The organism is Nitrospinaceae bacterium (assembly GCA_018669005.1).
GTDB lineage: Bacteria > UBA8248 > UBA8248 > UBA8248 > UBA8248 > UBA8248.
This window is the reverse complement of the sequence record JABJAL010000020.1, coordinates 57,379-171,178: the sequence shown is the minus strand read 5'-3', so window position 1 is coordinate 171,178 and position 113,800 is coordinate 57,379. Positions and strand designations below refer to the sequence as shown.

At 53.2% G+C, this 113,800-nt stretch carries 109 protein-coding genes, 1 tRNA gene, 1 pseudogene and 1 riboswitch (2 of these 112 running past the window's edge); of the genes and pseudogenes, 70 read left to right on the top strand and 41 right to left on the bottom strand.

Annotated elements, in window-relative coordinates; all coding sequences use genetic code 11:
- Window positions 1–883, bottom strand: partial view of an LPS export ABC transporter permease LptG gene (gene lptG, locus HOJ95_02850; GenBank protein ID MBT6393622.1) — the 5' portion only. It extends 206 nt beyond the left edge of the window; only the first 883 of its 1,089 coding nucleotides appear in the window; it begins with the start codon at window positions 881–883; its stop codon lies off the left edge, out of view.
- Complete coding sequence (locus HOJ95_02845; protein MBT6393621.1) at window positions 880–2,145, bottom strand: YjgP/YjgQ family permease; 1,266 nt, start codon at window positions 2,143–2,145, stop codon at window positions 880–882. The genes lptG and HOJ95_02845 overlap by 4 nt, the downstream gene beginning before the upstream one ends.
- 245 nt (window positions 2,146–2,390) lie before the next feature.
- Between HOJ95_02845 and waaF the strand changes: the two genes are divergently transcribed.
- The 17 genes from waaF (at window position 2,391) to HOJ95_02760 (ending at window position 19,673) form a co-directional block, all read left to right on the top strand.
- Window positions 2,391–3,464: a lipopolysaccharide heptosyltransferase II gene (gene waaF / locus HOJ95_02840; protein ID MBT6393620.1), complete on the top strand. Its 1,074-nt coding sequence runs from the start codon at window positions 2,391–2,393 to the stop codon at window positions 3,462–3,464.
- Window positions 3,461–4,051 carry an HAD family hydrolase gene (locus tag HOJ95_02835; protein ID MBT6393619.1) on the top strand — a complete coding sequence of 197 codons (591 nt, stop codon included), beginning with the start codon at window positions 3,461–3,463 and terminating at the stop codon, window positions 4,049–4,051. The genes waaF and HOJ95_02835 overlap by 4 nt, the downstream gene beginning before the upstream one ends.
- Entirely contained in the window at window positions 4,048–5,034 is a 987-nt protein-coding gene (locus tag HOJ95_02830) for a sugar kinase (GenBank protein ID MBT6393618.1), read from the top strand. The genes HOJ95_02835 and HOJ95_02830 overlap by 4 nt, the downstream gene beginning before the upstream one ends.
- Before the next feature lie 2 nt (window positions 5,035–5,036).
- Complete coding sequence (locus HOJ95_02825) at window positions 5,037–5,540, top strand: adenylyltransferase/cytidyltransferase family protein (GenBank protein MBT6393617.1); 504 nt, start codon at window positions 5,037–5,039, stop codon at window positions 5,538–5,540.
- The gene (locus HOJ95_02820) at window positions 5,537–6,601 is read left to right on the top strand and encodes a glycosyltransferase family 9 protein (GenBank protein ID MBT6393616.1); all 1,065 of its coding nucleotides are present in this window, start codon (window positions 5,537–5,539) and stop codon (window positions 6,599–6,601) included. Before HOJ95_02825 ends, HOJ95_02820 begins: the two co-directional genes overlap by 4 nt.
- A 27-nt stretch (window positions 6,602–6,628) precedes the next feature.
- On the top strand, window positions 6,629–7,576 hold the full coding sequence (locus HOJ95_02815) for an NAD-dependent epimerase/dehydratase family protein (protein MBT6393615.1): 948 nt from the start codon (window positions 6,629–6,631) through the stop codon (window positions 7,574–7,576).
- On the top strand, window positions 7,573–7,770 hold the full coding sequence (locus tag HOJ95_02810; GenBank protein MBT6393614.1) for a Trm112 family protein: 198 nt from the start codon (window positions 7,573–7,575) through the stop codon (window positions 7,768–7,770). The genes HOJ95_02815 and HOJ95_02810 overlap by 4 nt, the downstream gene beginning before the upstream one ends.
- A 3-nt stretch (window positions 7,771–7,773) precedes the next feature.
- Window positions 7,774–8,592: a glycosyltransferase family 2 protein gene (locus HOJ95_02805; protein ID MBT6393613.1), complete on the top strand. Its 819-nt coding sequence runs from the start codon at window positions 7,774–7,776 to the stop codon at window positions 8,590–8,592.
- Window positions 8,579–9,688 (top strand): glycosyltransferase family 4 protein, encoded by a 1,110-nt coding sequence (locus HOJ95_02800; protein MBT6393612.1) that lies wholly within the window; start codon window positions 8,579–8,581, stop codon window positions 9,686–9,688. Before HOJ95_02805 ends, HOJ95_02800 begins: the two co-directional genes overlap by 14 nt.
- Entirely contained in the window at window positions 9,676–10,836 is a 1,161-nt protein-coding gene (locus tag HOJ95_02795) for a glycosyltransferase family 4 protein (protein ID MBT6393611.1), read from the top strand. Before HOJ95_02800 ends, HOJ95_02795 begins: the two co-directional genes overlap by 13 nt.
- On the top strand, window positions 10,833–12,641 hold the full coding sequence (locus HOJ95_02790; protein MBT6393610.1) for an ABC transporter ATP-binding protein: 1,809 nt from the start codon (window positions 10,833–10,835) through the stop codon (window positions 12,639–12,641). The genes HOJ95_02795 and HOJ95_02790 overlap by 4 nt, the downstream gene beginning before the upstream one ends.
- Window positions 12,638–13,843, top strand: a complete 1,206-nt coding sequence (locus HOJ95_02785; protein ID MBT6393609.1) for a glycosyltransferase family 4 protein — start codon at window positions 12,638–12,640, stop codon at window positions 13,841–13,843. Before HOJ95_02790 ends, HOJ95_02785 begins: the two co-directional genes overlap by 4 nt.
- On the top strand, window positions 13,840–15,639 hold the full coding sequence (locus HOJ95_02780; GenBank protein ID MBT6393608.1) for a carbamoyltransferase: 1,800 nt from the start codon (window positions 13,840–13,842) through the stop codon (window positions 15,637–15,639). The genes HOJ95_02785 and HOJ95_02780 overlap by 4 nt, the downstream gene beginning before the upstream one ends.
- 33 nt (window positions 15,640–15,672) lie before the next feature.
- Window positions 15,673–16,815, top strand: coding sequence for a glycosyltransferase family 4 protein (locus tag HOJ95_02775; protein MBT6393607.1), 1,143 nt, complete (start codon window positions 15,673–15,675; stop codon window positions 16,813–16,815).
- Window positions 16,812–17,933 (top strand): glycosyltransferase family 4 protein, encoded by a 1,122-nt coding sequence (locus HOJ95_02770; protein MBT6393606.1) that lies wholly within the window; start codon window positions 16,812–16,814, stop codon window positions 17,931–17,933. Before HOJ95_02775 ends, HOJ95_02770 begins: the two co-directional genes overlap by 4 nt.
- Window positions 17,926–18,459, top strand: a complete 534-nt coding sequence (locus HOJ95_02765) for a methyltransferase domain-containing protein (protein ID MBT6393605.1) — start codon at window positions 17,926–17,928, stop codon at window positions 18,457–18,459. Before HOJ95_02770 ends, HOJ95_02765 begins: the two co-directional genes overlap by 8 nt.
- A gap of 218 nt (window positions 18,460–18,677) precedes the next feature.
- Window positions 18,678–19,673, top strand: coding sequence for a hypothetical protein (locus HOJ95_02760; GenBank protein ID MBT6393604.1), 996 nt, complete (start codon window positions 18,678–18,680; stop codon window positions 19,671–19,673).
- Here the strand turns inward: HOJ95_02760 and HOJ95_02755 are convergent.
- On the bottom strand, window positions 19,665–20,840 hold the full coding sequence (locus HOJ95_02755; GenBank protein ID MBT6393603.1) for a D-alanyl-D-alanine carboxypeptidase: 1,176 nt from the start codon (window positions 20,838–20,840) through the stop codon (window positions 19,665–19,667). The genes HOJ95_02760 and HOJ95_02755 overlap by 9 nt on opposite strands.
- A 378-nt stretch (window positions 20,841–21,218) precedes the next feature.
- Here HOJ95_02755 and HOJ95_02750 point away from each other — a divergent pair, with 378 nt between their 5' ends.
- Window positions 21,219–22,112: a 4-hydroxy-tetrahydrodipicolinate synthase gene (locus HOJ95_02750; protein ID MBT6393602.1), complete on the top strand. Its 894-nt coding sequence runs from the start codon at window positions 21,219–21,221 to the stop codon at window positions 22,110–22,112.
- 84 nt (window positions 22,113–22,196) lie between these two features.
- Here HOJ95_02750 and HOJ95_02745 read toward each other — a convergent pair whose 3' ends face one another.
- Both HOJ95_02745 and HOJ95_02740 read right to left on the bottom strand, forming a co-directional pair.
- Window positions 22,197–23,321, bottom strand: coding sequence for an inositol-3-phosphate synthase (locus tag HOJ95_02745; GenBank protein ID MBT6393601.1), 1,125 nt, complete (start codon window positions 23,319–23,321; stop codon window positions 22,197–22,199).
- A 258-nt stretch (window positions 23,322–23,579) separates the two neighbouring features.
- Window positions 23,580–24,254, bottom strand: a complete 675-nt coding sequence (locus HOJ95_02740; protein ID MBT6393600.1) for an aquaporin — start codon at window positions 24,252–24,254, stop codon at window positions 23,580–23,582.
- Window positions 24,255–24,497: 243 nt separating this feature from the next.
- Between HOJ95_02740 and HOJ95_02735 the strand changes: the two genes are divergently transcribed.
- The 6 genes from HOJ95_02735 (at window position 24,498) to HOJ95_02710 (ending at window position 29,526) form a co-directional block, all read left to right on the top strand.
- Window positions 24,498–24,749 (top strand): hypothetical protein, encoded by a 252-nt coding sequence (locus HOJ95_02735; GenBank protein MBT6393599.1) that lies wholly within the window; start codon window positions 24,498–24,500, stop codon window positions 24,747–24,749.
- A 30-nt stretch (window positions 24,750–24,779) separates the two neighbouring features.
- On the top strand, window positions 24,780–25,043 hold the full coding sequence (locus tag HOJ95_02730) for a hypothetical protein (GenBank protein ID MBT6393598.1): 264 nt from the start codon (window positions 24,780–24,782) through the stop codon (window positions 25,041–25,043).
- A 133-nt stretch (window positions 25,044–25,176) separates the two neighbouring features.
- Complete coding sequence (locus HOJ95_02725) at window positions 25,177–26,067, top strand: class I SAM-dependent methyltransferase (GenBank protein ID MBT6393597.1); 891 nt, start codon at window positions 25,177–25,179, stop codon at window positions 26,065–26,067.
- Window positions 26,068–26,106: 39 nt separating this feature from the next.
- A complete protein-coding gene (locus HOJ95_02720; GenBank protein ID MBT6393596.1) occupies window positions 26,107–26,415 on the top strand; it encodes a class I SAM-dependent methyltransferase in 309 nt (102 codons plus the stop codon).
- A 187-nt stretch (window positions 26,416–26,602) separates the two neighbouring features.
- Complete coding sequence (locus HOJ95_02715; GenBank protein ID MBT6393595.1) at window positions 26,603–28,159, top strand: oligosaccharide flippase family protein; 1,557 nt, start codon at window positions 26,603–26,605, stop codon at window positions 28,157–28,159.
- 170 nt (window positions 28,160–28,329) lie between these two features.
- Entirely contained in the window at window positions 28,330–29,526 is a 1,197-nt protein-coding gene (locus HOJ95_02710; protein MBT6393594.1) for a glycosyltransferase family 4 protein, read from the top strand.
- A gap of 317 nt (window positions 29,527–29,843) precedes the next feature.
- On the opposite strand, the gene HOJ95_02705 is transcribed toward HOJ95_02710, so the two are convergent.
- Window positions 29,844–30,632, bottom strand: a complete 789-nt coding sequence (locus tag HOJ95_02705) for a macrocin O-methyltransferase (protein MBT6393593.1) — start codon at window positions 30,630–30,632, stop codon at window positions 29,844–29,846.
- Window positions 30,633–31,435: 803 nt separating this feature from the next.
- On the opposite strand from HOJ95_02705, the gene galE reads away from it, so the two are divergent.
- Window positions 31,436–32,419, top strand: a complete 984-nt coding sequence (gene galE, locus HOJ95_02700; GenBank protein MBT6393592.1) for a UDP-glucose 4-epimerase GalE — start codon at window positions 31,436–31,438, stop codon at window positions 32,417–32,419.
- A 21-nt stretch (window positions 32,420–32,440) separates the two neighbouring features.
- Here galE and HOJ95_02695 read toward each other — a convergent pair whose 3' ends face one another.
- Window positions 32,441–33,535 carry a glycosyltransferase family 9 protein gene (locus HOJ95_02695; GenBank protein MBT6393591.1) on the bottom strand — a complete coding sequence of 365 codons (1,095 nt, stop codon included), beginning with the start codon at window positions 33,533–33,535 and terminating at the stop codon, window positions 32,441–32,443.
- A gap of 242 nt (window positions 33,536–33,777) precedes the next feature.
- On the opposite strand from HOJ95_02695, the gene HOJ95_02690 reads away from it, so the two are divergent.
- Window positions 33,778–35,067, top strand: a complete 1,290-nt coding sequence (locus tag HOJ95_02690; protein MBT6393590.1) for a (Fe-S)-binding protein — start codon at window positions 33,778–33,780, stop codon at window positions 35,065–35,067.
- 107 nt (window positions 35,068–35,174) lie between these two features.
- Here the strand turns inward: HOJ95_02690 and HOJ95_02685 are convergent, their stop codons facing one another.
- Window positions 35,175–35,507 (bottom strand): hypothetical protein, encoded by a 333-nt coding sequence (locus tag HOJ95_02685; GenBank protein MBT6393589.1) that lies wholly within the window; start codon window positions 35,505–35,507, stop codon window positions 35,175–35,177.
- A 74-nt stretch (window positions 35,508–35,581) separates the two neighbouring features.
- Window positions 35,582–36,751, bottom strand: coding sequence for a response regulator (locus tag HOJ95_02680; GenBank protein ID MBT6393588.1), 1,170 nt, complete (start codon window positions 36,749–36,751; stop codon window positions 35,582–35,584).
- A 477-nt stretch (window positions 36,752–37,228) separates the two neighbouring features.
- On the opposite strand from HOJ95_02680, the gene HOJ95_02675 reads away from it, so the two are divergent.
- The 3 genes from HOJ95_02675 (at window position 37,229) to HOJ95_02665 (ending at window position 40,367) form a co-directional block, all read left to right on the top strand.
- The gene (locus HOJ95_02675; protein ID MBT6393587.1) at window positions 37,229–38,401 is read left to right on the top strand and encodes a glycosyltransferase family 4 protein; all 1,173 of its coding nucleotides are present in this window, start codon (window positions 37,229–37,231) and stop codon (window positions 38,399–38,401) included.
- Window positions 38,402–38,621: 220 nt separating this feature from the next.
- Entirely contained in the window at window positions 38,622–39,299 is a 678-nt protein-coding gene (locus tag HOJ95_02670) for a hypothetical protein (GenBank protein MBT6393586.1), read from the top strand.
- A 243-nt stretch (window positions 39,300–39,542) separates the two neighbouring features.
- Window positions 39,543–40,367 (top strand): YdcF family protein, encoded by an 825-nt coding sequence (locus tag HOJ95_02665; GenBank protein MBT6393585.1) that lies wholly within the window; start codon window positions 39,543–39,545, stop codon window positions 40,365–40,367.
- Between the two features lie 42 nt (window positions 40,368–40,409).
- Here HOJ95_02665 and HOJ95_02660 read toward each other — a convergent pair whose 3' ends face one another.
- Both HOJ95_02660 and HOJ95_02655 read right to left on the bottom strand, forming a co-directional pair.
- Window positions 40,410–40,796: a VOC family protein gene (locus tag HOJ95_02660; GenBank protein MBT6393584.1), complete on the bottom strand. Its 387-nt coding sequence runs from the start codon at window positions 40,794–40,796 to the stop codon at window positions 40,410–40,412.
- A 46-nt stretch (window positions 40,797–40,842) separates the two neighbouring features.
- Complete coding sequence (locus HOJ95_02655; GenBank protein MBT6393583.1) at window positions 40,843–41,178, bottom strand: hypothetical protein; 336 nt, start codon at window positions 41,176–41,178, stop codon at window positions 40,843–40,845.
- A gap of 189 nt (window positions 41,179–41,367) precedes the next feature.
- Between HOJ95_02655 and HOJ95_02650 the strand changes: the two genes are divergently transcribed.
- The 12 genes from HOJ95_02650 to HOJ95_02595 all read left to right on the top strand — a co-directional run bounded on the left by HOJ95_02650 (window position 41,368) and on the right by HOJ95_02595 (window position 50,365).
- A complete protein-coding gene (locus tag HOJ95_02650; GenBank protein ID MBT6393582.1) occupies window positions 41,368–42,492 on the top strand; it encodes an aminopeptidase in 1,125 nt (374 codons plus the stop codon).
- A 27-nt stretch (window positions 42,493–42,519) separates the two neighbouring features.
- Window positions 42,520–43,026: a hypothetical protein gene (locus HOJ95_02645; protein MBT6393581.1), complete on the top strand. Its 507-nt coding sequence runs from the start codon at window positions 42,520–42,522 to the stop codon at window positions 43,024–43,026.
- Between the two features lie 110 nt (window positions 43,027–43,136).
- Window positions 43,137–43,212: transfer RNA gene (locus HOJ95_02640), tRNA-Val, on the top strand.
- A 192-nt stretch (window positions 43,213–43,404) separates the two neighbouring features.
- Window positions 43,405–43,770 (top strand): DsrE family protein, encoded by a 366-nt coding sequence (locus HOJ95_02635; protein MBT6393580.1) that lies wholly within the window; start codon window positions 43,405–43,407, stop codon window positions 43,768–43,770.
- Window positions 43,771–44,698: 928 nt separating this feature from the next.
- A complete protein-coding gene (locus tag HOJ95_02630) occupies window positions 44,699–45,394 on the top strand; it encodes a hypothetical protein (GenBank protein MBT6393579.1) in 696 nt (231 codons plus the stop codon).
- Complete coding sequence (locus HOJ95_02625) at window positions 45,328–45,810, top strand: hypothetical protein (GenBank protein MBT6393578.1); 483 nt, start codon at window positions 45,328–45,330, stop codon at window positions 45,808–45,810. The genes HOJ95_02630 and HOJ95_02625 overlap by 67 nt, the downstream gene beginning before the upstream one ends.
- Before the next feature lie 122 nt (window positions 45,811–45,932).
- Window positions 45,933–46,574 (top strand): flavin reductase family protein, encoded by a 642-nt coding sequence (locus HOJ95_02620; GenBank protein ID MBT6393577.1) that lies wholly within the window; start codon window positions 45,933–45,935, stop codon window positions 46,572–46,574.
- Window positions 46,575–46,608: 34 nt separating this feature from the next.
- On the top strand, window positions 46,609–46,815 hold the full coding sequence (locus HOJ95_02615; GenBank protein MBT6393576.1) for a hypothetical protein: 207 nt from the start codon (window positions 46,609–46,611) through the stop codon (window positions 46,813–46,815).
- A 15-nt stretch (window positions 46,816–46,830) separates the two neighbouring features.
- Window positions 46,831–47,250 (top strand): thioredoxin domain-containing protein, encoded by a 420-nt coding sequence (locus tag HOJ95_02610; protein MBT6393575.1) that lies wholly within the window; start codon window positions 46,831–46,833, stop codon window positions 47,248–47,250.
- Between the two features lie 27 nt (window positions 47,251–47,277).
- Window positions 47,278–47,769, top strand: coding sequence for a DoxX family protein (locus HOJ95_02605; GenBank protein ID MBT6393574.1), 492 nt, complete (start codon window positions 47,278–47,280; stop codon window positions 47,767–47,769).
- A 59-nt stretch (window positions 47,770–47,828) separates the two neighbouring features.
- Window positions 47,829–49,457, top strand: a complete 1,629-nt coding sequence (locus HOJ95_02600) for a thiamine pyrophosphate-binding protein (protein ID MBT6393573.1) — start codon at window positions 47,829–47,831, stop codon at window positions 49,455–49,457.
- Window positions 49,458–49,555: 98 nt separating this feature from the next.
- The gene (locus HOJ95_02595) at window positions 49,556–50,365 is read left to right on the top strand and encodes an SDR family oxidoreductase (protein MBT6393572.1); all 810 of its coding nucleotides are present in this window, start codon (window positions 49,556–49,558) and stop codon (window positions 50,363–50,365) included.
- A gap of 83 nt (window positions 50,366–50,448) precedes the next feature.
- Here the strand turns inward: HOJ95_02595 and HOJ95_02590 are convergent, their stop codons facing one another.
- Entirely contained in the window at window positions 50,449–51,942 is a 1,494-nt protein-coding gene (locus tag HOJ95_02590; protein MBT6393571.1) for a tetratricopeptide repeat protein, read from the bottom strand.
- A gap of 84 nt (window positions 51,943–52,026) precedes the next feature.
- On the opposite strand from HOJ95_02590, the gene HOJ95_02585 reads away from it, so the two are divergent.
- From HOJ95_02585 to HOJ95_02575, 3 genes are all read left to right on the top strand, one after another.
- Window positions 52,027–53,067, top strand: a complete 1,041-nt coding sequence (locus HOJ95_02585; protein ID MBT6393570.1) for a zinc-binding dehydrogenase — start codon at window positions 52,027–52,029, stop codon at window positions 53,065–53,067.
- A 138-nt stretch (window positions 53,068–53,205) separates the two neighbouring features.
- The gene (locus HOJ95_02580) at window positions 53,206–53,802 is read left to right on the top strand and encodes a HupE/UreJ family protein (GenBank protein ID MBT6393569.1); all 597 of its coding nucleotides are present in this window, start codon (window positions 53,206–53,208) and stop codon (window positions 53,800–53,802) included.
- A 59-nt stretch (window positions 53,803–53,861) separates the two neighbouring features.
- The gene (locus tag HOJ95_02575; GenBank protein ID MBT6393568.1) at window positions 53,862–54,773 is read left to right on the top strand and encodes a kinase; all 912 of its coding nucleotides are present in this window, start codon (window positions 53,862–53,864) and stop codon (window positions 54,771–54,773) included.
- A 10-nt stretch (window positions 54,774–54,783) separates the two neighbouring features.
- On the opposite strand, the gene HOJ95_02570 is transcribed toward HOJ95_02575, so the two are convergent.
- Together HOJ95_02570 and cobA are read right to left on the bottom strand one after the other, a co-directional pair.
- Entirely contained in the window at window positions 54,784–56,145 is a 1,362-nt protein-coding gene (locus HOJ95_02570) for a cobyrinate a,c-diamide synthase (GenBank protein ID MBT6393567.1), read from the bottom strand.
- Window positions 56,146–56,166: 21 nt separating this feature from the next.
- Window positions 56,167–56,967: a uroporphyrinogen-III C-methyltransferase gene (gene cobA / locus HOJ95_02565; GenBank protein ID MBT6393566.1), complete on the bottom strand. Its 801-nt coding sequence runs from the start codon at window positions 56,965–56,967 to the stop codon at window positions 56,167–56,169.
- 102 nt (window positions 56,968–57,069) lie between these two features.
- On the opposite strand from cobA, the gene HOJ95_02560 reads away from it, so the two are divergent.
- Window positions 57,070–58,161, top strand: a complete 1,092-nt coding sequence (locus HOJ95_02560; GenBank protein MBT6393565.1) for a cobalt-precorrin-5B (C(1))-methyltransferase — start codon at window positions 57,070–57,072, stop codon at window positions 58,159–58,161.
- Window positions 58,158–58,898 carry a cobalt-precorrin-6A reductase gene (locus HOJ95_02555; GenBank protein MBT6393564.1) on the top strand — a complete coding sequence of 247 codons (741 nt, stop codon included), beginning with the start codon at window positions 58,158–58,160 and terminating at the stop codon, window positions 58,896–58,898. The genes HOJ95_02560 and HOJ95_02555 overlap by 4 nt, the downstream gene beginning before the upstream one ends.
- On the opposite strand, the gene cobM is transcribed toward HOJ95_02555, so the two are convergent.
- From cobM to HOJ95_02490, 13 genes are read right to left on the bottom strand one after another with little or no spacing between them, the layout of a single operon-like run.
- Window positions 58,893–59,657 carry a precorrin-4 C(11)-methyltransferase gene (gene cobM, locus HOJ95_02550; GenBank protein MBT6393563.1) on the bottom strand — a complete coding sequence of 255 codons (765 nt, stop codon included), beginning with the start codon at window positions 59,655–59,657 and terminating at the stop codon, window positions 58,893–58,895. The genes HOJ95_02555 and cobM overlap by 6 nt on opposite strands.
- Entirely contained in the window at window positions 59,654–61,495 is a 1,842-nt protein-coding gene (gene cobJ, locus HOJ95_02545) for a precorrin-3B C(17)-methyltransferase (protein MBT6393562.1), read from the bottom strand. The genes cobM and cobJ overlap by 4 nt, the downstream gene beginning before the upstream one ends.
- A complete protein-coding gene (cobI, locus tag HOJ95_02540; GenBank protein MBT6393561.1) occupies window positions 61,483–62,217 on the bottom strand; it encodes a precorrin-2 C(20)-methyltransferase in 735 nt (244 codons plus the stop codon). Before cobI ends, cobJ begins: the two co-directional genes overlap by 13 nt.
- 4 nt (window positions 62,218–62,221) lie before the next feature.
- The gene (cbiE, locus tag HOJ95_02535) at window positions 62,222–63,472 is read right to left on the bottom strand and encodes a precorrin-6y C5,15-methyltransferase (decarboxylating) subunit CbiE (protein MBT6393560.1); all 1,251 of its coding nucleotides are present in this window, start codon (window positions 63,470–63,472) and stop codon (window positions 62,222–62,224) included.
- A complete protein-coding gene (locus tag HOJ95_02530) occupies window positions 63,469–64,122 on the bottom strand; it encodes a precorrin-8X methylmutase (GenBank protein MBT6393559.1) in 654 nt (217 codons plus the stop codon). Before HOJ95_02530 ends, cbiE begins: the two co-directional genes overlap by 4 nt.
- Before the next feature lie 14 nt (window positions 64,123–64,136).
- The gene (locus tag HOJ95_02525) at window positions 64,137–65,159 is read right to left on the bottom strand and encodes a sirohydrochlorin chelatase (protein MBT6393558.1); all 1,023 of its coding nucleotides are present in this window, start codon (window positions 65,157–65,159) and stop codon (window positions 64,137–64,139) included.
- Between the two features lie 50 nt (window positions 65,160–65,209).
- Window positions 65,210–65,803: a cob(I)yrinic acid a,c-diamide adenosyltransferase gene (gene cobO / locus HOJ95_02520; GenBank protein ID MBT6393557.1), complete on the bottom strand. Its 594-nt coding sequence runs from the start codon at window positions 65,801–65,803 to the stop codon at window positions 65,210–65,212.
- A 26-nt stretch (window positions 65,804–65,829) separates the two neighbouring features.
- Entirely contained in the window at window positions 65,830–67,740 is a 1,911-nt protein-coding gene (locus HOJ95_02515) for a VWA domain-containing protein (GenBank protein MBT6393556.1), read from the bottom strand.
- Complete coding sequence (cobN, locus tag HOJ95_02510; protein MBT6393555.1) at window positions 67,740–71,330, bottom strand: cobaltochelatase subunit CobN; 3,591 nt, start codon at window positions 71,328–71,330, stop codon at window positions 67,740–67,742. Before cobN ends, HOJ95_02515 begins: the two co-directional genes overlap by 1 nt.
- A 26-nt stretch (window positions 71,331–71,356) precedes the next feature.
- Entirely contained in the window at window positions 71,357–72,316 is a 960-nt protein-coding gene (gene cobD, locus HOJ95_02505) for a cobalamin biosynthesis protein CobD (protein ID MBT6393554.1), read from the bottom strand.
- On the bottom strand, window positions 72,309–72,953 hold the full coding sequence (gene bluB, locus HOJ95_02500) for a 5,6-dimethylbenzimidazole synthase (GenBank protein ID MBT6393553.1): 645 nt from the start codon (window positions 72,951–72,953) through the stop codon (window positions 72,309–72,311). Before bluB ends, cobD begins: the two co-directional genes overlap by 8 nt.
- Window positions 72,950–74,437: a cobyric acid synthase gene (locus tag HOJ95_02495; GenBank protein MBT6393552.1), complete on the bottom strand. Its 1,488-nt coding sequence runs from the start codon at window positions 74,435–74,437 to the stop codon at window positions 72,950–72,952. The genes bluB and HOJ95_02495 overlap by 4 nt, the downstream gene beginning before the upstream one ends.
- Window positions 74,419–75,387: a pyridoxal phosphate-dependent class II aminotransferase gene (locus HOJ95_02490; protein MBT6393551.1), complete on the bottom strand. Its 969-nt coding sequence runs from the start codon at window positions 75,385–75,387 to the stop codon at window positions 74,419–74,421. The genes HOJ95_02495 and HOJ95_02490 overlap by 19 nt, the downstream gene beginning before the upstream one ends.
- 194 nt (window positions 75,388–75,581) lie before the next feature.
- A riboswitch (cobalamin riboswitch) is annotated at window positions 75,582–75,765 on the bottom strand.
- Between the two features lie 81 nt (window positions 75,766–75,846).
- On the opposite strand from HOJ95_02490, the gene cobU reads away from it, so the two are divergent.
- From cobU to cobS, 3 genes are read left to right on the top strand one after another with little or no spacing between them, the layout of a single operon-like run.
- Window positions 75,847–76,374: a bifunctional adenosylcobinamide kinase/adenosylcobinamide-phosphate guanylyltransferase gene (cobU, locus tag HOJ95_02485; GenBank protein ID MBT6393550.1), complete on the top strand. Its 528-nt coding sequence runs from the start codon at window positions 75,847–75,849 to the stop codon at window positions 76,372–76,374.
- Entirely contained in the window at window positions 76,371–77,441 is a 1,071-nt protein-coding gene (gene cobT / locus HOJ95_02480) for a nicotinate-nucleotide--dimethylbenzimidazole phosphoribosyltransferase (GenBank protein ID MBT6393549.1), read from the top strand. The genes cobU and cobT overlap by 4 nt, the downstream gene beginning before the upstream one ends.
- Entirely contained in the window at window positions 77,438–78,214 is a 777-nt protein-coding gene (gene cobS, locus HOJ95_02475; protein MBT6393548.1) for an adenosylcobinamide-GDP ribazoletransferase, read from the top strand. Before cobT ends, cobS begins: the two co-directional genes overlap by 4 nt.
- 76 nt (window positions 78,215–78,290) lie before the next feature.
- On the opposite strand, the gene HOJ95_02470 is transcribed toward cobS, so the two are convergent.
- The 4 genes from HOJ95_02470 to HOJ95_02455 form a co-directional block, all read right to left on the bottom strand.
- Entirely contained in the window at window positions 78,291–78,584 is a 294-nt protein-coding gene (locus tag HOJ95_02470; GenBank protein ID MBT6393547.1) for a hypothetical protein, read from the bottom strand.
- A gap of 28 nt (window positions 78,585–78,612) precedes the next feature.
- Window positions 78,613–78,825: a hypothetical protein gene (locus HOJ95_02465; protein MBT6393546.1), complete on the bottom strand. Its 213-nt coding sequence runs from the start codon at window positions 78,823–78,825 to the stop codon at window positions 78,613–78,615.
- A 63-nt stretch (window positions 78,826–78,888) separates the two neighbouring features.
- Window positions 78,889–79,416, bottom strand: coding sequence for a hypothetical protein (locus HOJ95_02460; protein MBT6393545.1), 528 nt, complete (start codon window positions 79,414–79,416; stop codon window positions 78,889–78,891).
- Window positions 79,417–79,622: 206 nt separating this feature from the next.
- Window positions 79,623–80,051 carry a carboxymuconolactone decarboxylase family protein gene (locus HOJ95_02455; protein ID MBT6393544.1) on the bottom strand — a complete coding sequence of 143 codons (429 nt, stop codon included), beginning with the start codon at window positions 80,049–80,051 and terminating at the stop codon, window positions 79,623–79,625.
- A gap of 345 nt (window positions 80,052–80,396) precedes the next feature.
- Between HOJ95_02455 and HOJ95_02450 the strand changes: the two genes are divergently transcribed.
- Entirely contained in the window at window positions 80,397–81,923 is a 1,527-nt protein-coding gene (locus tag HOJ95_02450; protein MBT6393543.1) for a hypothetical protein, read from the top strand.
- 138 nt (window positions 81,924–82,061) lie between these two features.
- The gene (locus HOJ95_02445; GenBank protein MBT6393542.1) at window positions 82,062–83,093 is read left to right on the top strand and encodes a hypothetical protein; all 1,032 of its coding nucleotides are present in this window, start codon (window positions 82,062–82,064) and stop codon (window positions 83,091–83,093) included.
- A gap of 156 nt (window positions 83,094–83,249) precedes the next feature.
- On the opposite strand, the gene HOJ95_02440 is transcribed toward HOJ95_02445, so the two are convergent.
- Together HOJ95_02440 and HOJ95_02435 are read right to left on the bottom strand one after the other, a co-directional pair.
- Window positions 83,250–84,020 carry an SDR family oxidoreductase gene (locus HOJ95_02440; protein ID MBT6393541.1) on the bottom strand — a complete coding sequence of 257 codons (771 nt, stop codon included), beginning with the start codon at window positions 84,018–84,020 and terminating at the stop codon, window positions 83,250–83,252.
- A 229-nt stretch (window positions 84,021–84,249) separates the two neighbouring features.
- Entirely contained in the window at window positions 84,250–84,636 is a 387-nt protein-coding gene (locus tag HOJ95_02435) for a VOC family protein (protein MBT6393540.1), read from the bottom strand.
- 377 nt (window positions 84,637–85,013) lie between these two features.
- Between HOJ95_02435 and HOJ95_02430 the strand changes: the two genes are divergently transcribed.
- The 6 genes from HOJ95_02430 to HOJ95_02405 all read left to right on the top strand — a co-directional run bounded on the left by HOJ95_02430 (window position 85,014) and on the right by HOJ95_02405 (window position 90,771).
- Window positions 85,014–86,534, top strand: coding sequence for a hypothetical protein (locus tag HOJ95_02430; protein MBT6393539.1), 1,521 nt, complete (start codon window positions 85,014–85,016; stop codon window positions 86,532–86,534).
- A gap of 163 nt (window positions 86,535–86,697) precedes the next feature.
- Complete coding sequence (locus HOJ95_02425) at window positions 86,698–87,618, top strand: ABC transporter permease (protein ID MBT6393538.1); 921 nt, start codon at window positions 86,698–86,700, stop codon at window positions 87,616–87,618.
- Window positions 87,615–88,532 (top strand): ABC transporter permease, encoded by a 918-nt coding sequence (locus HOJ95_02420; protein MBT6393537.1) that lies wholly within the window; start codon window positions 87,615–87,617, stop codon window positions 88,530–88,532. Before HOJ95_02425 ends, HOJ95_02420 begins: the two co-directional genes overlap by 4 nt.
- 89 nt (window positions 88,533–88,621) lie before the next feature.
- The gene (locus HOJ95_02415) at window positions 88,622–89,008 is read left to right on the top strand and encodes a carboxymuconolactone decarboxylase family protein (protein ID MBT6393536.1); all 387 of its coding nucleotides are present in this window, start codon (window positions 88,622–88,624) and stop codon (window positions 89,006–89,008) included.
- A 97-nt stretch (window positions 89,009–89,105) separates the two neighbouring features.
- The gene (locus HOJ95_02410; GenBank protein MBT6393535.1) at window positions 89,106–89,900 is read left to right on the top strand and encodes an alpha/beta hydrolase; all 795 of its coding nucleotides are present in this window, start codon (window positions 89,106–89,108) and stop codon (window positions 89,898–89,900) included.
- 187 nt (window positions 89,901–90,087) lie between these two features.
- Complete coding sequence (locus HOJ95_02405) at window positions 90,088–90,771, top strand: arylsulfatase (GenBank protein ID MBT6393534.1); 684 nt, start codon at window positions 90,088–90,090, stop codon at window positions 90,769–90,771.
- Window positions 90,772–90,955: 184 nt separating this feature from the next.
- On the opposite strand, the gene HOJ95_02400 is transcribed toward HOJ95_02405, so the two are convergent.
- The 5 genes and pseudogenes from HOJ95_02400 to HOJ95_02380 form a co-directional block, all read right to left on the bottom strand.
- Window positions 90,956–91,612: a peroxiredoxin gene (locus HOJ95_02400; GenBank protein ID MBT6393533.1), complete on the bottom strand. Its 657-nt coding sequence runs from the start codon at window positions 91,610–91,612 to the stop codon at window positions 90,956–90,958.
- A 234-nt stretch (window positions 91,613–91,846) separates the two neighbouring features.
- Window positions 91,847–92,041: a hypothetical protein gene (locus HOJ95_02395; protein MBT6393532.1), complete on the bottom strand. Its 195-nt coding sequence runs from the start codon at window positions 92,039–92,041 to the stop codon at window positions 91,847–91,849.
- An 89-nt stretch (window positions 92,042–92,130) separates the two neighbouring features.
- Window positions 92,131–92,364, bottom strand: a complete 234-nt coding sequence (locus HOJ95_02390; protein MBT6393531.1) for a hypothetical protein — start codon at window positions 92,362–92,364, stop codon at window positions 92,131–92,133.
- A 710-nt stretch (window positions 92,365–93,074) separates the two neighbouring features.
- Window positions 93,075–93,152, bottom strand: a pseudogene (locus HOJ95_02385) (collagen-like protein).
- A gap of 515 nt (window positions 93,153–93,667) precedes the next feature.
- Window positions 93,668–95,266 (bottom strand): NAD(P)/FAD-dependent oxidoreductase, encoded by a 1,599-nt coding sequence (locus HOJ95_02380; protein MBT6393530.1) that lies wholly within the window; start codon window positions 95,264–95,266, stop codon window positions 93,668–93,670.
- A gap of 481 nt (window positions 95,267–95,747) precedes the next feature.
- On the opposite strand from HOJ95_02380, the gene HOJ95_02375 reads away from it, so the two are divergent.
- The 10 genes from HOJ95_02375 (at window position 95,748) to HOJ95_02330 (ending at window position 107,113) form a co-directional block, all read left to right on the top strand.
- The gene (locus tag HOJ95_02375) at window positions 95,748–96,611 is read left to right on the top strand and encodes an MBL fold metallo-hydrolase (GenBank protein ID MBT6393529.1); all 864 of its coding nucleotides are present in this window, start codon (window positions 95,748–95,750) and stop codon (window positions 96,609–96,611) included.
- Window positions 96,612–96,717: 106 nt separating this feature from the next.
- Window positions 96,718–97,893, top strand: coding sequence for an acyl-CoA dehydrogenase (locus HOJ95_02370; protein MBT6393528.1), 1,176 nt, complete (start codon window positions 96,718–96,720; stop codon window positions 97,891–97,893).
- Window positions 97,894–97,951: 58 nt separating this feature from the next.
- Complete coding sequence (locus HOJ95_02365; protein ID MBT6393527.1) at window positions 97,952–98,374, top strand: DNA-binding protein; 423 nt, start codon at window positions 97,952–97,954, stop codon at window positions 98,372–98,374.
- A 109-nt stretch (window positions 98,375–98,483) separates the two neighbouring features.
- Window positions 98,484–99,620 carry an LLM class flavin-dependent oxidoreductase gene (locus tag HOJ95_02360; GenBank protein ID MBT6393526.1) on the top strand — a complete coding sequence of 379 codons (1,137 nt, stop codon included), beginning with the start codon at window positions 98,484–98,486 and terminating at the stop codon, window positions 99,618–99,620.
- A 9-nt stretch (window positions 99,621–99,629) separates the two neighbouring features.
- On the top strand, window positions 99,630–100,718 hold the full coding sequence (locus HOJ95_02355; protein MBT6393525.1) for an ABC transporter ATP-binding protein: 1,089 nt from the start codon (window positions 99,630–99,632) through the stop codon (window positions 100,716–100,718).
- 80 nt (window positions 100,719–100,798) lie between these two features.
- Window positions 100,799–101,941, top strand: coding sequence for an extracellular solute-binding protein (locus HOJ95_02350; GenBank protein ID MBT6393524.1), 1,143 nt, complete (start codon window positions 100,799–100,801; stop codon window positions 101,939–101,941).
- Window positions 101,942–101,968: 27 nt separating this feature from the next.
- A complete protein-coding gene (locus tag HOJ95_02345) occupies window positions 101,969–103,738 on the top strand; it encodes an iron ABC transporter permease (protein MBT6393523.1) in 1,770 nt (589 codons plus the stop codon).
- 86 nt (window positions 103,739–103,824) lie between these two features.
- Window positions 103,825–105,006, top strand: a complete 1,182-nt coding sequence (locus HOJ95_02340; protein ID MBT6393522.1) for a hypothetical protein — start codon at window positions 103,825–103,827, stop codon at window positions 105,004–105,006.
- A gap of 76 nt (window positions 105,007–105,082) precedes the next feature.
- Window positions 105,083–106,165 (top strand): isocitrate/isopropylmalate dehydrogenase family protein, encoded by a 1,083-nt coding sequence (locus tag HOJ95_02335; GenBank protein MBT6393521.1) that lies wholly within the window; start codon window positions 105,083–105,085, stop codon window positions 106,163–106,165.
- 36 nt (window positions 106,166–106,201) lie between these two features.
- Entirely contained in the window at window positions 106,202–107,113 is a 912-nt protein-coding gene (locus tag HOJ95_02330) for a dihydrodipicolinate synthase family protein (GenBank protein ID MBT6393520.1), read from the top strand.
- 105 nt (window positions 107,114–107,218) lie between these two features.
- On the opposite strand, the gene HOJ95_02325 is transcribed toward HOJ95_02330, so the two are convergent.
- The 3 genes from HOJ95_02325 to HOJ95_02315 form a co-directional block, all read right to left on the bottom strand.
- Complete coding sequence (locus HOJ95_02325) at window positions 107,219–108,322, bottom strand: ABC transporter substrate-binding protein (protein ID MBT6393519.1); 1,104 nt, start codon at window positions 108,320–108,322, stop codon at window positions 107,219–107,221.
- Between the two features lie 228 nt (window positions 108,323–108,550).
- Window positions 108,551–109,765, bottom strand: a complete 1,215-nt coding sequence (locus HOJ95_02320; protein MBT6393518.1) for an NnrS family protein — start codon at window positions 109,763–109,765, stop codon at window positions 108,551–108,553.
- 27 nt (window positions 109,766–109,792) lie between these two features.
- Window positions 109,793–110,797 (bottom strand): CapA family protein, encoded by a 1,005-nt coding sequence (locus HOJ95_02315; protein ID MBT6393517.1) that lies wholly within the window; start codon window positions 110,795–110,797, stop codon window positions 109,793–109,795.
- A gap of 176 nt (window positions 110,798–110,973) precedes the next feature.
- Here HOJ95_02315 and HOJ95_02310 point away from each other — a divergent pair, with 176 nt between their 5' ends.
- From HOJ95_02310 to HOJ95_02300, 3 genes are all read left to right on the top strand, one after another.
- The gene (locus HOJ95_02310; protein ID MBT6393516.1) at window positions 110,974–112,128 is read left to right on the top strand and encodes an aminopeptidase P family protein; all 1,155 of its coding nucleotides are present in this window, start codon (window positions 110,974–110,976) and stop codon (window positions 112,126–112,128) included.
- A gap of 114 nt (window positions 112,129–112,242) precedes the next feature.
- Complete coding sequence (locus HOJ95_02305; protein MBT6393515.1) at window positions 112,243–113,496, top strand: acyl-CoA/acyl-ACP dehydrogenase; 1,254 nt, start codon at window positions 112,243–112,245, stop codon at window positions 113,494–113,496.
- Between the two features lie 160 nt (window positions 113,497–113,656).
- On the top strand, window positions 113,657–113,800 hold the 5' portion of the coding sequence (locus HOJ95_02300; protein MBT6393514.1) for a hypothetical protein. It continues 135 nt past the right edge of the window; only the first 144 of its 279 coding nucleotides appear in the window; its start codon is at window positions 113,657–113,659; the stop codon falls past the right edge of the window.

Sequence of the window (113,800 nt, the reverse complement as noted above, 5' to 3'; positions counted from 1 at the left end):
GTACGCCCACAAGGGCGAGAACGAAGCAGATGAAAGGGGTGGAGAGTTTTGCCCACAGGTCTACGATATATCGGGTGGTGTCAACGCCGCTGCTTTGCATTGCCGTGATGTAGTTTCGAAGTTCTGCCCAACTCATCTCCTCGGGTTTTTTCCCTGATTGTTTGAAGTCGCTGGGCACATCCTTCAGATCAAAATGCGTCGCAGTGAAGGCCTCTTGCGTGATGTCTCCCTTCTCGTCGAAGCGGTGGATTAACCCGTCGTCGAAGCGCCAGCGCTTGACGTGAGGTATCCACTTGGCCTCCTTGGCGTCGATTCGCTGATAAAGCCGGTTTTCCTCGTTCAGGCGATAAAGTGTGACGCCCAGCATTCTGTCTTTGAAAGGGTCGAAAATATTTATTTGCCAAATGGTGTTGTCCTCGGAGCGATACCAGATTTTATTCGTGCGATTGTAGCCACGGGGGGCTATTTTCTTTACCTTCACCTGCCATATGTGATTTACACGCTGATTGGAGGCGGGAACGATATATTCGTTGGCAACGAATGTGATGATCGCAATTCCAAAACTCGCGATGAGTATCGGGGTGACCATGCGGTAGATGCTTGCCCCGCATGCGCGCATGGCGACAATTTCATTTCCTCGCGAGAGCAAAAGAAGCGAGAGAACACTAGCGAGGAGAACAGTCAAGGGAATTGAGAAAATGATGAGCTGAGGGATCTTGAATAAAAAATAAAGAAGTCCGTCGACGAAAGCGGCTTTTTTTTCGACGAGATCGTCGATACGCTCGATGAATTCGGCCATCAGGAAAAGCGTGATAGCGCCCGCCTGACAAATGCCGACGAATCGAAAGAATTGGGTAAGAATATACCTGCTGAGAATACTCATGCCGTCTTCGGGTTAAGCCAGTCGGATATGGGGAGCCGCCCGGCGAGTTTGAGAAGAAAACCGAAAATATCGACTGCGCCTTTTCTGATTACCATTTGTCCGGCCCCTGCCGCAACGGCGAGAAGTAAAGTGATTGGTCCCCATGCGGCGACTATAGCGGGAATGGTCCCGCTCTCTCCTAGCCCCTCGGTGAACGATGAAATGATGTAGTAGGCGAATACGACAATGAGACTGAGGGCAAAGCCCCCGTGCCTGCCCGAGCGGCGGTTCTGCACGCCGAGCGGCGCGCCTAGCAATGCCAGTGCAAGGCAGGCAAATGGGGTGGCGAATCTTTGGTGGAATTCGACTAGAAACGAATAATAACGTCCTGATCCTGGTTTTGCCGCAGTGATTTTTTTTCGCAGCTCGCTGATCGGCAACCCGCGGAGTCGAATTCGAAGTGCCTTTCCGTTTCCGAGCGACTGAGTCAAGTTCAAATTTAGATCGTAGGTGCCGAAGCGAACGACCTGATATTGATTCTCGCTGAGGGAGGTTTTTGGGTCTAATAGGGGTGCACTCTGTCCAGCCGCCGAGGGGCGCGCGTTTTTTTTCTTCTCATCCGTGACGGCGTTGACCTGATGGGTGGTTCCGTTGACGAGCCGAAGTATCATTCTCTTGCCCACGGGGTCCCTGATGACAATGCCCTGTTCGGCGAAGATTACCTGTGTATTTCTATTGTCACGGGAGTCAGAAATTAAAATCCCGTGCATTATTTTACTCTCGCGAGATGATTTTCGGATATAGATGATGAGTCCATCGAACGTGTCATTGAATACTTGCTCGCGGATCTCGAAAGCCGAGGCCTGATTCTTGAGTATTTGGTAGCGTAGATCGACTGTCGCCTGGTGGCTCCATGGCAGGCCGAACATCATTAAAAGCGCACTGATAATCGCAGATAATAAGCCTACTATAGCCACTGGCACGAGCTGGGAGTACAGGCTCATGCCAGATGCCGTCATGGCAACGAACTCGCTATCATTCGATAGGCGGCTGAAAGCCAGAATGCTGGAGACGAGGGTAGACATAGGAAGCGTGACTAGCATCAGCACGGGTAAGATGGTGAGAAGAAGCTGGCCGACCGTGGCTATCGGGACGCCCTTGTTGATGACGAGGTCGGTCAACTGGACCATGCGGTTTAAGAGGAGCAAGAACGTCAGCAGAAAGATACAGAGCAGAAAATAACTAATGATCTCCCAGAGAATGTAGCGGTGAAGCTTCTTCAAGAGGGAAATCTCCCTGGTGCGGCGGTGATTTGTGATACTGCTGGGGCGCATACTAGCAAAATCCCGCGCCCGCCCCTACATGCGGCGTGAATAAAGGGCCGGTATTGTCCTATCGTGGGTTACAAACCCTTTGATTCCGCTTGAATTGCGATAGCTCGCTGAAATTGATAGCGTTACAGCCAGCTCCCGGACTCGTGCCCATTTCGGCCTCAAGGGGTTTCGGGCGCCTTGTTGGAGGGATGCAGGTGGCGGGTTTATCGGATGGGAAGGGAAGGCGGCAGCTTGTAATCGCACCGAACTGGATTGGTGATACGGCTATGGCCGCCCCTTTTTTTGCCTCCCTCCGTGCGGCTTATCCCAATGACCGGCTTGAAGCGCTGGCCTCCCCCTGGAGTGCCGGGCTGCTGGATGTTTATCCGTGGGTGGATAAAGTTCATCGCATGGCCAGCGGCAAGTGGCGAACATTTTTTGCATCTCGCCCGCTGCGGCGGGGAGGGGAAATTAGCACCCTCTGGCTTCTGCCTAACAGTTTTCGCTCGGCGCTCCTCGGGTTTTGGCTGGGCGGCGTGAATCGTATTGGCTATGCTACGGGCGGTCGGGGTGCTCTTTTGACTCATGCCCCTTCTCCGCCACCAGAATCACCGCCCCCCCACCTGATTGACTATTATTTGGGGCTTTTGGAGGCTGAAGGGCACCAACCTGCCCACCGGGAGACTACACTGCCCGTAGCGCCTGTCGCAGCAGAATTTGTGGACAAGTTACTTGCCGATGAGGCACTAAACGGCGATGGGCCGCTGATTGGATTTCATCCGGGAGCGTTTTTTGGAGGATCGAAGACCTGGCCACCTGAGTCATACGGAGACTTGGCCCGGAGGCTGGCAGCAAAAACCCGAGCGCGCGTTGTTGTCATGGGCGGGCCCGATGAGGTGGAATTGGCCACCCGGGTGTGCGATGCGGCGGGTAGTGCAGCAGTTAATCTTGCGGGCAAGGATACACTTGGGGCGCTTCCTGCAATTTTAGCTCGCCTGAGTGTTTTGGTATCTGGCGATACGGGACCGCTCCATATCGCGGCGTTGGTGGGAACACCGACGCTCTCGCTGTTCGGGCCGACCGATCCACGCCGAACAGCCCCACGCGGACTTGCCCACATTTTGTTGCAGCGAGATCTGGCGTGCAGCCCGTGTTTTAAGCGTGTTTGCCCACTTGGTCACCATGATTGCATGAACGATATTAGCTCGGAGGAGGTGGCCGGAGAAGTGGAACGTATTTTGAACAGCGCCATGGATGAGTGGCCTACTGAAGCGAGGGCTGAGAGTTGAGCGGAAAAGTGGCGGTTTTTTTTGATCGTGATGGTGTGTTGAACAGGGAAGTAGGCTACGTAACGCATGTAGACGACTACACACTCTATCCCCGCTCGGCGGCGGCGGTGCGGTGTGTTAACGAGGCGGGCATGCTCGCTATCTTGGTGACGAATCAAGCGGGCGCGGCGCGGGGGTATTTTCCGAAGGAAATGATCGACCGCGTGCACGAAAAACTTGTGGCCGAGCTGGCGAAGGGGGGGGCGCACCTGGATGCCATTTATTATTGTCCTTATCATCCGAGTTCCGACGATCCTGAGTTGGCCATTGACTCGGACATGCGCAAGCCCAAGCCTGGAATGCTCCTTGAAGCTGCCCGGGAGCTTGGCGTCGATTTGGCCCGTTCTTATATGATCGGGGATAAATACACGGACGTGGAATGCGGCTGGGCGGCGGGCTGCCGAGGGGCCTACGTGTTGACTGGCTATGGCAGGGGCTCGCGCGACCACTTTGGCGGTGGTTGGAGCCGCGAGCCGGATATCCTCTCCGAGGATGCCTATCAGGCGGTTCAGGTAATTCTCGCGGAACGAGAAAAGAGCGGAGCATGACCCAGGGTTTGCGAGCTTATATAGACAAATTCCCCTCTCTTCGCGTGGCGGTGGTGGGGGACTTTATCGCCGATGAGTTTATTCATGGCGACACCTCTCGCATCAGTCGCGAGGCGCCAGTGATCGTTCTTGATTTCAACTCCCGTGAAATTCTTCCCGGCGGGGGCGGCAATGCCGCAATGAATACGGCCTCGCTAGGTGGTGGTGTCTCTGCCATCGGCGCCCTCGGGGCCGACCCTAACGGGGAGGCACTAAAGCAAGTTCTATCTCGCGGGGGGGTCGGGACGGGAAGTCTTTATCTTGAAGGTGAGCGGTTTACGCCGACCAAGATGCGCATTATGGCCGGGGGGCGTAACACCAGCCGCCAGCAGGTTATTCGAGTGGACCACGAACGTCAGTTGCCGATGAGTAGCTCGCTTGAGGCGCGGGTGCTTGACGCGCTGGAGGCCTTGCCGGGCGAGGGTGTGAATGCTCTCATCGTTTCAGATTACGGGCTGGGCGTGGTGACAGATGCGGTGCGTGAGATTGTGGGTCGTCTAGCTGGAAAAATGATTGTTTCTGTAGATAGCCGACACGGGGCGGATGCTTTCAAGGGTGTCACCGCAATAACGCCGAACGAGGAGGAAGTTGAGGCCCTGGTGGGTTATGTTCCCGACGAGGCGCGACTCGATGAGGCTGGCAACACATTGCTGGAGCGCACGGGCGCGCGAGCGGTCCTCATTACGCGGGGAAGCAAGGGAATGAGCGTTTTTGAGAATGAGGGCGGACGGACGGATATCCCTGTTTACGGCTCCGATGAGGCTGCGGATGTGACGGGTGCAGGGGACACGGTAATTGCTGCGTTCACGCTCTCGCTCGCCTCCGGTGCATCGGTTCCCGAGGCCGCCGAAATTGCCAATCGTTCGGCAGGTCTGGTGGTCATGAAGCGTGGTACGGCGGTCGTATACCGAGATGAACTTCTTGGGACGCTGGAGGAAGATTGAGCATGAATGAGGATTTTGATTCTTTCGGCGGAAAAGTTTGCTCGCTTGAAAAGCTGGCCGAGATCGTTGAGCAAGATAAGAAATCCGGGAAGCGCGTTATTTTCGCGAACGGATGTTTCGATCTTCTCCATGCCGGGCATATTCGCTATCTCCGGGAAGCCCGGTCGCTGGGCGATGTGTTGGTCGTCGCCGTGAACTCGGATGCCTCGGCGAGGCGGCTCAAGGGTGAGGGGAGGCCCTATACGTCCCAGAGCGAGCGCCTCGAGATTCTCTCGGCCCTCGATATGATCGATTATATTGTTATGTTTGAAGAAAATGATGTTTCTAAACTCTTGGTAACTCTAAAACCTCACGTCCAGGCGAAAGGCACCGACTACACCACAGATACAGTGCCCGAGCGCGAGACGGTGAAAAGCTATGGTGGTGAGGTGGCCATCTGTGGCGATCCCAAGGACCACTCTTCGACAGAAATCGGTTCACGCTCCGCCCATCCCGAGGCGAGATGAGCGATCGTTTCCTTATCGTGCGCCTCGGTGCTGTCGGGGATGTCGTCCATGCCCTGCCGCTGGCCTCGGCCATTCGCGCCGCTTATCCCAATGCCCATATCGCATGGGCGGTGGCGCCGGGGACGAGTCCTCTTCTTGAGGAAAATCCCGATATTAATCAAGTTTTAATCGTGGATACGAAAGCCTGGCGGTTAAAGAGACCACTCAAGGCGCTCTCGGACATTAGGCAGTGCATCGCCTCGCTCAGAGAAATTCGTGCCGACGTTGCTATTGATGCACAGGGTTTGATCAAAAGCGGGCTCATCGTTTTGGCGTCGGGAGCCGAGAGGCGTGTGGGCTTCGAGCAGCGAGCCTGCCGGGAGGGGGTGAGCGCCACCATGATGACGCACCATGCGCTCGCTTTAGAGAGGCCGCATCATGTCATCGAAAAAAATCTTTCGTTGCTTACCCAACTCGGGGTCGATATCCCGGCGAGAGAGGCGATACGGTTTGATCTGCATGAGCGGGTCGAGGAGGGCGAGACGGCGGCGTCTTTTCTCGGGCGCGAGGGGTTGTCGAACGGCCGCCCGTTGATGGTTATTCATCCCGGCGCGGGATGGGAGACCAAGCGGTGGGATGTAGCCCGTTATGCCGCTTTAGGCGATAGCTGGATTGAGATGTCTGGAGGCGGCCTTCTTCTTACCTGGGGCTCGGAGGAGGAAGAGGCGACTTGCCACCGCGTTGCAGAAACAATGCACGGCGGGGCCACAGTTGCCCCAAGGACGAGTCTTCGGCAGCTCGCCGCGCTTCTTCGCCGAGCGAGTTTTTTCGCGGGTGGCGACTCGGGGCCTCTTCATTTGGCGGCGGCTCTAGGCGTTCGGTGTCTGGCGATTATCGGGCCAACTGATCCCCTGAGAAATGGACCCTGGGGGGAAGGCCACGAAGTCCTGCATTATAGGTTGGCCTGTAGTGGATGTTATGGGAGAACATGTCCGGACATTGAGTGTCTTGACCGAATCGGGGCGGATGAAGCAATACTGGCTCTTCGGCGGTTATGGAATTCCCATGAAAAATATTGCTAAGTATGCGAAAATAAAGGGAGTTTTTGAGTGAGTACGTATTTAGTGACCGGGGCCGCTGGTTTTGTTGGCTCAAATTTATGCGAACGACTTATCGGAAATGGTGCCCGGGTTGTAGGTGTGGATAGATTTTCACCCTTCTACGGGAGAGAAGACAAAGAGGCGAATCTTGAGGCGCTGAGGAAAGCGGACGGGTTCAAATTTATCGAGATGGATCTTGCAAAGGATCCCCTTGAAAAAATTGTGTCCGGGGTGGATGGTGTGTTTCATCTTGCTGCCCAGGCAGGTGTTCGAGACAGTTGGGGCCAAGCTTTTTCTATCTATCTGGATGACAATAATCTTTCTACCCAACGTCTTTTGGAAGCTTGTCGGGATCAGACGCTAAAGGCTTTTGTCTATGCCTCATCATCGTCCATTTATGGAGACGCCCTGGAGGGCCCCACGAAAGAGGACGCTGTTCCGAGGCCTGTGTCGCCTTACGGCGTCTCGAAGTTGGCCGGAGAGCACCTCTGTTACCTGTATCACCGGAATTTCGGTATTCACACGGTGGCTCTTCGCTACTTCACTGTGTATGGGCCGAGGCAGAGGCCCGACATGGCCTTTCGCCGCTTTCTAACAGCGGGCATCGAGGGTAACGCTATATCGGTGTTTGGGGATGGAGAGCAGAGCCGGGACTTTACTTATGTTGCGGATGCCGTGGAGGGAACTTATCAGGCAATGCAGAAAGGAGCGCCAGCAGCCGTTTATAATATCGGTGGCGGGCAGCGGGCGACGCTGAACGAGGTAATCGCCCTGATGGGTGAAATTCAAGGTGTACCGCTTAAGGAGGATCGTGGGGAGGTCCAGAAAGGCGATGTTCGCCACACTTGGGCGGATACCTCGTTTGCAAAAATGGACCTCGATTTTCAACCGAAAACAAATTTGCGCGACGGCCTCAGAGCAGAGCATGAATGGCTTTTAGGGAGATTGAAAAAATGACCATAGATAAAGAGTTGCTTGAAATTCTGGCTTGTCCGGTGAGCAAGAAGCCGCTAGAGCTTAGCGAGGACGGAAATTTTCTCATCTGCAAGGATTCGAAACTCGTCTACAAAATCCAGGACGATATTCCCATCATGTTGGTGGACGAGGCCATTCCGCTCGATGAATGGGAAAAGAGCCAAGGAAAGGGGTAGGTAATGTCGGAGGTGGCCGAGCGACCAGCCGGCCCTGGGTCGTACTCCACCGAGGGTGCCAAACGCCAGCCCGTGAGTGTTGCAATTGTTGCGAGGAATGAAGCCTCTCGCATTGGCGCATGTCTTGACAGCGTATCCTGGGTGGACGAGGTCGTCGTTCTCGATAGTGGTAGCGAGGATGATACTCGTGAAATCTGCCGTACCCGAGGTGCCACGGTGCTAGAAGCCCCCTGGGGGGGGTACTCTGCACAAAAAAACCTTGCAATCGACAAGACGAGGCATGCCTGGATACTGAGTCTTGATGCCGACGAAGTTGTTACTGAGACACTCAAGGCTCAGATTATTTCAGTCCTTGAGGTGGATGGTCCGGCTGATGGCTACCGCGTTCCTCGGAAAAATATCTTTTTCGGTAAATGGCTCCGGCATGGGGACCATTGGCCCGATCATCAGATTAGACTTTTTCGAAAAAAATCCGGGCGTTTCAACGAGAAGCCGGTCCACGAGTCGGTGGATGTGGATGGAGTGGTGGTGGCTCTGTCCGATCCTCTTGAGCATCATAGCTATGATGATATCGGTGAATTCTTTGCCCGCCAGGCTCGCTACGCCACTCTTGCCGCCGAAGAATTACATATGAAGGGGCGGGCTCCAGGCATCGCTGATTTTCTCTTTCGCCCCTTTTGGCGGTTCATCAAGGGATATATCATCAAGGGCGGCTGGTTGGACGGGCGAGAGGGATTTATCGTCTCGGCTGGATATGCTTACTACGTATTTATGCGGACCGCCTTTCTTTGGGAGAGGCGTCGAGGGCGTGAAACCACTTAACATTCTTCATACTGAGGCCTCGCCGGGTCTGGGCGGCCAGGAGAAACGCATACTCCTTGAGGCGGAATCCCTCCGTAAACGGGGGCACAGTGTCCTCGTCGCGGGCCAGCCCGATAGTTTGATCTGCAAAGAGGCAGCGCAGGCTGGCATCCCTTTCCAGGGAGTGCGTATGAGGACTAGCTGGGACCCCTTGGCGTTCTCTGCTCTGATTTCTCTTATTCGGGTTTTTCGACCTGACATTATTCACACGCATAGCAGCAAGGACAGTTGGCTCGCAGGGCTGGCGGGCCGTGTGACAAGAGTTCCTGTAATCAGGACGCGCCATGTGTCGATCCCTCCGAGTAGCCATAAGTTTAACTGGGCCTATCGGCTTCCGAGCCGGATAATGACGACGGCGGAACTCATACGCCGGATGTTGATCGAAGGCGGTCTTTGTGAACCGGCGAGTGTGTCTGTCCTCCCTACGGGGGTAGATCTTTCACGTTTTCATGATGAAGTCAGGGGAAATGCCTTACGCGCTGAATTCGGCATTCCTGATGGAGCGCCTGTAGCCGGGCTTGTCGCCAACCTCCGCAAGAGCAAGGGAGTTGAGCATTTTCTGAGCGCGGCCCGTTTGATAAAGGATACGGGAAGTCCTGCTCGTTTTCTTGTAGTAGGTGAAGGACATTGGCGAGACATTTTTACGGCCCGGGCCGAAGAGCTTGGGCTGAATGATGGCACAGTTATTTTTACTGGCTATCGAGATGATATACCCGAAATCATGGCTGCGCTGGATCTGCTGATAATTGCATCGACGCGCACCGAAGGCATCCCCCAGGTAGCCCTTCAAGCCATGGCTATGGGGCTGGCTGTCGTGGGAACCAATATCGGGGGGGTTCCGGAGGCGATTTTACCAGCCGGGGCTGGGTTGGTGGTGCCGCCGGGCGATCCGGAGGCGCTGGCCGCCGCTGTCAGAGATCTGATCGAGGACGAGGAGAGGCGAGCGCGAATGGGCAAGGCTGGCCGGAAATTCGTTAACGAGCACCACACGCTTGAAATGATGCTCGATGAAACCGTTCGTATTTACAATGAGGTACTGGCGGCATGCGCCAACTGAAGATTATCCAGATAATTAGCAGTCCCTGGTGGACGGGGGCGGCTGAGCCGGCGCTTTTCCTGACCAAGGGGCTGGGAGATAGGGGACACGAACTTCATTTCATCTGCGAGGCTGGCGATAACCTTGAAAAGCAAGCCAAGGGCGCCGGATATCCGAGAGTTGAGGATGTGGTTCCGACCCGGAGTCTCAATCCCTCTCGTGTCTGGGCTGCCATCAACTCCCTGGCCACTCTGATCGATAAAGTTGATGCGGATATCATTCACACCCACCTTTCTTCTGATAATTGGCTTAGTTTTTTTGCCATCCGAAGGGCGCGCAAAAAGCCCAAACTCGTTCGGACAATTCATCATATCAGAGCTGCGAAGGCGAGCTATTTCAATAAATACCTTCTTGCCCGCTCGATGGACGCGGTTATCGGAGTGAATAACCATATCGCAGGGCTTTTAAAGACGCAGATTGAAGTACCTCCTTCTCAACTTCATATGGTTCGGGGGGGGATTGATATTGTGCGGTTTCATCCGCCCTCGATCGTGTCCAAGGTCAATGGCCGGGATATACTGGCCTTGCCCGACAAGGCGCTGCTCATAGGAATCGTATCGAGGTTGGCTCCCGACCGGGGGTTTATGAACCTTCTCGATGCATTCAAAATTGTCTCCACCGGGTCCCCCCAGGCTCATCTGGTGATTGTTGGGAAAGGGGAATATCTTCCGAGTATTAAGGAGCGTGTCGGCGCTCTCGGGTTGAAAGATCGGGTGCATTTCCCCGGATTCATAGAGGATGATCTTCCCGAGGTGCTCTCGGCGATCGATATTTTCACGCTGATGGCACCGGGCTCGGAGGGGACCAGCCGAGCACTTCTTGAGGCCATGGCGATGGGACTCCCAACCGTTGTGACCTCACATAATGGCTTGGATGAGGTGGTTCGAGACACGGTGACTTCCTATGTAGTTCCGCCGAATAATCCAGGGGCGCTGGCTGCTGGAATACAGGGCCTTGTTGCGGACAAAGGGAAACGAATTCAGTTCGGGCGGGCCGGGCGGCAGCGTGTTGAGCGGCTCTTTCATAACGGATACCGCGCGGAAATGGTCGAGAATATTTACGCCCAAATTCTGGAAATTTCGCCCTCGCCAAAGGATCTTCGCGAGTGACCCGACTAGAGACTTACCTCCGTGTCCTCGCGTACGTAAAGCCCTACCGTGTGCGATTTATCATTGCGGTTGTGTGTACGATTTTTGTTGGTGCGTTAAATGCGGTGCCCGCTCTTTTGGTTCGATATGCGGTGGACGATGTTCTCATAGCGAAAGACGTGTCCATGGCCTACCTGCTGTCGGTGGGCGTGGTCGTCATCTATCTTTTTAAGGGCGCTCTGGCCTACTGCCAAAACTATTTTATGTACTGGGTGGGTCAGCGGGTTGTAATGGATATCCGCAACGCGCTCCATCGCCATTTACTTCGCCTCCCCTTAAGTTTTTTCGACGATAAATCTACGGGTGAACTGATGGCGAAGGTCACCTACGACATCACCTTGATGCAAAAGGCTGCCTCGAGCGCGATTCGCGACATGGGCCGCCATTTTTTCACGTTCCTCGGGCTATTGTCTGTCGCAATTTATCAACAACCGAAGATGGCACTGATATTTCTTGTTATCGTTCCTCCGATAGGCGTTCTTATCGCGGTATTTGGTGAGAGAATTCGTAAGGCCACCCGCATGACCCAGGTGAAGATGGGCGACATCAACGCCCTGATGAAGGAAACCTACACCGGTATACGGGTAGTGAAAGCTTTTGGGGGGGAGGCGGCCGAGGAGGTTCGCTTTGATAAGGCAAATCTTTCTTTTTTCAGGCGGGTCATGAAGGCCATGCGGGTTCGTGCGATGACGCCCCCGATTGTCGAGAGTATCGGCGGGGTGCTCGCAGGCATGGTTCTCTGGGCTGGTGCGGGAATGATCATTCGTGGGGAGGCGACCCCGGGTCAGTTGTCTAGCTTTCTAGTTGCTTTCGGGATGATTTACGGACCGCTGAAATCTCTTTCACGCGTTTATCATACTGTGATGGAGGGAGTGGCTGGCGGTCAGGCTGTATTCGAGCTAATGGACTCCCATGTGCCCGAGGAGGTTAATTCAGGCGGACGAAAGATGGTCACTCTTACCAGTGGTATTCGCTTCTGTGACTTGTGTTTTTCCTATGGCGAGGGAGCTGTTCTAGAGAATCTTGATTTCGAGGTGCCGGTGGGATCAGTGTTTGCCTTAGTGGGACTAAGTGGTGCCGGAAAATCGACTCTACTCGATTTGATCCCACGCTTTTATACGCCGACAAAGGGACGAATAGAATTCGATGGCGTCGATGGGGCTGAATTTAACTTAAAAAGTCTTCGAGCGGGAATTGGTGTGGTGGGCCAACAGGTGATTCTCTTTGACGACACGGTGGCGGGCAACATCGCATACGGCTTTGAAGGCACAGCTTCCCGAGAAATGATAGGAAACGCTGCCCGGGCTGCGAACGCCCATGAATTCATCGAAGCGCTGCCGGATGGTTATGACACCATGCTTGGTGAGGATGGTGTTCGCTTGTCAGGTGGTGAGCGTCAACGAATAGCCATTGCCCGCTCGATACTCCAAGACCCTCCAATTTTGTTGCTTGATGAGGCGACGAGTGCCCTCGACGCCGAGAGCGAGAAAATTATTCAGGAGGCTCTGGATCGCCTGATGAAAGGGCGGACTACGATAGTCGTCGCTCATCGTCTCGCAACTGTTCGGGGGGCGAGAGAGATAGCGGTCCTGGACAAAGGGCGGATCGTGGAGCGAGGGGGGCACGAGTCGTTAATGGCCTCTGGTGGACTCTATCGTAGGCTTTGTGAGATGCAATTTTCAGTGAATAATGATGAGCCGTCCTCCCTTGAAGTTAAAGAGGGGGGAGACCCCGGGGATGGTCGCCGGGTGGAGCGGACTTCATGAGCCCGGATTCGCTGGAAACCATAGAGATGGATGAGACCGGGAGCAGTGATCGACCGCTATCTGTTTTGCAGATTCTCACCTGCCGGGGCTGGAGCTCGGACGCTTGGGCGGCGGTAAATCTTTGTCTCGGACTTCAAGAGGAGGGCCATCGCGTCCTCCTTCTCTGCCGAAATGTTGAGCGTGGCCACGCCGTAGCCGAGCGAGCTCGGAGCGAGGGTGTCAATGAAGTGGGTTTCATTGAGGCTAGCAACTATTTTCACCCGGCGAGCTATTTTCGGGACATCGGTTTTCTCCGAGGTCTTGCGCGTGAGCGCTCTCTCGATGCCGTGCATGTGCATCGAGGTGTAGAGCATTGGATCGCTGCAGCCGCTTGGCTGATGGGTGACAGACCCGTCTTGGTGCGTAGCCGCCATATTTTCGGCAATGTTCGCAGGCATGCGTTTAACAGGTGGCTCTATCGGTTTGGAACCGACCGAACGTTGTCGGTATGTGACAAGATCAGACAAGCGTATCTGGAGGGAGGTGATTTCCCAAAGGAGCGTTTTTTAACCGTGATGGGTGGCGTGAACGCGACTGCCTACGATCCGTCGAGTGGCGGTGTCTCTTTCAGGCGCGAATGGGGTATACCGTCCGAAGCGTGGGTCGTTGGTGCGGCGGGGAGTCTGCGGATGTGGATGAAGGGGCAAGATGTGTTGTTACAAGCGGTAGCCCGGATGTCCGCCTCTGGTGCCAATCCCCCCTGGGTACTTTTAATTGGCAAGGGAGAGGATTTGGATAACCTTAGGTCCCTTGCCGAGGAACTCGGAATTTCTGACCGAACTGTGATTACGGGATATCTAGAACATCTTTCAGAGGCTTTGGCGGCTTGTGATGTGCTCGCATTTCCTTCCATGCGATCGGAGGGAACAAGCCGGGTGCTCTTCGACTGTCTCGCAGCTGGCAGGCCCGTGGTGGCGAGTCGCGTCGGTTGCACTGATGAAATTGTGCGTGACGGCCAGGAGGGTATGCTGGTTCCAGCGGGAGATGACGAGGCCCTTGCGGCTCAATTGTCGATACTACGTGCGGACCCGGGCAAGGCGAGAGAGATGGGAGCCTCGGCTAGGCGGCGTGCCGAGAATGAATTTGATCGCCGTGTTGTAGCGAGAGAGATTGTAAAGATTTACCGGGAAGCGGCGCGTAACAGGAGGGTTAAAGTCGCATGAATTCTGAAGTATTAGGTTCTAACTACATACTAGGAATTAGTGATTCTCATCTCTCGACGGCTTGTCTCCTGAAAGATGGGGAGATAGTCGGTTGCGTGAGCGAGGAGCGTTTTACGAGGGAGAAGAATCAAAGCGCCTATCCCGTGCAATCCGTTACCTTTTTGCTCGAACACGCAGGCATTGAGGGTGGGGATCTTTCTGCTGTTGCCCTGTCAGGACATGAGGCGATGAACCCCGAATGGTTCGAGCGTGTGACGCGGGACGATGAATATATCGATGAGTATCTGGGAATCAAGAAAACGAGCCCGATTCGCCGTAAGGCCCGAAAGGTGGGCCAAAAGCTCAATATCGCAGGGGATGCCAAGGGGAAGAATCTGACTCCAAACGAGGAGCGGTTTCAGAAGATAGCGGATCATCTAGGCATTGAAAAAAAGATTATCCACATTATCGAACACCACACAGCGCACGCTGCTGCTGCGTACTATGCTTCTCCTTTTGCAGGCGCGGATGATGACGGGATGACGACCGTTTTGACGAACGATGCTTCGGGAGACGGGCTCTGTGCCACCTGGAACACGGCCGGGCCCGATGGTATCCACCGGATAGCCTCCTCGCCGAGCGCGGCGGGCTCTCTGGGAAGTTTCTACAGCCTCATCACGCAGTATCTGGGCATGCGCCAACTTGAGCATGAATACAAAGTAATGGGGCTCGCTCCCTATGCACCTGATTATGGTCGTGAGAAGTCCTATGACGTGCTCAAGAAGATGATAGCTTTTGAGCAAAATGACGCACCCGAATTTCGTTGGAAGATTCGCCGGGACCGCTTTCGCTACATGATGGAGAATTTGGCGAGACACCGCTTCGACTGGGTGGCGGGAGCTGCGCAGGAACTTTTCGAGGAATTGTTGCTCGACTGGGTTTGTGCGGGTATCGAGGCGGTCGGTGAGCGACGCGTTGTTCTGAGTGGTGGGGTCTTCATGAACGTCAAGGCGAATCAAAAGGTCTCGGTACTTGACGAGATTGATGAAGTATATGTTTTGCCAAGTTGCGGAGATGAATCGAATGCCATCGGGGCGGCATACTGGTTGCATGCTGAGGGCGGAAAATCCGGCAGGCGCACCAATAGCTGCGTACCATTCAAGGGTCTTTATCTGGGTCGTGATGTGGTCGAGGAGAGTATCACCCAGGCAATTTCTGATACGGGTGTGGGCGAGGCCAACTCTGTCCGTCGGTTTGATGATATAGAGAGCGAAGTGGCGCGGCTGCTCTCCATCGGAGAGGTAGTGGCTCGGGTGAAAGGGAGAGAAGAGTTTGGCGCGCGTGCCCTTGGTAATCGCTCAATATTGGCCAATCCTAAGGATTTTCAAGTTGTCACGCACATCAACAAGATGATTAAAAGCCGCGATTTTTGGATGCCGTTTGCTCCCTCGATATTAGATCGCCGGGTGGCAGATTATATCCTGAATCCAAAAGGGCTTTTCTCGCCCTATATGATGATCACATTTGATAGCACCCCGCTCGGGCGAGAGGAATTGACGGCGGCATGCCATCCCTACGACGGCACACTTAGGCCACAGATGGTCGAGCACTCATATAATCCCGACTACTATCGGCTGATAGAGGCGTTCGAAGGCCTGACCGGCATCGGGGGTGTACTCAACACTTCTTATAATTTGCATGGTGAGCCGATTGTCTCAAGCCCTGAGGACGCTATACGCACATTCGAAAACTCTGGCTTGGTGCACCTGGCTCTCGGGCAATATCTAATCTCCAAGAAACTGACCCATACTCTTTAAGCCCGCCCTGTCCTTAGATTTTCGGAGTCGCCAATGAAGATAGCCCTTATTCGTTCGGCGGTTCACCGAAAGGGAGGGGTGGAGCGCTACGTCTGGCATCTCGCCGGAGAGCTTGCCCGCCGTGGGCACGATGTCCATCTTATCGCCCGCCGCTGCCCGGAACTTCCTCATCCTTCAGTGAAATTCCATCCTGTTATCGTCGATGGGCTTTTTTCGTTCTTGAAAGTCCTCTCCTTCGCTTCAAAAGCTGGGATGTTGGTGGCGGCAGGTAACTATGATGTGGTGCATTCGTGTGATCGTATTTTCAATTGTGATATCTACCGCGCGGGCGAGGGAGTGCATCGGGAATGGCTCGATGTGTCGGCGCGATTCATGCCTGGTTGGAAATCCGCTCTGAAATATCTTGATCCGCTGCACCGTGTTCTTCTGCGTATCGAAACGCGCCTTATGCGGAATGGTGGAGCGAGAAGAGTGACGGCTATCAGCAAGCGGGGAGCCGAGGAAATTAGCCGCCATTACGGCCGGGAAAACGTGCCTGTTATTTATAACGGTGTAGACCCCGAGGAGTTTCGTCCCTCGTCTCGGGAAGAGAAAGCAGACCTGCGTGAGAAATACTATATCCCTGAAAATGCTTTCGTTGTTTTGTATGTAGGAAGCGGATTTTATAGAAAAGGGCTCCGTTATCTCATCGAAGGGTTTGCGCACTTGGACAATGGGAAACGCACACCATTGCTCCTTATTTCGGGAAAGGGGAACATTCGGCCTTATGAGCGGCTTGCAAGAGCCCTTGGAGTTTCTGGGCAAGTTCGTTTTCTGGGGGTTGATATTCCCGTCCCACATCTTTATGGAGCGGCGGATGTTTTTGTTTTTCCAACGCTATATGAGCCTTTTGGAAATGTTTGCCTTGAGGCGCTGGCGAGTGGTCTGCCTTGTGTTTTTTCGTCTTGCAGTGGTGGAGCTGAAATCGTGGAGGACGGCGTGAGCGGCCTTATTTTGGGTGATCCAACTGATGCAGAAGAGATCGCCCAGCATATTCGATTGTGTATGGACTCAGAGAAAGCCATCTCGATGGGGCGGGCTGCATCTGCACTTGCCCAGAAGTTTAGTGTGGCCGCGAACGCGGACCAGAACGAAACCCTTTACCGTGAGATTATGGCTGAGAAGGGCCTGAGTTGAAAATTCAGGTTTGCGCTGCTGCCTATCCCCCGATGGTTGGAGGCGTGCAGACGCTTTCTGCCCGTCTAGCCGGGGAATTGGCCCGCAGGGGGAACCAGGTTCGGGTCCTCGCCCGTGGGCGGACAGAGGACCGAGATGTAGATAACGATGTGGCGCCTGCGCAAGTTCGCCGAGTTTCCTGGAAGCCGCTTATCTGGCCCATATTCGCGGGGGAAATCATTCGGGATCGACCCGAAGTTGTATTGCTGACTCATCGGGCGGACTTTCTTCGTCCGGCCCTGGCCGCCCGTAGATTAGGGATGCCCTGCATAGTTGTTGTGCACGGCAACGAGGTGTACGCCTCACCTCGTAAGAATGAACTGATCGCCGCTCTTTCTCGCACAGACGGCGTAATTGCCGTAAGCCGCTACACGCTGGGCCGTTTGCAGGAGATGGGACTTCGTGCTCGCCATATGGTTGCGATACCCAATGGCGTGTCATTTGAGAATTACGGCCCACCTGAGGATGGTGATATTGTACGAGGAGAGCTGGGACTCGAAGGTAAGAAGGTGATTCTTTCGGTGGGACGTCTGAATGCGGTAAAAGGATTCGATACGGTGGTTCGTGCACTTCCCCAAATTATCCGGGAGGTGCCGGATGCTGTTTATTGTATTGTAGGAGGCGGGCCCGAGGCGATTCCGTTGTGGGCATTAGCAAAAGAATTGGGTGTTGAGGAGCGGGTGATTTTTACTGGCGAAGTTCCTCTTGGTGAGCTTGGCCGGGGGGAGCATGCCTATTATCAGGCATGTGATGTTTTTGCGATGCCCTCGCGCAATAACCCGGAAATGGGACAGGTCGAGGCGCTTGGGATTGCCCATCTTGAGGCGGGTGCCTGCGGAAAGCCTGTTGTTGGAGGCCGCAGCGGCGGCACTTCCGAGGCAGTGGCTGACGGTGAGTCCGGCATACTCGTAGAGCCTGAGCGACCTGATGAAGTGGCCAATGCGATTGTGCGTATCCTCTCCTCGCCGGGGTTGGCCGAAGAAATGGGAGCTAATGGCCGCCGTCGTGCTGAGGTAAGAACATGGAGCAAAGTGGCTGAGGGGTATGAATCTGTTTTAAAGGAGGTGGTCGGTGGTTAGGGTTCTTGATGTGGGCTGCGGCTGGAAAAAAATTAATGGCGCCGTAAGCGTGGATATTCGAACGCAGACGACGCCAAGCGTATGCGGTGATATGGATGTGGACGGAAGGTCGGGCTATTTTCCCTTTCGGGATGATTCTTTCGATGAGGTTTATATCCTTCAGACCATCGATCATTTCAGAAATATCGTTCCTGTCATGGAAGAGGTGCATCGGGTCGCCAGGAAGGGCGCGAAAGTAATTATCACCGTTGCACACGTGTCGAGCATTTACTCTTGGAGTGATCCGGTACATCATCTTCATCTGACGAGCCGTTCCTTTTTGTGCTTCACCGATCACCCGACAAAGGGTGCTGCCTATACAGAAGCCTTATTCCACCCCAAAGAGTTTCACTTCATTTTCAGCCGATCGATTATTTCTCTGATACCGCGCCTCCTTTGTGTAATGTCCCCTCGAGTGTACGAGAAGCATTTTTCCTGGATGTTTCCTGCCAACGATATGTATTTCGAGTTCGAGGTGTTGAAGTAATGCAAGGATTTATCCCTGCGGAGGTGAATACGTCACTTCGTGAGCGCCCTCCGCTTGCGCGGGCCGCGTTGGTCTGTCTCGCTGGTTTTTTGTTCTTCTCGCCATTTTCCATTTCGCTTTCCCAGATTTTTGTTTTTACTGGGATTGCCCTTTGGCTTCTTTCAGTATGGAAGGAGCCTCGCTCCGCGCCGCTATTTTTTTATTTCTGGAAACCATTTTTGCTTTTTGCGGTCCTTACGGTTGTGAGCGCTTTTTTTTCAGATGACATCCCCCGAAGTATTAAAGATGCTAAACAGCTTTTTCAGATTTTTATTTTCTATTTCGCCGTGAATATTGTTGCCGATGAGCGCGAGGCTCACTGGTTGGTGAAGGTACTTCTCGGAGCGGCGGCATTGGCTTCGTTATTCACACTGGGCTTCGCTTTGTTGAAACCGATAGGCCTGGCGAACCGCATGTCGGGATTTTTCAGTATCTATATGACACTTGGCGGTTATCTTGTAATCGCAGGCGCTCTGGCCTTTGTATATCTGATGATTACGGACGATAAGTTGGCCAGAAGGCTTGCGGGGGCAGCAAGCGTTGTAATTATTGCCGCCCTGATGTCCACATTTAGTCGCAATGCCTGGGTCGGTCTTGGCGCGTCTGTAATCTGTGCGGTCGTTGTTGCGAGAAGTATAAAGGGGATGATTTTTGTTGCCCTTCTTGCCATTTTGGTGGTGACGCTCTCACCACCTTCTGTGCGTAGTCGCATACTGAGCATTGGGGATTCGAAGGACCCGACGGCGTTGGAGCGGGTGTATATGTGGCAAAGCGGTTTGAATATGGTTCGAGATCGACCTGTTTTCGGTACAGGGTTGGATATGATCAAGCGGACCTACACGCCCTATGCCAATCCTAAGGCGATGAAACAGCGTACAGGGCATCTGCATAACAATATGCTGCACATTGCATCGGAGAGAGGTGTGCCAGCGCTTGTGGCCTGGATCTGGGTCATGGCGGCATTTTTTATGGCGGCATTGAGGCGAACGAATTTTTTGTTGGAAGCGACATTTGAAAGCCGCTACTTGCCCGCCGCCGGCCTGGCGGCATTAACAGGTTTTTTTGTTGCCGGTTTGTTCGAGTACAACTTCGGAGATTCCGAGGTGGTCATGCTTGCCTATTTTGCCATGGCCCTTCCGTTTATGGGTAACCCCGGAAGGACATCTCTACTGTAGGCGAATGAAAGTCTGAAAAAAACTTAGCCTATCAACTGATTCGGTGGCGGCGAGTTGAACCTCACCCATCTTTTTGCCTTGAAGCTCGTATATTAGTCGCCCAACTTTTTGTCCCTCATGGATGGGAGCGGGAATCGAGGTAGGAATCTCCTTTCGAACGGAGATGAGTCTGGCTTGCCCGCGTTTGACCAGCTTGCGGAATTTTTGTGTGGACTTGAGGTAAATTTTGTTTTTTTGTCCGCGTTTGACCTTCACGCTGAAAGCGCGTTCCGAGCCGGGCTCCTTTCCTTTGTACCAGCTGTAATTTGCGAATCCCCAGGCGAGAAGGCGTCTTCCCTCCTTGAATCTCCTTCTAGGGTGGCTGGAGCTCATAACGACGGCGATCAAGCGCAAATCGCCGCGTTTGGCCGTGGCAACAATGCTGTAGCCCGCTTTTCGGTAGGAGCCTGTCTTAAGGCCATCGAGGCCGCGAAACTTACCAACGAGTCGATTTGTATTAGTGAGGGTGAATTTTCCGTTCCGAAAGGGTGTGTGCTTGGTTTTTCCCCACCTTTTCGTGATTGGATATTTCAATAGTTCTCGGGCGATGATTGCCATGTCGCGCGCGCTCGTCATATTGGGGGGGAGTCTTCGTCCCGGGGGCAGACCGTGGACATTGACATAGCTCGTGTCAGTCATACCTAGCTGCTTGGCACGAGTGTTCATCATTTCGACAAAGATATCCGAGTCACCTGCGATGTGTTCGGCAACCGCGTATGCGGCATCGTTCGCCGAGCTGATAGCCACGGCCTTGAGAAGATCTTCGAGAGAAAACTTCTCTCCCTGTCTCAGATAAACCTGCTGGCCGCCAATCCTGGAAGCTTTTCGCGATGTGGTGACGATATCTTTGATATTGACGGATTTGGTCTTTATTTGCTCAAGGGTGATGAGTAGGGTCATCATCTTTACAAGGGATGCAGGGATTACCCGGATTCTGGGCTGAAAGGATTTAAGTATCTGTCCCGTATCGGCTTCAATTAGTAATGCAGAACGGTAGGGCCAGGATTTTTTCTTCGCGCTTTTGGCCTCTAGATTCGATGTGCTCGAAATAATGATGAAAAATATAGAAAGGGTAATAGTCAGAAATAGTCGAAGATTTGCTACGGCGCGTGAATAGTCCTTCAGCATATAGCAGCCCCATTGTGAAGATTTCAGGCGGAAAATGTGAAACTTTGAGCTAATTCTCGGGGCGGAGCGTTATCTGTTTGATTTCTTTGGTTATTGTAATGCTAGTTGTTATGCTATGTCAAGAAAAAATCATAAGCCCTTTGTGGTAGCGGAGAATTTGGTTGTAGAGGAAGCGAGTTTCTAGGGAGCAAGATCTTCTGCGATGATAAAAATTTGGTCAAAATATGTGCTAGCGAAGGGTTGGGTGGTTTGCTAGTATCTCTCAATTGAAATTAATTAGCATTTTTGAGCGTTAAGCGCCTAATTGAGTGTCATTTGCAAGGTATGTTGGGTGTGCCTCCGAGAGGTGGAGCGCCTATTAGTTAAGGAGGGTCTGTAATGTTTGAAGGCTCCTACGTGGCGATGGTTACTCCCTTCCGCAACGGTAAGGTGGATGAGGACGGTGTTTGCGCCCTGGTAGATTTTCATCTTGAGAACGGGACGCACGGAATAGTTGCCTGCGGTACGACGGGTGAGGCTGCCACTCTCAGCCATGAAGAGCAGGATAATGTGATCGGTCTCATCATCAAGCGTGTTGATGGCCGTATCCCCGTAATTGCCGGTTCAGGCTCAAACAGCACGGCAGAGGCGATTCGCCGCACGGAATTCGCAAAAAAAGTTGGTGCCAATGGCGCTCTCGTCGTTGTTCCTTATTACAACAAGCCGACTCAGGAGGGGCTTTATCTTCACTTCAAGGCTGTGGCCGAGGCCGTCGATATTCCTATTGTTGTTTATAACGTGCCTGGCCGGACAGTGATTAACATCGAGCCCGAGACGGTCGCAAGGCTTGCCTCTGATATTCCCAATATTGTAGCTATCAAAGAGGCGAGCGGGAGTCTTCCGAGGATTTGTGATGTTATCGATAAATGTCCAGACGAATTTGTTGTCTTGTCTGGAGATGATTTCGTTAACCTGCCTTTGATGATGATGGGTGGTAAGGGAACTATTTCGGTTACGGCGAACGTGGCGCCTGCTGATGTTTCTGCGATGTGTCAGGCCCAGTTGGATGGCGATTCAGCGCGTGCTCTTGAACTTCATTATAAGATGTGGGAACTGAACAAGATGATGTTCGTTGAATCTAATCCGATTCCGGCGAAGGCAACGCTTCATCTTATGGGTAAGTGTGATTTGGAGTTCCGGCTGCCCTTATGTCCGCCTTCTGCTGATAACATGAAAAAGCTCGAAGCTTTCGCGAAGTCTTACGGTCTTGTGGGCGAGGCCGTAATGGTCTAGTGCCAGGGTTTTAGTCAACTAAAAAACGGCGGATAGGGAAGAATCCTTATCCGCCGTTTTTTTTGTGGGTTTCGAATTTTGAATTTAGCCGCAGTCGCTTAATACCTTCACGGGCTCAGATGCTTTTCTGGTTCCGGCCATGAATTCCTCAAGGAGTTGTTTCGCGCAATTATCAGGGATCTGAATTGGCGGGTGTTTCATGAAGTAGGCGCTTACCGGATAGAGTGGGCCCGCCTCTTTTCTGTCTCTTGCGATTCGGCAAAGGCGCATTGCATCGATCACAACACCCGCCGAGTTGGGTGAGTCTTCAACAGAAAGCCGGGCCTCAATCTCAAGGGGAATGCCGCCGAAGCCCTCACCTTCGATGCGAAGAAAGCATAATTTGTTGTCTTCTTGCCAAGGAACATAGTCACTCGGGCCGATGTGGATGTTGTCCGGCTCCAGCGGATGCTCCAACTGGCTCTGTACGGCGGACGTCTTTGATATTTTCTTCGAATGAAGTCTCGAGCGCTCAAGCATGTTCAAAAAGTCAGTGTTACCGCCGGTGTTGAGCTGATAGGTTCGTTTGATCTTAACGCCTCGGTCTTCGAAAAGCTTAGCTAGGGTTCTGTGAAGTATCGTGGCACCGAGCTGAGCCTTCACGTCGTCACCAATGACGGGAATACCCGCGTCGGTGAAACGCTTGGCGAATTCAGGGTCCGAGACAATAAATACAGGCATACAGTTGATGAATGAAACACCGGCGGAGAGGCACGCCTCGGCGTAGTGGCGAGCGGCCTCCTCGGATCCAACCGGCATGTAGTTGAGAAGCATTTCGGCGCCGCTATCACGGAGAATTTTCTCTACATCCACCGGCTCCGCCTCGGCGGGAACAAAAGTGCGGTCGGGATGATATTCCTTCATGTGATCGGCCACCCCATCAAGGATCGGCCCCATTTGAACTGTCACGCCGAGGTTAGGCACATCTTTCCAAATTTCCTTGGTGCAATTAGGCGGCGCAAAAATCGCTTCGTGAAGCGGGCGGTCTACTTTGCGGACATCGATATCGAAGGCTGCGACGACCTGGATGTCTTCGGGGCCAAAGCCGCCCAGATCGCGGTGCATCAGTCCGAGGTCTTCGCCCGGGTTGTTTCGATAATACTCAATGCCTTGCAGGAGCGAACTCGCGCAATTTCCGACACCCGCAATTGCTACTTTTATGGGGTTCAAGGACAGGATACCTCCGGGATTTTCCCTAATTGACTGAATATAAAAGATTTACATGATGTCGTTCCCGCAGGGGAACTCGGGTAATACTCACGACAGCCAATGCAAACTGCTTGACAGTGTGGAGATTCTATTCATGTTGGCGGAAAAAGGCAACCGAAGCTGAGGTGCTAAGTATCAGGAATTTTAGCGATTGCGGCATTAGTGATTCGACCTGCCCGGCTCTCTCGATACTTGCGAGAGAGCCGGGCGCGAGGAAAATTAGTCTTTTTTGATCAAAATATTATTGTAGAGAACTGCGGCAATAACCGCCCCAATGATAGGACCGATCCAGTAGACGAGGTGATTGTCGAATCCGCCTCCTGCTAGTGCCGGGCCGAAAGTGCGGGCCGGGTTCATAGAAGCACCAGTGAGTGGTCCTCCCATGAGGATGTCAGCCGTGAGTGTCAATCCGATGCCAAACCCGCCGATATCGGGTTTGCGATCATCCACCGCCGTTCCCCAAATGGCTGTGACGAGGAAAAAGGTAAGAACGATTTCGATAAGGATGCCCGTACCGAAACTTACGCCATCGCCCAGCATCGGGGTCCCGAGGTGTGCTTTTTGCCACACTTCCGGGGCGAAGATGATTCTCAGCAGCAGGCCGGCGACGGTGCCGCCGATGAGCTGGCTGATGATGTAAGAAACGCCGACTCCGATTTCCTGCTTTTTCGTCACGAGAAACCCGATGGTCACTGCTGGATTGAAATGACCGCCCGATACACCACCGAGGGCGGAAATCATGACAGAAAGAATGACCCCGTGTGCGATAGCGATTCCGATAAGTCCAACGGCACCGCCTGTTTTGGCATTCAGAATGATAGAACCTGCGCCAATGAAGCAAAGTGCAAAAGTTCCAATGGCTTCTGCTATACACGCTCTTCCAGTTTGACTCATTGCTTGAACTCCTCCTCTGGTTTAGGCCGGGCGTATGCCTAAATATAAAAATTTAATCGTCTTTAGGGTTTGAGTTGGGCGAAAAGGACGATAATTAAAGTGCAATACCATTAATCTACCCTTCTTTTATGAATGCAGCAAGATATTGAATATGAGATATTTCATTTGTGTAATGGGAAGGCATTTATTACCAGACATTAAGATGTGAAATTACAATTCCGTTAATTCAAGGAGATTTCTAGGATGGAAAAGCCAGTTGATCCCAGAAAAGAAAGCAGTGTTGTTGGTGAGCGCTCCATTGATAAACTGGAGCTTCCAACTGCTGGCTATGTATTCACAATGTCGGCGGATACCGAGACCATTGAAGGAGAAGGACAACTCAAAATAGGTAAGCACCGCCATTTTGAGGTTTTTTGCGATGAGCCCGAGCGGATCGGTGGTGAGGACGCCTATCCTCAGCCTCTTTGCTATATCGCTATGGGGGTGGGTTTCTGACTACTCACCCAGCTTGCGCGGTACGCGCATATGATGAAAACCCCTTTCAAGAAAGCTAGTTGCAGGGTTGAGTTTGATTATTTTCTGCGGGGCTCGGTTTTAAAAAGCACAGTGGATTCCGGTTGTACGGCGGTAAGGACGCATTTTGTCGTTGAGTCGGATGAATCTGAAGAAAGGGTGGCGGCCGTTATCAGAAATGCGAAACAGGGTTGTTTTGCGGAGAGAATGGTAGAGACTGCGGTGCCGCTCTCGAGCACGGTGGAGTTGAATGGAAGATCGATTTCACTTGCTTGAAACGTTTGCTCCAGGTCCGGCAAAGTATGGGAGTGTTGTAAACAAGGTGTTGTAGTTCGTATGTTAAGTTTCGCGGTCCATGTTGGTGGCCCGGCAATTGCCGGGGCTTTAGAGTCTCCTTGTATAGGATGCCATGATGAAGATTCCGAGTCTGCCAGTGGAAAAGTACGAAGCCATCTTCCGCGAACTCGAGGGTCACAGTGATCTCGGGGAGGATATTAAGCGCCACCTCGAAGAGCGGGATCGCTATCTTCGTATGCTCAACGAAGTTCTGTCCTCTCTTCCCGAAGGCTCACACGCGCTTGAATTGGGATGTGGAACCGCAATTGACTCCTGTATTCTCTCGAAGCGATATCCACAGATCCATTTTTCCGGGCTCGATATCACTCGGGGCAGCCTCGTCGTTTCAAGGCGTGTAGGCGAGCAGATGGGCGAAAGGATTTTTTTGCTGCAAGGTGATGTTTTTCGACTTCCCTTCCGAACAGATTCGATCCAACTGATTTTCCATCAAGGCTTGGTGGAGCATTTCCGGGAGCCCGATGGAATGATGAAAGAGCAAGCTCGTGTGTTAGTTCCCGGGGGATGGTCCGTTATCAGCGTTCCACAAACATTTACCGGGTATACCGTGATGAAGAAAGGACGGATTCGGGAGGAAACTTGGCCCTGGGGTTGGGAAACGAGCTATACCGCCGGAGAACTTATCGCGCTGGGCAAGAGCGTGGGGTTGGAGCCGGCCGAGACTCGTGGCGAGGGATATTGGCGCTCGTGGGGGGAACCCACATGGGTGCTTCGGGATCTGTACGGGAAATTAGACCGGCGAAATCCGATGGCCGGGAAATCGCCATTTCGCATGTTCCGCCATTTTTGGGATGGTCTTTGGAATTGTATGGAAGAGATCATGGGGCACTATTTCTGCAAAAACGTCATCGTCTCGTTTCAGAAAAAATCATCTGGCGAAGAAAGCGTATCGGCGGCTGAAAACGCATTGACCCAACCTCGGTTCGGTGGGGTGTCAGATGATTAAAGGGAAAAGGTATTCGACCATGGGACATGCTGGAAGGTTATCGAACGTCTTCTCGGACATGAGAATTTGTTGCGGGAGGCGAGGCGAGTCTTAAAGCCCGGTGGACGGCTTCTTTTAAGTGCACCGTCGATTTCACCCCTTCATGGTTTGTCTTTTGATTATTACCGCTGGACCCAAAATGTGTTGCGCATTTTTTCGGAGAAAAACGGGTTCCGCGTTTTGGGTGTTTTCCCGACATCCTTTCTTCTTGGCGTCGCGGCCAATTTTATTTCACTGAGTGTCGTAGAAAATGTTGCACGGGGGACCCATGTGATACAATCCACGTTGTGTCCGTTTTTTGATGGATGAATTGTTCCGGAACGAGACCACCAGCCTAGGCGATATTGCCGTACTTAAAAGCTGTGATGAGGTTCCGGTCGGCTCTGAAACTGGTCTTGAATTTGCAGTTTAGGTAGGGTTGTTATTTACGGTGATAGCTTTACAAACTTGACCCTTGTACACAGGTTCCACTCCGCCCCTCCGGATGAACGATCTAATGGATCCAATATCCCAAGAGACTAATGGACCGCAGGCCGGCGGAGAAAGAAAGCGGGAGGCCGTTAGCCGGCGCGTCAAGCGGGGATTCGTTTGGAGCCAAATAGGTGGCATCCTTGATTACGGTTTTTATTTGGTTTTTGCGGTTCTTATCGCTCGCGCAATCGGCGTTCGGGAATTCGGTTTTTACGGGACGATTGTCAGCTATGCCTCTTTAGGCCTGATTCTCACTGGCCTCGGCCTGGATCGAGCCACCATTGTTCGCGGTGCTCCCTTGGCGGAAAACAAGCTTGGCATGATGAAATGCCTGATGCGGCGCTTTATCGCGGTCCGGTTGGGCGCAGGCGTATTTGTGGCAACGGTGCTGTTTGTTTTGGCAGGTCCGCTGATGTCTTACCTGCTCCAACCGAGAGTCGGCTATCTGCTGAGTTGGATGGGTCCCTACATCGTTTCCATGGGCCTTACGAGCCTTCTCATGGCATATTTTTCGGCACGGATGGATCTTAGGAATCCTAAGATAGCGAAGGCATTGGTGCAGTTAATCAATGTTGCCGGTGCGGGATGGATATACAAAAATGGCGGAAGTGCAGGTGTCGTTCTTTTTCTTCTGTCGGTAACGAGCATTCTAACAATGCTCACTTTGGGATGGATGAGCCGCAGCATATTTTCCGGGCAAGAAGAGAAAGTGGATTTTGTCCCTGTACGCTTGTTTTGCAAATCGCAGACGGCCATGGAGATTGTTACTTTTATCACGGGAAAAAACGCCGATATTATTCTTCTCAATATCTTGCTTGCCGGGACGATTCAGGTGGGTTTCTATAATGTCTCTTCCGCGCTTGTTTTGGCGATTAGCACCATGCTCATTGCGGGTGTAGGTGATATCGCCCTGACTGCCACTTCTGTCATGGCCAATAAGGGAGAACCGGATCAACTCAGACGCGCATGGAGGTTTAGCGTCAAATCCGGTGTGCTGCTCACGGTCCCATATATGGTGTTTGCTTTTGGTATTGCTCCGGCAATCGTGGCGACGTTCCTGGATCGAACCTACTTGCCCGCTGCCGAGGTGTTCCGTATCGCTGTCATGGGGCAAATTCTGGTCAGTATTCTTGGAGGCGGTTCCCACGCCAACATACTTCTCTCCTCTGACCGACATGAAGCGCTGCGCAATATTCGAGTGGTGATGGGTTTTGCGAATATCGTTTTTAATCTATTGCTAATCCCCAGGTGGGGAGCCGCTGGAGCCGCCGGGGCGACAGCAATCGCTGCGGTTGGCCGGGTATTTTGGGAATATAGAGAAGTGGAAAAATTACAGCGCTTTCCTCTTCCGGGCAGAGCGATTATCTCCATGACTGCGGCGAGCATCGTTGCAACGTTGATCGTCGTATGGTTCCCTTTCAGCAGATGGGTTTATCTTTTGACATCAGGGCTTGGTTTTACCGCTGTTTTCGTCCTATTGGCCTGGATTTTGAAGCCTTATGACGAGGAGGACGCGCCTGTGATCAGGCGGGCGGGCTATCCATTCGATGGTTTGGCACGCTTTATTTGCCGAAATTCATAATGTCTATTTGTCCGATCTATATAAATTGGGATTGTGAGCGCGAGCCGAACGCATACATTGAGCGCCGCTCGTTTCGCAAACCCGGTCTTGATGACAAGAAATGATAATTTTGCGCCCAGGATATGTTTTAGCGCTTTTCACTCACCCGTTTTCCCGCCGAGCAGATTTCGATGCGTATATTGCTGTGCAATGAGCACTATTGTCCTGTTGGAGGTGCCGAAATCTACATGCTCGACGTGGCCGTTCGTTTGGAAGAATTGGGCCACGAGGTCGGCGTTCTCCACGACACGCCAATGGATCCAGCTCTCGAAGGGCGCCGCCCTTCTTTCCACGTCCCTGGTTCGCTGGGATTTTTTCAGGACCAATCTCGCCAAGCGGTAAATGAAGTTCGAGGCGCTGTGCGCCAGTTCTCGCCCGACCTCATTTATCAAATTCAGGTGCTCGATCCGGCTGTTTCCCAAGTCCTCTCTGAGGCAGCACCTGTGGTGCGCTATGTTATGGGCCTTCGGCTCACTTGTCCCTCGGGAAGGCGCATGCCTCAAACCTGGGATGGTATCTGCACTAAGCCGTTCGATGTACATTGCCTGTGGAAGGCGCACACGCAGCTATGTATGCCTCGCCGTCCCGACACTGCCCTAAAAGTTTGGAATAAAGTGAGACGTAGTAGGCAGGCCAACAAAGAATTTGCCCGTTTGCTCTTACCCAGCCGATATGTGCGCGATTTGCTTATCGAAGGTGGTTTTTCGACTGAGCAGCTCGAGGTGCTACATCTCTACGCTGATGTGGATGAAAAAATAACTGCCAACAAGCCTGGGCGTGAGCGCCGGATCGTCGCGCTGGGTAGACTTATTCCAGAGAAGGGATTTCAGTGTTTAATCGAGGCATTGGATTACATTAAAGTACCAGCCTTGCTGGAGATTATCGGTGACGGATCTGAGGCCTCCTCCTTGAGGGAGTTGGCTGTGAAAGCCCCGGAGCGGCACACGGTCATTTTTTCAGAATGGCTTCCCAAGGAGCGCATTTTTGAGGTCTTTACCCAGGGTCGTGTAGCAGCTGTGCCGTCCATCTGGCCTGAGCCTTTTGGGATGGTAGGGGTTGAGTCAATGGCTCATGGGCTTCCTGCCGTGGCATTTGATGTTGGGGGCATCTCCGACTGGCTTACTGATGGAAAAACGGGCACGCTGATTCCGAGAAAAGATATTCCTGCCATGGGCCAGGCTCTCGAAGCGTATCTCACCGATTACGATTTGGCCGAGCGCCATGGCGTTGCAGGGCGCCAGGATGTGCTCGGGAGATTTCTCCCCGCTCACCATATGAATCGGCTCATGGAAGTTTTTGAAGAAGTTAGGTCAAATTCCACCGTATAATAACAGATTAATGTAGACGCAACGGATGGTAATATGGCTATTAAAAATAAAACATTCTATGGACTTAGTCATATGAAATTTTTGAAAATGGGAAAATGCTCTTTCTGGAATGAGACTCTCGCTCTGGGAGAGAGATGGGTCATTCGAGTCATTTGTTACCCCGATAATCCATTTAATGGGGCATCTCTTTACCGGAGGATTCAGCGGATGGACGAACGGTCTGTACAATGAGGAATTAGGACCCCATGTGGAACTTCGCTATTCCCACCCATAAATAGTTGACTTGGTCCGTCGGAGTGAGCCTCGAATCGAGGCTTTCAGCGGGTCTTCACCGCAATCCTCCCGGTGTAGTCGATCCGATTGAGCAGGATTTTCAATTTGTTTTTCTTAATGTATTCATCTACTGCGGCTCGGGCACCCTGCCATTCTCCGTAGTCATCGATGATCAAAACACCTCCCGGAGAGAGTCGAGGGAAAAGATGTTCCATTTCATGTCTCGTAGAACTGTACCAGTCGGTGTCTAGCCGCAAAATGGCTATCGAATTCGGAATAATTCCGGGGATTGTTTCTTCGACCTTGCCTTTTACGAAATGGAATCGCTTCTTATCATATCCCACGCTGAATACTGCAGTTTTCACTTCATCTAGGGGAACGATGTTCATTTTGAACAGGTCAGTCTCGTCATCGTTGTCTTCGTGGAACTTTTGAAATTCTTCTTTTGCATTCACCCCCCAGAGGGACACATCATTACCCGTTGGCGGTGACATTCCATCGAAGGTGTCGTAGAGATAGAGTTCGCGATCTGTGACCCCTAATTGAATCAGGGTTTTCGCTATTGCCATCATACTTCCACCCTTCCAAACTCCGCATTCGACAATATCTCCTGGAATTTGATGCTTCACGGTGTATTCTACCGCGCGAATCAGAGCGAGGAGCCGTTCCGGGCTCGTTTGGGTGTGGGATTCAACTGACTTAATCGTATGGAGATCTTCCGGCCGGAAATCGCTTCGAATCCGCCTTTGGTCTGCGGGTACCGAACCCTTCCGGACAACTTCAAAACCGAATCTTCCGATTATTTTTTTCAATGAGGATTTGATCAGATTCATGTTTTCTCAAATTAATTAAATTGAGGTCGAAGACTTACAATCTCAGAAAAATTACAAATTGACCATATAGAAATCATAGCTGGGATTGGCCTCCAGTCAAAGTGAGTCTGAAATTCGTTTTAGCCGACATTTCACATATGATTCCTTGATGGAGACTTTCTAGCTTCAAAAATTTCCTCGATCACGTTAGATGCGCCAATGATCGAAGTAGCTCGATGAGTCCCAAGATTAAGGCGAATAACCCTCTTGATATCGCGACCTCGGCGAGTTGGAAGATAGTGCATCGTCCGTGCTGAAAGACCTTCGTACCAATCTTGCTCAGTTTCTCTTGTAGGGTTGTAATGGCCCTATGGCTTCCTTCATGGAGGAGCGTCCGTGTCCGCTTATCAGAATATAGGATATACTGATGAGCGGTATTTTATATATTTCGAGGATACAGATTTTTCATTTCGCATTTGTCAAAAAGGTTTGTGATTAGCCGTGGCTGATGGATGCAACCATTTTGCATCTGGAGCGAGCGAGCCGCGGGCCAGGATCGCCTCGCACTGCTTATTACTATTCTCGGAATCGCCTGTTGTTTTTTGCCTCTTGTTCGCCCCGTCCAAATTTTTCGTGTTGGTTTTTAGCATCTTGTGCGCTTGTGTGGCCGGCGCGGCTGGCTCTCAGCGGTGATTGGCGTATTGTAGCCGGGGTTGCTGGCGGAGCTGAGAGATGATGCTCTTGGACGTTGATGGAAAAGTACCTGTAATAATTGACGAGGCAAGAACCGCGTTTTATTTTTCGGTTTTTTTTATGGAGATATCGTGGCGGGAAAGAGCAACATATTGGTCACTGGCGGTGCCGGATATATCGGTTCACATGCCTGTAAAGTTTTGTCGGGCGCAGGGTATGTGCCGGTTACATACGACAATCTGTCTCTAGGGCATCGCGACGCTGTCAAATACGGTCCTTTTGTGGAGGGAGATCTTTCCGATGGCGAGCGTCTTCGGGCAGTACTCTCGGAATACGAAGTGGGGGCCGTTGTCCATTTTGCAGCTAATGCCTATGTGGGAGAGTCCGTTGAAAATCCGCGGAAATATTTTAGAAACAATGTGGTCAATTCTTTAAATTTGCTCGAAGCGATGGTGGATGCCGATGTGAAACATTTAGTTTACTCATCAACCTGTGCAATTTACGGAATGCCAGACAAAGTGCCTATTCCTGAAGAACATTCACAAAATCCGGTGAGTCCCTATGGCGAATCGAAGCGAATCGTCGAAAATATGGTGCGCTGGTTTTGTGAAGCATATGGTCTCTCATGTGTGGCTTTGCGGTATTTTAATGCAGCGGGTGCCGATATGGACGGTGATATAGGAGAGAGCCATGTTCCGGAGACCCACTTGATTCCAATTGTCATTGAGACGGCTCTCGGGAAGCGAACGCAAATGGAAATTTATGGGAGCGATTATTCCACGAGAGATGGGACCGCTGTAAGGGATTATGTCCATGTAACGGATCTCGCTTCAGCACATTTAAAAGCGCTTGAATATCTTATTGACGGCGGCTCATCGGATGCTTTTAATTTGGGGACAGGGCAGGGCCGTACTGTTCGCGAAATCATTCAAGCTGTCGAGAATGTGTGTGGAAGAACTGTGCCTAGCAAGGAAGGAGAACGGCGACCAGGAGATGCTGTGGAATTGGTTGCCGACGCAAGACGAGCTAAGGAAATCCTTGGGTGGCAGCCTCTTTTTTCAGAGCTGGAACAGATTGTAGCATCCGCTTGGAAATGGCATTCAAAATCTGACTAGGGCTGAACGTTTTTTAAATGTTCAACTCGCCATGTCTATTTTTTCAAGGCAGACTTTTAGCACTTCATCAGGTCGGATATTCAAAATTCCCATATTTTTGTCTTCGTTTCCGGTAAGACATGATATTTTTCCGGTGGCGGGACGGTAGCGCCCCAAGTTCTCTTTTTTGAATAGGGCGACTCCGGGAATATCTGCCGCCCAGGCAAGGTGGAGCGCGGCAGTATCGGACGTGATAACAAGATCGCATTTTTTCATTAATGAGGCGGTGCCTTGATAGCTGATCTTCCCCACTGTGTTGAAAGCATCAGAGGATAAAGCGCTGGCAATATGAGAGCAGAGCTGCGCCTCGGCGGGCCCTCCGGCCAATAAGAATTTGGCTCCGCGTGTTTCGCGCAAAGCAAACATAACTTGCAGGAATTGCTCCTTAGGCCAATTTTTCTCCGGGCGGTCGCTGCCTGGGTTCACCATAATCAAAGGCCCTTTTGTTTTTGTTCCCGCTAAAATCGTTTGTGCGCTTTGTTCATCTTCCTCATTGGGCCATATTTTAAGTTCGCCGTTATCTTCACTTTCAACGCCAAGATGTCGAATAAGAGAGAGATGGGTATCTCTTTCATTTTGGGGTGAAGCGAGATTTTCCTGAATGGCGTGTTGATAGAAACAGCCAGTTCCAAGTGTGTTGCGCCCAGCCAGGAGCGGTGTTCCCAGGCTCCTGAGAAATAAGCCCATCCGAACCGCACCCTTTGAAGAGTATAGGCCCATCATATTTATTGCGATGTCGTAGCGGTGTTTCCGGATCTCGAAAATTTTCGAAATGATGTTAAGCAGCCTGAACGAGGAAATACCTACTGTCTGCGAAGCGTCAAGAAAATCGAGCGTATCAATAGAATCGATGAAGGGGCATCCATCCGCCGCCCGCTTGCCCTTGACGCTGGTGAGAAGGTCTAATTTTCCTGATGGATTGGCATGGCGCAAGGCCCGAATTGCGGGTGTCGCCAAAGTGAAGTCTCCCATACCCGCAATTTGAACAACCAAGATATTCGCGCCTGATAGCGTCGGTACGCCGTTATTCGGAGCTACCTTGAGAAAATTGAGCAGCGCTTTTTGGTACGCTGTCATACCTACTCTAGGGTCGGGTGCGATTAACAAGAGTGCTCCTTTTTTCCCAATAAAATATTTTATCTTAAGCACTGTAACCTTTTTTTGTCGAACCGGGCGCAAAGATATTGAGCAAAACGATTCAGAATTACAGAAAATATCTAGGAGGCATGCCTGATTGATTATGATAATATTAGTCGGGAACATGTTTTGGCCGGTATCTGGGATTAGTGATTTGAATAGAAGTTCAAGGTGAATTAGGTATGGCGATTGAATCGGCGGGGATGTATGCGGATTTCATGGATGAGCGGGTAGCTCAGATCACCGAAGCGTGCACAGCATGTGGAAAGTGTTTTGAGGTTTGCCCAATGAATGCTTATGACAATTTCTCTGGGGCGAACTCCGAGCAGGTGACATCAGGTGTTCTCGGTATATTGAATGGAAAGAAATTTTCACTCGAGGCTCAAAAATGGGTGGAGAATTGCGAGAAGAGTGGGGTATGCATCGAGGCTTGTCCCGAGGATGTGAACCCTAGGGAAATGATCTCCTATGCGAAACTCAAGTTAAAGGAATCTGCCGGCGAACTTTCTGAAATTAAGGTTGAGAGCCGAGATTATTTTCAGGTTCTGAGTCGGACAATTCGCCTTATGGCTGCTCTCCAGATTGAGCCTGAAGTTTTTAAGCGCTTAACCGCCGTGCGTGGCGGGAAGAAGACCAGTGCAGAATCCGTGTTTTATTTTGGTTGTAATATTCTACAGACCCCGCACATTCTGCTTTCATGTATGGATGTTTTTGACCGAATGGGTCTTGATTACGAGGTGGCGGGCGGTGTTGCTCACTGTTGCGGTATCAACCATATCCGAAGAGGAGATCTCGAAGGCGGGGCTGCCATGGGGCGTCGATCACTAGATATGTTCAAGGCATACAACCCTGAGAATGTGATTACATTTTGTCCTACTTGCCAAATGCAATACACTGAAAACATCAATATCTATTCAGGGCCGCAGGGAGACTCTCTCCCCTTTATTCATATTTCACGCTACCTTATGGAGCGCATAGATGATCTTAAGGCTCTTTTCATTCGGCCGGTAAATAAGCGTGTTGCTGTGCATTTGCACGGCGGAACCGACGGTGTGGAGGAAAACGTTCAAGGGATTTTAAGAAACGTTCCGGGTCTTGAAGTAGTCGAGATTGAGCAGCACGCTGACCATGGTTACCAATGCCCCACACTACATGTCCCGGGAGCGAAGGATGCCTTGCATGAGAAACTTTTTGCGTCGGCAGTAGCGGCAGGGGCAGATTCCATTGCGACGATTTATCATGGCTGTCATCGTGATTTGTGTGGCGAGGAGGGTAATCATCCTGTCGAGGTGGAAAACTTCATGAGCATTCTTGGGCAGGCCATGGGGTTCGAATATCCTGATTGGACGAAAACTTTCAAGCTTTATGAGGATATGGATCGAGTCCTTGACGAGGCTGGTGATTTGTTAAGGGCGAATGGACTAAACCCTGAAAATGTTCGCGAGCAGCTTCAAAAGTCACTCTATTCCTAATTTTCAATGGCAAGTAGGTGGGCGGGTAAAGTTAACTTAAGTAAGTGCGTGTAGTGATTGATGGAAGGGTGCGAAATCAGACCTCTACAAAAGTTTGGTATTTAAAGTTAATTCAAATCTTCATCGGCTTTGCTTAGTGTCAATTCAAGAAAATCCCGATCGCCTGAAAGTGCATGGATGGTTATTCCCGCATACCAAGTGCCATCGCCGTTATCATGGGCCCAGGCCGCCGTCGCCTGGCAATCGTCGAAAACTTCGCTGGAAATTTGTATAGAGCACTCGAACTGCACATTTAGATTGGGCTCAGTCGTCACTAGAACCTTAAAGCCCCCCGCACTGACATCTTCAGGAACTAGGGGTAAATCAGAAATCCCGGGTGCCTGGATCACGACGGGTAGGAAGAAACGTTTGAATTTTCGACCATCCTCGGGTGTGCTCATTTCGTTAACTCCGAAATTTACTAGGAAGCATGAATACTAGCTTGTTCTTGTTTTGATTGCCATAGAGATTATGTTTAGGAGGTCGGAGCTGTCGCGGCGACCGGGTTTTTATTTTTGGCAGCCATCCAGGCCATGATTTTTTTCTTTGCGTTTATGGCTTCTTTAAACGATGAATTTAAGTTGATTGCTCTGTTAATACTTAAAAGCGCGTCCTCAAATTTCCATTGTGAAACGAAAACGAGGGATTGGAGATAGTATAACTCGGGGTCCGTTTGAATAAAACCGATCGCTATTTCGTACGCTTTTATGGCGATTTCGTATTCTTTTAGTTTGAATGCCACAGTTCCAATACGCTTATACATAAGCCTGCTTTGGATATCGGGTTGGAATTCCAGAACCTTCTTGAAGGATTCGAGGGCACCATCTTTTTCTTTGAGGCCAAGGAGGCTTTCTCCGATGCCCGAATGTGCAGGCAGGCAATTGTTGTCGAGGTATAGTGCGGCTTCGAATTCGAATTTCGCGATGCGGAATCGTTTTAATTTGAGATTTTCATTTCCCCGATCAATGAATTTTTGTGTTTTGGCTAAGAATTTTTTCTCGGTTTCGGGATCAATTCGGCAGGCTTCGCGAAGAACGGATTTGCACGCGTCTATTTTTCCGCTTGCGAGATAAACTTCCGCCATTCCATGAAAAACGCTGAGCATGGCCTCAATATATATTTTGCCAGCGTTCTCGAATTCACCAGAATCCCTGAGGCTGCTAGCGAGTTCAAGAGCGACTGTCGTTGCGGTGAGAGATTTTTCTCCACGCAATTCTTGTTCGGTGGCTGTAACAATGGTGCTATTCGATGCTTTTTCGACACTATCGCGAAAAATATCTTTTCCAAATGGTTTTGGAATAAGAGCCGAAAGAGTCATGGATTTCATGTCCGAGAGTAAATCTCTCTTCTCGTCCAATTCCATATTGTTGTTGTAAGTGAAAATAATAGGTGTGTCGTTGTTAAGCGGACAGTCGCGTATGCTTGATATGGTGTTTAGGCTATTCGATTTACTTAGGTGGTGATCGATAATCATGAAACCGTATTTCTGCCCTTTGATAGCTTTGAGAAGTTCATAGCCATCTTTAATGATTGTTATATCTTGGAAATGAAAATCTTCTAGAAATTCTTTGACGAGCGCCTGCTGGACCGGGCTGCTCTCGGCAACGAGGATTGGGGTAGCAGGATCAATTTTGTCCTGGGCCATTTATCTGAGACCTCACTCAATAAGGCATCTAAATGACAAAGAGAAGCTTTTGAGCTTCAGCGGCATTTTTCACGATGTCAGGAGAGCCGAAATTCTTGTTTCTTTGCTAAGTCTATTTAGTATTCTTTTCGTACTAAGTAGTTTTGCTTTTTTTAAAATAATTATTAAATTTCATTTCACGGAGCTTTTGGGGCTTCTCAAAAGTAGTAGCCAGACAACAGTTTCATTTGCTCAAAAAAGGGGTATCAATGCAACCCCTGATAATTCAAACAATAAAAGTTTTTAATTAGGATTTTGTAAGAATTTTAAAATTAATTCAGAAATTGTAGGATAGGTGATAATGAAAGTGTCGAAGGCCTTCTTTTCGGGGATTACGGTCTGCTTCTCAACGTTTATTAATCAGAGTGAAATTGGTCTCTGGAGGAGGGTTGACATGAATTCAGCGACTTTCGAAATTTATAGGATGAGATTTTCTTGATGCGAATTGGAATTGATACGGCTCCAATTGTTCAGCACAGAAATCGTGGTGTTGGGGCGTTGGGGGGCTTTCTCCTGGAGGCATTGTTGCGCGCCGAAGGCTCCCACCACTATCTCCTCTTCACACCTGGTGGAGTGGAAGGCGCATCTTTTGGAGTGGCTTCTACATCCAACGCCGAAACTATATCGAGAGCCGGTTGCGGCGGTGTGTTCTCATTTTCGTGGATTCGGGATGCCTTGCATCTGCACGGCCAAGTGAAGCTAGCTCGGCCTGATGTTCTTCACGCCTACTTTCAGTGGAACCTCCCGCTACGCAGAATGTCGGTGCCGGTTGTCGGGAGTGTCTATGACCTCATGCCCTTGGCGGTGAAGGATATTTATCTTGATCGCTATGCGCTGCCAGTGAGGGCGAAAATTGGGATGTATTCGCGATATCTGAGCTACGCTCTGGGAAGGGTTGATCGTGTTATCGCCATATCGGAGCACTCACGGGCGGATCTGGTGCGCTTAATGGGATTTCCCGAAGACAGGGTGCACGTTGTGTATCCGGCTCCTGCGCCCGGCATGGTGGTTCCCGAAAACGATAATGAGATTCATCTCCTTCGGGAAAGGTTAGATCTTGAAAATGACTATTTGCTATATGTTGGTGGGTTTGACTATCGGAAGAATCTTGAGGTATTGCTGGGCGCATATGGTAAGGCACGAAAACGAGGAATGGATCTTTCGTTGGTCCTGGCGGGGGATATGAGCAGCCCTTATGGTCGCTTAATTCAAAATCTGATCAACGAAGCGGGAGGAGAGCGTGCTGGTATTCGCCTTCTTGGTCATATCGCAGACAACGATCTTCCCACGTTATATGCTGGTGCCAGACTTTTTTTATATCCCTCCTTGTACGAAGGTTTCGGGCTTCCTGTTTTGGATGCAATGGCCTGCGGAACCCCGGTTATCAGTTCAATGGCAGCCTCGCTTCCCGAAGCTGGGGGTGATACTGCGATCTTGTTGGACCCAAATGATGAAGAAGCATGGGCCACTGCTATTTTTAATGCCGCCGAGGTGGGTGATGCGTACGAGGAAATGCGACTTAGTGGTATCCGACATGCCTCGGGTTTTACCTGGGACAGAGCGGCCAAAGAAACCATGGCGATTTATGAAATGCTGGCTGGGCAGCCCTGAGACCTAAAAAGAGCGAAAATAATAAAAGAAATTATGGACAAGATGAAATGTCTCTTCAGCTAAAATAGGAGTAATGGACCTATTTGTAATAGTTTATGCCCTGATTTGTTCATAGTATCTTTGCTATTTGGCTTATTTGTACAAATGGGTTATATTTAAAAGGTAGTAAGGAAGTACTTTGGGGTGTGTCGATAAAGTTTGTATTTTGGAGATTGGTTTCATGCCTGAAGGTTTAGTTGATATTTGGTCATCGGGGTCTATCCCATGGGTTGAAATTATTTTGGTCCTGGTGGTGGTCAATGTTCTGTTGCTCTCGGGAGGTGGGAGCAATGGGGGATTACTCCGTTGGTTTTCGAAAATATCGACACCTAAGCCCAAAAAGAGTAAAGCCGCCAAGACAAAAACACCCACTGCGCACGTAAGTTCAAGAAGAAGGCGTGCAGAAGAAAATAAGGGATGGGATCTTGCCGAAGTGAAAGGTTCCAGATCGCAAGGGCTTGATCATGGAGGCGTGAGTAACTTACGAAAACGGACGGCTCAAATGCAACATAAAGGCTGGGATAACTCTGAGCCGTCAGTGGCCCCCATGTTTAAAGCGACCTCGAAAAGAACACGTTCAAACAATAGAAAAGGTTGGTCAGCTAGTGAAATATCGGAGGCGAAGTCTTCATTCAGTGTGAGCGAGCTTAGAAATCGGTCATCACAACGAATGAATGGGGGAGCCAAAGACGCGAAGAAAGTCATCAAGCCGAGCCGACCAGCCACTACGACGCAAACTGCGGCCAGTGTTAGGACAAATGGCATCAAATCCGCACCAGAAGGCTCAGTATCGCTTAATTCGCCTCTGCGGAAAAAGGGGTCTCCCATCCGAATCGGGCGACGTACCCGTACTCGCTAAACTCGTCTATCTCTAGAGTTTCTTTGTTTCGATCTATTCTCAATCTATCCGCCTTATCGACTTTACCTGAATTTTTTTTGATACTGTTTTCCCTGGCGGGGTGTTTTTCATGTTTATTTTTCTTTTCGATATGGCTGTTATTATTCGGAGGAGTCGTCTGAGAACAAAGGTTCGTATTTTAGAGGATGCAAAAAATCCTTTGCGCAAAGTTGATATCCTTGATTTTTTACGGAAGGAAAGAATGTGAAAAGTGATGATTCGGAAAGTGGACGGATGTTTTTTTTATTTCCGTTTGTGCTGTCTGCATTGATTTTCATGGTACTTCCGCATCTTCGGTTGTCGTCTGTTCTCGTTAATTGGTTGCAGCTGTTTTTTGTCCTGCCCTCTATTTTTTATTTTTTCCTCGGAGTTGTCGCTCGAAGGAGGGGATTTCTTTTCTCGGCATGCCGCTCGTTCGTGGCCGCATCGGGCGTTTTTTTTCTTATTCTAAACTATTTCCCAATTTCTTATTACTTGGCTTTACCCCTTCTGTCGTTTGATGTTTCAGAATCGGGTGAAGGTGTAGCCGTGGTTCTGGGGGGAGGTGTTCTGAAAGATGGAACGCCCTCTGAGGCCTCAAAGCGACGCGTTCTCCGGGCGGCCCAGCTTTATCATGAGGGAAGAGCTAAATTGATTTTATTTTCCACGGGGGTGACTTCCCTCGGGGGGATAAGTGAAGCGGCCGCCATGGCTCGTTTCGCCATTACACTGGGTGTTCCTCGACAGACCATCCTCTTGGAGGAGGAGTCGAGGAACACGGCTCAGAATGCAAAATTTTCTGCCTCTATTTTAAAGAAACGAGGAAGCGAGCGTGTTTTTCTTGTTACGGATGGCATCCATATGTTCCGCGCGCTTGAAAGTTTTCGCTTCCATGGTATCCAGGCCGAACCCGTTCCGGCGGTTTCAAAGAAACATATAGCTCATGAGGCGAGAGGTGGGTGGAATCTCTTTTCAAAGGTATTGCACGAATATCTGGGTATTGCAGTTTACAGAGTAAATCGGTATCTGGGAGATCTGAATTCGGATTGATCCCTCCCCATTGCGTTGTACAAAGGGGAGGTGAAAAGCTTGTTAATCTCGCTGGGCTAGTTCGATGCTGATATTATCAGGGCCCTTGATGAAGGCGATTTTCACGCCAGGTCGTATCTCCCAAGGCTCGCAAATGAACTCTGCGTTTTTAGCGCGAAGCTCCTCAGCCGCTTCTTCCATGTTGTCCACCTTCAACCCAAAATGGTCGAGCCCGTAGCGTGGCTCGGAGCCCGTTCGAATAGGGTCTTCGTCCTTGGCTCGTCCCGAGACGATAAAAATCATCCCATTCAGGTCCATATTGAACGAGGGTGCTCCGCCAAGTTCGCGCTCTTGAACTACTGTAGCGCCGAGCATTTCTTCCCAGAATTTGCGGGCGGCATGCGGATCCTCACTCCTAAAGTGTATGTGGTCGTAGCCAAATTTCGCCATCTTAAATCTCCAGATAAATGATGAATGGATAAAGCCGGTAGTGTATCTATCCCCCGCCTTCGTCGTGCTCAAGGAGCTTCTGGGCCTCGGCCATTTCGCGGAAGCGAGTACATGTGGCGCTAAAATCTTTTTCCAAATGTTCGAACAATTGTTGAATTTGCACAGGGGTTAGAATGTCAGTCAACTCGCTGAACACAACTTCCCATGTGTTGTCTCCGCGTTCACCACGGGCCATTTCTTTTCTCGACAGAGTTGTTTCATCGTAGACTTCGTGTTCATGGTCGAGCAATTCTCGTAACACGGGCTCGTAGTTCGGATCGTTTTTGTGAACATAACGCATCAGATATGGCTTGAAATTACGGACTCTGTGTAGTCTTTTCATGTGGCATTCCTCCAACTGATGGATTCTTGCCTTGCTTTACGGCAAGGACCGTTCGGCTATGAGGCTATTCATTTTGATACTTTTATTATATCTCATTGAGCAACACGAATCGATGGGAATTTTTTAGTGATTGTGGCATGATCTGGCCGATTTCATTGGATTCAATTCAGGATTGATGGAGTAATTGATATGGAAGATATCCGCATAGAACGTATGGCAGAGACAATTGCACGCTATTCCGCAAAGGTGAGCAAGGGGGAATTAGTCAGTATTCGGGGCGGTGTGGTTGCTGAGCCTCTTGTACGCGCTCTTTATGCCGAATGTCTGAAATTAGGGGCGTTTCCCTATACCCAGGTAGGTCTTCCGGGTATGGACGAGTTGTTTTTCCGGTACGCCAATAAAGAGCAGATTGCCTACGTATCACCCATTTCGAAATTTGAAGTTGGAAAGGTGGATGTGCTGATCAGCATTCTATCGGAGACGAATACGCGCCGCCTTTCAGGGGTTAATCCAAAAAAGCAGGCGGCCGCATCTGTGGCTCGGCAGTCGATAATGAAAACATTTATGAAGCGCTCTGCTGAATATGAGCGCACGAAGGGGAAAAAAGGCCTTAGGTGGACTTTGACACTGTTTCCTACAGAGGCCTATGCCCAGGATGCTGAGATGTCGCTCCACGAGTATGAGGATTTTGTTTTGGCTGCATGTTTTGCTGATAAACCAGGCGGTATTCGCCGGTGGAAAAATATTGACAAGCGCCAGAATGAGGTTATTCGCTACCTCAAGGGCAGAAAGGTTGTCGAGATTGGCGGCAAGGATACGGACCTTCGCGTCGGTATCGCCGGTCGGCCATGGATTAACTGCTCGGGTTCCCACAACTTCCCTGATGGGGAAATATTCACAGGGCCAGAGGAGACGAAGATCGACGGAACGATTCGCTATACGTTTCCTGCTTGCCTGTCGGGTAGGGAGGTTGAGGATGTCCGGCTCGATTTCGAAAAGGGCCAGGTAGTTAAAGCCTCTGCAGAGAAGAACGAGAAATTTCTCAAAAGTATGATTGGAATGGATCGCGGAGCGAGCCGGGTGGGTGAATTTGCTTTTGGTTTGAATCAGGGGATACAGCGTTTTACAAAAAACACGCTGTTTGACGAGAAGATTGGCGGTACGCTTCATCTGGCACTCGGTAAAGGATATCCTGAGAGCGGCTCGAAGAATAATTCTGCTCTCCATTGGGACATGGTTTGTGATTTAAGGCAGGGCGGTGAGATCAGGGTTGACGGTAAGTTGTTCTCGAAAAACGGTAAACTCAAGATTTGACAGCTAGCAATTCTCGGAGACCGAAAAATGACACTATTATCCATGCAATTTCGCCAAAAGATTACACGTCTGTTTTTGGTGATGTTTATGCTTGGCGCTTTGTTGGGTTTTGCCCGTGAGTTAGTGCTTGCCCAGTGGGTAGTGGACGATTTCGGGAAAGATTTATCGGGAGGGGTGGTCCCATCACTCCTTAAGGCAGGTCGAAATAAAAATGAGATTGGAGAGCATCTTGAGAGGGGGCGACTCGCGCTGGGGTTTGAGCGTGTCGAGCTTTATGGGCCAAAGGGCCACTTGGTGGTTTCATCTCCAACTGGCGGTCATGGTGTTGGTGAAGACGAAATACATGGCTTATTGACTTCCACTCGTACCGGAATTCGCACTTCGACCGGAGAGCTGGCCCATATTGTCGTCTGGCGTAATATGGAGTCGGAGGTAGCGCGTCCTCTTCTTTTTGGCCTTATAATGGCTCTCATTACCTCGCTCATCGCATGGCCCATTATTTCGCGAAAAATTATTGAGGGGCAAAGCACATAGTAGACCCTTTATAAGGTCTCGAAATTTCGGAAATCTTTCGAGAGACCAACTGACGTTGGTCTCTCGACCATCATAATGATATGTTTTTCGCGTCATTTACCCCCTCCTGGGGGCGGGTAGCTCAGTTGGGAGAGCGGTGCCCTTACAAGGCATAGGTCACAGGTTCGAGCCCTGTCCCGCCCACCAATACATTGCCCCTCATGCCCCGATTTTTGTGGGGGTGAATTCCAGAACTTCTCTGATTTCAGATAAAATTGCTAATTTGCCACCCGCGAAGCTCTCGATATTGGTCAAGACAAATTAGAAAATGTTGGTTAAACTCCATTAGCTTCATCCGCGTAGGATTCTTTTCAAATCAAAACAGAGGGGAGTTTTTACATGAAAGTGGCGTACGTATTCGCGACATCGGGCCATACGGCCAGCTACAAGCTTGGAAAAATGATCTTGCCCCAGCTCGAGGCCGGTGCACATGGAGTCGAGGTGGCAGGGATGATGTTTTTCGATGACAACAACTATGTTCTCCGAAAAGGTGATCCTCTCGGCGAGCGACTTGCCAAGGTGGCGAAAGAGCAGAACATCTTGTTGATGATGTGTGATCAGTGCGCCTTGGAGAGAGGTCTTGCGACTGGCGAGCCGGGCAACTGTCAGGTGAGTGGCACAGTTGATGGGGTGCACGTCGGTTGCTTCCCGGATCTTTATGGCGCGCTGGCGGGCAATCCTCCCGATCAGGTGATTACGCTCTAGGTGGTGAGAATTTAATCGTCGTTTGGGTAAATACGGTCCACCGAGGGCCTGCGCATGGCGAATTATTTATTCGCCATGCGCAGGCCTAACAGCATCTTCGGCCTCATAGAATCTTGGTGCTTAAATAGAGACTATAACGAATCGGCATTCACGAATCTGGTTGTTGTCGAAGGAATAGAGCCGTAATGGCCAAGGTCCTCGGCAGGAGATGATTTTCTGGCTGGAGAAGGCCGAGGAGGCGATGGCGGAAGTGGGGTAGACTCAAAAAAATCCAGTGCCTAAATAGTGCCTATAGAGGAGGTGTCTCGGTGTCACTTGGTATCACTCGGGCTCACTTTAGTTCCTTACTAACCCTCTGATATTTAGTGCTCCATGTCATTCTGTGTCACTCCAGACCACTCAGGCTCATACCCCCGAAAAGGCCCTTACAAGGCATAGGTCGCAGGTTCGAGCCCTGTCCCGCCCACCAATAAAATCAACGAGTTGCAGGATTCATGAATAGTCCCCTATAATTATGGGTGTGTTAGTTGCGTCTGTGACTTGCCTTGAATCGAATGGTTGTGCTGGAGGCACGAGGCGCACTCGTATTGGCCAGGACGGTGTTTTAGGGATTAGGTAGCCGATATTTTTTCGGAAGGGACGTACTTTGAAATATTTGCCTTTCAATAAATTTAGAAAGAGCTTAGGAGCCGATCTGTTTTCTCCTGTTGTTTTGCTCTTTGCCATTTTGTCATTGCTTGTGCTTTCAGCTCCTTCGATGGGTTTTTCTAGTCCGGATTCTAGCGCGCTCATTGAAATTAGACATGGGACTCATCCCGGGTCGAATTACTCCAGAATTGTTTTTGAACTGAACGGGGATGGCAGGCTCCAAATTGTTCCCTCTACGCATGGAGATAATACGATTCGTTTGAGGTTGAAGGGAGTTTGGTTGAACCCGAACGGGGTGAACTGCCGGACGGCGAATTTGAATACGAAAGCCATGTTTTCGAGTACAGCCAATTCATTTCTGTGTGTGTTTCAAGGGCAGGTGGTCGAGGCGGTTGAAATTTATAACGTTTCGAAAGAAAGCCTAGAAATATCGGTGCGACTTTTGAATGTTCAGTTGAATGAACTTTCATTGCGTCTCAAACGCTTCAAAGGCTCGATGAAATCCAAAAAAAATAATAGCGTTACCCGCCATATCTTGGATTTGGGATATGGAGGCGAGAAGGCCTTTGTCGGAGGGCGCCAACGCAAAGGCCCCTCGAAGATGGCCGGTAAGACTACTCGGGATCGCCCCCTAATACTGAAAAAAGACGTCTACCAGCCAGCCGTTTTACTGGCCGAAAAATCGAGGGATCGAAAATCACCGATTCTCCATGATGAAAAAATGTCAGGCCTGCCGGTTTTCGGGGTGCCTGTTAATGAGAGCCGGTTGTTTATGGATCCTGGTCCGCAAAAAACAAATGTGATCATCCCTCTGGACAATATCCCTGCGGCGAGAAAAGAAAAAATACTTAAGTTAACCTTGGAGGCCAGGAAAACGGGGGGGGCACAGAATTCTTCGGCGAAACGAATTTGCCGGATGGGGCGAAGCTGGGAATTATCGCCAGCGAAATTGGCGGGCCGTATTCTCAGGAATTAGGGGTTGATGTGAGAAATGGGAAATACACAACTGGAGTTTTTACAAGCCGAGGAATTCCTTTTTATCGTTCGGTGAGGGTGAAGCTTTTTGCGATACTTGATTCTAGATGGCAGTCTCAGGAAGTTCTTCACAAAATGAAAATTTATACTGAATTGAAAAAGAAAAGAAATTATGAAATGGCCAGAATTTTTGAATTTAAAAATGGCGCTGTTGATCTTATCGCCGAGATCAGAAGGACTCTTTTGGGGCAGAAATATTCGCTTGAAGTAGCCACAAAAATGATTTCGAAATACGGAATCCCCAAAACATCTGATAGTACCGGCAATCGGCAGTGGGTGGCACGTTTTCCGAAGAAATCGTTCTCTCTAACCGTCAACAAGCAGACAAAGATCATAGAATCGGTTATCAGGGAATAGCGTTGGAGCCTTCCCTCTCCCGTCTAATGTGTGGGTGTTATCTCGTCTTGTAAGTCTCCCTTTTTTATATGGTAAATGACTTGTCTACTTATTTGTTAGCTCGTAAATACTAGAGGTAATTCATGAAATTTCGCACTTTCGATACGGATAAAATCGATCATCTACAGGGCTATCGCCTGATAGTGGGTTCGGTTGTTCCGAGGGCAATTGCCTGGGTAAGCTCCATTAGCGGGGATGGCATTCCCAATCTTGCGCCGTTTAGCTTTTTTACGTGTGTCTCTCATGCTCCGCCGCTTTTTTCCATTTCAGCTGGTGAGCGTGATCGGGTAATGAAGGATACGACTCGGAATATCAAGGAGACGAAAGGGTACGTTATCCATACCGTCGTCAACGGATGGGAAGAGCAGATGAACGAGAGCTCCGGGAATTTTCTTCCTGAGGAAGATGAATTCGAGGCGCTCGGGCTTGAGACAGTGCCTGCCGATTTGGTGAAGGCACCCCGATTGCGGGATGCGCCTGTGGCGATAGAGTGCCTACTCGAGGAGATTGTCATCTATGGTGATGAGTGGAAGACTCATTTGATCATTGGCAAGGCGCTACGCTGGCATGTGCGGGAGGATTTGATGCTGGAGGATAAGTATATCGATCCAGTCAAGCTTCAACCCGTTGGTCGACTGGGTGGAACGAACTATTGTCGTACACGGAATATTTTCCAGATGGAGAGAACATACAAGCCACCGGACGAGATCCATCCGAACTCTTGAAACAATACATGTTATTAATGGAGATAGACGCGGGATGGCAAAGAAAAAAAATAGTTCAAAAAAAACGCAACAAACGAAAAAAAACAATAACCGTAATTTGGTGATATTGGGAGTTGTCCTTTTAGCTCTTGCCGTAGGCGTGGGCTCCATGTTCTGGGGAAAGGGCGGGCAGTCTGAAATTCCACTTTCTATGACTGCCGATGGCCGTGTGGTGGTTCTGGAATTTTTTGATTTTGGCTGACCTCATTGCAGCTCAGTGCAGGGTGCACTGGCCGAACTTCGTAAACAGTTTAAGGATCAGATCGAATTTCATCATAAAGATTTTCCGCTTCGAGATCTAACGTTTCGTGCGGCCGAAGCAGCTAGGTGCGCGGGGACTGAAGATAAGGTGGCGCAAATGCGGACCTTCCTCTTCAATGGCCAACGTAGATGGAGCACCGCTACATCCGCAATTAATGTATGGGAAAAGTACGCCTTGGCTGCGGGGGCGAATGTCGAAAAGTGGCGCTCTTGCCTCGCCTCGCAGGACCATCGAAGCGCAATCGAGGCAGATAAGGCTCTTGGAATCCGCATGGGCGTAAGAGCCACCCCGACGATATTTATCGGTAAAGAAAAAATTTCGGGAGCCCGATCGTTCAATGTGCTAGCAGCGGCTGTTCGTGCCCAGATAAAGTAGCGACTCAGACGCAGGGATTATAGGGTTTTGACGAAAAATATTTTTTCCTTGATGCGTTGCTCTGTCGCTGTGTTGTTTGTTCGGATTATTGTCGGCGGTTTTTTCGTCATTGCGGGTGCCGCAAAACTTGGGCAGCCTGCTGTTCTTTTTTTAAATCAAATTGAGTCCTACGGCATCCTGCCTCACGATTTAGTGTTGCCGCTGGCCCATGTGCTTCCCTGGCTAGAAATTTTTTCTGGCCTTTTTTTTCTGCTGGGCCTCTTTTCTCGATGGGCGCTTCTATTGCTTGGCGTGCAACTCGCTTTTTTCTCAGTGGCCATTTCGGTGGCGATGTTTATGGGAACCGCCCCGGAGGATTGTGGCTGTTTGCCTGGCGTGAGTGAGACCCCGACGCAAGCACTAGCTCGTGATCTAATCATGATCGCGCTATTGGCACTTTCATTCCGCTTTTTGCCTGGGGCGATTTCTATTGATCGATGGCTTGAGTCGAACGATAGCGATGAAGGTCAGGGCGAATGATGTGGAAATTGTGTTGTAGAGTATCATCCGACCATTAATTTTTTTAAGGGAGCAATTGCATGTCAACTTATGCGGACGTGGCGGTGGCTGTTATGGCGGATGCTGGGGTCGAATTTATATTTGGTGTTCCAGGGTCCTTGAGTTCGGTTGAATTGATCGAGGCGGCTTCTCGCCGGGACATCCGATATGTGCTCTGTAGCAATGAAGCGAGCGCAGCCGTAATGGCTGGCACCTATGGCATCCTTACCAACCGGCCTGGTGTTTGTAGCACGGGCGTAGGGCCTGGTGCGGCGGCTGCCGTTTTGGGGGTGGCGAATGGTTTTCTTGAGCGGGCGCCATTTCTTGTTCTGACGGATCGTTACTCCGATGAACAGTTCCGGCGCTTGCAGCGACAGCGTCTGGATCAAGATCTCTTGTACAGTCCGATAACCAAAGGAACCTTCAAGCTAGCGAAGGATTCAGCCGCAGTGACGATGCGCCGTGCCATTGCTTTGGCAATGGATGGCCGACAGGGGCCGGTTCATGTGGACATACCATATGATGTCATGCAGGCCGAGGCTGAGGCGAGCGACTTTCCGCCCGATGGTGTCGGGGCTCGTCGTTTCGCTGGAAAGATAGGAAATAACCACGCCGGCCTTGAGGTGGCCGCTGCTGAAATCGCCCGCGCGGATCGACCGGCTATTCTGGTGGGTCTTCAGGTAAACCGTTCGGGCCAGGAGGCCGAGGAGGCTTTCGTCGCCTTCGCCGAGCGGCTTGGTGCTCCGGTTTTTGCCTCACTGGCGGCCAAGGGCACCTTGCCGGAGAATCATCCGCTTTCCATGAGAACATTCCGCGGGGCACCCTCTGAGAAGGAAATTCTGGATAAGGCAGATCTTCTCATTCTCGTTGGTTTTGATGTGGTCGAGCTTTTTACTCCCGGTCACTGGAACCATCCTCAGCCTGTCGTCATGCTCGATGAGGTGGCCCATAACGACGATGTAATTCGCCCGAAAGTCGAGGTGGTGGCGGATCTCGCCGACAGCCTTAGCGCACTGGCCGAGTCAGTCCCGGCGTCGGAAGGCTGGAATTTAGAGGATTTGGACTCATACCGTGCCATGCGAAGTGCTCCGCTGTTCAGCAAGGGAGAAGGTTTGATGCCGGGCGCGGTTGTGCGCATCGCTCGCGAGTGTTTGCCCGATAGTGGAATCATGACCGCCGATGCGGGGAGCCATAAAGTGCTGGCTAGCGATACATGGGAGACGCGCCGCCCGAGGGGATTTCTTACCTCTAGCGGCCTGGGGTCGATGGCTGTGGGGCTTCCTGCGGCCATCGCGGCTAAACTAGTCGAGCCCCAGACGCCAGTTCTTTGCCTGACGGGAGATGGTGGTTTTCTCATGCGCCTGGGCGATCTCGAAACTGCCGCTCGCGTGGGGGCCGCCATCGTGGTCGTTGTGTTCAACGACGGATTCTTGAATCTCATTAAAATTAAACAGGACACCCGAAACTTCCAGAGGCTCGGGACGGATTTTGGCAACACGGACTATGTGGCCGTTGCACAAGGGCTTGGTTTTGAGGCTACTCGTGTGGATAGTGAAGCGGCTCTCAAGGAGGCGCTGGGGAAGGCGTTTGCCTCAGGAGGCGCCTGGGTCATTGATGCGGTTATTAACCCGGATGGCTATCTAGCTGCCAAGGATGTTCGACCAGAATAGGAAGGCACCGGGGCCGTGTGCCAACAAATCATCTTCGCGACCTGGGAGTAGCGGGGTTTTGTGGGTCGATGCGAGCGAATATCATAAGGGGCCTGAAAATGATGCTTGAAGGCAAAAAAGTGATCGTCACCGGAGGAGGAAGTGGAATAGGCCGGGCTACCTGTGTGCTTGCCGCCAGGGAGGGTGCCGATGTAGCCGTGGCGGACATTAACGCGGAGACCGGAGTCGAGACAGTAAACACGGTGAAGACTGAAGGGAGGGACGCTATCTTTATTGAGATGGATACCTCGAAAAAGGCTGATGCTCTCCGTATGGCCGATGAGACGCTCAAGGCATTTGGAACTATTGACGGTCTCGTCTGTTGTGCCATCAAGCTGGTGCCCGGTAGGCTCGAGGAACTCCCCGAGGAAGATTGGGACATGGTGATGGACATTGGGCTAAAAGGCTATTTTCTCTGTGCCCAGTCGGTTGGGCAGACAATGATCAAAAACAAGAGTGGTTCGATCGTTTTTGTCTCCTCAATAGGCGGGATGCAAACATATCCGCTGGCGGGGGCCTACTCCGTTTGCAAGGCGGGGGCAATTATGCTCAGCAAACTCTTCGGCGTTGAATGGGCTGCCCATGGCATCCGGGCCAACACCGTTTCACCTGGCCAGGTACGCTCGCCGATGACCGAAGCTATGTTCCAAGACCCTGAAATAGCCGCAGGTCGGGCGGCGGTTGTGCCGATGGGCCGGGTGGGCATGCCCGATGATATTGCCGAGGGGTGTGTTTTTTTGCTCTCCGAGCGGGCGCGGTATATCACGGCGGCAAATCTTCCAGTGGACGGCGGGCAGGTGGAGAGCAAGATGATCCATACGCCTGGCAGGAGTTGGGGCGGCAAGAATATCGAATATAAAGCAGATTGAGTGTCTAGGAAGTGGAATTAAAGTAATAGAATTTCTAATCGATCATTTCTAACATAGCTGACTAAGCGGGTCTTCGAGAGGGTCTAGGAGGTGCTCGCCAGGCGCCTGAGACTATCGCCCACCTCGCGGATTACCTCTTCCCAATTGCCAATTCTTTTTTGCCTGAAAAGGCGCATGGTTGGGTACCAAGGTGTATCCTCCCTCGTCAACATCCAACGCCAGTCGGGAACGAACGAGAGAAGGCACCAGACACTCTTGCCCATTGCTCCGGCGAGATGCGCCGCCGCCGTGTCGACGCTTACAACGAGGTCGAGTTTCTCTATTGCCGCTGCGGTGGCGTCAAAGCCCCTGACTAGCGGGCCGAGGTCTCTTAGTTTGTTATCAAATCCCAGTTCCCGAATTCGGATGTTTTCCCTTTCCAGTTGAAGGCTAAAAATTCGGGTATTGCTCGTATTTAACAGCGCCCCGAAATTCTCAAGCGGGATGGAACGATTCCGATCATTTTCATGTTCGGGATTTCCAGCCCAGACGAGCCCTACCTTTAAGTGTCCGGGCGACGATGATATCGCGTTAGCAGTCTCCTGGTTTTCGAGGGCCCTAATGTAGGGAACTTCCATAGGGATGGTTTCGAGCGTTGTGCCCATGATTTTTGGGAGGCTCAGCAGGGGCGCCTGAAGGTCGAATGCAGGGCGGCTCTCGCCCTCGGCGATAACAGCGTAAAATTCGGGCATTTTCTCAATAAGTTTTTTCAGGCTCGCCTGACATTCGAGAATTATTTTTCCGCCTTGCTCGGCGATAAGTTTCGCATAGCGGACAAACTGCAACGTATCACCGATCCCTTGCTCCGAGTGGAGGAGAATCGTTTTGCCCTCGAGTGGGGAGCCTTCCCATAATGGTTGTTCGAAGGTTTTCATCTCGTCCTGAAAGTGGGGAGACTCCCACCTTGACTCGTAGTGTTGCCATCCGGTAGTGAGATCTCCCTTGAGCAAAAGAGTTATCGAAAGATTATAGGCGGCGGTTTTGTAGGCAGGATTAAGCGAAAGTGATTTTTTGTAGCAAGTGGCGGCCTCGTCCAGGCGGCCTAATTTGTGAAGCGTGTTTCCCAGATTGTTGTGGGTGATCTCGGATTCCGGGCGAAAATCGATTGCCTTGCGGATATTTTCCTCAGCCCTGGCGAGATCTCCTTGAGCCTGTAAAATATTTCCCAGATTGCTGTAGGCTGGAGCGAAACCGGGTTCCAGAGAGATGGCCTGCTCGAAGGCCGCCTCTGCTTCGAGAAGATTCCCTTGGCGCTCGAGGGCAATGCCAAGCCGATTATGCGCTTCAACATCCGACGGGTTGATTGAAAGAACGGCCTCGATGGATTTAATACCCTCACTCAGTTTGCCCTGTCTTAGTAGTACACCGCTCAGTCCGAGGCGGGCTGTTTCATTCTCGGGGGCAAGAGAAATCGCGCGCCGGAACTGGGAGGCGGCATCGTTCAATCTGCCTGCACTCTCAAGAGCATTTCCTCTTTTAATATGCTCTTCGGCCAGGTTCGCAACATCATTCGTTATTCGTTTATTCTTATTTCCCATCCTTATCCCTTGTCCTCATTTGCGGTAAATCTGTATCATCCTAGGATTGACTATAACTTAACTAGCATCTGCGGAGTGGGTGAGATGAAAGGTTTGGTGAAAACCGCCAAAGGACCGGGCAACATGGCGATACAGGATGTTGATGAGCCTTTGCCGGGACCTGGCCAGGTTAGGGTGCGTGTTAAATGGACGGGTATCTGTGGAACGGATGTTCATATTGCCTCGGGAGAGTATTTCTACTATTTCCCGCCCGTGGTTCTGGGCCATGAATTTGCTGGCGAGGTAGATGATATTGGTGAGGGTGTCGAGGGTTTTTCTGTGGGTGATCGGGTGGCGGTCGAGCCGACAAAAAGCACTTGTGGCAAGTGTCTTCACTGTGAGGAGGGAAACTACAACCGTTGCGAGGAGCGCGATATCGCGGGAGTTGTCTCCCACGGAGCGTTCACGAACTATGTTGTCACCCGCGCTACCTCACTCCATAAATTATCCGATTCGGTAAGTTTCAAAGCGGCGGCTCTCTCAGAGCCTCTGGCCGTTTGTGTGCACGGCCTTACCGAGCAGTGCAGCATCTCCGAGGGCGATACCGTTCTCGTTGTCGGTCCGGGGACAATCGGCCTTTGTTGCGCGCAGGTGGCAATGGCCCATGGTGCACGGGTAATCATCGCTGGAACCTCAAGGGACAGGGATCGGCTCGCACTTGCGGAGCGGCTGGGGGTATATCGCACCGTGAACGTAGAGGATGATGATCTCAAAAAGTCGGTGGCTGAGCTGACATCGGGAGTTGGAGTGAACATGGCGGTCGAGGCCGTGGGAGGCGCCGCCCCTTCCAGGGCATGTCTGGAGGCTGTCCGTAAGGGGGGGCAGATACTTCAGGTAGGATTACCGGGTGAGCCAGTGGCAGTTGATTTGACGCTTCTGGCTTGGAAGGAAATACGGCTTGCCGGAACATTTGGACAGAAGCGCTCTGCATGGAAATCAGCAATCGGGCTGCTTGAGGCGGGCAAAGTTGATATGGAGGCAATGGTGTCCGATGTTCTTTCTCTTTCTGACTGGGAGGCTGGATTTCGTATTATGGAGCGAGGCGAAGGCCTCAAGGTGCTCCTAGAGCCTTATCCCATTCACTAACAAATGGAAAATAAACGTATTGTGGGTGTTTGTGAAAAGGGGAAACACTTCCTGACACAATCTTAGTCAATCGTGATAAAAATACCTTGAACTGAGTATTCCACCCAATTCATACTTTATCTCTGGGAGAAGTTTGATATGAAGCGTTTGTTTTTCAATTCAGCGGCCCTGGCCGGAATTTTTGTGTTAATTCCCGAAATTTCAGAGGCGCATGTTTTTGGAGCATATGGTGCGGGTTTATCTGAAGGATTAATGCACCCCTTTGGCGGTCTTGATCATGTGCTGGCGATGTTGGCGATTGGCTTGTGGGCGGCTCAGTCGGGTGGTCGTTCCTTGTGGAGTATTCCTCTGGCGTTTGTTGCAATGATGACAATGGGCGCCCTGGCGGGTATGGCTGGAATTTCGATTCCTTTCGCCAATGTGGGTGTTGCCACATCGGTGATAGTTCTCGGTGCTCTGGTGGCTCTGTCCGCAAAATGGCCGGCACCGGTGGGTGCCCTGCTTGCCGGATTCTTCGCAATTTTTCACGGCCATTCCCATGGTGCGGAGATGTCTCAGGCGGCGTCTGTCGTTTCGTACGGAATTGGATTTGTTCTGGCGACCTCCCTTTTGCACGGAGCAGGTATTGTCGCCAGCTTGGGTCTTTCGTCATATGAGTATTTTTCTGCCCGGCTCCTCCGCATCAGCGGCGGTGCGATTGCTGTCTATGGGTTGATGATTCTGGTCGGGCTCTAGGAGTGACGAGCTTGGGCTGCTGATACCTGAGTTCACTGGCGGTCCGATGAGGTCTTTCCATGAATTTCGGATATGGTTTTGCTCCTGCGCACCACGGCGAAATGCTGCAGGGAGTTTTTCGCTCAAGCGGCGGCTCGTTTCGGCAGGGGCTGATTTCTCTTCCATGTGATCTGTTCTGGTCGGAGACATTTTTTCTTTCAGATTCGAGTGGTGTTGTCCGAGTTCAGCCAGCTAATAAGTGGAAGTCCCGCCGCGCCGCTGAAATCGCATTGGCATATCTTGGAAAGCGAAGCGCCGGTGGCAGGCTCTTTATCAGTAGCCGAGTTCCCGAAAAGCTTGGCTTGGGGTCTTCCTCAAGTGATGTCGTTGCGGCTGTTCGTGCCGTTGCAAGTTCATTCAAAATAAGATTGTCACCGGAGGAAATTTCCCGTATTTCCATTCAGGCGGAAATCGCTTCGGACCCGCTTGCCTGGGGGAGGAGGTTTCTTCATTTCGCCCAGCGAGAGGGGCGGGTGATAGATGAAATGCCCTCCCCGATACCCGCTTTCGAAATTGTCGGTTTTAATGCGGACCCTATGGGGGGTGGTGTTGATACCCTCGGATTGGCGCCTCCTGCGCATACCGATGCCGAGGTTCGCTTATTCGACGATTTGTTGGGGCAATTCCGCCGAGGAATAGAGAAACAGGATATCGAGGCGATAGCCACCGTGGCGACACAGAGTGCGAAGCTCAATCAACGGTTCATGAAACTGAACGGTTTTGAACTTCTTGAGGATATGGTGCACCGTATCGGGGCGCTGGGTCTTCAGATAGCGCACAGTGGAACTGTCGTGGGTTTTCTGTTTCCTCCAAATATGGCGATTGACCAGAACTTAAAGAGGTATCTTGCCATTCTACGGGATGAGTTGGGTGTCGATGGATTCTGGCACTTTCGGGCCGGAGGCGCGTTTACTGCAGCCGAACTGTCGTAGTTATTTCGAGCTATTCTGCTACTTTATCGATGAGGTGAACGAAGGAGCCCGACACGGAGCCTTTGGTGTGTCCTGCTTTTCCCAAGTATTTTCCCCTTGCATCCTCGATTTTAAAAAGTGGTTTCAAGGTTTCTGAATATGGCTCTGTGCGGCTGATCGAGGCGTAGTGAAACTCGTGGGCGCGAAAACGAGTGCCAGCATTCTCGGCGAGGGCTGGCATTTGAAGAGTTGCTGTCCGATAACCTAGGCGACGCTCTGGATTTTCGATGGTGAATTCAAGAGGTAGCAAACCGGCCATTGGATGAGAGTGGCCCTCGGTGTCTGTTAGTGATTCTCCTAAGACCATGTAGCCACCGCATTCTCCGAAAATGGAAACGTCCCGATTTGCCGCTGCGCGAATGGCGGCGAAAAATCCTCTTTGCCGACTGAGGGTGGCGGCATGAAGTTCCGGGTAGCCGCCTGGAAGATAGATGGCGTCTGCACCTTCAGCAGGCGCCTCTCCTGCGAGAGGTGAGAAAAAAGAAACCTCCGTGCCTTTCGATCTCCAGCAATTAAGTAGATGAGGATAAACGAAGCTGAAGGCCACGTCGCTGGCGATGGAAATGTGTCGTCCGAGGGGAGTGGTGCCGGAATCATTTTCCTGTGCCCCGACATGAAGTCTCGGGGGGGTGAATAAAGACAGGAAGGCAGGCCAGTCCGTGTTTTGCTCGAACCATCTTGCTGCGTTATCCAAGAACGATTCCAGATCGGTGTTTTCCGAAGCTTGGAGCAGGCCAAGATGGCGGTGCTCTCTAGTGAGGGCGGACTCTCTTGGCAGAACCGATATGACTGGACAACCTGTATTCTCCACCGCTGCACGGCACATGTCGCCATGTCGTACGCTTGCGACCTCGTTGAGAACGGCACCTGCGATTTTTATACTTTTATCGTGAGACATGAATCCGCGCACCACTGCCCCGACCGAGTCGGATTGGCCTGATACATTGACCACCAGTAAGACAGGTAACTCAAAGCGCCCGGCGATGTCGGCGGTCGAGCCCGAGCCCGCGATAGAGCCGTCGAACAGGCCCATCACCCCCTCGATAAGAGTATAGTCCGCCGCCGAGATCGTTGTGGCCATAATTTGGTTTAAGGTGTTATTCGACATCGCGAAGCTGTCTAGATTCATGCAAGGCAAGCCGGAGGCGGCGCGATGGAACGCCGGGTCGATATAATCGGGGCCAACTTTGCCCGAGGAAACGGAGATGTTCTGTCGCGCCATCGCCCGGAGGGCGGCGAGTGTGACAGTTGTTTTTCCGGTGCCCGATGCCGTGGCGGCGATGATGAGCCCGCTACCTTCTGATGTAGCGGGAGGAGATAATTTTTTGGTCATATCTGAATAGACGTTCACGTATTAAAGTGAATTTTTGATGGTCGGTTTGAGCCAGTCGAGGTGTTCTCGGAATGAAACCACACTGCCGATGACCACCACCGCCGGTGCTTGGACATTGGCAGTCATCGCATCCTTGATGCATTGTCGGAGGCTTGTTTTAAGGATGTATTGATCTGGCAGGGTCGCATGACTTATCAGAGCGACGGGTTCATCCGGATTCCTCCCGTTGTCGAGAAGTTTGCTAATGATATTTGGTAGGTGCTTGATTGCCATGTAGGCGACAATAACCGGGGAGCCTTCTGCGATGGCTTGCCAGTTAATTTGTTCGGGAACATTGCCGCTGGCACCGTGTCCGGTGATGAAAGTGGCGACCGAGTTATGGTCCCGGTGAGTGAGAGGAATTCCAGCATAGGCGAGCCCACCGATGCCCGCCGAGATGCCGGGAACAATTCGGAAAGGAATGTCCGCCTCGGCTAGGCGCATGGCCTCTTCGCCACCCCGACCGAAAACAAACGGGTCGCCACCCTTGAGTCGAAGAACGCGGTTTCCCGAGCGGGCGTGCTCGATCAGGCTCAGGGTAATGTCCGGCTGCTTGGGTGAGGGTTTTCCGCCTCGCTTTCCGGCATATTGAAGTACGGCTTTGGGGCCGGCCATTTTCAGGATTTCGGGGCCCACCAGCGCGTCGTAGACGACCACGTCTGCCTCCTGGAGTGCATGGGCGCAGAGGAGCGTTATTAGGCCTGGATCGCCGGGGCCAGCGCCTGCGAGCCACACGTGCCCCGCTTCAAATACGGGCATAAGATTTGAGTGAGATTTTTCCATGGCTGTTGGGTGGTAGAATATGCCCTTATAAGAAAAGATGCTGATTCATGCGACAGAAAATTATAGATCATTTCCCTAGTTTAAACATCAGGGTGAGAGTTCATGGTACGTAATGAAGTGGAGCCGCTCAGACGGGGATGGACGACTGGCGCATGCGCCACGGCGGCAGCTAAGGCGGCCTACACGGCGCTGCTGACGGGTAAATTCCCCGATCCAGTTGCGATCATACTGCCCAAGGGCGAGCGGCCAAGTTTTTCATTAGCTATAGAGACACTTGGTGAAGATTTTGCACGAGCGGGCATCGTCAAGGATGCGGGTGATGATCCGGACGTGACGCACGGGGCGCTGGTGATCGTCACTCTCCGGAGGTGCGAGGCTGGGGCTGGTGTTATCTTCCGGGCGGGCGGGGGTGTTGGCACCGTCACTAAGCCCGGCCTACCGGTAGAGGTGGGCGAGCCCGCCATAAATCCTGCTCCTCGCCGAATGATGATAGCCGAAATCGAATCGCTGGCGCGGGTACATGGTGAGCCGGGTGATATTGAAATTGAAATCTCTGTGCCCGGAGGAGAAGGGTTGGCCCAAAAGACCTGGAATCCGCGCCTCGGTATTCTCGGCGGAATCTCAATCCTCGGGACGACAGGGGTGGTTATTCCCTATTCGTGTTCGGCATGGATTCATTCGATCCATAGAGGGATAGATGTCGCCCGTGCGACCGGACTCGAACACCTCGCCGGATGCACGGGCTCGACCTCCGAGAGTGCCGTTCAGGCCATGTACGGCCTGAGTGACGGGGCCATGCTCGATATGGGAGATTTTGCGGGTGGGATGCTAAAGTACCTAAAGCTAAACCCTGTCCCGAGGCTCACCATCGGCGGAGGTTTTGGGAAACTCGCCAAGCTCGCCCAGGGCCATCTCGATCTTCATTCAGGCCGCTCCCAAGTTGATTTCGATTGGCTGGCTAGGCAGATGGAAACTGTGGCTGCTCCCTCGGAGATATGCCAAAAGGCGAAGGAGGCCAACACCGCTAACGAGGTGTTGGAAATCGCCCGGACCGAGAATCTGCCGCTGGCAGATCACGTCGCGTCATTGGCGCTTGAGACCACAGTAAAGGTACTTGAGGGTGTGACCATTCAACTTGAGGTTCTCATCTTTGACCGAAAGGGCGTCCTGTCAGGACGGAGTGGGCAAGCATGAGCTATGAGAAAGTTGTTTTGATTCTCGGCGGAACGGGTGAGGCGTTCGAACTAGCCGCAATGATCAATGCCTTGACGGGTTGGCGTGCCGTTACGAGTATGGCCGGGCGCACGAAGCGACCGCGGCGTCCCGTAGGCGAGGTTATTTTTGGGGGATTCGGTGGCCCAGAGGGGTTGGGGAGGTGCCTCGCCGAGCGTGGTGCCCTGGCTATGATCGACGCGACTCATCCCTTTGCCTCCCAAATTACTCGGAACGCTGTCCAGGCCTGCACGAAGGCGGAGATCCCCCTTCTCAGGCTTGATAGGCCCCCCTGGTTGGTGCGCCAGAGTTGGCGGCTTGTTTCGGATATAGGGGAAGCTGCACGATTGTTCCGTGGTCGCAAGGAGCGGGTATTTCTCACCATTGGCAAAAAAGAATTGGGTGAATTTGGAAATGTGGGAGATTCATTTTTTCTCATTCGCACAGTTGATCCTGTAGAGGCTTCTCCGTCGAACAACAATCATGAATTCGTTACCGGGCGTGGTCCCTATTCGGTGGAAGGCGAGCTTCAAATTATGCGTGATTACGGAATAACCTGGCTGGTCACGAAAAACAGTGGTGGCGAGGTCGGAATGAGCAAACTCATCGCAGCCGAACAGGCCGGGGTGAGCATTTGTGTCATCGAGCGACCAAAACTACCTGAATGTGAAAGTGTGGAAACCCCCGCCGAGGCCGCGCGTTGGCTTGAAAGGTTATGATTTTTTCCCGGTTCTGAAAATATGTCGGTGCTCCGGGCGGTAGAGAGCACTATCCTCGAAATTCGTATCGGTAAACACCTCGCCAACGAAGATCAGCGCCGTCCGGGTAATCTTGGCCTTCTCCACTTTTTCCCGAATTGTCGAAAGTGTTCCGTGAATAATTTTCTGATCAGGCCAGCTCACTCGGTAGACGACAACGGTCGGGCAATCCGCACCGTAATGTGGGGTGAGTGCTTCCTCGACATGCTTCAAATTCCTGATAGAAAGATGAATTGCCAGCGTCGCCCTTGATTTGCCCAATTCCTCGAGCGCCTCGCCTTCAGGCATCGAGGAGGACTCCATTGCCGTCCGGGTTGCGATGATGGTCTGGGTGACGCCGGGGAGCGTTAACTCGCGTTTTAGCTCTGCCGCTGCCGCCGAATATGCCGTTACACCGGGTGTTACCTCGTAATCGATACCCAACGCGTCTAGCCGCCGAATTTGCTCGGCAATCGCACCGTAGAGTGAGGGGTCGCCCGAGTGTACGCGGGCGACATCGAGGTCTTTTTTATGCGCCTTTATGATCTCGTCGATAATTTCGTCGAGATTCATCGGGGCGGTGTCGATGAGCGTCGCTCCCTCAGGGGCCTTTGCTACCAGCTCTTTGGGGACGAGAGAGCCCGCGTAAAGGCAGATAGGGCAGACTTCTATTAGCCGCGCCCCTCGGAGGGTGATCAAATCGGGAGCGCCGGGGCCTGCGCCGATGAAATGAACTTTCATCTCAACTCCCTGGCATTGGCGCTTCCCTTACGGGAGCCTGCTTTTTGCGCATATCCCCTCGGAGTGTAGACGCGCGCGGATGAATTGCCATCTGGGCTGATTCTCGTTTCGGATGAGCCGACTAGTACCACCGAGAGCATATCCACGGTACTGGTGTCGAGATTTGCGAGTTCGGTGACGCTCACCTCCTCGCCCTCGCGGCCCAGGTTTCTCGCAACGACTACAGGTGTTTCCGGCGAGCGATGCCCAAGCAAAATCTGCCGGGCACGATCTAACTGTGTTTTTCGCCGCGCGGATACGGGGTTGTAGAAGGCGATGTTGAAATCCCCCGCTGCTGCGGCCATAACTCGTTTTTCGATGATCTCCCAGGGGGTGAGTAGGTCTGATAGCGAAATTGTGCAGAAATCATGGCCCAGGGGGGCCCCTACCCGTGCGGCCGCCGCCTGAAGCGCCGAGACACCGGGTGATACCTGGACATGAACACGTTGCCAGGCGGGATTATTTTCCCGGTCAAGCATTTCGTATACCAGCGAGGCCATGGCGTAGATACCAGGGTCGCCCGAGCAAAGAAGGCCCACCCTTCGCCCTTCGCCCGCGAGATCCAAGGCAGCCCGGACACGTGTTTCCTCCTCCCCCAACTCGTATGGGTGAAGATGCTTGCCACTCGTTAGTGGCCCGGCCAGATCGAGATAGAGCCGGTAGCCCACCAGATCGGTCGAGTGGCGAATGAGAGTCTCCGCCTCGGCGGTGCGCCATCCTGAGCCGCCGGGTCCCAGGCCGATGACAAACAACTCGCCGCGTGCGGTCCCCGGAAGCGGCTCTAGCCAGGGCCTCTCGCGAACACCAATGCAACATGTCGCACGTCCCATTATCTGCTTCTCAAGGGCAAGGCTTTGCGCCGGGCCCAGAGCGGCGAGGACCGCCCCCTCGGCAACACCGTGGCAGCCCGTCTCCTTGAAGACGACTTCCGAGGGATTTGGAATCCTATGTGCTTCTTTTTCAAGCACTTCGGACGAAAAAAAGCGAACCGGGGCATCGAGCGCCTTGCCCAGATAGTGCAGTGCGGGCTCATCAGCCTTAAGGTCAATAGAAACAATGAGTCCCACGGCTCTCGTGTCGATGTTTATCGCGGCCAAAGAGCGATGGACAAGCGCCAAGACATCATCGGGCGGCGCGCCGCGCTCGCAGCCCACGCCAATGACAACGCTTTTTGAAAAATAATTCAGCGCGTCCGGCTCATTATTAACTTTTTGGACGCCCACCCTTATCGAAAGCGCCGCGTCATCGGCGAGCGGAAGACAGGCACCTGCTAGCCACGCCGACTTTCCTTCAAGCCGCACCTGCTCGCCGGCGAGGAGCCGCGCCGAGAAAGCTTTGGCCTCCTCCGGTCGGTCGAGTGTGTAGCCCTCTGGCGGATCGTCCAGGGCCACACCCCAGTTCACGTCTCCCGCCGTGGTAAGCGCCGCCTTGCCCCCCAGAAGGGAAGCCAATTCCTCTGCCCGGCGGTTCGCCCCCCGGTGTCCGCCCAGAAGAGGAATCACATGTTTCCCATCCTCCGAGAGTGCGACGACGGCGGGCTCTCCTGATTTGTCCGAAAGAATTGGTCCCAGGGCACGGATTAAAATGGCGGCGGCGCAAATTCCGATAATTTCCTGGCCGCCCTGATACATATCCCGAAGGTGCTGGGCAGCGTCTTCAAAAGTAACATCCGCCTCGGGCACCCGGCGGGCGAGGCCGTGAATTTGCGCTCCCGAAATCGCGTCGCGCACCTTTTCTGCGGTTTCAAGAGCGCTGCCAGAGAGGATAAAAACTGCCGGGCCGCCGGCTAAATTTTCCATGCTGCGCCCCGCTTGTGAACAAGGATCATCGAAAAATATGGGACCTCGTCATCGGAGGCCACCTCATCGAGTTTAAGAATGCGCTCGGTCTTGAGGGTGGCGCGTTCAATATATCGTGCGTTATCCAAAAGGCCGCATTCGGTGAGAACCTCTCGGATTTTTCCAAAATGTTTTCCCACCTTGATAATAACCGCCGCGTCTGTTGCCAAAAGGCGGCTTTTTAATTCAGCTGCGTCGATGGGCCCCGGCAGGATGGTGAGCGTATCGTTGCGCGAGGCGAGGGGAGCGCCCAGCGCCGCGCCACCCGCCATGATCGACGAGACGCCGGGCACGATCTCTATGTTGAAATCCTCGGCCATGCGCGAGTAGAGATACATGAACGAGCCATAGAAGAAGGGATCGCCCTGGCAGAGATAGGCAACATCGCGCCCGGCCTCAAGGTGGCTGGCCAGATCGTCCCGCGTCCGGTCGTAGACCTCCTGGGCAGGAAAGCGGTCCGTCCGCATCGGCATCCGTATCAAGATTTCCTCTTTATCCATTCCATCCAGATAGGGCGCAACAATCTCGCGCGTGAAGCTATCCCCCTCATCGGGGGCCGGATAGGCGATTATCCGGGTGGCGGCAATCAGTCGGTGGGCCTTTAGTGTTATGAGTTCTGGGTCGCCCGGCCCGATGCCTATTCCGTAGAGGGTGCCGTTTCCGTTGCTGGTCGAGGATGCCATGGTTTTATTTTGATTCCTTTGATTTCATAACTCGAAGTTGGGTGACGGGGGTGCCGGGCCGCCAGCCGTGAAGCCGACCGGTCTGGTGGACCTGGCTCACCTGAAGGCGAGTGAGCTGCCCGCCCTGTCTGGCGAAAAAAGCCTGAAGCGCCCCTTCGCCCTCAAGGGTGACGACATTGGCCACGAGCCGCCCGCCTGATTTGAGCCGGGCCCAGCAAGTGTCGAGCATTTCAGGGTCCCGCAATCCCCCGCCGATGAACACGGCATCGGGATCGGGAAGCAACGCCAGACAGGAGGGGGCATCCCCTAAAAAAGTCTGGAGTCGCGGGGTGCCCAGCGCCTCGGCGTTAGCCAGGAGGTTATCCATCCGTTTTCCAAATTTTTCAATGGCTATCGCCTCTAGAGACGGATCGGCGCGCAGCCATTCAATTGAAATAGAGCCCGCACCTGCGCCAACGTCCCAAAGCAGATCGCCCGGTCTCGGCATGAGGGCGGCGAGCGTGAGGATGCGGATTTCGAGCTTCGTTATCTGCCCGTCGTGGCGAAAGCGATCATCCTCTATGCCGGGGAGTAAGTGGCCTTCGAGCCCTGGGCCTTCCGCCCTTAACTCGGCGGCAAGGATATTGAGATCTTGAATCTCATCTGAGTGCGGGGCGGCGGCAAGATCGCGGGCCGAAAGGCTGATATGCGATTCCTCGGGGCCGCCGATATGTGAGAAGACATGGAGGGTGGAATCCCCAAAACCATCGCCGGCTAATAGCGCAGCAATCTCGCCTGGCGAGTTTCGGTTTTCTGTCAGCATGACGAGGCGGGCCTTATCCACCAGACGGGGGAGCAGCGAGCGTAGGGGCCTTCCATGAAGGGAGACGACTCCGGCATCCGAGTGCGGCCAGCCCAGCCGAGAGAGCGCCAGGCTGAACGATGAGGGAGCGGGGTAAACCCTCATTTCCTCGATAGCTATTTTTTCGGTGAGGCGTTTTCCGATCCCGAAGAAAAAGGGGTCACCCGTGGCGAGCACACAAAGGTTTTTCCCCCGGTAGTCAGGGATTTTGTCGATGAGTTTCTGGAGAGGGGAGGGCCAGGGTATTTTTTCACAGAGGCTTTCCTCGGGTAAAAATGCGAGGTGGCGCTGTCCGCCGATGATTATCTCGGCCCCGGCCACGGCGTCCCTTGCGCTCTGGCCCAAGCCGTCCAGGCCGTCATCCCCGACCCCGACGAGGGAGAGCCATGGTGTATTTATTTCTTTGGCGCTCATTGTTTTGTCTCCGCTAGCTGGCGCCCAGCCTCTCGGGCCAGTGCATTAAGCGCCGCCGCCGCAATGGCGCTGCCACCAAGACGGCCCGTTAGCGAGATGAACGGGATGAGAGCGCCTCTTGCGATCAACGCCTCTTTTGACTCTGCTGCGCCGACGAAGCCGACAGGAAAGCCCAAGACAAGAGCAGGGGGCGCGAGCCCAATTTCAATCATTTCTAATAAATGGAAGAGCGCGGTTGGCGCATTTCCGATGACGGCGACCGAGCCGGGAATTTCACTGGCGCACAGATCGAAACCGGCGGCCGAGCGGGTGTTGCCAATTTCGCTGGCGCGCCCGGCGGTGCCCGGATTTGCGAGCGCGCAGATGACAGGGTTTTCGGCGGGCAGATATCGCCTCGTTACCCCCCTTTCAACCATTTCGACATCGCAGATTATTTGTGCGCCGTTTTTGAGGGCATGGACGCCGGCTTCTGCTGCGTCCTTGGAGGCTACGATTTTTGGGACAATCTCCACCATGCCCGAGGCGTGAATTATTCTCGTGATGACGGCAGCCATCGCCGGGTCAAAAGCCGAAAGGTCTGTCTCGTTTTTTATGATGGCGACGGATTTTTCAAATATCTCGTCCGGCTCGCGGCAATAATCAATCGTCATTGGATCTGCCCCGGTTAATTTTTCATGCTCTTGGGCCCCAGCGGGTGGTCTGCATGGGGATAGGGATGATGGGTGTGCCCATGGTCATGGGAATGCCCGCCGTCATGGTCGTGATCATGAGTATGTTCGTGTTGCGCGCTCTTTGATTCGTCCTCTGGTCCGGTTCCGATGCCCTCGACATGGTGGTGGTGGCTCTCCTGCCGCTCGCCGACCTGATCCTCGAAGCCCAGGAACTGCTCGCGGTATTTGCACAACTGGCAATTCATGTTGTTCGTGCCGTCGAGGATTTCCTGAACGCGCTCGGCGAAGCAATCAAGCACGAGGGGATGATCGTTCAGGTAGCCTGCCTTAATGAATTCGATATCGGGGTGTCTTGCCGCCACCAGGTCGGTGTGGTCGTAGATGCGCTGGACCAAAATGCCCGTGAAAAGAAAATAGGGAAAAACGATGATGCGCTTGTAGCCAAGTTTCGCGGCATGCTCAAGGCCCTGCTCAACAAGGGGGAACGTCACGCCCGAGTAGCAGACCTCGCCCCAGCCAAAGCCCAGGCCTTCCCATAGCATTCGCATTACTTTGGAAACATTAGAGTTAGCGTCTGGATCAGAGGCCCCCCGCCCGACAACCATGAGAAGCGTCTCGTGTTTATTCGCGTCAGTTTTGCTCGTCTCAAGCGCCGCCTCAACACGCTCGCCCGCTGCGCGAATGAGCTTGAGGTCGATGCCGAGTTCTCGGCCATACTCGATTTGTACGCCTTCGTGTTCGGCCTGGTAGCGATTGAGCACCGAGGGGATGTCGTTCTTGGCGTGTCCGGCGGCAAAAAGCATCCCCGGCACAGCGAGTACGCGCCGCACCCCTTTTTCGAGGAGCGCATCGAGGCCGGTTCGGATTATCGGGGTGGCGAATTCCAAAAGACCCCACTCTGTGTCGAGGTGCGGGAGTCGCTCCCTGAGCCCCTCGGCCACCGACTGAAATTCGACGACAGCCCGCTCGTCCCGGCTGCCGTGGCCACAAACCATCACCCCCAGTTTTTCACTCATTTTAGGTGCATCCTTTTTGTGTTTCGTTGATTAAAATAAATTGTGGAAAATTAAAACTCGATGCCCTTTTGCGCCTTGATGCCAGCGCGGTAGGGATGTTTGACCATCCTCATCTCGGTTACGAGGTCAGCCATCTCCTCAAGCTCGGGCTTTGCTCCGCGCCCAGTGAGCACGACGTGGAGCATCTCTCGTTTTTCCCGGAGCGCCTCAAGAACCGCGTCGAGTGGAAGCTGGCCCCGGCGGACGGCCACGTTTATCTCATCGAGGATGACCATCCCAATTTCGGGCCGCGCCATGAGCTCTTGAGATTTCTCCCAGGCCTGCTCAGCTGCTTTTTTGTCGAGTTCCTCATCTTGGGTTATCCAGCTAAAGCCCTCGCCCATGCGGTGCCACTCGACGGCCTCGCCAAAAGACTTGAAGATCTCGACCTCGCCCGAGGCGATGGGGCCCTTCACATACTGGACGACGCCGACTTTTAGGCCGTGGTGAATCGCCCGAAGGCACATGCCGAAGGCGGCGGTGCTCTTTCCTTTGCCCGAGCCCGTATGGACGATGATCAGGCCCTTTTCCTCGGTGGCTGCAGCCTGCCGCTTTTCATACGATTTTTTGATGCGCTCGGCTTTATCTTTATATTCCTCGCTCATGGCGCTGTCTCCTTGATGAGATTTCGCTAGGCGGCGTTAAGTAGCCGCCGGACGCTTCCGGGCCGGAGTTCATCGAGGGCGGCACATGAAAAATTCCACCTGCGCCCCCACTCCGGCATCATGCCCAGGCGCACTTGCCCCGCCTCGGTATCGACGAGGAGAAGGTCTGTCCTCGATTGACTAAATATCGCAAGCTCGCGCTCGGCCGCCTGTATTGGAGGGATGTCGCCGATCCCAAGCGTTGGGCGACCGTCCGAGACGAGGATGAGCGAGGGGGATACCCCTGGCTGGCGTCGCTCTGATTGTACGAGCGTCTCGCGGGCGAGCCTGAGGCCGTGCGCAAGCGGTGTTCTTCCGCCAACGGGCAAATCGCGCACCTGGGCCTGGACCCTGCGCACGCTGCGGGTAGGCGGCAAAACGAGATTGGCCCCCGCGCCCTGCATGACGATGAGGCCCACCTCGTCCCTCTTTTGATACGCCTCATCGAGCAATCCGAGCAGCATCCCCTTGGTCACCTCCATCCGGCGGCGAGCGCCCATCGAGCGGCTGGCGTCGAGGACGAACAGGAAAAGGCGTCGATGGGGCGGCTTATGAATTTTTACCCTGAAATCCTCAGGAGAAATTGAGAGAGAGGCGCTGTCAAAGCCGTTTTTCTTGTCCCTGTTTTTAGCCGCGCTCCGGATGGCGGCGGCGCGAAGGGTGGCATCGAGTGCCAGATCAGTGGCTTTGCCTTGTGGAGCGCCTGCGCGGACATAGGGCCCTTGTCTGGTGCCTGGGCGCTCGCGGCCTGCGCGCCCGCCCGGCGTATAGCGATGGGACGCAATTCGGGCCTCCGTGTGCGGAATGCTAACAGGTCCCTCGGGCTGCGCCTCAAGCTGGCTGAGGCTGTCCTCTCTAGGAGGGTCCGGGCTCTCGGGCGAGTTTTCGGATGAATTCTCGGGCGAGTTCTCAGATTGGCTCTCTCCTCGATCCTTGGGTCTGGGCGGAGGAGGCGGGGGCGGCGGCTCGGGCGGATTGTTTCTGCGGTGGGCCAGCGCGAACTCCATGACCCGCTCGACATCAGCTTGGGTGACGGCAGAGCGGCCCTCCCATGCGGCATGGGTCATCGCGCTTTTTCTGATTACAATGTCGGCCCGCATCCCCTCGACATGCTCGCGGCAGCAAAGCTCGGATATCCCTGCCGCGATATTGTCGGCAATAACGACTTCCGGAAGGATTCTCCTTGCCTGTGCAATACGCTCCCCTAGCGCATTTTGATCGCTTGTCCATTTCTCTATGAATTTCTCTGGGGCAGACTCAAAATCTATCGCCCGGGCCACGACCTCGCTTCGCGCCACCGGGTCAGCGAGATTGTGAATCCCCACCGAGAGGCCAAATCGGTCGAGAAGCTGCGGGCGAAGCTCTCCCTCATCGGGGTTCATCGTCCCGATGAGAATAAACCGCGCCGGGTGGTGCACCGAGATGCCCTCGCGCTCGACAAGGTTCACCCCGCTCACAGCCGCGTCGAGGAGGATGTCCACCAGATGATCGGGTAGCAGATTCACCTCGTCCACATAGAGAACCCCGCCGTTCACCCGCGCCAGTAGACCGGGGTCAAAGCTCTTTTCGCCATCGCGGATGGCTTTTTCCAAATCGATGGTGCCAAGGACGCGATCCTCGGTGGCCCCGAGAGGAAGGGAGACGAAGGGCGTGGGGATCTCCTCGATGTTCACATCAGCGCAGTTATCGCAACGCACACCCTCGGCGCATAAAAATGCACAACTTGTGTTCGCGCGGATGGGCGGAAGCAGATCTGCCAGCCCCCGTGAGGCGCTCGATTTACCCGAGCCCTTCACCCCCGAGATGAGCACCCCTCCAATCTGGGGGTTAATGCCGTTGAGGATGAGGGCGAGCCTCATGTCTTCTTGCCCCACGATGGCGACGAACGGGTAGTGCATCAGTCCATAACCTCCAGCCCAGCTTCGTTTTCAAGATAGATTTGCTTGAGTTGCTCGACGATCTCCGCAGGCGGAGATTCCCAATAGCCGCGCTCTTGGGCCTCTAATAGTCGCTCCACCATGCCCCGAAGCGCCCACGGGTTTTTCTCTTCAAGGAACTGTCTCGTGTCCTCGTCAAGAATATAGGCTTCAGTCACTTTTTCATACATGTGGGGCTCGATGACGTGAGCCGTCACGTCGTAGCCGAAAAGATAGTCCACCGTCGCAGCGAGCTCGAAGGCCCCTCGGTAGCCGTGTTTCTTGATGGATTCAATCCACTTGGGGTTCACCACCCGGGAGCGGAAGACGCGGACGACCTCTTCCCTCAGATCGCGGACCTTCACCCGGTCGGGCTTTGAGGTGTCGCCGAAGTAGGCTTTCGGATTTTTTCCGGTTATGGCGCGGACCGAGGCGATCATCCCCCCGTGGAACTGGAAATAATCGTCGCTGTCGAAGATGTCGTGCTCGCGGTTGTCCTGGTTCTGGACAGCGACACTCACACCCGAGAGCCGCTTCCGGAAGCTCCCGAAAGCCTCAACACCGGGTGTATTCAAACCGTAGGCATAGCCGCCCCAGGCGACGTAAACGTCAGCCAAATCTTTGTCGGTCGTCCAGTTGCGCTCATCAATCAAGTTAAGCAGCCCCGCCCCGTAGCTGCCCGGTTTGCTCCCGAACACGCGCCAAGCAGCGCTTTTCGCATCTTTGCCGCCCGCTATTTCCTCGGCGATGTTCGCTTTGATAAAGTTCATCTCATGCGGCTCATCGAGTGCGGCGACGGTTTGCACCGCCTCGTCAATCATCTCGACAACGTTCGGAAATGCATCCCGGAAAAATCCGCTGATGCGGACCAGCACATCGATGCGGGGCCGCCCGAGTTCTTCTAGGGGGATAACCTCGATCCCGATGACGCGCCGGTTGATGCCCTGCCAAACCGGGCGCATCCCCATGAGGTGAAGAATCTCTCCAATATCGTCCCCGCTTGTCCGCATGTTCGAGGTGCCCCAGACGACCATGCCGATAGACCGGGGATATTCTCCGGTCTCATTAAGATATTTTTCCAGCACCCCCTCGGCGGCGCGTCGGCCCACCTCGCAGGCGGTCTGGCTGGGAATTGCCCGGATATCGACCGAATAGAAATTTCGCCCGGTGGGCAGGATGTTCGCCATCCCTCGTGTTGGGGCGCCGCTCGGGCCCGCCGGAACAAAGCGGCCATCGAGTCCGACAAGAATGTTGGTGATCTCATCGGGCACCTGTTCAAGACGCGGGCGGATATCATCGTTGAGATAGGCCAGCGTTTTTTTCGAGCGCGGCCCCGCCGGGCGGTTTTCCTTCACCGCCACCTTGGCCTGCAACTCAAAATATTCAATCAGATCCCCCGCCGTCCGGCAGAGGGGATGGTCGACTTTTTGCGCCGGATTGGCGGCGAGCTCATCATGGTCAAAGCCAAGATCCTCGGCGATGGCGGCGGGAAGTCCACGAACGCCAGCCTGATCGAGCCTAACCAAAGAAACGAGTAGATCGATCAAACTGGTTTCATCGGGAAGGGCGCCCAGAATGTGGAGGCCGTCCCTGATCTGGGATTCTTTTATCTCGCACAGATAGCCGTCAAAATCTTCGATGAAAACCTCGACCTCATCCTCCGAGGGTGGTTTTTCGTAGGCGAGGTCGCGGTAAATTTTGCTCTCGTCCAACAGACGAATAATTTTCTCTGAGATCAGCGGGCATTTCGAGGGGTCGAGCACGCTCGCATCGGCGTATTCGTCCGCCAGGTGTTCGAGTTTCACGAGATCGCCGTAGGCCTCGGCTCGCGTCATCGCCGGGATCATGTGATCGACGATGAGGGCGTGCGAGCGCCGCTTGGCCTGGGTGCCCTCGCCCGGATTGTTGATGATGTAGGGGTAGATGTTGGGAACCGAGCCCAGCGCGATTTCGGGGAAACAACTTTCGCTGATGCCGAGGCCCTTTCCGGGCAGCCATTCAAGGTTGCCATGTTTTCCAACGTGGGCAACGGCGTGGGCGCCAAATGTTTCAAGCACCCATTGGTAGTAGCCCAGATAAAAATGGGTGGGCGGAAGATCGGGGCTGTGGTAGATGGCGTTTGTGTCCACCCCGAAGCCGCGCGAGGGCTGGATGCCGATGAAAATGTTGCCGAGCCTGAGGCCAGGGATAGCCATGCCGCTAGCTGCCATCATGTATTCGCCAGGGGGCTCGCCCCACTGCGCCGCCATCTCTTTGCGCCGGGTAGCGGGTATCTTCTCGAATCTTTCTCGGTAGGCCTCAGGCGCTAACTTGTGGGGTGTGGCCTCCAGGTTTTCAGGCAACTGAAATTCATCGTCCTGGGTGCACCCGGCAAGGAGCGCAAATATTAGCTCGTCGCCGGTTTCGGGAATTTCTCCCACATCGTAGCCCGCATCGCTCAGGCTTTTCAGGATGCGTACCACGCTCTCCGGGGTATCGAGCCCCACCCCGTTTCCCACGCGCGCGTTCCGGGTCGGGTAGTTGTTGAAGAGAATGGCAATGCGTTTTTCGTTGTTCGGGGTGCGCCGAAGGGTACACCAGGATGAGGCCAGGCGAGCCACCTGCTCTACCCTGTCGGGGAGCGGCACGTTGCGACGAAGCTCGGCGCCGATGGTTTGATTCAAATTGCCCTCGTCTTTGAAAGAGATTGGCACCGAGATGAGGCGGCCATCGAATTCGGGTAGCGCGACGTGCATGGCAACATCGCGGGGGCTCAGGCCCGCGCTGGAGGCTTGCCATTCGGGAAGTGTCGATCCGCTCATGATGGCTTGAATCACCGGGCAGTCCAGCCCGTGCGGGGAGCTGAAGGCGAGGGTGGAGATGAGGACATCGGCGTCCATTAAATACTCGCGCACCGCGAGGGGAACACCTTGCTCGTCCGCCTCCTTGAGCGATTCGCAGTACACCGTGCGGGGGCGGCAGCCCAATCGATTGATTTCGGTTGCCAGCGCATCGATGGGCTGAAGGTTTCCCGATTGCCAGTGGGCCCGGTAGAAAAGCACACCGACAACGGGGGCATCGTCCGGCAAGGGCGCGAGCCCCGGCGTCTCGTAAACACCCCGCTCGGTGGTGGACACAGCAGGCTCGTAGCCATAGCCGGTGAGGGAAAAACGATCCGAGAGGAAACGGAGGAGCTGGGTGTAATTCTCCACCCCGCCATGGACAAAATATTCGAGCACCGAGGTGTGCGCCGAAAGCGGAACGGTGCCGATGGCGGAAAGTTCGGGGTCGATCTCGCGCCCCCCGGCCAGCGCCAAGAAGGGGATGTCGTTTTCGCGGCAGGCACGCGCCAGGCGCTCGAAACCCTCGGGGAAATAAGCGCGGCCCCCTAAGATGCGCGCCACGAGAACCCGTGCGCCGGGAACGATTTCGGTTGCAAACTTTTCAAGCGCCTCGGGCTCAGAGAGATCGCGAAGGTGCACAGCCCGGACCCGAGCGAAATCGTTTGGCATTTTTTCTCGTGCGAGGGCAAGGCCCAGCACTTCGGTGTCTGCGGCGGTGATGAATACGATGTCGCCCTGCGTGAATTCCATTGTTGCTCCCTATTTAGATGCCGGGGTTAAGTGGTGATGGCCCCGATCAAGGTTTTGATTCCGGCGAAAAAAACGAGCCCGGTTACGGATGAGGCGTACATCCACAAGACGGCGCGGGGGATGTCGCCGGGCGCAGGCTCGCGGTGTGGGTCGCCGATGCGAGGTCGCTCCTCTGCTACCCCCTGATAGATGTTCACGCCCCCGAGCTGGACGCCCAGCGCCCCAGCAAGGGCGGCCTCGCTAATCGCGGCGTTCGGGCTCGGGCTCTTTTGGCCGTCTCGCAGTGAGACGCGCCAGCTATCGAGCACTCGCATTCCGCAGACGAGGGCCGCCGCCGGATAAAGAAGGCGGGCCAGCCTCGCTGGTACGTAGTTAAGCAGATCATCAAGCCGGGCCGAGGCCCAACCGAATTCAAGATAATTTTCCGAGCGGTAGCCGACCATCGAATCGAGGGTATTGGCGGCCCGGTAGGCCATCGCCAAGGGGGCGCCGCCCAGGATCGCAAAAAATAAAGGAGCGAGGACGCCATCGACTGCGCCCTCGGCAACCGACTCTACCGAGGCGCGGACTATTTCAGGCTCGTCGAGATTCTTGGTGTCGCGCCCGACGATCATGGCGAGGCTTGTACGCGCCTCCTCCAGGTTCCCTACCCTCAAGGCACTAAATATGTGGCTTGCGTGGCGGTCCATGTCGCGTGCGGCAATCGTTGTATAGAGAAGATAAATCGTTAGCGCCCAGCCGAGGCGATGGTCGATGTAGCTGCCCAGCTCGATGATTTCCCACGCTGTGAGCCAAGCTCCTCCCACGATGATAGTTGTGAGACATGTGCCAGACGAGCGGCCCCTGCCCAGAGCACGGGTGAGGGTGCCCTCAAGCGCGGCGGCGGCCCCTCCGATGAGACGAGTTGGATGGGGCATCCAGCGCGGATCGCCCAGGGCGAAGTCGAGGGCAAAGGCGATGGCTATCAAAAAGACGAGCTCATCCATTTTGCTTCTCTCCTTTTGCCGCAAGATTGCCGTAGCGCTCTTTGAAAACGACTTCTTCAAGCGGCAGGCGGTCTTGCCAGCCGACAGTTTCGAGCAGCGGCGCCTCGGCGAATTTTTCGGGGTATCCCATGCAGAGATAGGCCACGGGTACCACCTCTTCGGGAAGCTCTAAGATTTCCGAGAGCTCCTCGTTGTCGAGAATGCTCACCCAACCAACACCCACGCCCTCGGCTCTTGCGGCGAGCCACAGGTTTTGAACGGCGAGGCAGGTGCTGAACAAATCGGTGTCGATGATGGTGTTGCGGCCCAGCACCTTGCCGCCCCGGCGGCGATCGCAGGTGACGCATACGTTGAGGGGCGATTCGAGAATGCCCTCAAGTTTGAGCGATTTATAAAGCGCGCGCCGCTCGCCAGAATAATTTTTTGCGGCCCGCGCGTTTTCCCGCTCGAACATGGTTTTGACGCGCTGTCGAGTCGCCTTTTCCCGGATGAGAATAAAATTCCACGGCTGCATGAAGCCGACGGAGGGGGCGTGGTGCGCCGCATCAAGAATTCGGTGAAGAACATCATCCGGCATGGGGTCCGAGCGAAATCGCCGAATATCGCGTCTTGCATAAATCGCCTCGTAGATATTCATTTCGCACTCGCCATAACGTCATAAATGGCGTTTATGTCCAGATTTCCCCTGACCGCCTCGGCCAGCCGGTCGAGGTTCTCGTGCAGGTCTGTGTTTTTTGCTTCCGCTATAGGAGAGACGCCCTTTTCGGCACAAAGCGAATTGATGAAGTGTTCTCGGAACGCGGCGCTGTCGAAAACCCCGTGGATGTAGGTTCCCCATAAGCGCCCGCCCGCCGCCGATGCGCCGTCCATCTCCGCTACCTCGTTGCCGAGGCGCTCTGTGATTTCAAACGCCGGGCGCTGCCCACCGCTGGTCTGGCCCATGTGGATTTCATATCCGCTCACCTCGGCCCCGCTTTCGAGGTGAGTGCCCCGCACCCGGGCTGTTTGTTTTTCCTCGCAGAAAATCGTTTCGGTGGGCAAAAGGCCGAGACCAGCTTCCCCATCGGCGCTCGATTCGACGTGGTGCGGATCGCGAAGAGTAGCTCCCATCATCTGGAACCCGCCGCAGATGCCGGCAATCGTGCCCCCGTTTTCATGACACCTATGGATGTGTTCTGCGAAGCCTGCCTTTTTTAATTGCCGAAGGTCAGCGATGGTGCTCTTGGTGCCCGGAATGAGAATCGCATCGGGTATAAGCCCATCAGGGCGCTCAATGTAGCGAAGCGAAACGTCGGGCTCATCGGCTAGCGCGTCAAAATCCGTAAAGTTGGCGATTCGAGGGTGGCGGATCACGTCGATGTGAACACGCCCATTTTTCTCGGGCGCCCCTTTGCTTCGGGAGCCGATGCTGTCCTCCTCGGGCAGGCTGATATCCTTGAAGTAGGGCAGGGTGCCGAATACTGGTTTTCCGGTTTCTTTTTCGAGGTATTCAAGGCCGGGCTTTAGAATGTCGATATCGCCCCTGAACTTATTAATCACAAAACCGCAGACCCGAGCGCGTTCTTGCTCTAATAGTAGGTGCATGGTGCCGATCAGCTGCGCGAAAACGCCGCCAAAGTCGATATCGCCGACGAGGATGACGGGCGCATCCGCGAGGGCGGCGGTCTTCATGTTGGCGATATCTGTTTCGCGAAGGTTGATCTCCGCCGGGCTCCCGGCCCCCTCGATGATGACAAATTCATATTCTTCGCGAAGGCGTGCAAGGCTCTCCTGAATGACGGGCACGAGGGAGGCCTTGAAGGTTTCGTATTCCCTGGCCTTCATCGTGCGGCCCGCCCGGCCTTGAACGATCACCTGTGCGCCCTCGTCGGTGGCGGGTTTAAGTAGCACAGGATTCATGTCAACGGTGGGCTCAATTCCGCAGGCGGCGGCCTGAAGCGCCTGGGAGCGGGCAATCTCTCCGCCGCCCTCGCAGACATAGGCATTGTTCGACATGTTTTGGGCCTTGAAGGGGGCGACGCTGTGGCCATCGTGCCGCAAAATTCGGCACAGCGCGGCTGCGAGGACGCTCTTGCCGACATGGGAACCGGTCCCCTGAATCATCAGCGCGTGATTCGGCATGTTTCCACTATCTCTTTCAAGGCGGCAAGGAGGCGCGTGTTGTCCTCGTGGCCTCGCACGGCGAAGCGCACGAAGCGGTTTTTCTCCAAGCCGGTGAACGAGTCGCAGTTCCTCGCGGCGATGCCGAATTCCAAAAGCTCCCGGCAGAGGAGAGCGGCGTCTGGCACACGGCAGAGAATGAAATTTACAGCCGAGGCCATGGGCGCAAGGTCCAGAGATTTAAGACTGCTCGACAAATTCTCCCGTAACTCGGGCACGAGCTTTCGGGTGCGTTCGGCATAGTTATGGTCCTCAAGGGCGGCGACTCCCGCCGCGATGGCCAGGGCGTTAACGCTCCAGGGAGGTTGCAGGCTCTTGAGGCGCAAGACGGTTTCTGGCGGGGCGACGATATAGCCGAGCCGAAGGCCGGGGATGGCGTAGAATTTCGTGAGAGAGCGAAGGACGATGAGACGCGGGTCGGAGGCGGCTTTGCTGGCCAGCGAGAATTCCTCGCCTGCAAAATCGATGAACGATTCATCGACGATAAGCGGCCCAGGATTTTCGAGGATTTCCTCTGCCGAAAAAAGCTGGCCCGCCGGACTGGTCGGGTTGGCGAGGAAGGTAACATCGTGGTCGCCATCGTTCACTGGAATCTCCGCCGCCTCGCAGGCGTCTTCATATTCCGTGAAGGCGGGGGTAATGACGCGGGCACGGCCCCCTGAGAGGAGGCGGGTGATGAGGTATATAAGGTCTGTCGCGCCGTTGCCAGCGAGAATACATTCTCTTGGAACACTGAGATGCCGGGCGACGGCTTGGCAAAACTCATCGGCATCGGGGACAGGGTAGGCGAAAACCAGCTCGCCACTCTGGGCCAAAACGCGGAGCACACCATCGGGCGGGCCGAGCGGATTGACGTTCGAGCTGAAATCGAGAACGGATTTGTCCGATGCGCCCCCATGCGCTCTTTTCATCGGTGCCGCCTCCGCAATGAGTGGGCAAATTTGCCCCACGGGTGGATAAAAGGTTGCTCTGGCCCGAAGGCAGGGCAATTAATTACAAACTGGTATTCTCAAACGCAGGGGGGGGAGTTGCCGGAAATACTCTCTGGAGATATGTACCGCAAAGAGAGGAATTCAATACCAGCGCTCCCAGCCCACGAGGAGAAACCGATTCACATCTTGCAGGTCGGTATCCTGGCTCTCGGCCTTTATCGCGCCCGCCTTCCCAACGCCTGGCATCAGTGGCATCGTGAGCGCGCATGACCGATTACAGTGGCGGGACCGCGCCGGACTCTCACCGGCTTCCCGTTAAATGCCCCTTGGGGGCAACCATGCAAGATTACTGATAGCTACACCCCTCTATTGGGGGTGTCAACTAATGTGAATTCAGAGTAGTGGATGTTTTTTTGTCAGTGTGGATAGGTAATTGATATGCGTAACGTTGTGTTGATTACAGGCGGCGCTCGGAGCGGCAAGAGTAGCTATGCGATGGAACTGGCGCGTGCCCACGAGGCCGAGCGCGTCTATATCGCCACGGCAGAGCCCATCGACGCCGACATGCGCAGGCGAATTGAAAAGCATAAAGAAGAGCGCGGCGACGCGTTCGTGACGATTGAAGAGCCGCTCGATTTGGCCGGTGCGCTCGGAAGAATTCCCGAGGGCGCAGGTGTCGTCGTGGTGGATTGCCTGACCGTTTGGCTGGGCAATTTGATGCACCACCATGGGGAGGAGGGAGGTCTGCCTGGTGTGGCCGAATTTCTAGAGGTCCTAGAGACGCCTCCTTGTGATCTGATTTTGGTGACGAACGAGGTGGGAATGGGGGTCATCCCCGAGAATCGGCTCGCCAGAGTCTACCGCGATGCGCTAGGCCGCTTGAATCATGAGGCGGCGCGTCGGTCTGGTAGCGTGGTTCTCATGGTGAGTGGTTTGCCTATGTATATTAAGGGGGATTTTCGGTGAGCATTATTTCAAAACTTACTGAAAGCATCCCGCAGGTAGATCACAGTCTTGCGGCTGAAGCGAGGGCGCATCTTGATCGGTTGACGAAGCCGCCGGGAAGCCTTGGCCGTCTAGAGGATATTGCCGTTAAGTATTGCTGTGCCACGGGATCACTAAAGCCCGTTTTGGGCAAAAAAATTATATTCACCTTTGCGAGTGATCATGGCGTGGCTGCCGAGGGTGTTTCCGCCTATCCAAAGGAAGTGACGCCCCAGATGGTCATGAACATGCTAGCGGGTGGCGCGGCGGTTAATGTTCTTGCGGCGCATGCCGGGGCCGAGGTCCGCGTGGTGGACATCGGTGTTGATGATTCGATGGCGGGCGCCGAGGGTCTCATCCGCCGGAAGATTCGCTCGGGAAGCGGGAACATATCGAAAGAGCCAGCAATGACGATGGATGAGGCCGAGCGGGCGATTGAGGTAGGTGCCGAGCTTGCCCGCGAGGCGGTGGCGGAGGGTGCGGCGCTCATTGGCACAGGTGAGATGGGGATCGCGAACACAACGCCCTCGGCTGCCCTGTTTGCTGCATTGCTTGCCGCCTCTCCTGCAGAGGTGACGGGCCGCGGCACGGGTATCGGCGATGAATCACTATCGAGAAAAATTCAGGTTATCGAGCAATCGCTTTCCCTTCACAAGGAGAGTTTATCTGATCCGCTTCAAGCGCTTGCGGCGGTGGGCGGGCTTGAGATAGCGGGAATCTGCGGCCTGATACTCGGCGCGGCCTCTAGCCGGGTGCCGGTGGTGGTGGACGGTTTCATCTCCTCGGCGGGGGCGCTTGTGGCCTGCCAAATGTGCGAGAGGGTAAAGGACTATCTTTTCTTTTCTCATTGCTCCGATGAAGCAGGGCACAAGGTTTTTTTCTCCCGCTTTGGCGCAGAGCCGATATTGGATATGGCTCTTCGCCTGGGCGAGGGAACCGGCGCGGCGCTGGCGATGCCCATCATCGAGGCTGCGGTAAAGATTTATAACGAGATGGCCACATTCGGCTCGGCAGGAGTCAGCTCAGCAGGCAGTGGGGATGCGCCATGATGGGCGGCCTCTCGACGGCGATACGGACGCTTACCATTCTACCCGCACCGGGTGAACCCGGGGGGAAGATGGCCTCGTCCCTTCCTTGGTTTCCATTGGTAGGTGGCGCGATTGGCTCCATCCTTTTGGGCCTGATGATTCTGCTCGAAGATCTGGCTTCCGGTCATTGGCCGGGGGGCGCTGCCGCTGTTGTGGTAGTAGCCGGAATTATTCTCACCGGAGCGCTGCACCTCGATGGGCTGGCCGATTGGGCCGATGGCTTCGGGGGTGGTCGTGACCGCGAAAAAACGCTCGCCATCATGAAAGACTCATCCACCGGGGCTTTTGGTGCGGTGGCGCTTATCTCGGTATTGCTGCTCAAATGGGTCGCTCTTTCGCGTCTGGCGGATTCGGGAACACAACTCTGGATTATTGTGGCCTGTGTTATTTCGCGGACGATGATGGTCGAGCTTGCGGTCTGGCTTCCCTATGCCCGCACGGAAGGGGGGACCGGCGCGACCATCGTCGAGGGGGCAAAAAAATGGCACCGCTACTTAGTCCTGCTCCTTGCGCTGGCGATACTCACCGCGTTTGCCGGGGCGGCGGGCGCACAAGCCTTGGTGGCTGGCTGGTTGGTGTGCAGGGGATTTGGTTATCTTTGCCTAAGAAGGGTTGGGGGTGTCACGGGCGACCTGCTCGGCGCCGGGAGCGAAATTGTGGAAACACTCATCTTGGTGCTGGCGGCCCTGCCGGGCCGGGAGTTGCCTCAATTATCCGGCTGGGTATTTTTCTAGCGTCGATAGAAAAAATTACATACAACTACCTGCGCTTAGACGAATTCACCAGACGAATTTCACCAGTTACCAGCGCTTAGACGAACTCACCTTTTTCGGAGAGATCGATAATGTTCAGTCGGTCATAGATCCGCAAAAGCGCGTCGGCCGCCGGCCCGTCGATGGCCTCGATGAAATTCGTGACCTCCCGGCGCTGGGGCCCGCCTCGAAACCGCGAGGCCAGTTGTTGCTTTGAGCGATCAGGTGAGCCCTCAAATTCATCCGCCATTTTGTCCATCCATTCCATGAATCCTTCGGCCTCATCTAAGAGCGCATCGAGGCCATTTTGAAGCGATTCATATTTTCCTTTGTATTGCTCAAAAATAGTCATCAATTGTTTCCTTTTAAAAAAAAATCGTTCATCCTCGAATGCGCCGCCAGCGGAATGGCGCCTCAAGGTGGGTCTCGGGCTCTGTCGCACTCTCAAGAACGGAAAGAATCGCTCTCATCACTATAAGCTGGGCATCTGTGGCACCGGCCTCGCCGATGGGCCGCCCCATCGGAAACCGAAGGTAGACCGAACGTGATGAGCCGGTGTGGTAGGTAATCTCGGGTCGAAGTGTGACCGACACGCAGGGGATTCCCGCCTTCTCAATTCTTCCTTGCATCAGACCGACGGTCTGATGGCACATCGTTCAGCCGGGGGTGAGGAGAACGGCATCGACTTCCGCATCAATGAGTTTTTGCGCCACCTCGGGGCCGGTTTTCTCCAGTACATTTTCAATGGCTGGAACGAAACCCATCATGCCGATGTGGAGGGAGGAGGCGCCGCCGATGTAGCCCTCGTTTGCGAGATCCCGAAGACGCGCTAGCGGGAACATGCAGTTGGGATCTTTTTCGGCCTCCGAGGTGTCGTAGTGGCTATGACTGAAGCGAAAATCCGCATCGGGGGTGTCGCCCGGAATTTCTCTGTAGCTCCAATCGCCATCGTGTGAAAGTAGATCGTAGGGCGGCTGGTTAGCCAGATGGACCCCGCCGGTTGAGACCAGGGCGACTCGGCATTCAGAGAGCGGCTTGCCGAGCGGCGTAAAAGATTTTTCAGGGTTCGTAACAAAATGCCCGTTTTTGTGATTTTTCGCTATCCCATCGGGGCCGGTCCATTTCTCGAACCGCTCGCGGTTTTTCTCATCGATTACAAAAGGCTTGAATTTCAAGTCAGTCATATGTCATGTCCACTAGTTTGAAAACGAGGAGGCATCGATTCGGCAGCGCACCGATTGATTCTCCACCGGGGAGGAGCGTTCATTCTTGTAGTCTGCTACCCAAAAAGCAAGGCCATTGAGTGATTGTTAATTGTTGCTTCAAATTAAAGGGGCAATAATTAAAGGAACATTTGAAATATAGAGTCGATGACAATATTAAAGAGCGTTTACTCAGATTTTTCCTCCGCTGCTTTTTCGAATGCTCTTTGGGCGGCATGCAGGGCGTGATTCGTCTTGGGAAGGCCGATATACGGGGTGCACTGTACGATGACCTCGATAATCTCCCCTTCGGTGAGGCCCAGGTTGAGGGCCGAGCGCACATGCCACTCGAGTTCATCGGGCAGATCTTGGGCCGCCATTGTAGAGATGACGACGATCTCTTTTGTTTTTAAATCGAGTAGCGGCTGGCTCCAGATCATACCAAAACACCACTCGAAAATACCTTGGGTGTGGACATCTGAAATTTTATAAAACGCCTCGGTGGCTTGCCCTCCCTTGCCGTATATTCCCATTTTCTCGCGAACTGCTTTCGCTTTTTCGAGGCGGTCTTCCACTTTCGGTTTTTCCAGCATGGCCCAAATCATTTCATCGCTCATTGGTAGAACTCCTATGTGAAGTGTGTGTGAGGTGACTACGATTTTTTCTTGAAGGGGGTAATCGTAGCACTATTGCTCGCGGGTGAGGAGGTATTTGACGGACGGCTTGCAATGGGGTGGACATAGGATTTTCAGGGCCCGAGTTCAATGGATATTTGCCGGGGACATTGACACTGTTACACGATGCCCCTAGGTTTGATGTGTCCAAATATAAACGATGTATTGTTTCGCGAAATTTATCGTCCCGGTACGAGGGTGGCTCAAAATAGTCACCCAATAGCGGGTTATTGTAATGAATGAAAAATTGGACCGCGCGATTCAACACATCGAAAGGGAGTAGAAGAGATGAAAAGATTTTTGATGTTTGCTCTGGTAGCACTGATTTCAGTTTCCGTCGCGACAGGTGGTGCGGCCGAGGCAGCGAAGAAAGAACTTGTTATCGGAATGCCTGGAGATCCGACCACGTTCGATCCCCATATCCGGCTCGGCCTCCCGATGCTCCAGTCGTGGCCGCTGGTTTTCGATAATGTTCTCTCGCGCGATTCGAACGGGAAAATAGGACCTGGTCTTGCGGAGTCGTGGAAGTTCCTGAGCCCCAAGGTTCTCGAACTTAAAATCCGAAAGAATGCCAAGTTCCACAACGGTGAGGCTCTGGATGCGAATGCCGTGAAGTACAGCCTGGACCGCATCTTCGATCCTAAGATTAAAAGCCGGATCAAGAATTTTTACCGGAGTTTGAAAAAAGTGGAGGTAGTGGATTCATATACGTTGCGCATTCACACCAAAACGCCGGACCGTTTTCTGCTCTCGCCGCTTGCCGATTTCAGTGCGGTGGTTCCGCCAAAATACTACGGCAGCAAGAAGCTCAAGTATCTCGCCCGCAACCCTGTAGGCAGTGGTCCCTACCGCCTCACGAAATGGCGCAAGGGCTCCGAGATGGTTTTTGAGGCCGCTCCGGGATACTGGGATCCCGCTCGCCAGCGGGTGAAGAAAGTTGTGATAAAGGTGATTCCCGAGTCGACGACCCGTGTTTCCGCGCTTCTCGCCGACTCGGTCGATATGATCAAGGACATCCCGCCGCAGATGGTGCCCATGGCGAAGTCGAAGTCCGATGTCGATGTGGTTGCAGGCCCGGGCCCCAAGGCATGCTCGATTATCATGGTTCTCAAGGAGGGCTCGCCCTGGACGGATGTTCGGGTCAGACAGGCGGTGAACTACGGCATCAACAAAAGAAGCATCGTCAAGAACGTTCTTCAAGGGAACGCCACTGTTGCACTGGGAACTGTCGTCGGCCCGAAAAGTGTCGGCCACAATTCCGCAGTCGGCCCCTATACATATAATCCGGCTAAGGCACGCAAACTTCTTAAAGAGGCAGGCTATGAGAAGGGCTTCACGGTTCCCCTGATGGTGCCCATTGGTCGGTATCTCAAGGGGGTGCAGGGCGCCGAGGCCATCGCCGGTCAGCTCAAAAAGCTCAACATCACCGTCCAGGTGAAGCCGCTTGAATATGGCGCCTGGCGGAGAAATAGCCGCTCGAAGTGGAAGAAGGGTTATCCCGCCTACTGGAACTATGCCTGCCGGAACGACATCGCGCTTCATGCGGCATGGATGTACTCGGGTCTTCTTTATAGTAAATCGACTCACGGCGGCGTCCGGAGCGAGAAACTTGATAAGATGATCGTGGGCGCGCGTGCCGAAGCGGACCCGGCCGTACAGGTTAAAAAATATCAGGACCTTGGCCGTTATGTTAAAGAGCAGGCTCTGCTGATCTTTCTCTACCATCTCGACGAGGTTGCAGGAAAGAAAAAATACGTCGACTGGAAGAGAAGGGCGGATGGTCTTGTAATCGCAACTGATGCAGGTTGGAAGTAATAATACGAATTATCTCTTGCTCCTGGTGGAGGTTTGCTCTGCCAGGAGCAGGAGAAGTTGTAGGATTTATTAATCACGGTCAGGTGTTCTTGAGTACGGATTTTAACAAATATTCCTTAAGACGGATGGGGTAAAGCCATGAGCAAGAAGATTGCTGTTATGGGTGCGGGCGCAATTGGAAGCAGCGTGAGTGCGGATTTGACCGATGCGGGTTTGGACGTCACCGTCTTCGACCAATGGCCGGCACAGGTTGAGGCGATGAAGGCGACGGGGTTGCACATCGTGATGCCTGACCTTGATCTGAAGACCCCGATGCGGGCTTATCATCTTTGCGAGCTGGCCTCGCTCAAACAAGAGTTCGATATTGTCTTCGTTGCCGTCAAATCATACGACAGTCGTTGGATGGGCGAGCTTATTGCGCCCTATCTCAAGAGCGATGGCGTGCTGGTCGGCCTGCAGAACAGTATGAATGATGATACGTACGTTTCTGTCGTTGGGCGTGAGCGCACGGTGGGTTGTGTGATAGAGCTCTCCGCGCAGATATTCACCCCTGGCGAGGTCCAGCGAAACACAACCAGAACAGGCACCTGGTTTGGCCTTGGCGAACTCGATGGCAAGGTCACGCCGCGCGTGAAGGAGCTTCAAGAGATTCTTAGCAACGTGGCGACAGTTGATCTGACTGAAAACATCTATGGCGCAAGGTGGACGAAACTTACGGTTAATTCGATGGCGATGGGGCCCTTCGGTGTTCTCGGCATCAAGAAAACGGATGTCGATGATTTTGAAGGAATGTTTGAATTGCAGGTGAAACTTGGCAAGGAGGCCTTTGCGGTGGCCTCGGCGGTCGGCTACCAGATCGAGCCCGTATTCGGCTTGCAGGAGGATGATTTTGCCGGCTCAGATGAGCAGGTTCTCGTGACGGCCTTAAGAACACTACAGCGTCACACTGGCACCAAGTCTCAGTCTGCCTCTTTGCAGGATAGTAAGAAGGGTCGCAAAAACGAGCTTGAGTTCATTAATGGCATGGTGTCTCTGAGGGGCAAGGAGGTTGGCGTGCCCACACCATGCAATGACGCTGTGACCGAGATTGCCCGGCGAATCAACAAGGGGGAGCTCAAGATGGAGCGCTCGAACTACGATCTGCTCTTAAAGCTGGCATCAGAAGGGTAGGAACCTACAACTCGCAGCGGTGTGGGTGCCTTTATGTTTGTGATGCGCGCTGGGTTGAATACTCAAAATCTTGTGGGCCCTTAAAGTCTCGGGTCGGATCTGTCCCTTTTCTAAACATAGCCTCGAATATCGAATAAGAATTTTTCAAGGGCCCCGCTACACCATCAGGCGACCACCATTCACCGTTATCGTTTGGCCCATGAGGTAGCCTGCCTCAGGCGAGGCGAGGAACAAAATCCAACCTACGATGTCATCTACCTCGGCTATCCGGCCAATGATGGTGCTCTTGCCGATTTGACCACGTTGCTCGTCGCTCCGGGCGGCAATGACGCGGGCTGTGGCTGTCGTGCCGGGCGCTAAAGCGTTTACGGCAACACCCGAGGGGCCCAGATCGGCTGCGAGCAGGCGGGTGAGCTGATGAACGCCCGCCTTGGCAACTCCATATGGAGGCGATGAGTTGGACTTCGAGGCTGTGAGGCCACCCATCGAGCCCATGTTGATAATGCGACCGCTCTTCTGGGTGAGGAAGGTGGGGGTGGCTGCCTTAGAGCAAAGAAAAACACTTTTGAGATTCAAGTTGATGATGTGGTCCCATTCTTCCTCCGGTGTTTCGGCCACCGATTGTTGTTTGGTCCATCCGCCAGCACTGTTTACTAAAATATCGATGCGGCCAGTGGCGGTCAGGACATGTGAAAAAGTTTTCTCCACCGAGGATGAGTTAGTTACATTGCAGGCAACGAATTCGGCCTTGCCGCCATTTGTGCGTATTTTTTCCGCAGCGGCAGCGCCCCCTTCTTCATTAATGTCAACAAGAAAGACATGAGCCCCGGCCTCTGCAAATCGCTCTGCGGCGGTCTGGGCGATTCCCGTTGCGCTTCCTGTGACGATTGCCGTCTGACCTGAAAAATCAAATTGGGTCTTTCCCATTGTGCACTCTCCTTTGGGTGAAACGTCCCGCCAACTTTATTCAGCAGATCTTGATGCCCCGTTTGCAATCAGAGCAACCAGTTATTGCTGAAATATATTTTGCCTATCAGGGCAAGCGGAGGCTGTAAGAAATATAAAAAAATTAATCCCCAGTTTGAAATATTTTATGCATGGCTCGTATTTTCATTCAATATTTTATTTTTTTGGCGTAATATTTTTTTGGTTCATGTTACTTCGGCTGAAGAAATTCAATCATGACATTTTCGGGGCCTCGAACGAAGGCAACAATATTCCCGGAGGTCCCGAGGTGAGCCGGCTCAAGCATTTCGCCACCAGCATCGACCCAAAGTTGGAGTGCCCCCTCAATGTCGTCCACTATCAAACCGAAGTGATGAATGCCTAATGCTGGAAAGTCGTTGTCTTCTGGAGTAGTTTCATTAGGTCTCAATCCGCGCACGGCAAGGCTTACTTCCCCCACTTTCATCGTTATGCTGATGGAGCCTTTGCCTTCTGTTTGGCCCGTTATCTCTCCGCCAAGCGCTTTGACGTACCATTGCGCGGTTGTCTCTGGATTTTCACTGACAAGATGTGCGTGATGATAGCCCTTAACAACCATGTTAGTCCCCTTTAATCACTTATTTGTCTTTGTATAATTTGGGATATCTAATGAGTAATTCTAGCCCAGATCGAAAACTTTCCATACCTTGATGGCGCAATCGAGCCGATAACCAACAATTTCATATTGAACCACTGTCGTCTGATTTCTAAGAGTTTGACAGATATACGAAAAACTCCTAATTTTAATTAACTTTAAAATTGTTGAAATATAATTGCTTGCTAGGTTCTGGGCTCGTTCTGTTTTGAGGGCAGGTCCTGAGCAATTTGCTGACTTTTGATGTGCGATGTGTATGGATGTCATTGAAAGAAGGATGGGCACGACGATTAGAAGCTGAGGCAGTGATTGATGTTTTCGTCATAAAGGAGGTAAAAAAGATGAAAAAGTACAGCATCTTCGCGCTACTTTTTACCCTTATGCTTATGCCTGTTGTTGCGTTGGCTGCGCCAAAGGGGGATCTTAAAATCGCCCTGCCTGCGGACCCGACGACAATGGACCCGCACACCCGTACCGGAGCTCCCATGTCGAACACATGGCCGCTGGTGTTCGACACACTGCTCTACCGCAATGCCGCCGGCGAGTTCGAGCCCAACCTGGCGACCTCTTATAAATGGGTGAAGCCGACGGTACTGGAACTCAAGATTCGCAAAGGGGTTAAATTTCATAACGGCGAGGTATTAGATGCACATGCCGTGAAGTACAGCTTGGAGCGCATGTTCAAGCCCGAGTTGAAGAGCCGGGTCAAAAACTTTTGGAAAAGCGTTAAAACAATTGAAGCGGTGGACGACTATACGGTGCGGATCAACACAAAGCATCCGGACTCATTTTTGTTCTCGCCGATGAGTGGTTATGGGCACATCGTTCCACCCAAGTACTATGAAAGTCACGATTTGAAATTTCTGGCCCGCAACCCCGTCGGCAGCGGACCTTATAGACTCACCAAGTGGCGTAAGGGCTCGGAGATGATTTTCGAGGCTTTTCCGGGCTACTGGAATCCCTCCAAGCAGAAATTCAAGAGAGGCCTCGTCAGCATCGTTCCAGAGCCGACCACCCGCGTTTCGGCGCTTCTGGCAGGGACGGTAGATATCGTCAAGGATGTTCCGCCGCAAATGGCTGCGATGGTGAACGCGAATCCTAAGCTTGAGACCGCCGTGGGACACGGCCCGAAAGCTTGCTTTATTATCATGGTTCTCAAGGGTGATGTTCCCTGGACTAATGTGAAGGTTCGCCAGGCAGTCAATTATGCTATTGACAAAAAAAGCATCGTCAAAAATGTTCTTCAAGGTTATGGCAGTGTTGCGGCGGGCACCATCGTTGGGCCGTCAAGCTTTGGCCACAACCCCAAGGTTAAGGCTTACTCCTACAATCTGGCGAAGGCCAAGAAGCTAATGGCCGAGGCAGGCTACGCCAAAGGATTCAGTGTACCCCTGATGGTTCCCATTGGGCGCTATCTGAAGGGCGTGCAGGGTGCCGAGGCCGTAGCCGGTTATCTCAAGAAGATTGGTGTCAAGGTGAAAGTGACGCCACTTGAGTACGGCGCCTGGAGGCGTAACAGCCGCTCGAAGTGGAAGAAGGGCTACCCCCCGTACTGGAACTATGCTTGCCGGAATGACAGCGCTCTTCACTCGGCGTGGATGTTCGGCGGCGCGCTGTACGGTAAATCCACCCATGGTGGTATTCGCGACAAGAAGCTGGACGCGGCAATCGACGGCGCCCGCGCCACGGAGAACTTACAAGAGCAAATCAAGAAGTATCAGGATATTAACCGCCAGGTCCACAGTCGGGCGATTTTAGGTTTCCTGTACCATCTGGATGAGGTCATCGCCAAAAAGAAGACGCTCAATTACAAAGTGCGGACAGATGGCTATCTCATTTTCTCGGAAGCCAGTTGGAAGTAGCTTAATTCTATGAGTTCACCCTTCCTCTCCCACCGGCTATCAAAATGCCAGTGGGAGGGGAAGGTTGTTTTTTGACTCGATATCTAGCCGTTGAAATTCGGGCAGAGATTGAGAAATGCGGAGAAGAGTTTCTGAAAAGACTCTTTTTCCGACGAGGCGTTGAATGGCAGGTCTTATCTTCCGGCGGTTTATCCAGTCCATCGTTCTGATTAAGTGTGTTTTGATTTTCGTATTCCTGCTTGTGCATCTCTCTGGCGACCCAGTCCGCATTATGATGCCCGATGATTCCACCGAGGAGGACATCGCACGGGTTCGCCATGAGATGGGCCTGGATAAGCCGCTATATACCCAATACGTTATATTTTTCAAGGGTGTTGTGCTGCGGGGTGACTTTGGCGAGTCGTTCGAGCACGGTGAATCGGCTTTGAAGGTCGTACTTGAGCATTTGCCTGCAACGGTGGAGCTTGCCACAACAGCGTTTTTGATATCAATTTTTATTGGCCTGCCATTGGGTTGTCTGGCCGCATTGAGAGAGGGAACCGTCTACGACAAGAGCCTCATGATCGCGGCGGTTCTGGGGCAAGCTGTGCCCGATTTTTGGTTCGGCTTGATGATGATCCTTTTCTTTTCCGTGAAACTGAACTGGTTCCCTCCGTTTGGGTACGGGAATTTAGATCATCTCGTCATGCCGGCCATAACGGCCTCGTTATTTCACTTGGCCCGTCTGGCACGCCTGATGCGCTCTGAGATGATCGAAGTGCTGCGTCAGGATTACGTCCTGACCGCCCGCTCGAAGGGGCTCACTGAAAATGTCGTTTTATTCAAGCATGCGCTGAAGAATTCAGCCATTCCCATTGTCACTGTGTTGGGTATCGATTTGGCGCTTACGCTGGGCGGCACCGTTATTACCGAGACGGTATTCGCGTGGCCGGGTGTGGGTCGTCTAACCGTGGCCGCAATTCACCATCGCGATTACCCAATTGTCCAGGCGACAGTGTTCCTTCTGGCATCCATATTTGTCATTATCAATATGTTGGTGGATATCCTCTACACCTACCTCGATCCCCGGATACAGCACCGATGAAAGATGACCAGGCCCAAGCGGCCCCCTTTAATGATTCTCTAGATGATATTCCCGAGCCCCATTGGAGTGTGAGGATGCTGCGGTCCCTTGGGCAGAATAAATCAGCCCAGTTGGGGGTGCTTATTCTGTCTTTGGTTGTTTTTGCGTCCCTGTTTGCACCGTATATCTCTCCTATGGATCCTGACGATCAATCTCTGACCCGGGTGATGAGGCCGCCTTTCTGGCAGGGAGAAGGACATATTTTTATTCTGGGCACCGACCACCTGGGACGAGACCTTTTGAGCCGGCTCATTTACGGCGCAAGGATTTCGCTCATCGTGGGACTAACCGCGACTGTAATGGCGGGGAGTATCGGTTTAATGCTCGGGCTCCTCGCGGGTTATTACGGTGGAAAAATTGATTACTTGATCATGCGGCTGGTGGATTTTGTCTTGTCGTTTCCGTTCATCCTGCTAGCTCTTGCGGCCATCGGCATCCTTGGCCCTAGTCTTATGCTTATCGTCATCCTCATTTCTTTGCGCCAGTGGACCATCTATGCGCGAATTGTGCGCGGAAACGTTCTTTCCCTGAGGGAGCAGGAGTACATAATTGCATCGCGCTCCATAGGGGGGAGTAATCTGCGCATTATCACACGACACATTCTTCCCAACGTCGTTGCACCCGTTATCATTATCGGCTCCCTCTACCTTGGAAGATTAATTGTTATTGAAGCTGGCTTGAGTTTCCTTGGGCTGGGGGTGCCGCCTCCAACCCCGACCTGGGGCGGTCTTTTGGCCGAGGGGCGCTCCTACCTCTACGTTTCGTGGTGGATTGTCACCTTCCCTGGGCTCGCCATCTCGTTCACGGTCTTGGGGTCTAATCTGGTTGGCGATTGGTTGCGCGATGTTCTGGATCCACGTCTAAGAACCAGATGACATCTCATTGCTGTAAGAGCTAGCTACTGCCCTATGGGATGGGCCGGAAATTACCCATAGACCATTTTCTCAATTAAAGGGGCGCTATTATGAGCGATGAACTTGAAGATCGTATAGACAAAGCGTTGGAAATTCGGAAAAAACTTGGAATCTACGGAGACGATGGCCATGGCGGGCTGGGTGAGCTAGCCAAACTCTCTCCCGTTCACGCACAGTCCATTCTTGAGTATTGCTATGGCACCGGTTGGAACCAGCCTCTAATCGACTCCAAGACACGCGAGTTGCTCGTCATCGCCTGCGCCGCGGCGCAGGATCTTTCTGGTGAGGTTGGCATGCACACCCAGGGCGCTTTGAATCAGGGCTGGACGCGCGAGGAAATTATTGAGGCGATCGTCGGGCTCTGTCCCTACATGGGATTTCCCAAGACGAATCACGCACTCAGGGCGGCCCAGAAGGTATTCGAGAAGGCAGACTAAGATAGGCGGCACTCAAGCATCGATGATGAAAAGATGATGCACCTGTTGGCAAGGGCGGCTTTCTTTCTGAGCGGGATTTATCCGAAAAGGTTTGCATATGCCAAATATAACGGTGAATGGGGTAAAGCTTCACTATCTAGATAAGGGCGAGGGGCCCGCTATGGTCCTCGTGCATGGTTTTCAAAGCTCAGGGTTTGCGTTTGCGCCCGTCGTTGATCGACTCTCAGAGCGCTTCCGGGTACTTGTCCTTGATTTAAGAGGGCACGGGGATTCGGAAAAACCGCTCGGCCTCTACACCATTCAAACGTTCAAGGAAGATGTGCTTGCCTTTATCGATGCCCTCGGGCTCGACCAGGTGGATTACATGGGGCAGAGCATGGGCGGGCGAACGGGCACGATGTTCGCAATCGACCATGGTGATCGCCTAAGGCGGCTGCTCTTGGTCTCCTCCTCGGCGTCCGCGCCCTCGGGCGCTTATCGGGCGCATTTCGAGGGTCTGCTCAAGATTGCCAAGAGCGATGGGCTGGCCTCTATTTTTGATAGCGATAACTATCAAAGCCGGGTTCCAAAGCAGTTGCGCGAGGGTGCGCTGGCAATTGAGTTCCGCGAGAGGTTTTTGAAAAATACGCCCGAGACGTATGCCTCAACAGGGAATGCTCTGTTCACCATGCCCGATCTCATCCCCCGTTTGAATGAGATCAAAGTGCCTACCTGGGTATGTCATGGCGGCGATGATGAAGGGCCGCTCGCCTTTAGCGATGTTTATAATGAAGGGCTCCCGAACGCTAGAAGGGTCATTATTCCTGGCTCGGGCCATCACCCGGTATGGGACAATACCGATCTATTCATGTCGGAACTCGATAAATTTCTAGCTGAATTCCCAATTTCCTAGCGCCCTTTTTTCGGTGTTAAGAGGCCAAAGGACCAGCCGATAAGGAATAAAGGCCCCCTTTTACTCGGCATTTAGCGGGGGAGGGGGCGTGGCTTGTAGAAATAGTTGCAATTTCGAGATGAATTTGTCTAGAATTCGGATTCGTAGAGTTTTGAGAAGCTTTTTTGATTAGATTTTGAAAAGGATAATGCCCGGTCCCATGATGCCCTGTATCGCAATCATCCACGCCACACGCAACGCGGTCACCGCCATCGAGGATACCTTCGAGAAGCTGTGGCCCGAGGCCGAAATTATCAGCCTGCTCGATGAATACCTGAGCAAGGAGCTGGCCAAAGTAGGCAGCCTCAACGATGCCATCTCGAATCGCATCGCCCGCCTTGCGCAGTTCGGGCTGGCCGGTGGGGCGGACGCGATTCTTTATTCCTGCTCGGCGTTCGGCAAGGCGATTGAGGAGGCTCGTGCCTCCCTGGACGTTCCCGTCCTCAAGCCGAACGAGGCAATGCTCACAGAGGCGCTGGCGGCGGGCTCGCACATTCGGGTCGTGGCGACCTATATGCCCACGATTGCTTCCATCACAGGCGAGCTCAAGGAAATGAGCCAGGAGAGCGGGCAGAAAATTGAGATCGACCCGTGTTTTGTACCGGGGGCCTTTGGGGCCCTTGAATCGGGTGATGGTGAGCGGCACGATGAACTGATTGCCGAGGCGATGGGCAACCGCTTGCCGTGCGATGTCGTGCTTTTGTCCCAGTTCTCGATGGCGCGCGCGCTTCCCCTTGTCAAAAAAAATACCAACACGATTGTTCTGTCCAGCCCGGACAGCGCCGTGTTAAATCTCCAGGACCAACTGCAATTCGTAAGAGAATCCATCTAACAAAGGCTCTTTAGATTGGTTCATAATTTCTTGTCAGCCATTCCCGCCCACGATTAAACTTTATTCAGTTATTTGGGCGCTCCGATTGTTTCGGGATTAGTTCGGAGAAAACCACTAACAAAATTACCAAAAAAAAACGGCGACCCCTCAAAGGGCCGCCATTTTTCGTTCATTTTTCTCTTGATTACGGCTGTGGCACGACCCGAATGTAGGGAAGTGGTGTTTTCCAGCCATTAGGGTATTTCGCTTTGGCATCCTCATCCGACACTGCCGGCAGGATGATCACGTCATCGCCCTGATTCCAGTTCACCGGGGTTGCTACTTGCTCTTTTGCCGTTAGCTGGCAGGAATCGAGCAGCCGTAGAACTTCATCGAAATTCCGGCCAGTGCTCATCGGATAGGTGAGCGTTGCCTTGATTTTCTTGTCCGGGCCAATGAGGAACACCGAGCGGGCCGTCGCGTTGGTGCCGGCCGTTCGCCCCTCGGAAGTGTCGCCCGCATCGGCAGGCAGCATGTCGAAAGCCTTGACCACCTTGAGCCCCGGATCGCCGATGAGGGGATAATTCACGGCATGGCCCTGCGAGCTTTCGATGTCCTTGGACCATTTTTCATGGTCGGCCACGCCATCGACGCTGATGCCGATTGCCTTGCAGTTTCGCTTGTCAAATTCTGGTTTGAGCCCGGCCATGTACCCAAGCTCGGTGGTGCAAACAGGTGTGAAATCCTTGGGATGCGAAAACAGAATTGCCCAACCGTCTCCGATCCACTCGTGGAAATTGATCGCCCCCTGGGTCGTGTCCGCAGAAAAATTCGGCGCCTCATCGTTGATTCTTAAAGTCATGTCTGCTCCTCCATCAAAAGGTCTCCTGGCCAAATACGACATGTATATGGCCCTTCAAGTACTTGCGAGAATTGGAGATTCTACGGTAGGGAGCGATTTTAAACAACAAAATTCTGCGTGGCCGCGTCCTGCGTGGACTCCCCGGCCTGCTTCATATAGCGAGTTCCGGAGAGCTAAGTAAGGGTGGCCCCGGTGGGATATGGGCCATGAGCTTGCGCTCCATGCATAGGAGACCTATGCATGACAAATTCCTGTTTTAATTACCCCGCCGCCCCGGCAAGCGTCTAACCCCGCCCGGGCGCGGATGAAGGTTTCTTGGGTGAGATCTTCCGCTTCCCCAGCGTCCCCTATCATTCGTGTGATATAGGCCCGAATGCGCCCCTCGTTTTTCTCGAATATTTTGTCAAAAGTACTGGAGCCATGATGCATAACACTGTCCTATACAATTATTCGAGTAAATCCCAAATCCCGTGTGGGTGGCGAATCGTTCAACAACGCCGAATTCTGCAACAATGCCCTTATCGAGTCCAAAGCATACCCATACCCATTCCCATCGATGGCGACATCATCGGTGAGGGGTCTTTCTTGTCTTTGACCATAAAGTTGAATTTACTGGTGGCAACAGCGCTTGCCACAGAATATGAAGTGATAGCTGGCACGACATAGGCAGACTTTGCCAGAATCTTCCAAATAAATTCGCGACGCGTTTGTTGGGGTTCGATAAATTCAGGCCGTTCGGGTTGCTCTTTCAATGTCGATACTTTCTTGTTCTAGTTTTTTAGCACATGGTAGCAGCGCATAACTAATATTCAGTTAAATATATAGTTCTGGGCGGCAAGAGATGCAATGCATTTATCTTTGTAATTTAAAAGCTACATTAGTTTTCTGGTGATTTATTCACCGACCGATATCTACTCACGGACACAACTAAAATACGGGCGACGGCCTAAACTGTAACCTCTTGCCCTTTTTGGTAGCGGGTGCCCGATTCAAGACTTATTTAATGCCAGTTTACCCCGCCGCCCCGGCAAGCTCGGGGGCCGGAGGCGGATTCCACCATTTATTGAGATTCTAATCCCCGGCGATGACGCCTGCCGCCTTGTAGCCGGGCGCGCCGTTAAGGCCGCAGATTTCTTTCGCCGGGAAACGATTAAAACCCACCGCCGCTCGGCGGGGGTCCGACGATTATATTCTCGCCCTCGGCGCAGATGGCGATCACCGTCACGGGCACTGCCCTGCATCCGGGGGCGCCGCACGTAAACCCTCGTGTATCGAACTGAACCATCCATCCTTCGGTATTTAATGGGGAAGAGGAAATCACGCCACCAATAGCGTTTCGGTATCCGCCTCCGGTCACGACCTTGCCCGCCGGGCAATAGGCCGTGACGAAGGACGCGGTAGACGGATCAAGCAACACCGTCTCGAATACGTACACCTCTTCCACACCGCCCACCCCGTCGCCCCCGGCGGAACCCGGAGGGCCGGCTGGGCCATCAGCGCCATCCGCACCGCCTGGACCGGCAGGCCCCTGCGGTCCGGGGGTGAGTTCTATATTGGCAAGCTGCGTCTGGAGCGAGGCAACGAGCGCCTCAAGCGCGGCCATGCGGTGGGCGAGGCCCTTGCTCTTGTCTTTTCCCTTGTCCTTGTCGTGTTTTTCGTTATCGTCCTTGCCCTTTTTCTTTGCCGCATCGGCGGCACCCGGCGCGAGAAGCGCCAGGGCGAATAGCAGGATTGCCGAGAAGACGAAGATCCGTTTGTGCATTGCAATTTCTCCCCTCAAAGGAAAACAGAATGAAACGATAATATCGCGTTGGGATTTGTGAATTTGTTTGTGCGCCTCCCCGAGCCGAAGACGTGAGACAAATAGCAAATTTTATCTTTGACAATAAAATGTATAACTTAGCTAAATATAGGCCATGAAAAGATAAAAAGACAGATCAATCTTAAAATTATGGAAGTATGTAAATATAGTTGTATCTTATTGAATTTATTAAGATATATTCGGATTAGGGCGCCCCCGCCGCGTATCGGAGCCCCGGAGCCGGGACAGTTAAATTACCCCGCCGCCTCGGCAAGCTCGGGAGCTGGAAGCGGGTTCCACCATTTCTCGAGCGCCAGATCCTCGGCGATGACGCCTGCCGCGTTGTAGCCGGGTGCACCGTTCAAGCCGCCGCCCTGGCAGCTTGAGCCGCAGAGGTAAAAACCCTCAACAGGCGTGCGCATTCCCGAGAGAAGAGGGTGCGGGCGGTTCACGCCGAGTTGCTCTTTTTTGTAGGCTCCCATCCGCACGGCGCCATCGACCATGTTGGCGTTGCCTCGCGTGATGTCGAGCGGGGTGTAGAGCTTGGCGCCGCGCACGACGTCTTCGGTCATGTTGGGGGCGAACTCGCGCCAGACGCCGACAAGATCATCGGCGAGCGCGTCTTTGATGTCGTCCCACTTCTCGGGCCCCTGGCCCTCAATGTTGTAGGGGGCGCCAGGCCACCAGAAGGCGACGTGTCCGCCCTCGGGCGCATAGCTCGGATCAAACTGGCTGTTGCAAGAGCCGTTGCCCATGGGTTGGCTGGGAAGTTTTCCGGCGCGGCGCTCATTGGCATTGTTGATGACATCGGCATCCGAGTCGGCGCCAAAAATGATGTTGAAGCACTTGCCCACGTCGGGGTCGAATTTTTCGGCGGCGTATACAGGGCGCTCCGAGAGGGCGACGTGGAGCGTCATCAGGGAATGGAAGCCCCAGTCCCAGTTTTTCATTTTCTCGTTCACCTCGTCCGGGAAGGCGTCCTCGCCCGCGAGGCGAACCGAGGCGGGCGCGTTCAGGCCGCTGGCCACGAATTTCGATGCACCGAAGCGAGTGCCGTCATCGAGGACGACACCTGTGGCGCGGTTGCCGTCTCTGATGACTTCGCGGACCTGGCTGTTTCGGTGTACTTCACTGCCCAGCGATAGGATTAGTTTTTCAAGGGCGCGGGGTAGCTCTAAGGCCCCGCCGCAGGGGAGGCCCAATGTCGTTTGAGTTGAGAAGAGGCTCGGCAGGAACATGCCGGTGCCCGGCATATCCTCGACCGTGATGGCGTGGGCGAAGAGTTTGAACAGGGTGCGGAGCTTTTCGTGCTCAAAATGGGCGTCGATGGCGCTGGAGATGGTCATTGGCGCAAAGGCAAGGAGGTCGCGGCCTTTTTCGCCCTTAACGCGCTCGGCAATCTCCTCGGGCGGCAGCGGGGTATGGAATAAAAATCGACGCAAGAGGGGCGCGAGCTCGACGGCGTAGCGCTGGTGAAGTTCCCTGAATGTTTTGGCGTCTTTTTCCGAGAATTTGGCGATGGACTTTGCGCTTTTTTCGGCGTCGCGGTGGAGAACGATGGCCGTGCCGTCGCGGAACAGGTTGGCGTGCTGCACCTCGGGGGTGATCCAACTGAAGCCGTGGCTGGTGAGGTCGAGATCGTGGACGATGGGGAAATCGTCGAGCCCGATGAAAAAATTTGCGTGCATGTTCGAGCGGTAGCCCGGCAGCACAAAATCGCGGGTCGAGGCGCCTCCGCCGATCTCATTCTCGCTCTCGAAGACGGCGACCCTCTGCCCGCTTCGCGCCATATATGCGGCGCATACCAGGGCGTTGTGTCCACCTCCAATGAATATCCCGTCATAATTTTCCATAGCGGCTCCCCTTCGAGATGTGTTGGTTTTCTAATTTTTACGAGTGGTGCTCTAAATTATCTGGTCGCTGGAGTCTTGGTGTCGCTTGAAAAAAAACGGGCAGACTCCGCGCCAGCAGTACCGCATGTTGTCGTCTGGGCACCAGCAAAAGTGTTCTTTGAGATAGGGGCTGCGCCCTTGTTATCTGTTGCCTGAAATTTTCGTCGAGATGCTCTTGGATAGCAAGTATCTAAAATCTGAATTGGGCACTGAAAAGTGTCTTCATTTAAGAATGCCTCTTGGAGGTGATCGAGATATTCGCCTTTGGTGCGGACTTCAACCGTAATTATTTCGACACCCGTCATAATGGCGATAACTGGCTGGTAGGGTGAGAATTTTCATGAAATTTTCCAGCTTTGGGGCAATATTGCCGATTTTTTACCCGTTGCGCCTTGACGCCGGGCGGCGATGATCATTTCATATAATTCAAAGGGGAAAATTTATGAAACAGCTAAGTGCGCATCTTTATGCGGAAACAGGATACGACTGGGCCAATGTTGGAGCAGCCGTTACGGAAAAAGGCGTGGTGCTTCTCGATAGTCCTGTTAGGCCCACGGACTCGAAACATTGGCAGGGGGAAGTTGGAACTCTGAGCTCATTGGGGATTCAATATCTCATCGCAACGGATTATCATGGTGACCACACGACGGGCGCCGCGTTCGTCAAGGATGTCCACTTCATTGCCCCGGAATATGTTTATGGCGAAATTTCGAAGGGCGACAACGCCTTTTCCAAGGAAATTTTTACGGAAACGCTTCGGGATTTGGGGCATGTTGAGGAGGCAGACGAGATTGTAGATGCCCCTGTTCCTCTGCCCCAAATTTGCTTTGAGGACACTCTCAAGATACATCTCTCGCCGCTAACGTTTGAGATTTACCGCAAGGGTGGGCACTCGCCCGCGTGCACATCGGTTTTCGTGCCCGAGGAGGGTGTTCTATTTTCGGGCGATGTCGTGATTAATGGTCCCTCGGCGGGAATGCGCGATGCTAACCTGGGTGAGTGGATCGAGGCGTTGTCATGGGTTGAGGGTCTAAATCTTGAAACGATAGTTCCTGGACATGGAGAAATTTGCGGCAAGGAGGTGGCCCGAAGTCTGAGAGATCGCCTGGAGGATATTTTCGGGAATATGAAGCGCCTGGTGGGCGAGGGCAAGGATGAAGATGAGGCTGTGGCAGACCCATATTTTTTGAAATATTTTTTCGCAGACGAAACGCGAGGCGAGTATTGGGTACAGCAGAGAAAGGAAACATTTAGAGAGGGACTTGAGAGAGCGTACCGAGAGGCGAAAGCGACGCAGGGTGCTTGACTGGCGCATGAGAGATATCAGACTGAGGCAAATTTGATTTTTACGGCGGGCGTAGATTTGCTCGGCCAACTTTGGGAATTTTTGAATTCGAGGGGGGATTTTATTAATGCACATCAGCGATGAAAACAGAGCTTTACAGCAGATGGCGCGGGATTTTTCCGAAAAGGAAATTAGGCCCATCTCGGCCGAGCGGGATTTGATCCCCGACCCAAAGGACACATTCGATTGGGAGATTATCAAGAAGGGCTCAGCCCTGGGGCTTCGCACCCTAGCTGTTCCGGAGCGCTTCGGCGGCCCCGAAGTGGACCTGATGGGCCAGGCCCTGGTCATCCTGGAGTTGGCCCGCGGGGACGGCGCTATTTGCAAGACATTCTCCCAGAACTGGAAGTTCTCCCCATTGCTCTGCGAGATAGCCACCGACGAGCAGCGCGAGCGATTTTTGCCCCAGTTCATGGAGGACGACACTTTTTTACTCGCCTCGGGCAACACCGAGCCCGACGCGGGTTCGGACAATCGGTACCCACCTTCCGACTATCCCAAGGCGGGCTATAAAATGTCGGCCGTTCAGGATGGCGATGACTGGATACTGAACGGCATGAAGCATTTTATCGCTAACGGCGGGGTTGCCAGCCTTTATTTCATGGCCACTCGAACCGCCCCTGACGTTCCCATCAAAGAGGGAACCACCGTGTTCATGGTTCCCAAAGACACCCCGGGTTTTACCATCGGGCGCAGGCACAACAAAATCGGGTGGCGTTTTTACCAGAATGCCGAACTAATCTTCGAGGACTGCCGCGTCCCCGACGCCAACCGCCTATGCGGGGTGAATGAGGGAAGGAGTTTCCGGCCCGAGGGCGGCTCGGGGTTCAACGATATTGAGCTTTCAGGAAATCTCCTTGGCATAGGGCAGGCGGCATACGAGCACGCCATCGAGCATGCCCGGAACCGCTTCCAGGGAGGCAAAATTATCATCGAGCACCAGGCGATGAAGCTCAAGCTGGCCGATATGTACATGCGGCTGGAGGCGGGCCGAAGCTACTACTTTAAGGTGGTGGAAGACTGCATGAAAGATATCGAGGGTACCTCGGCCTCAAAACAGCTTATGAAAGTATTCGCTACCGAAGTGGCGCAGAGTGTGACCCGCGATGCGGTCGAGATTTTTGGCGGAATGGGTGTCATGAAAGACGCACCCGTCGAGAAACTCATGCGAGACGCGAGCATATTTACCCATCTGGCGGCTGGCACGGTCAACACGCTCATGGCTGCCGAAAAACTGACTTGAAAACAATATTGTATGACGATTGATGCCGTTGAGATACATGGCATGAAAGGGAAATTCGATGAAATGGGCAGAAAAGAAGTTGGGCCGGATTTTTCATCTCCAGTACGAGGCAGGGGATGATTTCTATGGTGAGCTCAACGCATTCGTGAAAGAGAAAAACATCCGTGCCGGCTCGGTGTTTCTTCTAGGGGCCCTCTCCAGGACCGAGATGATCTCGGGTTTTAAATCCATGGACGGCTACGATGTGGACCGCCGCGTTTTTGAGGACTGGCGCGAGCTCACTGCCGTGGGAACAATCAGTTGGCCGGATTCACCCCCGGCGGCATTGGGGGATGTTGAATGGACTGAGCCCCAGCCCTATGTGCATATCCACATGGCCATGAGTGGGGGGCCTGGTAACAATGAAGAAGTTTTGGTTGGCCATTTAAGCGGTGGTGTTCTCAAGGGCGGAATGAATCTGGATATTTATGAGCATGTATAGCTGAGTATAGCTGGCTTTGAGCCGAGATTGTGGTTATAATAAATACTATATCTATGACTCTTTTAATAAGAAGTCACATCCGTTAGTTCCGATTCAGGGAGGGGAGTCCTTGTCCATCGAATTGGCATGGTACATGTCTTGTGATGGTGATAGTGCGCACATCGGTCAGAAGTTTGCCGATAATCCACCTAGTTTTGAATCTTTTTCCCGTATCGCTCAAAACGCTGAGAAAAGCGGGTTCACCACCCTCCTTGTCCCCACATCACAGATAAGTGGTCACTACGGTCCTCAGGCTCCGACTTGGGACAGCATCATCAATGCCGCTACCGTTGCGCCCGCCACGAAAACCATCAAGCTTTTGCTCGCCGTACGCCCGGGGATGATTCATCCGGCCTATTGCGCCCGGATGATGGCCTCGCTCGATGAATTGAGCGGGGGGCGGATTATGTACAACATCGTAACTGGTGGTTCTGATCTTTCGGCCTACGGTGACGATCTCGATCATGACACGCGCTATGAGCGCACCGAGGAATATATCCAGGTGCTTGAAGGGCTCTGGACCCAGGAAAAATTCTCCTTCGAGGGCAAGTACTACAACTTCCGCGACGCTTCGGTGTACCCAAAGCCCGTCCAAAAACCACGCATTCCGTTTTACATGGCTGGTGCTTCTGGTATTGCAAGAAGAATCGCTGTTGAGTATGGCGATTACTGGGTTTTCTGGGGAGAGAATCCCGAGCAGGTCAGGGAGCAGATCGAGGGGATGGAAAAAAACCTCGAAGGGCGCGAGCGCCCACTCGGCTACGTCACCCGTTTTCAAATCATGGCGCGTGAGACTGAAGAAGAAGCATTCGAGGCGGCCGAGGAAGTTCTCAGCCAGGTCGATCCCGATGTGCTGGCGCACCGGGGCAAGGTGATCGCTCGATTCGACAGCAAGGGAACCAAGAACCAGCAGGAGAGGGCCAAAGAGGAAATGGTGGGCCCCAACCTATGGGCGGGAATGGGCCGGATTCGCTCGGGCTCGGCTGTAACGATTGTTGGGTCTTATGAGCAGTGCGCCGAAAAAATAATTGAAATCGAAAAGGCGGGTGTTAACCTGCTGATACTTTCCGGGTTTCCGCTTCATTCTGAATGTCAGCGCGTTGGCGAGAAGGTCATTCCGCTGGTAAGGCAAATGGAGCGGCAACAGGGGCTTGTGAACGAGGAAGATGATGAATTTTTGAAGACGGCCCTAGCGGCGGCTTCCTAGGAGCGAATAATGGCAGAAGTGATTGTAAAGAATCTTGTGAAAAATTTTGGAAGCGAGACGCTGGCGGTGGACAACGTCAGCTTCACCGTGGCCGAGGGTGAGTTTGTCACTCTGCTCGGCCCCAGTGGCTGTGGTAAGACGACGACCCTCCGTTGCATCGCGGGCCTTGAGACCCCCGACAGCGGGGATATCTCGATCGGCGGCGAGGTGTTTACGAGCGATGGCGTTTGCCTGCCGCCCGAGAAACGGCATCTTGGGATGGTATTTCAGTCATATGCCATCTGGCCTCATATGACGGTTGCAGAAAATGTGGCCTATGGGTTGCAGGCCAAGGGGATCACTGGTGCCGAATCGAAAAAGAAAGTGGATGAGGCGCTTGAACTTGTCGGTCTTGGTGGTCTTGGGGATCGGAACGCGACGAAGCTCTCGGGGGGCCAGCAACAGCGAGTCTCTCTTGCGAGGGCGGTGTCCTATAATCCGCGGGTTCTTCTTTTCGATGAGCCGCTCTCGAACCTCGACGCAAAACTCAGAGAGAGGATGCGGCTCGAATTGGCGTTGCTCGTCAAAGAGTTGAAGATGACGGCTCTTTATGTGACGCACGATCAGGCCGAGGCCATGGTCATGAGCGATAGGATTATCGTCATGAAGGACGGCAGGATTCAGCAGGTAGGAGATCCGCATTCGACCTACAACGAGCCGGTGAACAGTTTTGTCGCCGATTTCATCGGGGTTACGAACATTCTTGAAGGAAATTCAGGTGACAAGGGTTCTGTCGGTCTTTCGGTGAATGTTCCGAAGTTGGGGGCTGATATTGTGTGTGCGGCTGGTCTCGATAGCCGGGATATCAGCCAGGGCTCTAAAGTTTTGCTGACGGTACGGCCCGAGTATATCGAACTTCACGGCTCGGACGATGGCGATGCGAATCGCCTCCAAGGCAAGGTGAGCGAGGCCATCTACCTCGGCCAATCTTGGGATTGCTTGGTCCGTGTGGGTGAAACCGATGTCAGAGTTCATGTCCGCGGGGATGCGGCGATTCAGGTGGGGCAATCGGTGAATATGTCGATCCCGCCTTCGCGGTGTGTTGTTCTTAGTGATTGAGTTTGATCGTTTTTGATTGTTGCTGGGTTTTTAGTGTGTTTTAAAGCGAGAATGTTGTTCCCTCTCATAGGAGAAATAAGATGAAAAAGCATAGCAGTCGTTGGCTGGGAATGGTCCTGGCGCTGGTAGTTGTTGTCGGCTTTAGTGGCCCCTCATGGGCAGCCTCGCCGATTCTGGATACTCTGTCGGGCGCGGAAAAAGCGCGTGTGGCCAAACTCATTGAGGGCGCGAAAAAAGAAGGTTCGTTTTCCTGGGCCACCAACCTGGCTCCCGTTAAAGCGGCCAAGGCCCTTGAAAAGGATTTTAAAAAGTTTTATGGCCTCCCGGGCGTGAAGTTCCGTTTTGCCAACCGTAAGTCGGGCACGCTCATCAAGCGCTTTGAGCAGGAAATTAAGGCCGATAAGCTCTCGGTTGACGTTGTTGTTCTCGCGGCCGCCTCCTGGCTCCACTCGATGCGCAAGCGTGGCAACCTGATGAAGTACACCTCGCCCGAGGACAAGCACTTTGGCCCTGCAGCAAAGGCCAAGATGAACGCTCCGGGCTACTGGGTGGCCGATGGACAGCTCAACACCATGGCAGTGAACCGCGATCTGGCCGGCGACGTGAAACTCACCAGCTGGTATGACCTGATCAAACCCGAATATGCGGGCAAGGTCCTCGTCGGCGACTCTAGCCGCTCGGAGACCTACACCCTCTGGTATTATGGTCTGCGCAAGGTTCTGCCCAGAAGCTATTTTGAGAAGTTGAATGCCGCCAAATCGGGCATCATGATTCGTGGCTCGGCCCAGCGGCGCTCCCTGATGGCGGGCGAGTACTGGTTCGGCACCACCATCATGGCTCGCCACAACTGGATCGCCAAAAAAGCCGGCGTGAAGATGTCTCCGATTTACCCGAAAGAGGGCACCGTTGCCCTCCCCATCGGCGCTGTGATCATGCAGAAAGCGAAGCACCCGAATATGGCCAAGCTTTTTATCGATTATTGGCGCAGCGTGAGAGGCCATCATAAAATGCTTGAGTACAATCCGCTTAACTCGGGTCGGCCGCTTCCTCCGCACAAGAGTGCAGACATTAATAAATTCATCCTGGCCGATGATGGCATCGCGCCGCCCCTCGACAGAATTAACATCATTCCGATCGACTGGGCTAAAGTCGGGCACGATGATGTCAAAAAATGGCGCGCGGAGTTCAATAGTGTATTCAGCTCGGCTCCACGTAAGAACTAAACTGATTAGTTAAAGGGGGATTTCCGGTTGTCTACGGAATCTAAAGAAGTTCAAAGTTCAGAGAAGACGGGCGCAGCCGTGGCGGAAGCTGCGGTTGCGCCCGCCCCCCCTTACGGGGGAATGTTCAATGCAGAGAATATTACCAAGGTTGCCTCGCTGATTCTTCTCACCGTACTCGCAATTGTTCCGATTACGGTTTATCTGCAAAGCAGTTTTCGTGTTCACTCCGAAGGCACCCAGTATGGCTTCACTCTGGCTAACTACATTCAGACGTTCACCGAGCCCAAAATACTGTGGTCGATTTGGAATACGTTTATCATCGCAATTGGAACCGCTTTTTTCTCCTCGATTCTTGGTGTTTCGATCGCATGGTTCCATGCCCGAACCGACATGCCGTTTCGGGGCATTCTTGAGCCCTTGACGCTGATTCCGTTTTTTCTTTCATCATTTTTAGGAGCGATCGCATGGTGGGCCCTTGCGTCGCCTCGAACCGGAATGCTGAATCGTTGGATGATCGATATTTTCGGGCTTTCTGCGCCTCCATTTAATATATACAGCATGACCGGGATCGTTATGGTCCTGACGCTTTTCTATGTGCCTTATATGTATTTGTTCACTATCGGCTCGATGAACCGAATGGATCCTGCGCTTGAGGAGTCCGCGCGGGTATGCGGAACCGGCGTTTTGAGCACCGCGCTTCGCGTGACGATACCCCTTTCGACCCCGGCGATTCTCTCAGGGGCCATCATCATTTTTGTTGTCAGCGCGGGTGTATTTGGCGTACCAACCTTGCTGGGGCCGATTGCGCGTATATCAACACTCTCCACCGTGATCTACGTCAAGATGGAGGAGTATCCGCTCGATCTCGGCGGCGCGGCAGCGGCGGGCAGCGTTCTTATGCTGATTGCGGTGATCGGACTCTATATTCAGAGAAAGATTGTCGCTCCTAGAAGCTACGTGACGGTAACGGGCAAAGGTTTCCGTCCCCACCGGGTTTCCCTGGGTAAATTAAAATATGTTGCGATGGCTATAAATCTTGTCTATGTCATCATGGCGGTGATTTTGCCCCTCGGCGCGCTGTTTCTGGCTTCGTTCCAACGGGCCTGGCTGGGCGGCTTCAGGTGGAGCCAGGTCTCACTATATAATTGGGATTTCATTCTCTTCTCCTACGACTATGCACTCGACGCGATGAAGAACAGCCTGATGTTAGGTATTGTCGGCGGCTTTATGACCGTTATCCTATGCACGTTCCTCTCGATGGTGATACTGAGGGGTAAGAACAAGAAGCTCTCCAGTGTCGTTGACTATGTGGCAACGCTTCCCATTGGCGTGCCGGGACTGGTCATGGGTATGGCGTTTCTCATCACCTGGATCAGAACGCCTCTCTACAGCTTTCCGCTCTTTCTTTTGATGTTGGCCTATATGACGCGCTATCTTCCCTACGGCCTGCGTACGATTACTGCGGTGCTTCAGTCGCTCAGCGCCGAGCTTGAGGAAAGCTCCCGGGTTTGTGGTGAGTCGTTTATGGGGACGATACGCAAGGTGACGGTGCCGCTACTTCGGCCAGGTATCTTCGCGGCTTATCTCATGCTGTTCATCATGTTTATTCGAGAGTTGCCCGTCTCCGCGCTTCTCGCAACGGAGGATAGCACCCCGATGGCGGTGGCCCTCTATGTCATTAGCGAGAACGAGGCGCTCGGAGTTGTATCTGCTTTTGCCCTGGTCCAGGCGGGTTTGCTATTGGTGGGCACGATCTTCTTCAGACGATTGGGTAATATCGAAAAGTTGTCTGTCTAGTTTGTCTGCATGGATACAATCAAACTGAATTTATCTTTGTTAGACCGTTTAATTGAGCGGAGTGGAATTTTTAGGAGGAAATGGAAATGCCTCAGTTGACCGACGAGCATCGCGCACTACAACAGATGGCGCGGGATTTTGCCGAAAAGGAAATAATTCCGGTAGCAGCCGAGCGCGACAAAATTCAAGATCCGGCAGGATGCTTTAGCCCCGAGCTCGTGAAGAAGGGCTCGGCCCTCGGCCTCAGGACGCTTGCCGTTCCCGAGGAATTTGGTGGTGCTGGTATCGATCTGATGGGCCAGGTTTTGGTCATTCTGGAGCTTGCGCGCGGCGATGGTGGGGTGGCCAAGACTTTCAGCCAGTGTTGGAAGTGGACGCCCATGCTCTGTCGCCTGGCGACGAAAGAGCAGCGCGAGCGCTTTTTGCCCCAGTTCATGGAAGATGATCTCTACTTGCTTGCGATGGGTGGCTCCGAGCCGGGCGCTGGCTCTGATAACCGGATGCCCCCTCCCGGAGACCCCACGGCGGGATGGAAGACAGCGGCCGTTCAGGATGGCAATGAATGGGTAATAAATGGGATGAAGCACTTCATCGCCAACGGCGGTGTTGCCAAGCTATACATCCTTCGGACCCGGACTAACCCAAATGTGCCCATTAGCGAGGGGACCACGATGTTCTTTGTCCCCTCAGACACGCCTGGATTCACCATCGGCAGGCGGCACGACAAGATCGGCTGGCGTTTTTATCAAAATGCCGAACTGATTTTCCAGGATTGCCGGTTGCCTCAAGAAAACATGCTGGGCGAGCTCAATATGGGCAAACAGGATAGCTCGGAGCGCTATGTCAGTTTCAACGATGTGGAGCTTGCCGCGAACGTTATTGGCATTTCGACGGCTGCATTTGAGCACGCTGTCGACCATGCCAGAAACCGCATACAGGGTGGTAAGCCTATTATCGAGCATCAGTCGATAGCCATTAAGCTCGCAGATATGTATATGCGTCTTGAGGCGGCGAGAAGCTATCTCTTTCAGGTTGTTGAGAGCGCCGAATCGGGCAATGCCGAGTTCGAGTCGGCCTCGAAGCAAATGATGAAAGTATTCGCCACCGAGGCTGCGCTTTCGATAACGAGGAATGCGGTGGAAATCTTTGGCGGCTCGGGTGTCATGCGGGACGCCCCGGTTGAAAAGCTCCTGCGCGATGCCAGCGTGTTCCCGCACCTGGCTGCGGACTCGATTATGAGTCTCAAGGCGGCCGCGAAACTTAGATAAACTTTAATTTATTGGTTTGTCCGGTCTGTTGATTTTTGCGTGATGGCGCTCCGGCGAGCCTCTAAAGGAAAGAGTGATGGCAGAAAATAAAATACATCTCGCCGTTATTCTCGGTGATGGTGTAGGACACGATATTTTACCTGTTTCAACTCAAGTGGTTACCGAGGCCGCAGCCGCATGCGGGGTTGAGGTGACCCACGAAGTGTTCGGCTACGGGGCCCAGCGTTATGTCGAGGAGGGTACGCCTTTACCCGAGGACGTTCCTGCCTTGGTTCACGATCTGGCCGACAAGCATGATGCGATAATGTTCGGTAGTGCAGGTGATGATCCCAGGGTTCCTGCGGGCATCAATTGCAGGGATCTGCTCGTCGGGCTTCGTTGGGAACTTGATCTTTTTGTTAATCTTCGGCCCGCGTCCTTGTTGGATCATCGGTTTTGTCCTCTCAAAAAGGATGTGCCCATCGACCTCGTTGTGGTCCGCGAGAATACCGAGGGTGTGAATGTTCGTATGGGCGGCAACTTCAAGAAGGGGACGACCGATGAGGTGGCGATTCAAGAAGACATAAATACCTATAAGGGCGTCGAGCGTATTTGCCGCTACGCCTTCGAGTACGCCCGCTCGCACGGCTACTCGAAAGTGACGATGGCCGATAAGCACGTATCGCTCATCCACGCACACGGGCTCTGGCAACGGGTTTTCTGGCAGATGTCCGAAGAGTTTCCCGATATCGAGGGTGAGCATTATTTCATCGATACCCTGTGCATGGACCTTGTTCAGTTCCCGGAGCATTTTGGCGTCATTGTGACGAACAACATGTACGGCGATATCCTGAGCGACCTTTGCGCGAGCCTGGTGGGTGGTGTAGGTGTTGCCGCCTCGGGCTGCATCCATCCGGGCAGGGTGTGCATGTTCGAGCCCGTGCACGGCACAGCCCCCACGATAGCCTTAAAGGGAATCGCGAATCCCTTTGCTGCTGTCCTCACGGGTCGCATTATGCTCGACACTCTTGGGCACCGGCGTCCGGCCGATTTGATTTGGGGTGCGGTTCAGAGTGCCGTCAATGACAATAAAGTAACCGGTGATTTGGGCGGTGAGCTGAATACAAAAGGCGTAGGAGATTATCTTTGCGAAAAAGTTGTTCAACTATCGAAAGAGTAGTAAAGGGCGGCTATTTAGTAATTGGGGGGTAATCAGGTGGAAAGTAAACTTCAAGGAATCATGGGCGCTCTCGTCACCGCTTTTCATGGCGATGGCAGCGTAGATTACGAAACTTTTGAAAAACAGGTCAATTTTTTGATTGATGCAGGGCTTCCTTTCATTGCTCATCCGATGCACATTGGTGAGTCTCCCAATTTGACCGTGCAAGAGCGCAAGGATTTGGCCACCTGCTTGGTTAAGGCGGCGGGGGGACGTGTTCCCACTTTCGTGAATGTGAGCATGCACGGTACCGACAATATGCTTGATATGGCGAGCCACGTTGAAACCACCGGGGCGACGGGCATGGTTGTCCTCTCGCCCTACCACTGGGAGCCTGAACGCGAGGCTCATCTGGATCATTTCTTCACCATTGGCAACAGTGTTGACTTGAAAATGATTGCCTACAACAACCCGAGGCGGGTGCAGGTGGGAATTTCTCACGATATGCTGGGTGAGATGATCGAAAAGCTTCCCAATCTGGTTGCTCTCAAAGACGCCTCATTTGATATGAACTTCTTCACAGGGGCCTGCCGGGTTGCCTCAGGTGTGCGAGATAATTTTTCCGTTTTCACGGGCATCGAGTGGCTGCTCACGTCGATTCCTGTGGGTGGGTCGGGCTCGTTTTCAAATTGTGCCGAGGTGGCCCCGAAAATGATCTTGAGCCTTTTCGATGCCTGCATGAAGGGTGACTATGAGACGGCCAGGCCGCTTCAGTACAAGGTGGGGATTTTGCTGAAGCTGCTGCAGACGAACTATCCGGCTACGGTGAAATACGCGATGGAGCTTTTGGGGCGTCCGGTTGGTGGAACGAGAAAGCCGGTGTTGCCCTTAAATGACGAGGCGAAGGCCCATACCCTTGAAACGCTCGAATCTCTTGGCATCATGGAGAGCGAGCCTAGGGGTTGGTAGATTTCTCGTAGGTCAAAGGATTTTTCGAATATTTTTTAAAATAAAAAACGGAGACCAGGGGCGGATTATCCGTCGCCTAGTCTCCGTTTTTTTGCTGCGATTTTCCTATTTGAACTGATTCTTCCATTTGCCGCGGATGCCTTTGACTTTCTTTGAGGCCCCGAGCCAATCTTTCAAGCCCAATAGCTTGGTCTTGCTGAGGTCCAGCAGGTAGGGCCTCACATGAGCAGGCGCCGTGTAGCCTTCCCGGAATGTGTAGACCGCCTCGCCGCCGACAAAAATGTCCGCGCCCTCTTTCGAGAGAAGAAAGTCGAGGAAGAGTTTGCCCGCGTTCGGGTGCGGCGCACCCTTGGGCACGGCTGCCTGGTTGCCGAGCATGACCTGTCCCTCTTTGTAGGAGCCCACGCGGAGCACCTTGGCCAGGCTGGGTTTTTTCTTGACGTTCTGGAATACGCGACCGGCCATGTTCCACATGTCCATGCCCCGCTCGCAGGCGATGAGCATCTGCATTTTAGGCTCGGTCCTCGCCTCGACAACAGGGTCTGTTGCTTTAAGTTTTTTCCAGAAACCGAAGAGATCGAAACCTGACTCCTGCATGCCAAGAGTGGTGAGGGTATAGCTTGTGCTGACCGGAATCCGGCTCACGATGGTCTTGCCCTTGAATTCAGGCCTAACCGTATCCCAGTAAGAGGCTACCTTCACGTCTTTCATGCCGGGGCACGCCGTGTTCCATACGGGCTGAAAGGTGTAGGCGAGAACAACAGGAACTTCAGGGTAATGGTGGTACTGACCGGCCCGCTCAACCGCCTTGACGTGGTATTTCCACTGGCCGAGGTCAAGTTTCGAGAAATAGCCGCGCTTGGTCGCTGCGGCGAAGAAGCCCGGATTGATAACAACAAAGGTATCGAAGGAATACTTGCCTGCCTTCATCTCGGCGCGGGCCGTTCCAATGACATCGCCGGTGCGTTTTCTGACGTTTTGGAACTTGAAATCTGAGCCGAGGCCGTAGCGCTTAATGAACGCGGGGCCCATTTTTGTAGCTGTGCCGTCACTGAAAAGAGGGTTCAGCAGTGTGACTGCACCCTCTTTTTTGGCGGCCCGGATAAGCTTTTGCTCCTGGGGCGTAATGGGGCTTGCCGTCGCTACGATGGCGGAGGTGAAAAAAGCCGCCAGGGCGATAAGCGGAATTGCTCTTACCAATCTGTGCATGTCTGTCTCCTAGAGTTGAGTTGTTCTTCCGCAAACAATTTCTGGGTATCAATAGTCTAGCATAATAATTATTGAATTTTCTTTGGATTTCCTTGATTTTTATTTCGAGGATGTATTTTTAAGTAGATATTTAATGGGAGTGTGTTGCGTGCTGGGCAAAGGGTGAGGTCTTATTTAGAAAACATCTGCCGCAGATATTGAAAATATTGTCTTTAAGAGATTTTCTTGTTAACCAGGAATGCCGTCTGGTCGTGGTGTGGTGAGAATTTTCCAGTAGACGGCCACAAAAATACCAAAAGCGCATGCCCAGAGAGCCCCGGAAATGATCAACGCCTCTTGGTAGCTCTCAAAGAAAATTATGGGTGCCAATGTCCGGAGGAGGGCCGCTGACGACACGAGCATGTAGGCGAGAATCACAAGTGGGTGAATTTTAGCGGGTCGTCCCGTGTGAAGAAGTGAAACGATTGACATAACGGCCAGAATTATAGTCCCGACTCCGCCAACCGTTATCGCGTGAAGGGCGCTTACCACAGGGACGGGACCATCGAGGTAAGCGAATCCCATGAGAGCGAGGCCAGTGATGATCCATGCATATCCTACATGAAGTGCGGCGAGTTGTGGCTTGAAAAGTAAGCGGCCTGCCCTCCATTTTAAAATCCGCACAATCTGAATCGCCGCCGCCGCGAGGGCAAGGAGGCCGACCCAGGCGGCCTCGTGGTCGATTAAATCTGATGCGAGAACAAGCGCAACAGAGACGATGGCCAGCCATTCAAGTGCAGGGCTAGATAAGGGGGGCTTGGGTCCTTCCGTGGCAAGGCGTTCGACGGCAATGAAGGTAGGGACGATGCGCCCGATGACGATAACGATTAAAAGCGCGAGAAGATGCACCCCGAGCGTGAGGCCGCCGAGAGCGGTGCCTTCGCTGAGGGCGGATGTTTCAAAGTGGAACATCAAATTGGCGGCGAAAAAAGCGCCGAGGACGATGAGGAAAATTAAATTCTTACGGCTTTTTGGCGAGGTAAGCACGGGCCAGAGGGCAACGGTTAGCGCCGGAATCAGTGCAAGGTCAAACAGGGCGACGAGCCAGGTGTGAAGCGTGGCATCGAGCCACATGGCGGCGCGCCCGGCAATCCATGCGCCGACAATGATGCCGAGCTGGCGCCCCTTGATGGGCTGCCCCCCGCTCCATGTCGGGGTCGCCGAGAGGAGAAATCCGCAAACGGCTGCGAAGGCGAAACCGAAGACCATCTCGTGGCCATGCCAGATAACCGGTCGGATATTTACCGGGTTTGGTGCGGCCTCAAAAAAGATCGCCAGCCAGGCGCTCAGGAACACCGAACCGTAGATGCTCGTGAGAAGGAAAAATGGACGAAATCCGTGGACGAGCAGCGAAAACTTCTCTTTATGTATTTCAGGCCGAGCGGTGATTGTTAGAAGGTCCAAAGCGCCGGCTCCTCGAAAAGAGAAATACTAATCACCTAAGATTGTAGCCTCGTTCCCTGATATTTTAAGGTTGGTGCCCAGCTTTTTAGAAATTCTGTCCATCGTTCCGAGAATCACCCCGCACATCTCGTCCCCCTCGTTTTGAATAGAGGGGCGCCCATCCTCGCCGATCATGACAGGTACAAAAGAAAGGCGGCTGATCTTCTTGTCCTCGATTATGCATTTTACGAGAATCGATTCCTTCACCGTGGGCAGGAACATGGGATGATCGTGATCGAGAACAAGGTTGCCCAGGGCATGGCATATCGCTTTTCCCTTGTAGATTTCGATTCCTTGGAGAATATGCGGGTGTTGGCCAATGATAAGGTCTGCCCCGGCATCGATAGCGGTGTGTGCCGCTGCCTGCTGCGAGAGGGTCATGGTGCGGCTTTGGCTCGATCCCCAATGGAAGGTCGTGAGGAGGACATCAACATGGCTCCGCGTTTTCTTTATGTCCTCGGCCATGGCCTCAAGTTCGTCTTCGTCGACATAGGGGGGACCAAAGAGGGGGTCTTGGCGGATAGGTGCGACGCCCGGTTTTCTTGGATTCGCACCCCAGCCCATGGGCAAGTTGAGTACATAGGTGTGAAAGCCGACCCGCACGCCTTTGCGCTCGATGATGACCGGGGTGCGCGCTTCGGCGATGTCTCGTCCCGAGCCGGAGAAGGCGATGCCGCGTTTCTCCAACAGCTCCATCGTCTCGACGAAGGGCTCCAGCCCATAATCCATACAATGATTGCTGGCGAAGGCAACCGTGTCGAATCCTCCTGCGATGTAGCCCTCTATCATATCTGGATGGTGGCGCATGGTGATTTTACCTGTCGTGGCTGTGCCCTTCTCGGACATCGAAGCCTCAAGGCCGCCGAAGCGGATGTCGGCTTTATTCAGTTCGGGAAGGATGAGATCGAATACCTTCTCGGGGTCTTCGCGGTGAATTTCGATGTCTCCGGCCAGCGCCAAATAGATTTGATTTTCTGAAACCTCGTTTGTCATTTATCTCGCCTTTCCTTAAATAACGTGCTCGGCTGGGGCGATACCTTATTCTGGGGCCTCTGGCCTCGAATTGGTTTGAACCAAAGTATCTGAAGTATTATGATTATAGACGCAGAGGCCTTAAATATGAACTGCACATCCATACCAAATTCTGAATAAATTAAGGAGCTTTAGTCTTGGGATTTTCTTTAAATGAACGTGACCGTCGCTACCAGGCCGTCCGCGTCAGCATGGAAACAGCAGGTCTCGATGCCCTTATTGTCTATGGAAGCACGGGCGTTGGTGGCCAATGGCGGGGAAACTTCTCCTATCTTACTGATTATTGTCCGATCTTCGCCTCGGCGGCTGTTTATTTTCCTCTTGAGGGTGAGCCCGTGGCGTTTATTCCGGGCGAGAATCAGCTTCTCGACGCTCGGCGTCCTGGTTGGATTGAGGACATGCGTCTTACCGGGAATCCGGTTGGGGAGTTGTGTGCCCACGTGAGCAGCTTAAAAGCTGCGAGCGGCAAAATCGGCATTTCGAGTTTCTCTGCCATTCCCTCAGAGGATATGAACGAGATTCGCGGGAAGTTATCTGGTGCGGAGCTTGTCGATGGCGTTTTCGCTGTTTTTGATGCTCGCGAGAAAAAGAGCGAAGAGGAATTAGAGGCGGCCCGGCGGGGCGCACGGGTTGGTGATTTAGGCTGGCGGCGCTCGCTCGAAATACTCCGGCCCGGGTTGAGCGAGTTTGAGTGGAAGGCTGAACTTGAACGGGTTATGACCGCTGAGGGTGCGGACGGGTATTTCAACATGCTGGGCGCCGGTCGCCCTGATGCCGGACGACCAGATGAGGAAGATGATATTTTTAGAGGATTTGTTGTCTCTCCAACGGCGCGGAAATTCCAAAAAGGGGATCTCGCTCTTCTTGAAATTACGCCGCGTGTCGAGGGCTATTGGAATCAGGTGGTGCGTCTGGTGTCCTTTGGCGAGCCGCCCGAGTATATTCAAAAGGCGCATGAGGCCTGTCTCGATGCCAAACGGGTCGCCCTGGCGCAGATTAAAACAGGCGAGACATTCACTTCGGTGGCTGAGGTGATAACCGAGGCGTTTGAGAAGCACGGCTATCCCATGAAGGGAGTCGGCAGCGCACACACCACAGGGCTTGATCTGAGCGAGTCCATCATGAATCTCGACAACAAGCGTATCATTGAGCCGGGGTTGCTCCTTACTGTGCATCCGATGACGGCCACCGGGGACTGGCGCCAGCTTTTTGTGGGAGAGTCGTATTTCCTTCATGCCGATAGGCTTGAGATGTTGAATGATTGCGATGAAGAAATCGCAGTTGTGAATTAATTGCTGATGAAGAAAGAGATAAAGCTCGGTACAACAGAAATCATCTTTTGATTTTTTTAATTACCCGATGCGGCGGGAGATGGTTTGGTTTTTGTCGCTGGGTGGGAGGCGTAAATGTTTGTTGATGCGTATATGACTGAAGAGCAGTTGGCACTACAAAAACTGGCCCATGAATTCGCGGTAAAGGAAATTCGTCCCGTCGCCATGGATTTGGACCATAATCCCGATCCGGCAAAGAGCGCCTTCATGGATACCTTGCTTGAGAAAGCTGACGCGGCGGGTTTTCGGACGATGACCATCCCCGAGGAATATGGCGGTGGCGGCATTACTAGCTTGTTCACCCATTGTGTCGTTGGCGAGGAGCTTGGTTGGGGCGACCGGGGCGTGGTGGGCATGCTCCTCTCGTGCGCGAAAATATCCCATCTCCTCATGGCCGAAGCGCTGGCCACCAAGGAGCAGCGCGATAAATGGCTCAAGGCTTTTGTTGACGATCCCACATTTCTGATCACCCAGGCCATGACCGAGGACGACACGGGCTCGGAAAACCTATTGCCCTACGACGGGGTGGACGGTGGTTTCCGTACGCGGGCGGTGCGCGAGGGCGACCATTATATTTTGAACGGTCGCAAACGCTTTATCTCGAATGTCGGCTACGCCAAGCTGAACTTTGTTTATGTCCGTACTGACCCGACTAAAAATATCCTCGAGGGCTCGACCCTGCTTATGGTGCCGATCGACACCCCGGGGCTCTCTTTTGGGCGGGTGCATGACAAGATGGGTTATCGTCTGAACCTCAACCGGGAGATGATATTCACGGACGCCAAGGTACCCGTTGCGAACCGTCTTGGCCCTGAGAATTACGGCATCGTGAATATCAACAGCCACCTCCGGGGCGGAGACAGCCTGATAAATGCGGCGGCGATGGTGGGGCTGGCGCGTGCGGCCTATGAGGCGACCCTGGAGTATGCGAGCAACCGCAAGGCGAGTGGGAAGCTGCTCATTCACCACCAGGCTATCGGCCTCAAACTCGTCGAGATGTATACCCAGATCAACGCCGCGCGGGCCTATATCTGGCAGGCGTCACGGCAAATCGACGATCGCGACAAGTTGCCTGTCGACTTGAAGATGGCAGGCTCGGCGAGTTATTTCGCCCACGAGGCGGCCTGTGATGTGACGCGGGACGCGATGGAGATTCATGGCGGCATGGGCGTCATGCGCGAGTTGCCCATCGAAATGTATCTACGAAACGCCTACAACATGCTCCACAGCGACGGCGGCATCATCATGAAAAAGCTCAAAGTAATGCGAGGCCTGAGTCTTGATGCGGGTCTCGGTTCGGGAACAGGCGGCGAGAAAGTTTCCGTCTAGGCAGTATGCCTCGGGGCGCTGTCCTGGAATTTCATAGCTAGGCAGTCTCTGGTTTTTTTTGCTGGATAATTGATGTTTGTTCCTTCCCGCCAGGGGGGGGTGATTTTTTTAAGCTTCCCATTTTCGGGCTGGCGCGTTTCTTGTGCGTATGAGGCGTATAATGCTTCATTATCAGTTGAATAAACTGGTCCACGAAATTCAGTTTCCCGACAAGCGGGCCCTCTTCGATCAGGATCCCGAAGCGTTTATCGAAACGTTCAATCTCTCGGCCAAGGAGCTTTCCGCCGTAAAAGACGGGGATGTT

What these genes read in the sequence shown, in the direction of transcription:
- cobJ (MBT6393562.1), bottom strand. Translation starts at nt 61,495, where the DNA reads ATGGAAAATTTAGCCGGCGGCCCGGCAGTTTTTATCCTCTCTGGCAGC.
- HOJ95_02645 (MBT6393581.1), top strand. Translation starts at nt 42,520, where the DNA reads ATGACACTATTATCCATGCAATTTCGCCAAAAGATTACACGTCTGTTT.
- bluB (MBT6393553.1), bottom strand. Translation starts at nt 72,953, where the DNA reads ATGAATATCTACGAGGCGATTTATGCAAGACGCGATATTCGGCGATTT.
- HOJ95_02685 (MBT6393589.1), bottom strand. Translation starts at nt 35,507, where the DNA reads ATGAGCACACCCGAGGATGGTCGAAAATTCAAACGTTTCTTCCTACCC.
- HOJ95_02655 (MBT6393583.1), bottom strand. Translation starts at nt 41,178, where the DNA reads ATGAAAAGACTACACAGAGTCCGTAATTTCAAGCCATATCTGATGCGT.
- HOJ95_02405 (MBT6393534.1), top strand. Translation starts at nt 90,088, where the DNA reads ATGCCCGGTCCCATGATGCCCTGTATCGCAATCATCCACGCCACACGC.
- HOJ95_02420 (MBT6393537.1), top strand. Translation starts at nt 87,615, where the DNA reads ATGAAAGATGACCAGGCCCAAGCGGCCCCCTTTAATGATTCTCTAGAT.
- cobU (MBT6393550.1), top strand. Translation starts at nt 75,847, where the DNA reads ATGCGTAACGTTGTGTTGATTACAGGCGGCGCTCGGAGCGGCAAGAGT.
- HOJ95_02340 (MBT6393522.1), top strand. Translation starts at nt 103,825, where the DNA reads ATGCCTCAGTTGACCGACGAGCATCGCGCACTACAACAGATGGCGCGG.
- HOJ95_02690 (MBT6393590.1), top strand. Translation starts at nt 33,778, where the DNA reads ATGGCGATTGAATCGGCGGGGATGTATGCGGATTTCATGGATGAGCGG.
- HOJ95_02355 (MBT6393525.1), top strand. Translation starts at nt 99,630, where the DNA reads ATGGCAGAAGTGATTGTAAAGAATCTTGTGAAAAATTTTGGAAGCGAG.
- HOJ95_02575 (MBT6393568.1), top strand. Translation starts at nt 53,862, where the DNA reads ATGAATTTCGGATATGGTTTTGCTCCTGCGCACCACGGCGAAATGCTG.
- HOJ95_02585 (MBT6393570.1), top strand. Translation starts at nt 52,027, where the DNA reads ATGAAAGGTTTGGTGAAAACCGCCAAAGGACCGGGCAACATGGCGATA.
- HOJ95_02725 (MBT6393597.1), top strand. Translation starts at nt 25,177, where the DNA reads ATGATGAAGATTCCGAGTCTGCCAGTGGAAAAGTACGAAGCCATCTTC.
- HOJ95_02515 (MBT6393556.1), bottom strand. Translation starts at nt 67,740, where the DNA reads ATGCACTACCCGTTCGTCGCCATCGTGGGGCAAGAAGACATGAGGCTC.
- HOJ95_02650 (MBT6393582.1), top strand. Translation starts at nt 41,368, where the DNA reads ATGGAAGATATCCGCATAGAACGTATGGCAGAGACAATTGCACGCTAT.
- cbiE (MBT6393560.1), bottom strand. Translation starts at nt 63,472, where the DNA reads ATGAGCGCCAAAGAAATAAATACACCATGGCTCTCCCTCGTCGGGGTC.
- HOJ95_02395 (MBT6393532.1), bottom strand. Translation starts at nt 92,041, where the DNA reads ATGCATCATGGCTCCAGTACTTTTGACAAAATATTCGAGAAAAACGAG.
- cobA (MBT6393566.1), bottom strand. Translation starts at nt 56,967, where the DNA reads ATGGAAAAATCTCACTCAAATCTTATGCCCGTATTTGAAGCGGGGCAC.
- cobI (MBT6393561.1), bottom strand. Translation starts at nt 62,217, where the DNA reads ATGGCATCCTCGACCAGCAACGGAAACGGCACCCTCTACGGAATAGGC.
- HOJ95_02755 (MBT6393603.1), bottom strand. Translation starts at nt 20,840, where the DNA reads ATGCTGAAGGACTATTCACGCGCCGTAGCAAATCTTCGACTATTTCTG.
- cobN (MBT6393555.1), bottom strand. Translation starts at nt 71,330, where the DNA reads ATGGAATTCACGCAGGGCGACATCGTATTCATCACCGCCGCAGACACC.
- HOJ95_02795 (MBT6393611.1), top strand. Translation starts at nt 9,676, where the DNA reads ATGCGCCAACTGAAGATTATCCAGATAATTAGCAGTCCCTGGTGGACG.
- HOJ95_02825 (MBT6393617.1), top strand. Translation starts at nt 5,037, where the DNA reads ATGAATGAGGATTTTGATTCTTTCGGCGGAAAAGTTTGCTCGCTTGAA.
- HOJ95_02450 (MBT6393543.1), top strand. Translation starts at nt 80,397, where the DNA reads ATGAAAAGATTTTTGATGTTTGCTCTGGTAGCACTGATTTCAGTTTCC.
- HOJ95_02530 (MBT6393559.1), bottom strand. Translation starts at nt 64,122, where the DNA reads ATGACGATTGATTATTGCCGCGAGCCGGACGAGATATTTGAAAAATCC.
- HOJ95_02365 (MBT6393527.1), top strand. Translation starts at nt 97,952, where the DNA reads ATGAAATGGGCAGAAAAGAAGTTGGGCCGGATTTTTCATCTCCAGTAC.
- HOJ95_02445 (MBT6393542.1), top strand. Translation starts at nt 82,062, where the DNA reads ATGAGCAAGAAGATTGCTGTTATGGGTGCGGGCGCAATTGGAAGCAGC.
- HOJ95_02780 (MBT6393608.1), top strand. Translation starts at nt 13,840, where the DNA reads ATGAATTCTGAAGTATTAGGTTCTAACTACATACTAGGAATTAGTGAT.
- HOJ95_02750 (MBT6393602.1), top strand. Translation starts at nt 21,219, where the DNA reads ATGTTTGAAGGCTCCTACGTGGCGATGGTTACTCCCTTCCGCAACGGT.
- HOJ95_02620 (MBT6393577.1), top strand. Translation starts at nt 45,933, where the DNA reads ATGAAATTTCGCACTTTCGATACGGATAAAATCGATCATCTACAGGGC.
- HOJ95_02590 (MBT6393571.1), bottom strand. Translation starts at nt 51,942, where the DNA reads ATGGGAAATAAGAATAAACGAATAACGAATGATGTTGCGAACCTGGCC.
- HOJ95_02785 (MBT6393609.1), top strand. Translation starts at nt 12,638, where the DNA reads ATGAGCCCGGATTCGCTGGAAACCATAGAGATGGATGAGACCGGGAGC.
- HOJ95_02425 (MBT6393538.1), top strand. Translation starts at nt 86,698, where the DNA reads ATGGCAGGTCTTATCTTCCGGCGGTTTATCCAGTCCATCGTTCTGATT.
- HOJ95_02435 (MBT6393540.1), bottom strand. Translation starts at nt 84,636, where the DNA reads ATGGTTGTTAAGGGCTATCATCACGCACATCTTGTCAGTGAAAATCCA.
- cobS (MBT6393548.1), top strand. Translation starts at nt 77,438, where the DNA reads ATGATGGGCGGCCTCTCGACGGCGATACGGACGCTTACCATTCTACCC.
- HOJ95_02555 (MBT6393564.1), top strand. Translation starts at nt 58,158, where the DNA reads ATGAGCTATGAGAAAGTTGTTTTGATTCTCGGCGGAACGGGTGAGGCG.
- HOJ95_02635 (MBT6393580.1), top strand. Translation starts at nt 43,405, where the DNA reads ATGAAAGTGGCGTACGTATTCGCGACATCGGGCCATACGGCCAGCTAC.
- HOJ95_02370 (MBT6393528.1), top strand. Translation starts at nt 96,718, where the DNA reads ATGCACATCAGCGATGAAAACAGAGCTTTACAGCAGATGGCGCGGGAT.
- cobD (MBT6393554.1), bottom strand. Translation starts at nt 72,316, where the DNA reads ATGGATGAGCTCGTCTTTTTGATAGCCATCGCCTTTGCCCTCGACTTC.
- HOJ95_02315 (MBT6393517.1), bottom strand. Translation starts at nt 110,797, where the DNA reads ATGACAAACGAGGTTTCAGAAAATCAAATCTATTTGGCGCTGGCCGGA.
- HOJ95_02560 (MBT6393565.1), top strand. Translation starts at nt 57,070, where the DNA reads ATGGTACGTAATGAAGTGGAGCCGCTCAGACGGGGATGGACGACTGGC.
- HOJ95_02820 (MBT6393616.1), top strand. Translation starts at nt 5,537, where the DNA reads ATGAGCGATCGTTTCCTTATCGTGCGCCTCGGTGCTGTCGGGGATGTC.
- HOJ95_02350 (MBT6393524.1), top strand. Translation starts at nt 100,799, where the DNA reads ATGAAAAAGCATAGCAGTCGTTGGCTGGGAATGGTCCTGGCGCTGGTA.
- HOJ95_02670 (MBT6393586.1), top strand. Translation starts at nt 38,622, where the DNA reads ATGCCTGAAGGTTTAGTTGATATTTGGTCATCGGGGTCTATCCCATGG.
- HOJ95_02430 (MBT6393539.1), top strand. Translation starts at nt 85,014, where the DNA reads ATGAAAAAGTACAGCATCTTCGCGCTACTTTTTACCCTTATGCTTATG.
- HOJ95_02810 (MBT6393614.1), top strand. Translation starts at nt 7,573, where the DNA reads ATGACCATAGATAAAGAGTTGCTTGAAATTCTGGCTTGTCCGGTGAGC.
- cobM (MBT6393563.1), bottom strand. Translation starts at nt 59,657, where the DNA reads ATGAAAGTTCATTTCATCGGCGCAGGCCCCGGCGCTCCCGATTTGATC.
- HOJ95_02570 (MBT6393567.1), bottom strand. Translation starts at nt 56,145, where the DNA reads ATGACCAAAAAATTATCTCCTCCCGCTACATCAGAAGGTAGCGGGCTC.
- HOJ95_02380 (MBT6393530.1), bottom strand. Translation starts at nt 95,266, where the DNA reads ATGGAAAATTATGACGGGATATTCATTGGAGGTGGACACAACGCCCTG.
- HOJ95_02600 (MBT6393573.1), top strand. Translation starts at nt 47,829, where the DNA reads ATGTCAACTTATGCGGACGTGGCGGTGGCTGTTATGGCGGATGCTGGG.
- HOJ95_02335 (MBT6393521.1), top strand. Translation starts at nt 105,083, where the DNA reads ATGGCAGAAAATAAAATACATCTCGCCGTTATTCTCGGTGATGGTGTA.
- HOJ95_02495 (MBT6393552.1), bottom strand. Translation starts at nt 74,437, where the DNA reads ATGCCGAATCACGCGCTGATGATTCAGGGGACCGGTTCCCATGTCGGC.
- HOJ95_02415 (MBT6393536.1), top strand. Translation starts at nt 88,622, where the DNA reads ATGAGCGATGAACTTGAAGATCGTATAGACAAAGCGTTGGAAATTCGG.
- HOJ95_02375 (MBT6393529.1), top strand. Translation starts at nt 95,748, where the DNA reads ATGAAACAGCTAAGTGCGCATCTTTATGCGGAAACAGGATACGACTGG.
- HOJ95_02470 (MBT6393547.1), bottom strand. Translation starts at nt 78,584, where the DNA reads ATGACTATTTTTGAGCAATACAAAGGAAAATATGAATCGCTTCAAAAT.
- HOJ95_02305 (MBT6393515.1), top strand. Translation starts at nt 112,243, where the DNA reads ATGTTTGTTGATGCGTATATGACTGAAGAGCAGTTGGCACTACAAAAA.
- HOJ95_02695 (MBT6393591.1), bottom strand. Translation starts at nt 33,535, where the DNA reads ATGACAGCGTACCAAAAAGCGCTGCTCAATTTTCTCAAGGTAGCTCCG.
- HOJ95_02400 (MBT6393533.1), bottom strand. Translation starts at nt 91,612, where the DNA reads ATGACTTTAAGAATCAACGATGAGGCGCCGAATTTTTCTGCGGACACG.
- HOJ95_02460 (MBT6393545.1), bottom strand. Translation starts at nt 79,416, where the DNA reads ATGACTGACTTGAAATTCAAGCCTTTTGTAATCGATGAGAAAAACCGC.
- cobO (MBT6393557.1), bottom strand. Translation starts at nt 65,803, where the DNA reads ATGAGCGAGGAATATAAAGATAAAGCCGAGCGCATCAAAAAATCGTAT.
- HOJ95_02595 (MBT6393572.1), top strand. Translation starts at nt 49,556, where the DNA reads ATGATGCTTGAAGGCAAAAAAGTGATCGTCACCGGAGGAGGAAGTGGA.
- HOJ95_02735 (MBT6393599.1), top strand. Translation starts at nt 24,498, where the DNA reads ATGGAAAAGCCAGTTGATCCCAGAAAAGAAAGCAGTGTTGTTGGTGAG.
- HOJ95_02730 (MBT6393598.1), top strand. Translation starts at nt 24,780, where the DNA reads ATGATGAAAACCCCTTTCAAGAAAGCTAGTTGCAGGGTTGAGTTTGAT.
- HOJ95_02325 (MBT6393519.1), bottom strand. Translation starts at nt 108,322, where the DNA reads ATGCACAGATTGGTAAGAGCAATTCCGCTTATCGCCCTGGCGGCTTTT.
- HOJ95_02705 (MBT6393593.1), bottom strand. Translation starts at nt 30,632, where the DNA reads ATGAATCTGATCAAATCCTCATTGAAAAAAATAATCGGAAGATTCGGT.
- HOJ95_02710 (MBT6393594.1), top strand. Translation starts at nt 28,330, where the DNA reads ATGCGTATATTGCTGTGCAATGAGCACTATTGTCCTGTTGGAGGTGCC.
- HOJ95_02455 (MBT6393544.1), bottom strand. Translation starts at nt 80,051, where the DNA reads ATGAGCGATGAAATGATTTGGGCCATGCTGGAAAAACCGAAAGTGGAA.
- HOJ95_02740 (MBT6393600.1), bottom strand. Translation starts at nt 24,254, where the DNA reads ATGAGTCAAACTGGAAGAGCGTGTATAGCAGAAGCCATTGGAACTTTT.
- HOJ95_02410 (MBT6393535.1), top strand. Translation starts at nt 89,106, where the DNA reads ATGCCAAATATAACGGTGAATGGGGTAAAGCTTCACTATCTAGATAAG.
- HOJ95_02525 (MBT6393558.1), bottom strand. Translation starts at nt 65,159, where the DNA reads ATGAGTGAAAAACTGGGGGTGATGGTTTGTGGCCACGGCAGCCGGGAC.
- HOJ95_02675 (MBT6393587.1), top strand. Translation starts at nt 37,229, where the DNA reads ATGCGAATTGGAATTGATACGGCTCCAATTGTTCAGCACAGAAATCGT.
- HOJ95_02830 (MBT6393618.1), top strand. Translation starts at nt 4,048, where the DNA reads ATGACCCAGGGTTTGCGAGCTTATATAGACAAATTCCCCTCTCTTCGC.
- HOJ95_02775 (MBT6393607.1), top strand. Translation starts at nt 15,673, where the DNA reads ATGAAGATAGCCCTTATTCGTTCGGCGGTTCACCGAAAGGGAGGGGTG.
- HOJ95_02805 (MBT6393613.1), top strand. Translation starts at nt 7,774, where the DNA reads ATGTCGGAGGTGGCCGAGCGACCAGCCGGCCCTGGGTCGTACTCCACC.
- HOJ95_02490 (MBT6393551.1), bottom strand. Translation starts at nt 75,387, where the DNA reads ATGAAAAGAGCGCATGGGGGCGCATCGGACAAATCCGTTCTCGATTTC.
- HOJ95_02660 (MBT6393584.1), bottom strand. Translation starts at nt 40,796, where the DNA reads ATGGCGAAATTTGGCTACGACCACATACACTTTAGGAGTGAGGATCCG.
- HOJ95_02580 (MBT6393569.1), top strand. Translation starts at nt 53,206, where the DNA reads ATGAAGCGTTTGTTTTTCAATTCAGCGGCCCTGGCCGGAATTTTTGTG.
- HOJ95_02680 (MBT6393588.1), bottom strand. Translation starts at nt 36,751, where the DNA reads ATGGCCCAGGACAAAATTGATCCTGCTACCCCAATCCTCGTTGCCGAG.
- HOJ95_02615 (MBT6393576.1), top strand. Translation starts at nt 46,609, where the DNA reads ATGGCAAAGAAAAAAAATAGTTCAAAAAAAACGCAACAAACGAAAAAA.
- HOJ95_02715 (MBT6393595.1), top strand. Translation starts at nt 26,603, where the DNA reads ATGGATCCAATATCCCAAGAGACTAATGGACCGCAGGCCGGCGGAGAA.
- HOJ95_02440 (MBT6393541.1), bottom strand. Translation starts at nt 84,020, where the DNA reads ATGGGAAAGACCCAATTTGATTTTTCAGGTCAGACGGCAATCGTCACA.